The sequence below is a fragment of the Streptomyces sp. SudanB52_2052 genome, assembly GCF_964272415.1.
Classification (GTDB): Bacteria; Actinomycetota; Actinomycetes; order Streptomycetales; family Streptomycetaceae; genus Streptomyces; species Streptomyces olindensis.
The window spans coordinates 3290902-3405274 of record NZ_OZ186796.1; the positions used below are offsets into that span (position 1 = coordinate 3290902).

At 71.1% G+C, this 114373-nt stretch carries 101 protein-coding genes and 2 pseudogenes (2 of these 103 running past the window's edge); 33 read left to right on the forward strand and 70 right to left on the reverse strand.

Annotation, left to right across the window (positions count from 1 at the left end):
• The 6 genes from ACSUPV_RS14345 to ychF form a co-directional block, all read right to left on the reverse strand.
• Nucleotides 1–858: the 5' portion of an FAD-binding oxidoreductase gene (locus ACSUPV_RS14345; RefSeq protein WP_078650604.1), read on the reverse strand. 753 nt of this gene lie to the left of the window's left edge; the window shows 858 of its 1611 coding nt (coding positions 1–858); its start codon is at nt 856–858; its stop codon lies off the left edge, out of view.
• Between the two features lie 182 nt (nt 859–1040).
• On the reverse strand, nt 1041–1490 hold the full coding sequence (locus ACSUPV_RS14350) for a nitroreductase family deazaflavin-dependent oxidoreductase (RefSeq protein WP_031119665.1): 450 nt from the start codon (nt 1488–1490) through the stop codon (nt 1041–1043).
• A 275-nt stretch (nt 1491–1765) separates the two neighbouring features.
• Nucleotides 1766–2938, reverse strand: coding sequence for an ROK family transcriptional regulator (locus tag ACSUPV_RS14355; RefSeq protein WP_037757685.1), 1173 nt, complete (start codon nt 2936–2938; stop codon nt 1766–1768).
• Between the two features lie 84 nt (nt 2939–3022).
• The gene (locus ACSUPV_RS14360) at nt 3023–4102 is read right to left on the reverse strand and encodes a phosphotransferase (RefSeq protein WP_436947609.1); all 1080 of its coding nucleotides are present in this window, start codon (nt 4100–4102) and stop codon (nt 3023–3025) included.
• 27 nt (nt 4103–4129) lie between these two features.
• Nucleotides 4130–5479, reverse strand: a complete 1350-nt coding sequence (locus tag ACSUPV_RS14365; RefSeq protein WP_436947610.1) for an aspartate aminotransferase family protein — start codon at nt 5477–5479, stop codon at nt 4130–4132.
• A 218-nt stretch (nt 5480–5697) separates the two neighbouring features.
• A complete protein-coding gene (ychF, locus tag ACSUPV_RS14370; RefSeq protein WP_031119669.1) occupies nt 5698–6786 on the reverse strand; it encodes a redox-regulated ATPase YchF in 1089 nt (362 codons plus the stop codon).
• A gap of 171 nt (nt 6787–6957) precedes the next feature.
• On the opposite strand from ychF, the gene ACSUPV_RS14375 reads away from it, so the two are divergent.
• A complete protein-coding gene (locus ACSUPV_RS14375; RefSeq protein ID WP_382612648.1) occupies nt 6958–7542 on the forward strand; it encodes a DUF6542 domain-containing protein in 585 nt (194 codons plus the stop codon).
• A 20-nt stretch (nt 7543–7562) separates the two neighbouring features.
• Here the strand turns inward: ACSUPV_RS14375 and ppgK are convergent, their stop codons facing one another.
• Entirely contained in the window at nt 7563–8309 is a 747-nt protein-coding gene (ppgK, locus tag ACSUPV_RS14380) for a polyphosphate--glucose phosphotransferase (protein ID WP_037757678.1), read from the reverse strand.
• Between the two features lie 68 nt (nt 8310–8377).
• On the reverse strand, nt 8378–9403 hold the full coding sequence (locus ACSUPV_RS14385) for a 4-hydroxy-3-methylbut-2-enyl diphosphate reductase (protein ID WP_078650603.1): 1026 nt from the start codon (nt 9401–9403) through the stop codon (nt 8378–8380).
• Nucleotides 9404–9558: 155 nt separating this feature from the next.
• On the opposite strand from ACSUPV_RS14385, the gene xseA reads away from it, so the two are divergent.
• The 3 genes from xseA (at nt 9559) to ACSUPV_RS14400 (ending at nt 11767) form a co-directional block, all read left to right on the forward strand.
• Nucleotides 9559–10767, forward strand: a complete 1209-nt coding sequence (gene xseA, locus ACSUPV_RS14390; RefSeq protein WP_037757677.1) for an exodeoxyribonuclease VII large subunit — start codon at nt 9559–9561, stop codon at nt 10765–10767.
• A 9-nt stretch (nt 10768–10776) separates the two neighbouring features.
• On the forward strand, nt 10777–11022 hold the full coding sequence (locus ACSUPV_RS14395) for an exodeoxyribonuclease VII small subunit (protein ID WP_031119674.1): 246 nt from the start codon (nt 10777–10779) through the stop codon (nt 11020–11022).
• Nucleotides 11023–11176: 154 nt separating this feature from the next.
• Nucleotides 11177–11767 carry a malonic semialdehyde reductase gene (locus ACSUPV_RS14400; protein ID WP_031119675.1) on the forward strand — a complete coding sequence of 197 codons (591 nt, stop codon included), beginning with the start codon at nt 11177–11179 and terminating at the stop codon, nt 11765–11767.
• 75 nt (nt 11768–11842) lie between these two features.
• Here the strand turns inward: ACSUPV_RS14400 and ACSUPV_RS14405 are convergent, their stop codons facing one another.
• Complete coding sequence (locus ACSUPV_RS14405; protein ID WP_436947612.1) at nt 11843–12367, reverse strand: DUF4245 domain-containing protein; 525 nt, start codon at nt 12365–12367, stop codon at nt 11843–11845.
• Nucleotides 12368–12494: 127 nt separating this feature from the next.
• On the opposite strand from ACSUPV_RS14405, the gene glpX reads away from it, so the two are divergent.
• The gene (gene glpX, locus ACSUPV_RS14410; RefSeq protein ID WP_031119677.1) at nt 12495–13529 is read left to right on the forward strand and encodes a class II fructose-bisphosphatase; all 1035 of its coding nucleotides are present in this window, start codon (nt 12495–12497) and stop codon (nt 13527–13529) included.
• Between the two features lie 85 nt (nt 13530–13614).
• Here glpX and ACSUPV_RS14415 read toward each other — a convergent pair whose 3' ends face one another.
• Nucleotides 13615–13992 (reverse strand): WhiB family transcriptional regulator, encoded by a 378-nt coding sequence (locus ACSUPV_RS14415; protein ID WP_031119678.1) that lies wholly within the window; start codon nt 13990–13992, stop codon nt 13615–13617.
• 114 nt (nt 13993–14106) lie between these two features.
• The gene (locus ACSUPV_RS14420) at nt 14107–14826 is read right to left on the reverse strand and encodes a DUF1707 and DUF2154 domain-containing protein (RefSeq protein WP_031119679.1); all 720 of its coding nucleotides are present in this window, start codon (nt 14824–14826) and stop codon (nt 14107–14109) included.
• A gap of 178 nt (nt 14827–15004) precedes the next feature.
• Between ACSUPV_RS14420 and ACSUPV_RS14425 the strand changes: the two genes are divergently transcribed.
• The 4 genes from ACSUPV_RS14425 to ACSUPV_RS14440 all read left to right on the forward strand — a co-directional run bounded on the left by ACSUPV_RS14425 (nt 15005) and on the right by ACSUPV_RS14440 (nt 21378).
• Nucleotides 15005–16675, forward strand: a complete 1671-nt coding sequence (locus ACSUPV_RS14425) for a fumarate hydratase (protein ID WP_037757854.1) — start codon at nt 15005–15007, stop codon at nt 16673–16675.
• A gap of 77 nt (nt 16676–16752) precedes the next feature.
• The gene (locus ACSUPV_RS14430) at nt 16753–18156 is read left to right on the forward strand and encodes a class II fumarate hydratase (RefSeq protein ID WP_436947613.1); all 1404 of its coding nucleotides are present in this window, start codon (nt 16753–16755) and stop codon (nt 18154–18156) included.
• 83 nt (nt 18157–18239) lie between these two features.
• Nucleotides 18240–18932, forward strand: coding sequence for a cytidylyl-2-hydroxypropylphosphonate hydrolase (gene fomD, locus ACSUPV_RS14435; RefSeq protein WP_031119682.1), 693 nt, complete (start codon nt 18240–18242; stop codon nt 18930–18932).
• A 301-nt stretch (nt 18933–19233) separates the two neighbouring features.
• Complete coding sequence (locus ACSUPV_RS14440; RefSeq protein ID WP_037757668.1) at nt 19234–21378, forward strand: SpoIIE family protein phosphatase; 2145 nt, start codon at nt 19234–19236, stop codon at nt 21376–21378.
• A 96-nt stretch (nt 21379–21474) separates the two neighbouring features.
• Here the strand turns inward: ACSUPV_RS14440 and ACSUPV_RS14445 are convergent, their stop codons facing one another.
• Entirely contained in the window at nt 21475–23760 is a 2286-nt protein-coding gene (locus ACSUPV_RS14445) for a transglycosylase domain-containing protein (RefSeq protein ID WP_359787530.1), read from the reverse strand.
• A 261-nt stretch (nt 23761–24021) separates the two neighbouring features.
• Here ACSUPV_RS14445 and ACSUPV_RS14450 point away from each other — a divergent pair, with 261 nt between their 5' ends.
• The 5 genes from ACSUPV_RS14450 to ACSUPV_RS14470 all read left to right on the forward strand — a co-directional run bounded on the left by ACSUPV_RS14450 (nt 24022) and on the right by ACSUPV_RS14470 (nt 28858).
• Complete coding sequence (locus tag ACSUPV_RS14450) at nt 24022–24957, forward strand: SPFH domain-containing protein (RefSeq protein WP_436947614.1); 936 nt, start codon at nt 24022–24024, stop codon at nt 24955–24957.
• Nucleotides 24954–25199, forward strand: coding sequence for a hypothetical protein (locus ACSUPV_RS14455; RefSeq protein ID WP_031119686.1), 246 nt, complete (start codon nt 24954–24956; stop codon nt 25197–25199). The genes ACSUPV_RS14450 and ACSUPV_RS14455 overlap by 4 nt, the downstream gene beginning before the upstream one ends.
• 112 nt (nt 25200–25311) lie before the next feature.
• Nucleotides 25312–25836, forward strand: a complete 525-nt coding sequence (locus tag ACSUPV_RS14460; RefSeq protein ID WP_031119687.1) for a PadR family transcriptional regulator — start codon at nt 25312–25314, stop codon at nt 25834–25836.
• A complete protein-coding gene (locus ACSUPV_RS14465; protein ID WP_031119688.1) occupies nt 25833–26522 on the forward strand; it encodes an ABC transporter ATP-binding protein in 690 nt (229 codons plus the stop codon). Before ACSUPV_RS14460 ends, ACSUPV_RS14465 begins: the two co-directional genes overlap by 4 nt.
• On the forward strand, nt 26519–28858 hold the full coding sequence (locus ACSUPV_RS14470; RefSeq protein ID WP_031119689.1) for an ABC transporter permease: 2340 nt from the start codon (nt 26519–26521) through the stop codon (nt 28856–28858). Before ACSUPV_RS14465 ends, ACSUPV_RS14470 begins: the two co-directional genes overlap by 4 nt.
• Nucleotides 28859–28874: 16 nt before the next feature.
• Here the strand turns inward: ACSUPV_RS14470 and ACSUPV_RS14475 are convergent, their stop codons facing one another.
• Entirely contained in the window at nt 28875–29825 is a 951-nt protein-coding gene (locus ACSUPV_RS14475) for a LysR substrate-binding domain-containing protein (protein ID WP_359787536.1), read from the reverse strand.
• Between the two features lie 133 nt (nt 29826–29958).
• Here ACSUPV_RS14475 and ACSUPV_RS14480 point away from each other — a divergent pair, with 133 nt between their 5' ends.
• A complete protein-coding gene (locus ACSUPV_RS14480) occupies nt 29959–30513 on the forward strand; it encodes a peroxiredoxin (protein WP_031119691.1) in 555 nt (184 codons plus the stop codon).
• A gap of 3 nt (nt 30514–30516) precedes the next feature.
• Nucleotides 30517–31050, forward strand: a complete 534-nt coding sequence (locus ACSUPV_RS14485) for an alkyl hydroperoxide reductase (RefSeq protein WP_031119692.1) — start codon at nt 30517–30519, stop codon at nt 31048–31050.
• Between the two features lie 75 nt (nt 31051–31125).
• Here the strand turns inward: ACSUPV_RS14485 and ACSUPV_RS14490 are convergent, their stop codons facing one another.
• The 4 genes from ACSUPV_RS14490 to ACSUPV_RS14505 form a co-directional block, all read right to left on the reverse strand.
• Nucleotides 31126–32436, reverse strand: a complete 1311-nt coding sequence (locus tag ACSUPV_RS14490; protein ID WP_051648277.1) for an AI-2E family transporter — start codon at nt 32434–32436, stop codon at nt 31126–31128.
• A 138-nt stretch (nt 32437–32574) separates the two neighbouring features.
• Nucleotides 32575–33273 (reverse strand): transglycosylase SLT domain-containing protein, encoded by a 699-nt coding sequence (locus ACSUPV_RS14495; protein WP_037757660.1) that lies wholly within the window; start codon nt 33271–33273, stop codon nt 32575–32577.
• A 418-nt stretch (nt 33274–33691) separates the two neighbouring features.
• Nucleotides 33692–35017 (reverse strand): PhoH family protein, encoded by a 1326-nt coding sequence (locus tag ACSUPV_RS14500; RefSeq protein WP_031119695.1) that lies wholly within the window; start codon nt 35015–35017, stop codon nt 33692–33694.
• A 355-nt stretch (nt 35018–35372) separates the two neighbouring features.
• Nucleotides 35373–36146 (reverse strand): isoprenyl transferase, encoded by a 774-nt coding sequence (locus tag ACSUPV_RS14505; protein WP_031119696.1) that lies wholly within the window; start codon nt 36144–36146, stop codon nt 35373–35375.
• 701 nt (nt 36147–36847) lie between these two features.
• Here ACSUPV_RS14505 and ACSUPV_RS14510 point away from each other — a divergent pair.
• A pseudogene (locus tag ACSUPV_RS14510) lies at nt 36848–37081 on the forward strand (DNA glycosylase AlkZ-like family protein); the annotation flags it as partial.
• Nucleotides 37082–37119: 38 nt separating this feature from the next.
• Here ACSUPV_RS14510 and ACSUPV_RS14515 read toward each other — a convergent pair.
• The 6 genes and pseudogenes from ACSUPV_RS14515 to ACSUPV_RS14540 form a co-directional block, all read right to left on the reverse strand.
• Entirely contained in the window at nt 37120–37932 is an 813-nt protein-coding gene (locus ACSUPV_RS14515) for a class I SAM-dependent methyltransferase (protein WP_436947615.1), read from the reverse strand.
• A gap of 61 nt (nt 37933–37993) precedes the next feature.
• Nucleotides 37994–38578 carry a nucleoside deaminase gene (locus ACSUPV_RS14520; protein ID WP_051648276.1) on the reverse strand — a complete coding sequence of 195 codons (585 nt, stop codon included), beginning with the start codon at nt 38576–38578 and terminating at the stop codon, nt 37994–37996.
• Between the two features lie 33 nt (nt 38579–38611).
• Entirely contained in the window at nt 38612–39073 is a 462-nt protein-coding gene (locus ACSUPV_RS14525) for a GNAT family N-acetyltransferase (RefSeq protein WP_382612676.1), read from the reverse strand.
• Between the two features lie 48 nt (nt 39074–39121).
• Nucleotides 39122–40000 (reverse strand): LLM class flavin-dependent oxidoreductase, encoded by an 879-nt coding sequence (locus tag ACSUPV_RS14530; RefSeq protein ID WP_436947616.1) that lies wholly within the window; start codon nt 39998–40000, stop codon nt 39122–39124.
• Between the two features lie 72 nt (nt 40001–40072).
• A pseudogene (locus ACSUPV_RS14535) lies at nt 40073–40773 on the reverse strand (hypothetical protein).
• A complete protein-coding gene (locus tag ACSUPV_RS14540; protein WP_359787544.1) occupies nt 40662–40913 on the reverse strand; it encodes a hypothetical protein in 252 nt (83 codons plus the stop codon). Before ACSUPV_RS14540 ends, ACSUPV_RS14535 begins: the two are co-directional and overlap by 112 nt.
• Nucleotides 40914–41321: 408 nt before the next feature.
• Between ACSUPV_RS14540 and ACSUPV_RS14545 the strand changes: the two genes are divergently transcribed.
• The gene (locus tag ACSUPV_RS14545; RefSeq protein WP_031119701.1) at nt 41322–41690 is read left to right on the forward strand and encodes a DUF192 domain-containing protein; all 369 of its coding nucleotides are present in this window, start codon (nt 41322–41324) and stop codon (nt 41688–41690) included.
• A 663-nt stretch (nt 41691–42353) separates the two neighbouring features.
• On the opposite strand, the gene ACSUPV_RS14550 is transcribed toward ACSUPV_RS14545, so the two are convergent.
• From ACSUPV_RS14550 to ACSUPV_RS14630, 17 genes are all read right to left on the reverse strand, one after another.
• Nucleotides 42354–42719 carry a hypothetical protein gene (locus ACSUPV_RS14550; RefSeq protein WP_436947617.1) on the reverse strand — a complete coding sequence of 122 codons (366 nt, stop codon included), beginning with the start codon at nt 42717–42719 and terminating at the stop codon, nt 42354–42356.
• Nucleotides 42720–42804: 85 nt separating this feature from the next.
• Nucleotides 42805–43389 (reverse strand): hypothetical protein, encoded by a 585-nt coding sequence (locus ACSUPV_RS14555; RefSeq protein WP_359787548.1) that lies wholly within the window; start codon nt 43387–43389, stop codon nt 42805–42807.
• A gap of 199 nt (nt 43390–43588) precedes the next feature.
• On the reverse strand, nt 43589–46126 hold the full coding sequence (locus ACSUPV_RS14560) for a hypothetical protein (RefSeq protein WP_436947618.1): 2538 nt from the start codon (nt 46124–46126) through the stop codon (nt 43589–43591).
• 241 nt (nt 46127–46367) lie between these two features.
• Nucleotides 46368–46949: an OmpA family protein gene (locus ACSUPV_RS14565; RefSeq protein ID WP_436947620.1), complete on the reverse strand. Its 582-nt coding sequence runs from the start codon at nt 46947–46949 to the stop codon at nt 46368–46370.
• Between the two features lie 73 nt (nt 46950–47022).
• On the reverse strand, nt 47023–47595 hold the full coding sequence (locus ACSUPV_RS14570; protein WP_031119707.1) for a hypothetical protein: 573 nt from the start codon (nt 47593–47595) through the stop codon (nt 47023–47025).
• 31 nt (nt 47596–47626) lie between these two features.
• Entirely contained in the window at nt 47627–48229 is a 603-nt protein-coding gene (locus tag ACSUPV_RS14575) for a pilus assembly protein TadG-related protein (protein WP_359787720.1), read from the reverse strand.
• Nucleotides 48229–48462 (reverse strand): hypothetical protein, encoded by a 234-nt coding sequence (locus ACSUPV_RS14580; RefSeq protein WP_031119709.1) that lies wholly within the window; start codon nt 48460–48462, stop codon nt 48229–48231. Before ACSUPV_RS14580 ends, ACSUPV_RS14575 begins: the two co-directional genes overlap by 1 nt.
• 145 nt (nt 48463–48607) lie before the next feature.
• Nucleotides 48608–49567: a response regulator gene (locus tag ACSUPV_RS14585; protein ID WP_436947621.1), complete on the reverse strand. Its 960-nt coding sequence runs from the start codon at nt 49565–49567 to the stop codon at nt 48608–48610.
• Between the two features lie 24 nt (nt 49568–49591).
• Nucleotides 49592–51316 carry a sensor histidine kinase gene (locus ACSUPV_RS14590; protein WP_436947622.1) on the reverse strand — a complete coding sequence of 575 codons (1725 nt, stop codon included), beginning with the start codon at nt 51314–51316 and terminating at the stop codon, nt 49592–49594.
• Nucleotides 51317–51329: 13 nt separating this feature from the next.
• A complete protein-coding gene (locus tag ACSUPV_RS14595) occupies nt 51330–52217 on the reverse strand; it encodes a DUF5936 domain-containing protein (protein ID WP_031119712.1) in 888 nt (295 codons plus the stop codon).
• 31 nt (nt 52218–52248) lie between these two features.
• Nucleotides 52249–53193 carry a type II secretion system F family protein gene (locus ACSUPV_RS14600; protein WP_031119713.1) on the reverse strand — a complete coding sequence of 315 codons (945 nt, stop codon included), beginning with the start codon at nt 53191–53193 and terminating at the stop codon, nt 52249–52251.
• Nucleotides 53194–53202: 9 nt separating this feature from the next.
• A complete protein-coding gene (locus ACSUPV_RS14605; RefSeq protein WP_037757629.1) occupies nt 53203–54540 on the reverse strand; it encodes a CpaF family protein in 1338 nt (445 codons plus the stop codon).
• A 15-nt stretch (nt 54541–54555) separates the two neighbouring features.
• A complete protein-coding gene (locus tag ACSUPV_RS14610; protein ID WP_037757627.1) occupies nt 54556–54912 on the reverse strand; it encodes a TadE/TadG family type IV pilus assembly protein in 357 nt (118 codons plus the stop codon).
• A 1-nt stretch (nt 54913) separates the two neighbouring features.
• Nucleotides 54914–55300, reverse strand: coding sequence for a pilus assembly protein (locus ACSUPV_RS14615; protein ID WP_436947624.1), 387 nt, complete (start codon nt 55298–55300; stop codon nt 54914–54916).
• Nucleotides 55297–56547, reverse strand: a complete 1251-nt coding sequence (locus tag ACSUPV_RS14620) for an AAA family ATPase (protein ID WP_031119717.1) — start codon at nt 56545–56547, stop codon at nt 55297–55299. The genes ACSUPV_RS14615 and ACSUPV_RS14620 overlap by 4 nt, the downstream gene beginning before the upstream one ends.
• Nucleotides 56548–56556: 9 nt before the next feature.
• Nucleotides 56557–57264, reverse strand: a complete 708-nt coding sequence (gene cpaB, locus ACSUPV_RS14625) for a Flp pilus assembly protein CpaB (RefSeq protein WP_031119718.1) — start codon at nt 57262–57264, stop codon at nt 56557–56559.
• Between the two features lie 70 nt (nt 57265–57334).
• The gene (locus ACSUPV_RS14630; RefSeq protein ID WP_078650611.1) at nt 57335–58168 is read right to left on the reverse strand and encodes a hypothetical protein; all 834 of its coding nucleotides are present in this window, start codon (nt 58166–58168) and stop codon (nt 57335–57337) included.
• A gap of 357 nt (nt 58169–58525) precedes the next feature.
• On the opposite strand from ACSUPV_RS14630, the gene ACSUPV_RS14635 reads away from it, so the two are divergent.
• The gene (locus tag ACSUPV_RS14635; RefSeq protein ID WP_436947625.1) at nt 58526–60214 is read left to right on the forward strand and encodes a chitinase; all 1689 of its coding nucleotides are present in this window, start codon (nt 58526–58528) and stop codon (nt 60212–60214) included.
• 37 nt (nt 60215–60251) lie between these two features.
• Here the strand turns inward: ACSUPV_RS14635 and ACSUPV_RS14640 are convergent, their stop codons facing one another.
• From ACSUPV_RS14640 to ACSUPV_RS14655, 4 genes are all read right to left on the reverse strand, one after another.
• Nucleotides 60252–61565 carry an Nramp family divalent metal transporter gene (locus ACSUPV_RS14640; protein WP_031119721.1) on the reverse strand — a complete coding sequence of 438 codons (1314 nt, stop codon included), beginning with the start codon at nt 61563–61565 and terminating at the stop codon, nt 60252–60254.
• A 183-nt stretch (nt 61566–61748) separates the two neighbouring features.
• The gene (locus tag ACSUPV_RS14645) at nt 61749–62231 is read right to left on the reverse strand and encodes an ATP-binding protein (protein ID WP_031119722.1); all 483 of its coding nucleotides are present in this window, start codon (nt 62229–62231) and stop codon (nt 61749–61751) included.
• Between the two features lie 80 nt (nt 62232–62311).
• On the reverse strand, nt 62312–63202 hold the full coding sequence (locus tag ACSUPV_RS14650; protein WP_436947626.1) for an anti-sigma factor RsbA family regulatory protein: 891 nt from the start codon (nt 63200–63202) through the stop codon (nt 62312–62314).
• 34 nt (nt 63203–63236) lie between these two features.
• Nucleotides 63237–66437 carry an ATP-binding protein gene (locus tag ACSUPV_RS14655; protein ID WP_436947627.1) on the reverse strand — a complete coding sequence of 1067 codons (3201 nt, stop codon included), beginning with the start codon at nt 66435–66437 and terminating at the stop codon, nt 63237–63239.
• 274 nt (nt 66438–66711) lie between these two features.
• On the opposite strand from ACSUPV_RS14655, the gene ACSUPV_RS14660 reads away from it, so the two are divergent.
• Nucleotides 66712–68064 (forward strand): M14 family metallopeptidase, encoded by a 1353-nt coding sequence (locus ACSUPV_RS14660; RefSeq protein WP_031119726.1) that lies wholly within the window; start codon nt 66712–66714, stop codon nt 68062–68064.
• 22 nt (nt 68065–68086) lie between these two features.
• On the opposite strand, the gene ACSUPV_RS14665 is transcribed toward ACSUPV_RS14660, so the two are convergent.
• The 5 genes from ACSUPV_RS14665 to ACSUPV_RS14685 form a co-directional block, all read right to left on the reverse strand.
• Complete coding sequence (locus ACSUPV_RS14665) at nt 68087–68590, reverse strand: hypothetical protein (RefSeq protein ID WP_031119727.1); 504 nt, start codon at nt 68588–68590, stop codon at nt 68087–68089.
• A gap of 102 nt (nt 68591–68692) precedes the next feature.
• Entirely contained in the window at nt 68693–70171 is a 1479-nt protein-coding gene (locus tag ACSUPV_RS14670; RefSeq protein ID WP_031119728.1) for a GntP family permease, read from the reverse strand.
• Nucleotides 70172–70276: 105 nt separating this feature from the next.
• Nucleotides 70277–70687, reverse strand: a complete 411-nt coding sequence (locus ACSUPV_RS14675) for a RidA family protein (protein ID WP_031119729.1) — start codon at nt 70685–70687, stop codon at nt 70277–70279.
• Nucleotides 70684–71445 (reverse strand): IclR family transcriptional regulator, encoded by a 762-nt coding sequence (locus tag ACSUPV_RS14680; protein WP_031119730.1) that lies wholly within the window; start codon nt 71443–71445, stop codon nt 70684–70686. The genes ACSUPV_RS14675 and ACSUPV_RS14680 overlap by 4 nt, the downstream gene beginning before the upstream one ends.
• Nucleotides 71442–72476 carry a sugar kinase gene (locus tag ACSUPV_RS14685; protein WP_031119731.1) on the reverse strand — a complete coding sequence of 345 codons (1035 nt, stop codon included), beginning with the start codon at nt 72474–72476 and terminating at the stop codon, nt 71442–71444. Before ACSUPV_RS14685 ends, ACSUPV_RS14680 begins: the two co-directional genes overlap by 4 nt.
• A gap of 134 nt (nt 72477–72610) precedes the next feature.
• On the opposite strand from ACSUPV_RS14685, the gene ACSUPV_RS14690 reads away from it, so the two are divergent.
• Both ACSUPV_RS14690 and ACSUPV_RS14695 read left to right on the forward strand, forming a co-directional pair.
• A complete protein-coding gene (locus ACSUPV_RS14690) occupies nt 72611–73888 on the forward strand; it encodes an amino acid deaminase (RefSeq protein ID WP_436947628.1) in 1278 nt (425 codons plus the stop codon).
• A 13-nt stretch (nt 73889–73901) separates the two neighbouring features.
• On the forward strand, nt 73902–75515 hold the full coding sequence (locus ACSUPV_RS14695) for an N-acyl-D-amino-acid deacylase family protein (RefSeq protein ID WP_382612731.1): 1614 nt from the start codon (nt 73902–73904) through the stop codon (nt 75513–75515).
• A gap of 43 nt (nt 75516–75558) precedes the next feature.
• Here ACSUPV_RS14695 and ACSUPV_RS14700 read toward each other — a convergent pair whose 3' ends face one another.
• The gene (locus ACSUPV_RS14700; protein WP_031119734.1) at nt 75559–76482 is read right to left on the reverse strand and encodes a S1 family peptidase; all 924 of its coding nucleotides are present in this window, start codon (nt 76480–76482) and stop codon (nt 75559–75561) included.
• A gap of 162 nt (nt 76483–76644) precedes the next feature.
• A complete protein-coding gene (locus ACSUPV_RS14705) occupies nt 76645–77730 on the reverse strand; it encodes a hypothetical protein (protein ID WP_436947629.1) in 1086 nt (361 codons plus the stop codon).
• Nucleotides 77731–77856: 126 nt separating this feature from the next.
• Here ACSUPV_RS14705 and ACSUPV_RS14710 point away from each other — a divergent pair, with 126 nt between their 5' ends.
• The 6 genes from ACSUPV_RS14710 to ACSUPV_RS14735 all read left to right on the forward strand — a co-directional run bounded on the left by ACSUPV_RS14710 (nt 77857) and on the right by ACSUPV_RS14735 (nt 84224).
• Nucleotides 77857–79068 carry a pyridoxal phosphate-dependent aminotransferase gene (locus tag ACSUPV_RS14710; RefSeq protein WP_436947630.1) on the forward strand — a complete coding sequence of 404 codons (1212 nt, stop codon included), beginning with the start codon at nt 77857–77859 and terminating at the stop codon, nt 79066–79068.
• 113 nt (nt 79069–79181) lie between these two features.
• Nucleotides 79182–79598: a hypothetical protein gene (locus ACSUPV_RS14715; RefSeq protein ID WP_031119737.1), complete on the forward strand. Its 417-nt coding sequence runs from the start codon at nt 79182–79184 to the stop codon at nt 79596–79598.
• A 203-nt stretch (nt 79599–79801) separates the two neighbouring features.
• On the forward strand, nt 79802–80866 hold the full coding sequence (locus ACSUPV_RS14720; protein WP_436947631.1) for a substrate-binding domain-containing protein: 1065 nt from the start codon (nt 79802–79804) through the stop codon (nt 80864–80866).
• 16 nt (nt 80867–80882) lie between these two features.
• On the forward strand, nt 80883–82058 hold the full coding sequence (locus ACSUPV_RS14725; RefSeq protein WP_037757613.1) for a toxic anion resistance protein: 1176 nt from the start codon (nt 80883–80885) through the stop codon (nt 82056–82058).
• On the forward strand, nt 82055–83611 hold the full coding sequence (locus tag ACSUPV_RS14730) for a substrate-binding and vWA domain-containing protein (RefSeq protein WP_436947632.1): 1557 nt from the start codon (nt 82055–82057) through the stop codon (nt 83609–83611). The genes ACSUPV_RS14725 and ACSUPV_RS14730 overlap by 4 nt, the downstream gene beginning before the upstream one ends.
• Entirely contained in the window at nt 83598–84224 is a 627-nt protein-coding gene (locus tag ACSUPV_RS14735) for a hypothetical protein (RefSeq protein WP_037757611.1), read from the forward strand. The genes ACSUPV_RS14730 and ACSUPV_RS14735 overlap by 14 nt, the downstream gene beginning before the upstream one ends.
• On the opposite strand, the gene ACSUPV_RS14740 is transcribed toward ACSUPV_RS14735, so the two are convergent.
• Both ACSUPV_RS14740 and ACSUPV_RS14745 read right to left on the reverse strand, forming a co-directional pair.
• Complete coding sequence (locus ACSUPV_RS14740) at nt 84214–85947, reverse strand: Ig-like domain repeat protein (protein ID WP_359787601.1); 1734 nt, start codon at nt 85945–85947, stop codon at nt 84214–84216. The two genes, ACSUPV_RS14735 and ACSUPV_RS14740, sit on opposite strands and share 11 nt — an antisense overlap.
• A gap of 241 nt (nt 85948–86188) precedes the next feature.
• Complete coding sequence (locus tag ACSUPV_RS14745; protein ID WP_436947633.1) at nt 86189–88018, reverse strand: phosphoenolpyruvate carboxykinase (GTP); 1830 nt, start codon at nt 88016–88018, stop codon at nt 86189–86191.
• A gap of 325 nt (nt 88019–88343) precedes the next feature.
• On the opposite strand from ACSUPV_RS14745, the gene trhA reads away from it, so the two are divergent.
• The 3 genes from trhA (at nt 88344) to ACSUPV_RS14760 (ending at nt 90634) form a co-directional block, all read left to right on the forward strand.
• Entirely contained in the window at nt 88344–89057 is a 714-nt protein-coding gene (trhA, locus tag ACSUPV_RS14750; protein WP_031119744.1) for a PAQR family membrane homeostasis protein TrhA, read from the forward strand.
• 185 nt (nt 89058–89242) lie between these two features.
• Nucleotides 89243–89869, forward strand: coding sequence for a TetR/AcrR family transcriptional regulator (locus tag ACSUPV_RS14755; protein ID WP_063773812.1), 627 nt, complete (start codon nt 89243–89245; stop codon nt 89867–89869).
• Between the two features lie 33 nt (nt 89870–89902).
• Complete coding sequence (locus tag ACSUPV_RS14760; protein ID WP_436947634.1) at nt 89903–90634, forward strand: Mut7-C RNAse domain-containing protein; 732 nt, start codon at nt 89903–89905, stop codon at nt 90632–90634.
• Here the strand turns inward: ACSUPV_RS14760 and ACSUPV_RS14765 are convergent.
• The 5 genes from ACSUPV_RS14765 to ACSUPV_RS14785 form a co-directional block, all read right to left on the reverse strand.
• Entirely contained in the window at nt 90625–93036 is a 2412-nt protein-coding gene (locus ACSUPV_RS14765; protein ID WP_359787616.1) for a galactose oxidase-like domain-containing protein, read from the reverse strand. The genes ACSUPV_RS14760 and ACSUPV_RS14765 overlap by 10 nt on opposite strands.
• Nucleotides 93033–94226, reverse strand: coding sequence for a glycosyltransferase (locus ACSUPV_RS14770; protein ID WP_436947636.1), 1194 nt, complete (start codon nt 94224–94226; stop codon nt 93033–93035). The genes ACSUPV_RS14765 and ACSUPV_RS14770 overlap by 4 nt, the downstream gene beginning before the upstream one ends.
• The gene (locus ACSUPV_RS14775; RefSeq protein WP_436947637.1) at nt 94223–95872 is read right to left on the reverse strand and encodes an ArnT family glycosyltransferase; all 1650 of its coding nucleotides are present in this window, start codon (nt 95870–95872) and stop codon (nt 94223–94225) included. Before ACSUPV_RS14775 ends, ACSUPV_RS14770 begins: the two co-directional genes overlap by 4 nt.
• Nucleotides 95869–97146: a glycosyltransferase gene (locus ACSUPV_RS14780; RefSeq protein WP_037757603.1), complete on the reverse strand. Its 1278-nt coding sequence runs from the start codon at nt 97144–97146 to the stop codon at nt 95869–95871. Before ACSUPV_RS14780 ends, ACSUPV_RS14775 begins: the two co-directional genes overlap by 4 nt.
• A gap of 133 nt (nt 97147–97279) precedes the next feature.
• The gene (locus ACSUPV_RS14785; protein ID WP_436947638.1) at nt 97280–99313 is read right to left on the reverse strand and encodes a thioredoxin domain-containing protein; all 2034 of its coding nucleotides are present in this window, start codon (nt 99311–99313) and stop codon (nt 97280–97282) included.
• 230 nt (nt 99314–99543) lie between these two features.
• On the opposite strand from ACSUPV_RS14785, the gene ACSUPV_RS14790 reads away from it, so the two are divergent.
• Nucleotides 99544–100770: an MAB_1171c family putative transporter gene (locus ACSUPV_RS14790; protein WP_382612768.1), complete on the forward strand. Its 1227-nt coding sequence runs from the start codon at nt 99544–99546 to the stop codon at nt 100768–100770.
• Here the strand turns inward: ACSUPV_RS14790 and ACSUPV_RS14795 are convergent.
• From ACSUPV_RS14795 to ACSUPV_RS14850, 12 genes are all read right to left on the reverse strand, one after another.
• The gene (locus tag ACSUPV_RS14795) at nt 100685–101899 is read right to left on the reverse strand and encodes an acyltransferase family protein (RefSeq protein ID WP_063740740.1); all 1215 of its coding nucleotides are present in this window, start codon (nt 101897–101899) and stop codon (nt 100685–100687) included. The genes ACSUPV_RS14790 and ACSUPV_RS14795 overlap by 86 nt on opposite strands.
• Before the next feature lie 6 nt (nt 101900–101905).
• On the reverse strand, nt 101906–103102 hold the full coding sequence (locus ACSUPV_RS14800) for an MFS transporter (protein WP_436947640.1): 1197 nt from the start codon (nt 103100–103102) through the stop codon (nt 101906–101908).
• Between the two features lie 90 nt (nt 103103–103192).
• On the reverse strand, nt 103193–104470 hold the full coding sequence (locus tag ACSUPV_RS14805; RefSeq protein ID WP_359787630.1) for an acyltransferase family protein: 1278 nt from the start codon (nt 104468–104470) through the stop codon (nt 103193–103195).
• Nucleotides 104471–104952: 482 nt separating this feature from the next.
• Nucleotides 104953–105729, reverse strand: a complete 777-nt coding sequence (locus ACSUPV_RS14810; RefSeq protein ID WP_037757597.1) for an alpha/beta fold hydrolase — start codon at nt 105727–105729, stop codon at nt 104953–104955.
• Between the two features lie 125 nt (nt 105730–105854).
• A complete protein-coding gene (locus ACSUPV_RS14815; RefSeq protein WP_359787632.1) occupies nt 105855–107120 on the reverse strand; it encodes an MFS transporter in 1266 nt (421 codons plus the stop codon).
• The gene (locus tag ACSUPV_RS14820; RefSeq protein WP_382612781.1) at nt 107117–108154 is read right to left on the reverse strand and encodes a zinc-dependent alcohol dehydrogenase; all 1038 of its coding nucleotides are present in this window, start codon (nt 108152–108154) and stop codon (nt 107117–107119) included. The genes ACSUPV_RS14815 and ACSUPV_RS14820 overlap by 4 nt, the downstream gene beginning before the upstream one ends.
• Nucleotides 108151–108981, reverse strand: a complete 831-nt coding sequence (locus ACSUPV_RS14825; RefSeq protein WP_382612784.1) for a sugar phosphate isomerase/epimerase family protein — start codon at nt 108979–108981, stop codon at nt 108151–108153. The genes ACSUPV_RS14820 and ACSUPV_RS14825 overlap by 4 nt, the downstream gene beginning before the upstream one ends.
• On the reverse strand, nt 108978–110066 hold the full coding sequence (locus tag ACSUPV_RS14830) for an alcohol dehydrogenase catalytic domain-containing protein (protein ID WP_037757591.1): 1089 nt from the start codon (nt 110064–110066) through the stop codon (nt 108978–108980). The genes ACSUPV_RS14825 and ACSUPV_RS14830 overlap by 4 nt, the downstream gene beginning before the upstream one ends.
• On the reverse strand, nt 110063–111103 hold the full coding sequence (locus ACSUPV_RS14835; protein WP_382612788.1) for an ROK family protein: 1041 nt from the start codon (nt 111101–111103) through the stop codon (nt 110063–110065). The genes ACSUPV_RS14830 and ACSUPV_RS14835 overlap by 4 nt, the downstream gene beginning before the upstream one ends.
• Complete coding sequence (locus ACSUPV_RS14840; RefSeq protein WP_436947641.1) at nt 111100–111783, reverse strand: HAD-IA family hydrolase; 684 nt, start codon at nt 111781–111783, stop codon at nt 111100–111102. Before ACSUPV_RS14840 ends, ACSUPV_RS14835 begins: the two co-directional genes overlap by 4 nt.
• A 126-nt stretch (nt 111784–111909) precedes the next feature.
• Nucleotides 111910–112680 carry an SDR family NAD(P)-dependent oxidoreductase gene (locus ACSUPV_RS14845; RefSeq protein WP_359787641.1) on the reverse strand — a complete coding sequence of 257 codons (771 nt, stop codon included), beginning with the start codon at nt 112678–112680 and terminating at the stop codon, nt 111910–111912.
• On the reverse strand, nt 112677–113912 hold the full coding sequence (locus ACSUPV_RS14850; protein ID WP_436947642.1) for a sedoheptulose 7-phosphate cyclase: 1236 nt from the start codon (nt 113910–113912) through the stop codon (nt 112677–112679). The genes ACSUPV_RS14845 and ACSUPV_RS14850 overlap by 4 nt, the downstream gene beginning before the upstream one ends.
• 235 nt (nt 113913–114147) lie before the next feature.
• Here ACSUPV_RS14850 and ACSUPV_RS14855 point away from each other — a divergent pair, with 235 nt between their 5' ends.
• Nucleotides 114148–114373, forward strand: the 5' end (the start) of a protein-coding gene (locus ACSUPV_RS14855) for a hypothetical protein (protein WP_051648270.1). It continues 254 nt past the right edge of the window; only the first 226 of its 480 coding nucleotides appear in the window; it begins with the start codon at nt 114148–114150; its stop codon lies beyond the right edge, outside the window.

Genomic DNA, 114373 nt, shown 5'->3' on the forward strand with positions numbered 1-114373 from the left:
GGTGACGAGCCGGGTGAACCGGGCCAGGTCCAGGTCGGCCCACGACCAGGTCACGAAGGTGGAGCGGAGCCGGGTGGGCGGCTTGGGCAGCAGCGCCGAGGGGTTGGCGCCCGTGGCTCCGGGCGTACGGAACAGATAGCGCGTGACGATGCCGAAGTTGCCGCCGCCGCCCCCGGTGTGTGCCCACCAGAGGTCGTGGTTGGGGTCGTTCGGCTCCCGGGTGGCGGTGACGGTGCGGGCCTTGCCCGCGGCGTCCACGACCACGACCTCGACGCCGTGGAGATGGTCGACGACGGTTCCGTCACGCCGCGTCAGCGGCCCGTAGCCGCCGCCGGCGACGTGCCCGCCGGCACCGACCTGGGGGCAGACTCCGGCGGGCAGGGTCACGCCCCAGTCGTAGAACAGCGTGCGGTAGACCTCGCCGAGCGTGGCGGCGGGCTGCACCGCGATCGCCCGGTGCTCCTTGTCGAAGTAGACCGCGCGCATGGGCGAGGTGTCGATCAGCACGCGGACGTCGCGGTGGTCGGCGAAGTTCTCGAAGCAGTGCCCGCCGCTGCGGACCGCGATCTGCTTGCCGGCCGCGACGGCGTCCGTGACGGCCTGCTCGATCTGCCGGGGCGTGTGGACCACGTGCACGAGGTCCGGCGTCCCGACGAAGCGGCTGTTGAATCCCCTGCTGACCAGTTCCGCGTACCGGGGATCGGCGGTGCCGACCGTGGCGGCGGGCGCCTCCGGCACGCAGACGGCGGCCTTGGTCCGCGCGGCCTCGGCCGGTGCCGCCGCGGCCCCCGCCGTGGCGACCGCGGCGGCCCCGGCCCCCGTCGTTCTCAGAAATCCGCGACGACTGAATCCGCCCATGACACATCCCCAACCCTTCGATGAGAAACGAATGGGTGGAACGGCGCTATGACGCGTCCCCCCTCACGGCACGGCCCCCTGCCGTCCGCGCGCGGGGCCCGGCGGAACCAGGCCCCCGACCGACGCGCACTCCCCCCGAGCATCGCCGTCGCCGCCCCCTCACCGAGGGCGTGGGACACCCGTCACCCCTGTGCGGGCCCCTGAGGCTCCAGCACGACGACGGGGATCTTCCGGTCGGTCTTCTTCTGGTAGCTCTTGTACTGCGGAAAGATCACGGTCATCGCCTCCCACAGGCGCGCCCGTTCCTCGTCCTCCGCCTCCCTGGCGACCGCCTCGAACGTCTCGGCGGCCACCTGCACACGCACCCGCGGCTCCGCCAGCAGGTTCAGGTACCAGTGGGGATGGTGGTCGGATCCGCCGTTGGACCCGACGATGACGTAGTTCCCCCCGTCCTCCCCGTAGATCAGCCCGGTCCGCCGCAGCGCCCCGGACGTGCGCCCCCGCGTGGTCAGCAGCAGCGTCGGCTTGCCGTACCAGATGTGCCCGCTCGCGCCCTCGCTGGCCACGTACCGACGCACATGCGTAGCCACCCAGCCGGTCGGGCTGTCGAGCACCTCGTCCTGTTCGTCCATGCACTCACTCCGTCCGTCGGAAGCCACACCGTACCACCGGGCACTTAAATTTGAGTACCTCCCACGGATGTCCCCAACGGGCGTGTTTTGAGGGGGAGTTGAGCGGAGGAGCAGCTTCCGGCGGCGCTGACGGACGCGTTTAGAGCATGCGCGACAAACCCGCCCGCCGCAACGAGTTCCGGACACCGGGCGCCGGGACTCGATCGCTTCTCGAGCACAGCTCCGACCGGCCCCCTGCCACACGGCACGTCCACCGGGCCGGACGTGGGTCCGGATCAGAATGCCGGCGCGGCTTGCCCCTGCCTCGGTCCCTGACTGCGTGCCTTGAGCAGCGTGTCCCGTAGGCGGTTGTGGGTCATGGCCAGGCAGGCGTGTACCGCGCCGCGTGCCACCGACAGCCCCAGGACCTGGGAGACGGTCGTGACCCGGGGGCCGGTCGGCAGGGTCTGTTCGAGCCGCCTGCGTACCTCGGGGAGCACCTCGTCCACCAAGGGGCGCAACCGGCCCACGAAGTAGACGGACTCGGGGTCGAGTGTCACGGCGACGATGCTCACGGCCGTCGTGACCGCCGTCGTGAACGCCTTGACTGTCTCCGCACGGGCTCGATGGTCCTGAGGTGCCAGCCACAGGTCCTCGACGCGTTCGATGTCCAGCCCGTGTTCACGAGCGAACTTCACAAGCCCTGCGGTGCTCAGCAGTCCGTTGAGGGGGCGGTCGTCGAAGCCGGAGGCGAGGGAACCGATGTCGCCGAACGCGGGAGTACGTCCCCGAGCCAGTTCCTGGTCCCTGCAGGTGGCGAAGTTCAGGGTGCTGCTGACACTGAACAGGGCGGCGTCATGGACACTCGCGTCGTCCATGAGTACCTGGAGCAAGGACGCGTTCGCGTCACTGTCGAAGGTCACCGGAGCACCGACGAGTTCTTCGACGGTTCGGTGGAGGTCTCTGCCGGAGAAGATCCTCATCGGCTCGGCAGGCCGAAAGACCTCGGCGCCATCGCGGACATGGGCGGGCAGTGCCGCGACGACCTGGCGCAGTGGCCCTCGTGCGGATGCGCTGGTCTGTGCGATCAGGTCGACCAGCCACCGGCCGGCAGCGGGGACGTCGTGGTGCTCGACCGTCGGAACGACCACGTGTCCGACCTCACGGCCGCGCAGGTCGGTCACCAGCACGCCGGTGGTCACGGCACCGAAGCCGACGCCCACGACGTGTCCGGCGGTCCCGGGCACATCGAGGTACGTCGACGGACGGCCGCGCCCGACGACGGCGTCGACTCCCCCGTCCACGACGAACCCGTCCGAGCGCAGTTCCTCGACGGCCCGCGACACCGTCGCCTTGCTCAACCCTGTGAGCTCGACAAGCCTGTTCCGGGTCAACGGCGCGTGGGAGAGAACCACGTCAAGGACACGTGCCTTGTTGTAGTCGCGTGGTGTGGGGTTGATGCTGCTCACCTCATGACCTTAGCGAGACCGTACGCAGCCCGAGCCGACGGTCGCTGCCGGACGTGCCGAGTTGTCCGTGGGCGTAGGCACCGCTCAAGGCGTGTCATGGCGCGTGCTCAGCAGGCGGGCCACAACCTCCTCCATGGCGACGGCCATGGCCCGCTCCACGTTGACCCAGTCGTCTCTGGCGTGCTCGAGCAGGTAGTCGCGACGCTCCGGCACTCGTTCCGCGCGCCAGTGGGTGACCAGCGCGCGCAGTGTGAGGCGGGCCAACGCGGCGACAGGGAGGAGCGGGAGTTCGGTGTCCTTGATCGGCCGGGCCCGCTCGTATCCCGCGACGAAACTGCATGCCTCACGCCAGGGATCCCCCGGTGTCCGGCCGAGAAGGTTCGCGAGAGACACAGCGGGATCGAAGATCAAGGCACTGCGCATGCTGTCCCCGAAGTCGATCACTCCCGTGACGAAGCCGTCTGTCCGCGGATCCACCAGGACGTTGTAGGGGCTGTAGTCACCATGGATCACTTGGGTCTCGAGATCACCCAGTCTCGGCACGATGGTCTCGTGGAAAAGGCGGAACACCTCTTGGGCCAGCCGACGGTGCGCGGCGCCGGGCGTGTACTCGATGAGTTCCCTCAGCTGGTCGAAGTGCCGAAGGTCCCACACAAGGCGCCGCTCGTCCGCTGGATGCCTGAAGGACCGCAGAGCCAGATCCACTCGCCCGAGCATCTGTCCGGCCTGGGCGAGCTGGTGGGGATCGGGGTTCGTCCGCGCGAGGACGGCGCCTTCGACGAAGTCGAAGACGCGCAGGACTCGGACCCGGCCGTCCTTCGTCTCGATCGGTACGCTGTCGCCGCCTTCGGTCGTCTCCTCGACCCGCTGGACGGGGAGATGAGGAGCCTCGGCTTCGAGATGACGCATCACAGCCGTTTGCAGCGCTACGACGGCCACCGCCTCATCGGGCGGGGAAACCTTGACGAGATGGTCGGCCGTGCCGGTCCGCAGCCGGAACGTGTCGTCCTTCTCGGTTGCCAGCCGCTCCAGATGTCCGCTCAGCCGATAGTGCCGGGCGAGGAGGTCGCCCACCACGTTGGTCTCGATGGGCTCGTGGGACGATGCCAGGCCGCTCTCCTGGAACAACTGCTGGACGACACGTGCGGGGGGCGAGGTGTTCACCGTTCGGTCCCTTCGGCTTTCGGCCTGCTACAGGCGCGTCTCGGCGATCTCCGCGAAGGTCTCCAGGAATCGCGTCACGTCGGCCGAGTCGAAGGCCAGCGGCGGTCGGATCTTGAGCACATTGACTGCTTCCCCGGTGCCACTGATGAGGACGCGACGCTCGCGCATGTCGTTGATGACGTGGTCGGCGCGGACACGGTCGGGCTCCAGCGACTCCCGGTCCTTCACGAGTTCGACGCCCACGTACAGACCACTGCCGCGGACCTCCGCCACGTGGGGAGACTCGCGAGTGATCTCCTCGAGACCGGCTCGAAGCGCCCGGCCGTTGTCGAGCACTCGCTGCCGCACGTTCTCCGCCTCGAAGACGTCCAGTACCGCGGCACCGGCGGCAACCGCGATCGAACTGCCGGCAAAGGTGTTGAAGTAACGGACATTCTGCCCGAACTCGTCGCACACCTCGGGCCTGAACACCACGCCGGAGATCGGCATGCCGTTGCCCATGGGCTTGCCCATCGTGACGATGTCCGGAAGCACTCCATGGCGGCTGAACCCCCACATCGACTCTCCGAGCCGGGCGAATCCCGACTGGACCTCGTCGGCGATGTACACGCCGCCCGCGGCGTGCACCTCCTCGACCATGTCACGCAGGTAACCGACAGGATCGGTGTAGATGCCGTCGCTCGAGTGCGCGCAGTCGGTGATCAGCGCCGCAAGCCGGTAGCCGTGACGCTCGAGATCGTTGATCGCGCCGCGCACCTGGCTGCGCATGTAGTCGGGAAGCGATGAACCAGGCGGGACGAGCCGTGGATCAGGAGCTTCGATGAGCCGCACATTCGGCCCGAGCGGTGACCCCGCGCCGAGCGTCGGCGAGAAGCTCGCGACCTCGCGAGTGAGACCGTGGTACGCCCAGCGAGTCACCACGATTCCCTCGCCGCCCGTGTGGAAGCGAGCCACGCGCATGGCCAGGTCGTTCGCCTCCGACCCGCTGCACGCGAAGCTGACCTTCGAGAGCCCTTCGGGCATGGTCGCCACGAGGCGCTCGGCGTAGTCGACGAGTGATTCCTGCACATAGCGGGTGTTGGTGTTGACCGCCGCCATCTGGCGGGACACAGCCTCGACAACGTGCGGGTGTGCGTGACCGACGCACGGCACGTTGTTGTAGGCGTCAAGGTAGTCGTTGCCCTCCCGGTCGAACAGGTGAGCCCCTCGACCGGAGACGAACTCGACCGGCTCCCGGTAGTTCAGCGCGTACCCAGGCCCCAGCACCTTGTTTCGCCGCCTGACGGTGGACCGCAACCGCTCAGGCAGTTCACCGAGCGCTGCGGGGTCGAACCTGTTGGGGTAGTTGGCCAGCGCTCGACTCGGCGTCGACATCATCAGCAGGTCCCCTCCTTCGTGGCTTGCATTTCATTCGGGCCGCTTCAGCGCAGCGCCCTTTTGTTTCAGTTCCAGCCTGAAACTTATCATCGACAGCACGGTTTCGACACCCCCGAGCAGTGCTCAGCACGAGATCGACGAAGGGGCCGGGCTCCACGAGCCCGGCCCCTCCTGATTGAACGTTCGCCGCGTCAGCGACCTGATGTCACTTCATACGCTCACACGTTGAAGCGGAACTCCACCACGTCCCCGTCCTGCATCACGTACTCCTTGCCCTCCATCCGGGCCTTCCCCTTCGCGCGGGCCTCCGCCACCGACCCCGCCTCGACCAGGTCCTCGAAGGAGATGACCTCCGCCTTGATGAAGCCCTTCTGGAAGTCCGTGTGGATGACGCCGGCGGCCTCGGGGGCGGTGGCGCCCTTCTTGATGGTCCAGGCGCGGGATTCCTTGGGGCCGGCCGTCAGGTAGGTCTGCAGGCCGAGGGTGCGGAAGCCGACGTGGGCAAGGGTGGCGAGGCCGGGCTCGTCCTGGCCGACGGACTGGAGGAGTTCCAGGGCCTCGTCCTCGTCGAGCTCGGCGAGGTCCGCCTCCAGCTTGGCGTTGAGGAAGATCGCCTCGGCGGGGGCGACCAGGGCGCGCTGCTCGTTCTTGAAGTCCTCGTCGACCAGCTCGTCCTCGTCGACGTTGAAGACGTAGAGGAACGGCTTGGTGGTCAGCAGGTGCAGGTCGTGCAGGAGCTCGTTGCGCTCGGTGCCCTGAACGATGCCGTGCGCGAAGAGGGTGTCGCCCTTCTCCAGGATCTCCTTGGCCTCCTCGACGGCCTTCACCTTCGGCGCGATGTCCTTCTTGATCCGCGACTCCTTCTGGAGGCGCGGCAGGACCTTCTCGATCGTCTGGAGGTCGGCGAGGATCAGCTCGGTGTTGATCGTCTCGATGTCGTCCTTGGGCGAGACCTTGCCGTCGACGTGCACGACGTTCTCGTCCTTGAAGGCGCGGATGACCTGGCAGATCGCGTCGGACTCGCGGATGTTGGCGAGGAACTTGTTGCCCAGGCCCTCACCCTCGGACGCGCCGCGCACGATGCCGGCGATGTCGACGAAGTCGACGGTGGCCGGAAGGACCCGCTGCGAGGAGAAGATCTCCGCCAGCTTGGTCAGCCGGGGGTCGGGCACGCCGACGACGCCGACGTTGGGCTCGATCGTGGCGAACGGGTAGTTGGCCGCCAGCACGTCGTTCTTGGTCAGGGCGTTGAACAGGGTCGACTTGCCGACATTCGGCAGACCGACGATTCCGATCGTGAGCGACACGTTGCGACTTCCCGTGAGTGGAGAGGGCCAGGGGGCCAGGGGACCGGCCGATCCACCAGTCTACGGCGTACCCGGAACCGCCCCGGGAGGCGTATCGAACGCTTGGCCAAGCCTCGGCCCACGGCGTGTCTGACGGGCCATTCGGCATATTGAACGACCTAAGTTGGTGCGGTGGAGCAATACAGGACGCGACCTGCCCAGTACGGACCGCGACGTGACCGGCCGAGGCCGCCCCTGCCGCCGCAGGCGAAACGGGGGGCGGGCGGCGGACCCGTGCGCACGGCCCGGCCGCCGGGCCCGCAGCGCCGTCCGGCGCCGGTACGGCGGCCCGCGCCCGCGCCGGCGCCCGCCGCCGGGCGGATGCCGAACCCGCGGCTGACCGGGCTGGGCAGCGGTCTGTTCTGCGGGATGGTGATGTTCCTGCTCGGCGCGCTGTGCGCGGTGTTGTTCGGGGCGTCGCTGACGGCGTACGGCGTGCTGTTCCTGCCGGTGTGCGTGCTGACCGCCCTCTGGGTGCGCCGGGGGGACCTGATGACCGCGCCCGTGGTCGTGCCGATCGCGTTCGCCGTGGGGCTGCTGCCGGTGGCCGAGGGCGACGGAGGGACCGGCGGCAGGCTGATGGGGCTGCTGACGGCGCTCGCCACGCAGGCCGGGTGGCTGTACGGCGGGACCCTGATCGCCGGGCTGATCGTGATCGTCCGGCGGATCAGGCTGGTGCACCGGCGGCGGACGGCCGGGGCCCGCCCGCCGATGTGACGGCGCGGGGCCCCGCCCGGCTAGTGTCCGGCCGCCCGCATCGCCGCCCCCACGATGCCCGCGTTGTTCTGCAGCTGCGCCGGGACGATCTCCGCCTTGATGCCCTCGATGTAGGGCAGGAACTTGTGGGACTTGCGGCTGACGCCGCCGCCGATGATGAACAGCTCCGGCGAGAACAGCATCTCGACATGGGCGAGGTACCTGCGCACGCGGTGCGCCGCCCAGTGCTCCCACGTCATGTCGTGGTCCTCGCGGGCCTTGCTGGAGGCGCGCTTCTCCGCGTCGTGCCCCTCCAGCTCCAGGTGGCCCAGCTCGGTGTTGGGGACCAGGACGCCGTCGACGAAGACCGCGCTGCCGATGCCCGTGCCGAACGTCAGCAGGATCACTGTGCCCCGGCGGTCGCGGCCGGCGCCGAAGTGCATCTCGGCGACGCCCGCCGCGTCCGCGTCGTTCACCACCGTCACCGGCAGGCCGCCCAGCCGCTCGCCGAGCAGTGCCCGCGCGTCGGTGTCGATCCAGCTGTCGTCGACGTTCGCCGCCGTACGGATCATGGCTCCGTCGGTGACCACGCCCGGGAACGTGACCCCGACGGGTCCGGTCCAGCCGAAGTGGTCGACGACCTGCCTGACGCCGTCGGCCACCCCGTCGGGCGTGGCCGGGTGCGGGGTGAGGACCTTGTGGCGCTCCCGCGCCAGGTCGCCCTTGTCCAGGTCCACCGGGGCACCCTTGATCCCGGAACCGCCGATGTCCACACCGAAGATCTGCATGGCCCTACGTTACGACGAACGACTGACAGTCACGGCCGGACAGCGGTGGCTGCCCGGCCCGTCCGCGATCACTCCCCGGAATTTTCACCGGCCCCGGCCCCGCCGCGCTCGGCGACCAGCGCCGCCGCCTCCTCGCGCAGGTCGCGGCGGAGCTCCTTGGGCAGGGAGAACGTGATGGACTCCTCGGCGGCCTTGACGATCTCGACGTCCTCGAAGCCACGCTGCGAGAGCCATTCCAGGACCTGCTCGACCAGGACCTCCGGCACGGAGGCGCCCGAGGTGACGCCGACCGTGGTCACGCCCTCCAGCCAGGCCTCGTCGATCTCGTCGGCGAAGTCCACGAGGTAGGCGGCGCGGGCGCCCGCGATCTTGGCGACCTCCACGAGCCGCTTGGAGTTGGAGGAGTTGCGGGAGCCGACCACGATCACCAGGTCGGACTCGGCGCCCATCTGCTTCACGGCCAGCTGGCGGTTCTGCGTGGCGTAGCAGATGTCGTCGCTGGGCGGGGAGATGAGCTGCGGGAACTTCTCCTTCAGGGCGTCGACGGTCTCCATGGTCTCGTCGACGGACAGCGTGGTCTGGGAGAGCCAGACGACCTTGGACGGGTCGCGGACCTCGACCTTGTCGACGTCGCCGGGGCCGTCGACGAGCTGGATGTGGTCGGGGGCCTCGCCGGAGGTGCCGATGACCTCCTCGTGGCCCTCGTGGCCGATCAGGAGGATGTCGTAGTCGTCGTTGGCGAAGCGGACGGCTTCCTTGTGGACCTTGGTGACCAGCGGGCAGGTGGCGTCGATGGTGGCGAGGCGGCCGCGCTCGGCCTCCTCGTGGACGACGGGGGCCACGCCGTGCGCCGAGAACATGACGATGTTGCCCGGCGGGACCTCTTCCGTCTGCTCGACGAAGATCGCGCCCTTCTTCTCCAGGGTCTGCACGACGTACTTGTTGTGGACGATCTCGTGGCGGACGTAGACCGGAGCGCCGTACTGCTCCAGGGCTTTCTCGACGGCGATCACGGCGCGGTCCACACCCGCGCAGTAGCCACGGGGGGCGGCGAGCAGGACACGGCGGCCAGGCGAAGCAGACATGGGTCCCATCGTAAGGCCGCGTCCGGCGGGTCGAAGATCGCGCCGCTGTGGAGTCCCTGAGAAGACTGACAGGGCGTGACGTGACTGACGGGGACACCGGAGGGTGTCGGGCGGGACGCGGCGGCTGATCGGCATTGTCGGTGGTGGCCACTACGCTCGCGGGCATGGCTGTGAACACGACTCCGGAATCCCCGCTGCCCGTCGGCGAGGTGTCACGGCTCATCGGGGGGTGGATCGACCGGCTCGGGGCGGTGTGGGTCGAGGGACAGATCACGCAGTTGTCGCGGCGGCCGGGCGCGGGCGTGGTGTTCCTGACGCTGCGGGACCCCTCGTACGACATCTCCGTCAGCGTGACCTGCTACCGGCAGGTGTTCGACGCCGTCGCGGACGTGGTCAGCGAGGGCGCCCGGGTCGTCGTCCTCGCGAAGCCCGAGTGGTACGCCCCGCGAGGGCAGTTGTCGCTGCGGGCCGCCGAGATAAGGCCCGTCGGGGTCGGGGAGCTGCTCGCGCGGCTGGAGCAGCTGAAGAAGGCCCTCGCGCGGGAGGGCCTGTTCGCGCCGGAGCGCAAGAAGCCACTGCCGTTCCTGCCACAGCTGATCGGGCTGGTCTGCGGGCGGGCCTCGGCCGCGGAGCGGGACGTGCTGGAGAACGCCCGGCACCGCTGGCCCGCCGTCCGCTTCGAGGTGCGCAACGTCGCCGTTCAGGGCGTGCACGCCGTGCCGCAGGTCGTGCAGGCCGTGAAGGAGCTGGACGCGATCGACGACGTCGACGTGATCATCGTCGCCCGGGGCGGCGGCAGCGTGGAGGACCTGCTGCCGTTCTCCGACGAGCAGCTGATCCGGACCGTCGCCCAGTGTCGTACGCCCGTGGTGTCCGCGATCGGGCACGAGCCCGACAATCCGCTCCTCGATCACGTCGCCGACCTGCGCGCCTCCACGCCGACCGACGCCGCCAAGAAGGTCGTACCGGACGTCGGCGAGGAGTACGAGCGGGTGCGGCTGCTGCGGGACCGGGCGCGGCGGTGCGTGGCTGCCCTGGTGGAGCGCGAGGAGCGGGGGCTGGCCCACGCGCTCGCGCGGCCGTCGATAGAGGATCCGCACCGGATGATCGACGAACGCGCCGACCACGTGGCGGAGCTGCTCGACCGGGGCCGGCGCTGCCTGCGGCACCAGTTGGACCGGGCCGACTCCGAGCTGACGCACACGCACGCGCGCGTGGTGGCCCTCTCCCCCGCCGCGACCCTGAAGCGCGGGTACGCCGTGCTGCAGAAGGCCGACGGGCACGCCGTCCGCGACCCGGGCGAGGTCGAGGCCGGTGAGGCCCTGCGCGCGCGGGTCTCCGAGGGTGAGTTCTCCGTACGAGTGGACACATAGGGTGGGTGGATGACCAGCGAGGTTGATGAGACGCCGGGCACGGCCGAGGCGCTCGGGTACGAGCAGGCGCGGGATGAGCTGATCGAGGTCGTCCGCCGTCTGGAGGCGGGCGGTACGACGCTGGAGGAGTCCCTCGCGCTCTGGGAGCGGGGCGAGGAGCTGGCCAAGGTGTGCCGGCGCTGGCTGGACGGGGCCCGGGCGCGGCTGGACGCGGCGCTGGCGGAGGAGGCCGCGGACGACGAGGACGCCGAGTAGCTCCGCCGGAATTACGGGATCACAGGTGACTCACTGTGAGGTGGATCACCACACCCTGGATATGGTTGAACGTTGAACTTCATTGACGTACGGTCGAGGACGTCAGCCGGTCCGGTTCCCCGGATCCGACGTACGTCCCCAGAAGGTTCCGCTCATGTCTCTCGTTCTTGACCCCGCCGCCCAGGACCTGCTCTTCCGCGAGGCCCGCACCGCCAACACCTTCACCGACGAGCCGGTGACCGACGAGCAGGTGCAGGCGATCTACGACCTGGTCAAGTACGGCCCGACCGCCTTCAACCAGACCCCCCTGCGCATCACCCTGGTCCGCTCCCCCGAGGCCCGTGAGCGCCTGGTGCAGCACATGGCCGAGGGCAACCAGCCCAAGACGGCCGCCGCCCCGCTGGTCGCCATCCTCTCCGCGGACAACGAGTTCCACGAGGAGCTGCCGCACCTGTTCCCGGCCTTCCCGCAGGCCAAGGACGCCTTCTTCGCCGAGCGCCCGGCCCGCGAGAGCGCCGCCGCGCTGAACGCCGCGCTGCAGGCCGCCTACTTCATCATCGGTGTCCGCGCCGCCGGTCTGGCCGCCGGTCCCATGACGGGCGCCGACCTGGAGGGCATCCGCAAGGAGTTCCTGGACGACGACCACACCCCGCTGATGGTCGTCAACATCGGCCGGCCGGGCCCGGACGCCTGGTTCCCGCGCTCCCCGCGCCTGGAGTTCGAGCAGGTCGTCACGACCGTCTGAGCCACGGACACCGTCCGAGCCACGGACACGAGGAAGGCCCCCGGCACATACGCCGGGGGCCTTCCTCGTGCGCGGTCACTTCGTCTCCAGCGCCTCCGCCATCCTCGTCAGCTGCGCGAACGACGCCGTGCCCGTGACGACCGTGGTCGAGCCCTTGGTGCCCTCCAGGACCAGCGCGTCGTACCGGCCGCCCTCCCAGCGGGTCCACGTCCGGCCGTCGATCTTCTCCGTCTTCCCGGTCTCCCGGGCACCCTGCGTGGCCTCGTCGAGGAAGACGGGCCGCCGCTGAGTGGACTGCTCGACCGCCACGTACTCCCCTTCGGGGTCGTGGAAGCCGAGGTGCCAGGTGTCGAACTCGTCGGCCTGGTAGCGGACGGAGGTGGCCTTCCAGGTGTCGGGCAGCCCCTGGGGTGCGGCGACGGGGTACGGGGCGGCGCGGCGTGCCGTGAGCAGCTCGACCCGGTAGTCGACGCGCTTGAGGTCGGGCGGGCTGTCGTCGTGGGGGATGAAGAGGTATATGACGCCCGCCACGAGGACGATGACCCCCATCGAGAGGATCATGTCCCGCGCCGTCTTCTGCTTGCCGTTCGTGCCTGCCACGCCCCCTATCGTCGCAGGTCTCCGCCGCGCTCATCCGTGGGGGCCCCTGCTCATTTTGCGGGCTCGGCGATAGAGTCGGGCGACAAAGCCCTCATCCGGCCGTCGTCGTACAGAAAGGTGCGCTCCGATGACCGAGCATCATCACTTGCCGTCCGAACTCGATGTGCCCTCCGAGGCCCCCGACCGCAACCTCGCCCTGGAGCTGGTCCGGGTGACCGAGGCGGCGGCGATGGCCGCGGGCCGCTGGGTCGGACGCGGTGACAAGAACGGCGCCGACGGCGCCGCGGTCCGTGCCATGCGGACCCTCGTCTCCACCGTCTCGATGAACGGCGTGGTCGTCATCGGCGAGGGCGAGAAGGACGAGGCCCCGATGTTGTTCAACGGGGAGCGCGTGGGCGACGGGACCGGGCCCGAGTGCGACATCGCCGTGGACCCGATCGACGGCACGACGCTGACCGCCAAGGGCATGACGAACGCGATCGCGGTGCTGGCCGCCGCCGAGCGCGGGTCGATGTTCGACCCCTCCGCCGTCTTCTACATGGACAAGCTGGTCACCGGGCCCGAGGCGGCCGACTTCGTCGACATCAACGCGCCGGTGTCGGTGAACATCCGCCGGGTCGCCAAGGCCAAGCGGTCCGCGCCGGAGGACGTCACCGTGGTGATCCTGGACCGGCCGCGGCACGAGGGCATCATCAAGGAGATCCGGGACACCGGCGCGCGCATCAAGCTGATCTCCGACGGTGACGTGGCCGGCTCGATCCTGGCGCTGCGGGAGGGCACCGGGGTCGATCTGCTGCTCGGCATCGGCGGTACGCCCGAGGGCATCATCTCGGCCTGTGCGGTGAAGTGCCTGGGCGGCACGATCCAGGGCAAGCTGTGGCCGAAGGACGACGAGGAGCGGCAGCGGGCGATCGACGCGGGGCACGACCTCGACCGGGTGCTGACCACGGAGGACCTGGTGACCGGGGAGAACGTGTTCTTCGTGGCGACGGGGATCACGGACGGGGAGCTGCTGCGAGGGGTTCGGTACCGGGCGGAGACCGCCACGACCGACTCGATCGTGATGCGGTCCCGGTCGGGCACGGTGCGCAGGATCGATTCGGAGCACCGGCTGTCCAAGCTCCGGGCGTACAGCGCGATCGACTTCGACAAGGGGAAGTGAAGTAGCGCGCGACCCAGCTCCGCGCCCCCTGCAAGAAAGGGCGTCCCCGGTGCGGTGGGGACGCCCTTTCGCGCATCTCGTCCTGTCAGCCGGCCGCCGCTATGCGGTTCGCCGAGCGGGCCGTCTTCTTCAGCTCCAGGTCGCGGCGGCGGCGCCGGGCCAGGACCACGCGGCGCTCGGCGGCGGTGAGGCCGCCCCAGACGCCGTAGGGTTCCGGCTGGAGCAGGGCGTGCTCGCGGCATTCGACCATGACCGGACAGCGGGCGCAGACCCGTTTCGCCGCCTCTTCCCGGGAGAGCCGGGCGGCCGTGGGCTCCTTGGAGGGGGCGAAGAACAGGCCGGCCTCGTCACGCCGGCACACCGCCTCGGTGTGCCACGGGGCGTCCTGGTCCCTGTCTCGTGCTGGCACCCGCGGGGCCGGAACGGCAGCTACCTGCAGGGACGAATGCGGCGGTTGCAGCACGGTCTACTCCTGACGACGGCTTCGCGAGCGAGAGACGATGCAGCAAGGCCTACCCGCTGTGCGCGCGCCTATGCACTGAGTTCCGATCCGTCGCTTTCGAGGGATTCGCGACTGTCAATGCCCCAGGTGTTTGCGCAAACTCTTGTCGACCTTGCGCTGCACCCGGTCCAGGATGTCGGCGACGACCTTGCCGCGCCGGGGTCGGGCCTCGACGCTGCCCAGGACGGCCCAGCCGTCGACGTAGACGACCGGGGCCTCCGGTTCGCCCGAGTCGAGGGTGTCGACCTCGAAGCTGCCGAGCACGCCGCCGCCCATGCCGCGCAGCGACACGTTCTCCGGGACGCGGATGTCGACGCTGCCGAAGATCGCGAAGGACTTGATCACGACCTGCTGGTGGTCGAAGAGGGCCTCGCTGAGGTCGATCTCGACGCTGCCGAAGATCGCGTAGGCGTGGATCCGGCGGCCCGCGCGCCAGCGGCCCTTGCGGACGGCGCCGCTGAAGACCGCGACGACGGTGTCGTCCGGTTCGATGGGGATGGCGCCGGCCGTGGGGCGGTGCGGGGCCGGGCTGGGGGCCTGGCCGGGGCCCCGGTGGTGGGCCGCTGGCAGGTCCCGTATGAAGACCTCCAGCTCACCGACCGTCTTGGCGCGCAGCACCCCCTCGACGCGCTCGGCGTGCTCGTCCGCGGTGAGACGGCCCTCGGCGAGGGCGTCGTGCAGGATGTCGGCGATCCGGTCGCGCTCGGCGTCGGAGGCACGGAACTCGGAGGCGGTGGGTGCGCCCTGCTGCTTCTGAAGATCCTGCTTCTGAAGGTCCTGCTTCTGAAGGTCCACGACAGCAGCGTACCGAAACACGATAGATCGCGACACCCCCAGCGCCACCCCCGCATCGCGGCCGACTGTGACGAACTGAGCCTTACCTCACAAGCTCACGGCCACCGCCGGGGTTCTAATCTGGTGGGCGCTCGCCGATGGAGGCGGGCCGCCGTCTGTCGAGTGAGGAATGGGCGAGATGCCTGAGTTCGCGTACACCGATCTGCTCCCCCAGGGAGAGGACACCACGCCGTACCGCCTGGTGACCTCCGAGGGTGTCTCCACGGTCGAGGGGCCGGACGGACGGACCTTCCTCCAGGTGGAGCCGGAGGCGCTGCGCAAGCTCGCCGAGGAGGCCATCCACGACATCCAGCACTACCTGCGCCCGGCCCACCTCGCGCAGCTGCGCCGCATCATCGACGACCCCGAGGCGTCGAGCAACGACAAGTTCGTGGCGCTGGACCTGCTGAAGAACGCGAACATCGCGGCGGCGGGCGTGCTCCCCATGTGCCAGGACACGGGCACGGCGATCGTGATGGGCAAGCGCGGGCAGAACGTGCTGACGCGGGGCCGCGACGAGGAGGCCCTGAGCCGCGGCATCTACGACGCGTACAAGAACCTGAACCTGCGCTACTCGCAGATGGCCCCGCTCACCATGTGGGAGGAGAAGAACACCGGCTCCAACCTCCCCGCGCAGATCGAGCTGTACGCGACCGACGGCGGCGCCTACAAGTTCCTGTTCATGGCGAAGGGCGGCGGCTCGGCCAACAAGTCGTTCCTGTACCAGGAGACGAAGGCCGTCCTGAACGAGGCCTCCATGATGAAGTTCCTGGAGGAGAAGATCCGTTCGCTGGGCACGGCCGCCTGCCCGCCCTACCACCTGGCGATCGTGGTCGGCGGTACGAGCGCCGAGTACGCGCTGAAGACGGCGAAGTACGCCTCCGCGCACTACCTGGACGAGATCCCGGCCGAGGGCTCCGAGCTGGGGCACGGCTTCCGGGACAAGGAGCTGGAGCAGAAGGTCTTCGAGCTGACGCAGAAGATCGGCATCGGCGCGCAGTTCGGCGGCAAGTACTTCTGCCACGACGTGCGCGTGGTGCGCCTGCCCCGGCACGGCGCCTCCTGCCCCGTCGCCATCGCCGTCTCCTGCTCCGCCGACCGCCAGGCCGTCGCGAAGATCACCGCCGAGGGCGTCTTCCTGGAGCAGCTGGAGACGGACCCGGCGCGGTTCCTGCCGGAGACGACGGACGAGCACCTCGACGAGTCCTCGGACGTCGTCAAGATCGACCTCAACCAGCCGATGGAGACGATCCTCGCGGAGCTCACCAAGTACCCGGTGAAGACCCGGCTGTCGCTGACCGGCCCGCTGGTCGTGGCGCGCGACATCGCGCACGCCAAGATCAAGGAGCGGCTGGACGCGGGCGAGGAGATGCCGCAGTACCTGAAGGACCACCCGGTGTACTACGCGGGCCCGGCCAAGACGCCGGAGGGCTACGCGTCGGGCTCTTTCGGCCCGACCACGGCCGGCCGGATGGACTCCTACGTGGAGCAGTTCCAGGCGGCGGGCGGCTCCAAGGTGATGCTGGCCAAGGGCAACCGCAGCAAGCAGGTCACCGACGCGTGCGCTTCCCACGGCGGCTTCTACCTGGGCTCCATCGGCGGCCCGGCCGCGCGCCTCGCCCAGGACTGCATCAAGAAGGTCGAGGTCGTCGAGTACGAGGAACTCGGCATGGAGGCGGTCTGGAAGATCGAGGTCGAGGACTTCCCGGCGTTCATCGTCGTGGACGACAAGGGCAACGACTTCTTCCAGGACCCGGCGCCGGCGCCGACGTTCACGTCCATTCCGGTACGCGGTCCCGGACTCGCCTGAGAAGGGCGGTGACGATTCGCCTCCACGGGGAACAGTGGTCGCGGCGCTGACGCTGTGACACGTGGAGGTGATCGTCGATGACCGACGAGCAGGACAGGACCGAGTACCGCACCGAGCACGACTCCATGGGCGAGGTGCGGGTGCCCGCCCACGCCAAGTGGCGTGCGCAGACCCAGCGGGCGGTGGAGAACTTCCCCGTCTCCGGGCAGCGCATCGAGCGCGCCCACATCGAGGCCCTCGCCCGCATCAAGGGCGCGGCGGCCAAGGTCAACGCCGAGCTGGGGGTCCTGGACAAGGACGTCGCCCAGGCGATCCAGGAGGCGGCCGGGGAGGTCGCCGAGGGCTCGTGGGACGAGCACTTCCCCGTCGACGTGTTCCAGACCGGGTCCGGGACCTCGTCCAACATGAACACCAACGAGGTCATCGCCACTCTGGCCACCGAGCGGCTCGGGCGCCCCGTGCACCCGAACGACCACGTCAACGCCTCCCAGTCGTCCAACGACGTGTTTCCCTCGTCGATCCACATCGCCGCCACCGCGGCCGTGACCCGCGATCTGATCCCCGCCCTGGACCATCTCGCCGCCTCCCTGGAGCGCAAGGCGGAGGAGTTCTCCGACGTCGTGAAGTCGGGGCGGACCCACCTGATGGACGCCACGCCCGTGACGCTGGGGCAGGAGTTCGGCGGGTACGCCGCCCAGGTGCGGTACGGGATCGAGCGGCTGGAGGCCTCCCTCCCCCGGCTCGCCGAACTCCCCCTCGGCGGTACGGCCGTCGGCACCGGCATCAACACCCCGCCCGGCTTCTCCGCCGCCGTCATCGAGGAGGTCGCCCGCGCCACCGGGCTGCCCCTCACCGAGGCGCGGGACCACTTCGAGGCGCAGGGCGCCAGGGACGGCATCGTCGAGACCAGCGGGCAGCTGCGGACCATCGCCGTCGGCCTGACGAAGATCGCCAACGACCTGCGATGGATGTCCTCCGGGCCGCGCACCGGCCTCGCCGAGATCGCCCTGCCTGACCTCCAGCCCGGCTCCTCGATCATGCCGGGCAAGGTGAACCCGGTCATCCCGGAGGCCGTGCTCATGGTCGCCGCCCAGGTCGTCGGCAACGACGCCACCGTCGCCACCGCGGGCGCCGCCGGGAACTTCGAGCTCAACGTGATGCTGCCGGTCATCGCGAAGAACGTGCTGGAGTCGGTCCGGCTGCTGGCCAACGTGACGCGGCTGCTCGCCGACCGCACCGTCGACGGCATCACCGCGAACCGCGAGCGCGCGCGGGAGTACGCCGAGTCCTCCCCCTCCGTCGTGACGCCGCTCAACAAGTACATCGGGTACGAGGAGGCCGCGAAGATCGCCAAGAAGGCGCTCGCCGAGCGGAAGACGATCCGTCAGGTCGTCCTGGACAGCGGGTACGTGGAGCGCGGGGACCTGACCCGGGAGCAGCTCGACGAGGCGCTGGATGTCCTGCGGATGACGCATCCGTGACGTCTCGTGGCGCACGTACGCCCGGCGCGTGAACCGTGACACGCGCCGCAGCGTCGTATGCCTACGGCACCTAATATCTGTGCATGGCAGACGGTGGAGCGGTGAGACGCGTGGAAACGGGTGGTGCGGCGGGCTTCTGGGCACCCGGGAGCCGGATCCTGTGGCGGTACCGGGAGAACGGCGGCACACACATCCACATCGCGCGCCCCGTCACCGTCGTACGGGACGACGCGGATCTGCTCGCCGTGTGGCTGGCGCCCGGCACCGAGTGTGTGAAGCCCGTGCTCGCCGACGGCACCCCCGTGCACCAGGAGCCGCTTCGGACGCGCTACACCAAGCCGCGGGCCGTGCAGCGCGACCGGTGGTTCGGCACGGGCGTGCTGAAGCTGGCCCGCCCCGGCGAGCCCTGGTCGGTCTGGCTGTTCTGGGAACCGGGCTGGCTGTTCAAGAACTGGTACGTGAACCTGGAGGAGCCGCTGACCCGTTGGGCGGGCGGCGTCGACTCGGAGGACCATTTCCTGGACATCTCGGTGCATCCCGACCGCAGTTGGCACTGGCGCGACGAGGACGAGTTCGCCCAGGCCCGGAGGGACGGGCTGATGGACGACCAACAGGTCGAAAAGGTGCGGACGGCCGGGCGGGCCGCGGTGGAGGTGATCCGCGCCTGGGGGCCGCCGTTCTCGGATGGCTGGCAGGACTGGCGCCCGGATCCGTCCTGGGGGGTACCGTCACTGCCGGAGGACTGGGATCGTACGCCCGCGCATCTGTCCTCATGAGACCCTTGATGCGCCCCCGGGCAAGAAACGTAGGATCGTCCTCCGCAAGGGCGCGCGGCGGCAACTACCGGAGCACGCGCTGAGCTTGACCGATCGTCACCGAGGGGCGGCAGGACGTGAGCGAGGGGTACGAGGGCAACACCGGCAGGGCCTGCGCCACAGGCCCCGCGGGCCGCAGACGGTCCGCCGGTGGCACAGGAACAACCTCTGACCACGCGGGAATTCCGTTCCTGGGGCACGTATTCCGGGTATCGGAGTTTCGGCGGGACCAACTGCGCGCGCGGCGCGCAGCCCCGGACGGATGGATTCGACACGCGTGACGGAGCAGCCGACCTCCTTCGAGCGCCCCCAGCCGGGCGTCGACCCCGCGGACCCCCGCGGGGCGCTCGTGCATACCTCGACACCGGCGCGTGCGCCCGGCGCGGGCGCCTTACCGGCACAGAGCCGCTCCTGCGGCGAAGTCACCGCCCCGGTCACGACGGCGCACCTCTCGCCGGGCACGTCGGAGCCGGGCACCTCCACGCCGTTCGGCAAGGGCAAGGACACCGTGAGCGACCCCGCCTCCGAGCACTCCCAGCCGGGTGCCGAGCAGACCGCCGAGCGCGACACCCCTCGGCCGCGCCCCGCCCCCGAGCACATTCCGCTGCAGCCGGCCGACGAACAGGACCGGCAGGCGCCGAGCGCCGACGGGCAGGAGCGCCGCTCCGGCCAGAGCCTCCCGCCGGGCCGGCCCACGCCCATGCGGCGGGACGGCGACCGGCTCAGGTTCGTCGGTGCCGCCACCCGGCGGATCGCCCGCGGCATCGACCTCGACGAGATCGTGATGGGGCTGTGCCGGGCCACCGTGCCCACCTTCTCCGACGCGATCCTGGTCTATCTGCGCGACCCGCTGCCGGTCGGCGACGAGCGGCCCACCGGCCCGCTCGTGCTGCGGCTGCGCCGCACCGATCGGATACCGGCGGAGCGCGACACCGAGAACGGCTTCCTGCCGGCCGCGCAACCCGAGCCGAACGAGCTGGACACGGTCGGCGCCGAGCTGTGCGAGGTGCGGCCGGGCAGCGCGCTCGCCGAGGTCCTGCGGGGCGTGCGCCCGGTTTTCACCGACGCGCCCGCGGCCCGCGCGGCGCTGCCCGAGCTGCTCGGCGAAGGCGGCGAGTTCGGCGTACCGGACGGACAGCGCGCGATCCTCGCGCCGCTGCGCGGCCGGCGCCGGGTCATCGGCGCCGCCCTTTTCCTGCGCCGTCCCGAGCGCATCGCCTTCGAGCCGGACGACCTGCTGGTGGCCGCGCAGCTCGCCACGCACAGCGCGCTCGGCATCGACAAGGCCGTGCTCTACGGCCGCGAGGCCTACATCGCGGACGAGCTGCAGCGCACCATGCTGCCCGAGACGCTGCCCCGCCCGACGGGCGTGCGGCTCGCCTCCCGCTACCTGCCGGCCGCGGAGACGGCCCGGGTCGGCGGCGACTGGTACGACGCGATCCCGCTGCCGGGCAGCCGGGTCGCCCTGGTCGTCGGTGACGTGATGGGCCACTCCATGACGTCGGCCGCCATCATGGGCCAGCTGCGCACGACGGCCCAGACGCTCGCGGGCCTCGACCTGCCGCCGCAGGAGGTCCTGCACCACCTCGACGAACAGGCCCAGCGCCTCGGCGTGGACCGCATGGCGACCTGCCTCTACGCCGTCTACGACCCGGTATCGCACCGCATCACGATCGCCAACGCCGGTCACCCGCCGCCCGTCCTGCTCCACCTGGGCGGCCGCGCCGAGGTGCTGCGCGTGCCGGCCGGTGCCCCCATCGGGGTCGGCGGCGTCGACTTCGAGGCGGTGGAGCTGGACGCGCCCGCCGGGGCGACCCTGCTGCTGTACACCGACGGCCTGGTCGAGTCGCGCCTTCGGGACGTGTGGACCGGCATCGAGCAGCTGCGGGAGAAGCTCGCCGCGACCGCGCAGCTCACCGGGCCCGACCATCCGCCGCCCCTGGAGGCGCTGTGCGACGAGGTGCTCGACATGCTCGGCCCGGGCGACCGGGACGACGACATCGCGCTGCTCGCCGCCCGCTTCGACGGGATCGCGCCCAGTGACGTGGCGTACTGGTTCCTGGAGCCGGAGGACGCCGCCCCCGGCCGGGCCCGCCGGCTGGCCCGGCGCGCGTTGCAGCGCTGGGGCCTGGAGGAGCTCAGCGACTCCGTGGAGCTGCTGGTCAGCGAGGTCGTGACGAACGCCGTGCGGTACGCGTCCCGGCCGGTCACCCTGCGGCTGCTGCGCACGGACGTGCTGCGCTGCGAGGTGGGCGACGACGTCCCGCAGCTGCCGCGGCTGCGCCAGGCCCGCGCGACCGACGAGGGCGGACGCGGGCTGTACCTGGTGAACCGGCTGGCCCGGCGCTGGGGCGCGACCCGGCTCAGCACGGGCAAGGTCGTGTGGTTCGAGCTCAACCGCGGCTGACCGTCCCCGGCGTGTGACGGCGGACAGCACAGGACCGCCCCCCGGAGTTTCGTCGGGGGGGCGGTCCTTTTCCGTCGCCGGCGGGCTGCACCGCCGCTACTCGTCGTCGCCGAATCCCGGCGGCTCCAGGCTGCCGCCGTCCGTCGGCCCGGCCGTCGGTGGTATCGAGGGCCGGCCGGTCGTCGGCGTCGGGGACGGCGCCTGCGTGGTCGGCGTCGGCGACGGGCTCTGCGTGGTCGGCGTCGGCGACGGGGTCCGTGTCGTCGGCGTCGGGGACGGCGCCCGCGTGGTCGGCTCCCGCGTCGGAGTCGGGGTCCAGGTCGGCTGGACGGCCGCTCCCTGGTCCGTCTCCAGATCGAACTCGGTGTCCGGGGCCGTCACGCCGAACATGTACGCCGCCCAGATCCGCGCCGGGAAACCACCACCGTTGACCCGGGGCTCACCGCCCGCCTTGTACATCGGGACCTGCGCGTGCGGCGGCTTGTCGTCCTCGCCGAACAGGCCGACCGACGTGACCAGGTCGGGCGTGTAGCCGGTGAACCAGGCCGACTTGTTGTCGTCGGAGGTACCCGTCTTGCCCGCGACCTGCTGTCCGTCCCGCGCGGCGTTGCCCTGCACGGAGCTCTTGGCCGTACCGTCGTCGACCACGCCGGTCAGCACCGAGGTGACCGTGTCGGCGGCCTCGCGGCTGATGACCTGCTCGCCGACCGGGTCGGGGAAGGTGACCGTCCGGGTGTTGTGCTCGACCGACTTCACGAGCGCCGGGGTGACCTTCCGGCCGTGGTTGTCGAGGGTCGCGTAGACGCCGGCCATCTGCAGCGGGCTCGCGCCCATGGTGCCGAGCGTCTGCGCGGGCACGGCCTCCATGTTCTCGGTGTCCATGCCGAGCCTGCCGGCGACCTTCACGACCTCGGGCATGCCGACGTCGACGCCCATCTGCGCGAAGACGGAGTTGATGGAATCGTTCATCGCCCGCTGGACGGTGACCTTCCCGTAGCTCCGGTCGTCCTCGTTCTCCGGGGCGAACCCGACCTTGGTGCCGTTGTCGACGACCGGCCGCTTGCTCGTGCCGTCGTAGACCGTGCTCGCCCTGATCGGCCTGCCGTCCTGGGTCTCGGCGTTCTCCTCCAGGGCGGCGGCCAGGATGACCGGCTTGAAGGTGGAGGCGGGCTGGTAGTCCGTGCGGGTCGCGTTGTTGACGTAGTGCCGCAGGTAGTCCTTGCCGCCGTACATCGCGACGACCGCGCCCGTCTTCGGGTTCACGGAGGCGGCGCCGGCCTGGACGTCCGCGTCCACCGACCGCTTCTTCGGGTCCAGCTTGCTGTCCAGCTGCCTCTTGACGGCCTTCTCCAGGGCCGCCTGCTTCTTCTTGTCGATGTTCAGGGTGACGGTCCAGCCCCCCTGGTCGACCATCGCTTGCGCCGTCTTCAGGTCATCGGCGGTGCCCTGGGCGACCAGCTGCTTCTCCAGCGCGGCGTCGGCCGCCTTCACCAGGTAGCCGGTCTGGCCCTCCAGGCTGGGGTCGTTCTTGGGCTCCTTCGGCACCGGGAACGTCATGGCGTCGCGCTTGCCCTTGCTCAGCCAGCCCTCCTCGACCATGTTGTCGAGGACGTAGTTCCAGCGGGCCCGCACCAGCCTCTTGCCCTCGTCGCTGGCGATCGCCCAGTCGTACTGGTTCGGCGCCTGGAGCAGCGCGGCGAGGTAGGCGCCCTGCTCGACGGAGAGGTCCTGCGCGTCGACCTGGTAGTAGGCCTGGGCGGCGGCCTGGATGCCGTAGGCGCCGCGGCCGTAGTAGCTGGTGTTGATGTAGCCGGCCAGGATGTAGTCCTTGGACTTCTCCCGGTCCAGCTTCAGCGAGATGACCAGTTCCTTCAGCTTGCGCGAGACGGTCTGTTCCTGCGTCAGGTAGTAGTTCTTGACGTACTGCTGGGTGATGGTGGAACCACCCTGGGCGCCCTTGCCGGCGACCGTGTTCAACAGGCCGCGGGCGGTGCCCTTCAGGTCGACACCGGCGTCCTTGTAGAAGGTCTTGTTCTCGGCGGCGACGAAGGTCTTCTGGACGGGCTTGGGGATCTTGCCCAGGTCCACGATCTCGCGGTTGCGGTCACCTGTGCGGGCCAGGAGCGTGCCGTCGCTGTACTTGTAGACGTTGCTCTGCCACTTGGCGTCGGCGTTCCCCTCGGGGATGTCGATCACCATGTACAGCACGATGAAGGCGCCCATGCCCAGCAGGCACAGGCCGAAGAACGTGCCGAGGATCTTCTTCCAGGTGAAGAGCCTGCGTATGCCGCCCTTCCCGGCAGCGCCCGACGAACGGCGGCGCCTGGGTGCCGCCCGGCGCCCACCGCGCTGTCGGGCGCGTCTCTCTTCCGCTCGTCCCATCGGTCCGATCCGCTCCGCTTCGTTCGTGTGTGCTCATGTGTCACACAGGTTCGCCGCTCAGGTCAGCTCAGAAAGCTAACACCGGGCGATAAGAGAAAGGGCTGCCGATCCGGCCCTTTCCGGACGTGACAATCAGCACCCATCCCAACGGAACCGACGTACGAGGCACCCGCAGGGTTGCCAGGACGGGGAAAAGTGATATCACTTAGATAGATGGAAGCTATGCACGAGTGGCTTCCCGCGAGGAACGGGGGATCACCCATGTCCGCACACCAACCGCAGGTCACCGCCGACGTGCCCGAGATGCCGGCGCCCCGGGTACGGGAGTTCGCCGCGCACAGCATCGGCGGCGGGCTCGCCCTGCTGCTCGGCCTGGTCGGACTGCTGGCCGGCGCCGGACTGATCGCCGCCGCCACGGCGGTGGACGCGACCGGCGCCAAGGCGGGCCTGATCATCGGCGGCATCCTGGTCGCGCTCGCGGCGTTCCTGGCCATGTGCGGGCTGAACATGGTGGCGCCCGGCGAGGCCCGGGTCGTCCAGCTCTTCGGCCGGTACCGGGGCACGATCCGCCAGGACGGCCTGCGCTGGGTGAACCCGCTCACCTCGCGCACGAAGATCTCGACGCGCGTCCGCAACCACGAGACGGCCGTCCTGAAGGTCAACGACGCCTACGGCAACCCGATCGAGCTGGCCGCGGTCGTGGTGTGGCGCGTCGAGGACACCGCCCAGGCGACCTTCGAGGTGGACGACTACATCGAGTTCGTCTCCACGCAGACCGAGGCGGCCGTGCGGCACATCGCCATCGAGTACCCCTACGACGCCCACGAGGAGGACGGCCTCTCGCTGCGCGGCAACGCCGAGGAGATCACCGAGAAGCTCGCCGTCGAACTGCACGCGCGCGTGGAGGCGGCCGGCGTGCAGATCATCGAGTCGCGGTTCACGCACCTCGCCTACGCCCCCGAGATCGCCTCGGCGATGCTCCAGCGGCAGCAGGCCGGCGCGGTGGTCGCGGCCCGGCGGCAGATCGTGGACGGGGCGGTGGGCATGGTCGAGGCCGCGATCGCCCGGATCACCGAGCGGGACATCGCGGAGCTGGACTCTGAGCGGAAGGCGACGATGGTCTCCAACCTGATGGTGGTGCTGTGCGGCGACCGCGCCGCGCAGCCGGTCCTCAACACCGGGTCCCTGTACCAGTGACGGTGCCGCCCGAGGGCCCGGGTTCACAGCGCCGGCCGCAGCAGCAGCGCAAGCAGGTGCTGCTGCGGCTGGACCCGGCGGTGTACGAGGCGCTGGCGCGGTGGGCCGGGGACGAACTGCGCTCGGCCAACGCGCAGATCGAGTTCCTGCTGCGGAAGGCACTGGCCGAGGCCGGGCGGCTGCCGCGGGAGACGGGGCCGCTGCCCCGGCGCGGACGCCCACCCCGCGACCCGGAGCCCTAGCCTGTTGCGGAACCGTGACAACAGCCCCCGACCTGCACCCCTGCACGGCCCGCCATGAACTGCACACTCGGCGTATACATGCCGCGTATACACCCCGTGTACAGTCCTGCTCATGTCCATCGGTCACACTCTCCTGGGGCTCCTGGAGTCCGGCCCGCGGCACGGTTACGACCTGAAGCGGGCCTTCGACGAGAAGTTCGGTCATGACCGGCCGCTGCACTACGGCCAGGTCTACTCGACGATGTCGCGGCTGCTGAAGAACGGGCTCGTCGAAGTCGACGGCATCGAGGCGGGCGGCGGGCCCGAGCGCAAGCGGTACGCGATCACCGAGGCCGGCATCACCGACGTCGAGCGCTGGCTCGCCACGCCCGAGAAGCCGGAGCCGTACCTCCAGTCGACCCTCTACACCAAGGTCGTCCTCGCACTCCTCACCCACCGGGACGCCGCCGACATCCTCGACGGCCAGCGCTCGGAGCACCTGCGCAGCATGCGGATCCTCACCGACCGCAAGCGCAAGGGCGACCTCGCCGACCAGCTCATCTGCGACCACGCCCTGTTCCACCTGGAGGCGGACCTGCGCTGGCTGGAGCTGACCGCGGCCCGACTGGACAAGCTCCGTGAGGCGGTGGCCCGATGACCGCTCCCGCCGGTTCGCTCCTCGTCGCCCGGGACCTGCGCAAGGCGTACGGGCCGACCACCGCGCTCGACGGTGCCGAGTTCTCCATCCACCCGGGCGAGGTCGTCGCCGTGATGGGCCCCTCCGGGTCGGGCAAGTCGACCCTGCTGCACTGCCTCGCCGGGATCGTCACGCCCGACTCGGGCTCGATCACGTACGACGGGCGGGAGGTGACCGCGATGAGCGACGCCGAGCGCAGCGCGCTGCGGCGCTCCGCGTTCGGGTTCGTCTTCCAGTTCGGGCAGCTCGTGCCGGAACTCACCTGCGTGGAGAACGTCGCGCTCCCGCTCCGCCTGAGCGGATCCTCCCGCAAGGAGGCCGAGCGGACCGCGCTGGCGTGGATGGAGCGGCTGGAGGTCGACGACCTGCGCAAGAAGCGGCCCGGGGAGGTGTCCGGCGGCCAGGGGCAGCGGGTCGCCGTCGCCCGTTCGCTGGTGACGAACCCGCGCGTGGTGTTCGCCGACGAGCCGACCGGCGCGCTCGACTCGTTCAACGGCGAGCGCGTGATGGAACTCCTCACGGACGCCGCCCGGTCCGCCAACACGGCCGTGGTGCTCGTCACGCACGAGGCCCGCGTGGCCGCCTACTCCGACCGCGAGATCGTCGTACGGGACGGCAGGTCCCGGGACATGGAGCGCGTCGTATGAGTGCGAGGCAGTGGGGCCGGGATCTGGCCATGGGGGCCCGGTTCGCCTTCGCGGGCGGGCGCGAGGGGTGGACCCGGGCGCTGCTCACGGCCGTCGGCGTCGGACTCGGCGTGGCGCTGCTGCTGCTCACCACCGCCATCCCGAACGCGCTGGCGGAACGGGACCGGCGGGAGGAGGCGCGCAGCGACCACACCTTCGGCCAGCAGGAGCTGCCCAGGGCCGACAACACCCTGGTCGTCGTGGACGCGGACACCACGTACCGGGACCGCGACGTCCGCGGGCGCCTGCTGGAGCCGGAGGGCGCCAAGGCTCCGCGTCCGCCGGGAGTCGCGGCGTTCCCGGCGGACGGCGAGATGGTCGTCTCCCCCGCGCTCAAGGAACTCCTCGCCTCCGACGACGGGAAGCTGCTGCGAGAGCGGCTGCCCTACCGGATCTCGGGCACCATCGGCGAACAGGGCCTCGTCGGCTCGCAGGAACTCGCGTACTACGCGGGCGGCAAGGGGCTCATGGAGCGATTGGCGGGCCCCGCCGGCGGGGCCCGTATCGACAGCTTCGGCAACCCGGACCTGACGTCGTCGGACCCGTGGGATCCGGTGCTGATCCTGCTGGTCCTCGTCGTCTTCGTCGTGCTGCTGATGCCGGTCGCCGTGTTCATCGCCGCGGCCGTGCGGTTCGGCGGCGAGCAGCGCGACCGCAGGCTGGCGGCGCTGCGGCTGGTCGGCTCCGACAGCCGGATGACCCGGCGCATCGCCGCCGGCGAGGCCCTCGCCGGGTCCGTGCTGGGGCTCGTCCTCGGCACCGGGTTCTTCCTGCTCGGACGGCAACTGGCGGCGTCCGCCGAGGTGTTCCGGATCAGCGTGTTCCCGAGCTATCTGAACCCCTCTCCCCTGCTGGCCGTACTGGTCGCGCTGGCGGTGCCGACGGCCGCGGTCCTCGTGACGATCCTCGCCCTGCGGGGGGTGGTCATCGAGCCCCTCGGCGTGGTGCGCACGGCCAGGCCCGCGCGGCGCCGGCTGTGGTGGCGGCTGCTGCTGCCGCTGGGCGGGCTGGCGCTGCTCTACCCGATGGTCGGGCAGGGCGACGACGGCGGGAACTTCAACCAGTACCTGGTCGTCGGCGGCGTGATGCTGCTCCTGATCGGCGTCACGGCGCTGCTTCCCTGGGTCGTGGAGACGGTCGTCGCCCGGCTCGGCTCGGGCGGGGTTGCCTGGCAACTGGCCGTGCGCAGGCTCCAGTTGAGCAGCGGCGTGGCGGCTCGCATGGTCAACGGCATCGCGGTGGCGGTGGCCGGGGCGATCGCGCTGCAGATGCTGTTCGCCGGGGTCGAGGGCACCTACACCAGGGCGTCGGAGTACGACGTCTCCCGGGCCCAGATGAGCGTGGACGTGGAGGACCGCACCGATACCGCGGCCACCATCGCGAAGTACCGCGACACCGAGGGCATGCGCAAGGTCACCGCCCTGTCCGACATCCATCTCGGCGACCGGCGCGGCGAGGCGGAGACCCTCATCCAGGTCACCGTGGCCGACTGCGCCTCGCTGCGCGAAGTGGCGACGCTCCGCGACTGCCGCGACGGTGACGTCTTCGCGGTCAAGGGCTCGGAGTACGAAGGCGACAGCGAGCGCCTGGCGAAGCCCGGCACGACCCTGTGGGCCGAATCGGACGACTCCGGCCGCCCCGGCGACCGCGCGGTCTCCTGGACCGTGCCGCACGACATCCGACGGGCCGAGTCCCGCGAGGACCCCACGGGATACGAGCGCGGCGGCATCCTGATCACCCCCGGCGCACTGCCCGAGAAGCTCGGAGCGTTCGTTTCCACGCGGCTCTTCCTGAGCGTGGACCCCTCGGTGCCGGACGCCTACGACCACGTGCGCAACACCGCCGCGCGGATCGACCCGACGGTCCAGCCGATGACCTGGCGCAGCATCGAGAGCAACGACCGCTACGCCGCCATCCGCACGGGCCTGTCCGTCGGAGCGGCGTGTGTCCTGGCGCTGATCGGGGCGAGCATGCTGGTCTCGCAGCTGGAGCAGTTGCGCGAGCGCCGCAAGCTGCTGTCGTCGCTGGTCGCCTTCGGCACCCGGCGCCGCACCCTGAGCCTGTCGGTGCTGTGGCAGACGGCGATCCCGATCGGCCTGGGTCTGCTGCTCGCCGCGACGGTGGGCATCGCCCTGGGCGCGGTCCTGCTGCGGATGACCAACACGTCGGTCCGGGTGGACTGGCCGAGTGTGCTGTCGATGACCGGCATCGGCGCGGGCGTCGTCCTCGTGGTGACGCTGCTGAGTCTGCCGCCGCTGCTGAAGCTGATGCGGCCGGACGGGCTGCGGACGGAATAGGTCTCCGTACGGACCGTCAGGCGTCCTGGTCGACGACCCGCACCGGCAGCGGCCGCAGCGCCTGCCGCAGGGCGGCCGCCAGCTCCTCGTACTCCGCGCCGCGCGCGGCCCCCGCCCGCATCGCCAGCGCGATCCGGCGGGTGGGGGCCGGGTCGGCGAAGTACCCGGTGAGGAGCTGGTTGCTGCGGGACGTCTCGACCTTGACGGCGGTGCGCGGCAGCAGCGTGACACCGAGGCCGCCCGCGACCAGCTGCACCAGCGTGGACAGCCCGGCGGCGGTCGTGGTGACGGGCACGTCGTCGCGGCCGGCCTCCCGGCAGATGTCGAGGGCCTGGTCGCGCAGGCAGTGCCCCTCGTCCAGCAGCAGCAGGTTCAGCTCGCGCAGCGCCTCACGCGGAATGCCCTCGCGTCCGCCGAGCCAGTGGTCGAGCGGGGTGACGAGCACGAAGTCCTCGTCGAAGAGCGGCAGTTCGGCCACGCCCGGCACGCCCAGGGGCACGGCGAGCAGCAGCAGGTCGAGCCGCCCGCCGGCCAGGCCGTCGAGCAGGTTGGCGGTCTGCTCCTCGTGCACCTGGAGGTCGAGGTGCGGATACCGGTCGTGGACGAGCCGCAGGACGGTGGGCAGCAGGTAGGGCGCCACGGTCGGGATGACCCCCAGCCGCAGCACTCCCGTGAACGGCGCGCGCACCGCCTCGGCCTCCTCCATCAGGGCGCCCACCTCCCCCAGCACCGCCTTGGCCCGTACGGCGATCCGCTCGCCCTCGGGTGAGAGCAGTACCTTGCGCGTCGTACGCTCCAGGAGCGTCACTCCGAGTGTCTCCTCCAGTGCCGAGACGGCGCCCGAGAGGGCGGGCTGGCTCATGCCGATCGCCCCGGCGGCGTCCCGGAAGTGCAGGTGCTCGGCGACGGCGGCGAAGGCACGCAGCTGGGCGAGACTCGGCTGCCTGCGCTTATTACCCACAGTCACTGATAACTACCTCCGATCAACTCGACCGAGTGTAGCTATTTCCGTAATCAATCGAGCCTGTGCCAACATCAACACCGTCCAACCCATGGGAAACACCCGCAATCCGGGTGTTTCTTCGCTGCAAGGAGAGCGTGTGCTCACTGTCGGTGACAAGTTCCCCGAGTTCGAACTGACCGCCTGCGTCTCGCTGGAGAAGGGCAAGGAGTTCGAGAAGATCAACCACAAGACCTACGAGGGTAAGTGGAAGGTGATCTTCGCCTGGCCCAAGGACTTCACCTTCGTGTGCCCGACCGAGATCGCCGCCTTCGGCAAGCTGAACGACGAGTTCGCCGACCGCGACGCCCAGGTCCTCGGCTTCTCCGGCGACTCCGAGTTCGTCCACCACGCCTGGCGCAAGGACCACGACGACCTGCGCGACCTGCCGTTCCCGATGATGGCCGACTCCAAGCACGAGCTGATGCGCGACCTCGGCATCGAGGACGAGGACGGCTTCGCCAAGCGCGCGGTGTTCATCGTGGACCAGAACAACGAGATCCAGTTCTCGATGGTGACCGCGGGTTCGGTCGGCCGTAACCCGAAGGAGGTCCTGCGGGTCCTGGACGCGCTCCAGACGGACGAGCTGTGCCCCTGCAACTGGTCCAAGGGCGACGAGACCCTGGACCCGGTCAAGCTGCTGGCTGGTGAGTGAGGCATGTCCCTCGACTCCCTGAAGTCCCGCATACCGGACTACGCCAAGGACCTGAAGCTCAACCTGGGCTCGGTCATCGGCAACTCGGACCTGCCCGCCCAGCAGCTGTGGGGCACCGTGCTGGCGACCGCCATCGCCTCGCGCTCCCCGATCGTGCTGCGCGAGCTGGAGCCCGAGGCCAAGGCGAACCTGTCGCCGGAGGCGTACACCGCCGCCAAGTCCGCGGCCGCGGTGATGGCGATGAACAACGTCTTCTACCGCACGCGCCACCTGCTGTCGGACCACGAGTACGGCAACCTGCGCGCGGGTCTGCGGATGAACGTCATCGGCAACCCGGGCGTCGACAAGGTCGACTTCGAGCTGTGGTCCTTCGCGGTCTCCGCGATCAACGGCTGCGGCATGTGCCTCGACTCCCACGAGCAGGTGCTGCGCAAGGCCGGCATCGACCGTGAGGTCATCCAGGAGGCGTTCAAGATCGCGTCCGTGATCCAGGCGGTCGGCGTGACGCTGGACGCCGAGGCGGTCCTGTCCGAGTAACCCTCGGCCACAGGCCTGTCATGGCAGGGCCCTGTCCACCCACCGGTGGACGGGGCCCTGTTCGTGTTTCCCGCCCTACTCCGGCGGTGTCTGGGGCGGCGCGGGCTCCGCGCTCACGGCCGTGGCCCCCCGCGGCCGCACGGCGTGCCTGAACGCCGACTCCCGCGAATACGCTCGCAGATACCCGGCGACGGTGTTCGTCACGGCCACCAACGGCACGGCGACCACCGCGCCCCCGATCCCGGCCACCATCCCGCCGCAGGCCACCGCCAGCACCACCGCCAGCGGATGCACCCGCACCGCCCGCCCGAGGATGAACGGCTGCAGGATGTGTCCCTCGATCTGCTGCACCGCCAGCACGACCACCAGCGTCATGACCGCCGTGAACACCCCCTGGGTGACGAGCGCGACGACCACCGCCAGCGCTCCGGACACCACCGCGCCCACCAGCGGGATGAACGCGAACAGGAAGATGAACACGGCCAGCGGCACGGCCATCGGCACATCGAGGAAGTAGATGCCGAGGCCGATGAAGATCGCGTCGATCAGCGCGACGATCACCGTGCCCCGCACGTACGCGGTCAGCGTCCGCCACGCCGCCGGCCCGGCCCCGGCCACCCCCGGCCGCGCCGCCGCCGGCACCAGCTTCAGGGTCCACTGCCAGATCCGCTTGCCGTCGTAGAGCAGGAACAGCGTGCAGAAGACCGCCAGCAGGATCCCGGTCAGGGCCTCCACGACGACCGTCACGCCCTCCAGCCCCGCCGAGGTGATCTGGTCGGTGTTGGCGCCGACCGCCTCGCGCAGATTCTTGGCGATCTCGTTGATCTGCTTGTCGGTGACGTGGAACGGGCTGTTCAGCAGCCAGTTCCGCAACTCGTCGATGCCGTCCTGGATCTGGCCCGAGAGGTCGTCGATGTTCTCCATGACCTGCCAGGTCACGAACCAGCCGATGAGGCCCATGATGACGAACCCGAGGATCGCCGTCAGGGCCGTGGCCGGCCCGCGCGGTACCCCGTGCCGCCGCAGCCGCGCCACCGTCGGCTGCAGCAGCGCCGTGATGAGCAGGGCGATGACGAAGGAGAGCACCACGAGCTGGACGGCGCTGATGACCCGCATCAGCACCCACAGCGTGCCCGCGAGGACGAGCAGCCGCCAGCCGGCCTCGGCCGCGACGCGCACCCCCCACGGCACGGCGAGCGCGGGATCGGGGCGGGCCGGGACGTCGGGCGCGTAGTCCGGGGGCGGCGGCACGTGCTCGTCGGACGGGGACCGGGACTCGGGGTCGTCCCTCTCCCGTTCGGCCGCGGCACGACGTTCGTTGTACCGCTCGCTCATCTCGGTGAGCCCGGCACCGAGCCGGCCGAGCCACCCTGGCACTCGCGACATGATCCGTCCTTTTCCCCCGTCTCCGCGCACCACTGCGCCCGAAGTCGTCCGCGTCCGACCGTACATGGCGCGAGCCCCGCACCGTACGAGGGTGCGGGGCTCACGGAAAGGAGAGGATCGGCCCGGGGGCCGGTCGGCTCAGTACCAGTTGTTGGCCTGCCAGAACGACCAGGCGTCACACGGACTGCCGTAGCGCTCGTTCATGTAGTTCAGGCCCCACTTGATCTGGGTGGCCGGGTTGGTCCGCCAGTCGGCGCCGACGGACGACATCTTGGAACCGGGCAGCGCCTGGAACATGCCGTAGGCCCCGGAGGAGGGGTTGACCGCCTTGTAGTTCCAGTCGGACTCGTGGTCCACGATGTTGCTGAAGCACTGGAACTGACCCGCCGGCACCATCTGCCGCGCCATCGCCTGGATCTGGGCGATGGTGTAGGAGGTCGCGACGGGGAAGTCGGAGATGTCCTTGGAACGGCTGGCCGCTTCCTTGGCCTCCGCGCGCTCCTGGGCTTCCTTGGCGGCCTTGGCCGCCTTCTCGGCGGCCTCCTTCTTGGCGATGGCCGTCTCGGCGGCAGCCTTGCGGGCGGCCTCCTCGGCGTCCTTCTTCGCGCTCGCGTCCGCTGCGATGGCCTGCGCGTCGGCCTGCTGCGTCAGGGACGCGGTCTGCACCTGGGCCTGCTGGCCCGCGGGGATGTCCGCGAGCAGCGTGGCGCCGCTTGCCGTCGCTTCGGCGTCGTTGTTCTGCGCGGTGCTGCCCGAGGCAACGCCGACGACGCTTCCGACAGCGGTGACCGCCGTGGCCGAGGCCACTGCGAATCCCCGGACCGAGATCCGGCTCACACGGTTTCCTTCCAGCATCGCCCGCTTCGGTGACCCTCGCGGACGCAATCGTGCCCCTGGCACTGGCCTCCCCAACTGCGGGGTCACGGGAGGCGCGGGCCCGGTGGGCAACTCCCCGGGGGGAGTGCCGCGTGGTGCTCGGGCGGCATACGACGACGCTATGCAGTTGACGCTGTTGCTTCTGTGGTGCCGTACCGCTGGGGGTACAGGTGTGTCGTATGCGGGGCCTGACAGGAGTGAGACTCTGCCGTAACCCGACGGGGCAAGGCAATTCCGAGTTGCGTGTGAAAGCTCACATCCCGTTTGGCGCTGGAGATTCACAGAAAAGCCCACACGCGAAGACGCCGCCCGGCTAGGCTCTTCGCCTTTCCGGACGGCGCCAACTAGCGCGTAACCACCCCTCCTTGGGGCAGGTCGGTCAGATCTGCCCGTCTTCGAGCATTTCGGTCACAAGGGCAGCGATCTGGGACCTCTCGGACCGGGTCAGGGTCACATGCGCGAAGAGCGGATGCCCCTTCAGTTTCTCCACGACGGCGACGACACCGTCGTAGCGGCCGACCCTGAGGTTGTCCCGCTGGGCCACGTCGTGGGTGAGAACCACCCGCGAATTGGCCCCGATCCGGGACAGAACGGTGAGAAGTACGTTCCGTTCCAGCGACTGCGCCTCGTCGACGATCACGAACGCGTCGTGCAGCGAGCGGCCTCGGATGTGCGTGAGCGGCAGCACCTCCAGCATCCCGCGCGCGGTGACCTCCTCGATGACCTCCCGGCTGGTGACCGCCGACAGCGTGTCGAACACCGCCTGCGCCCAGGGGCTCATCTTCTCCGCCTCGGTACCGGGCAGATAGCCGAGCTCCTGCCCGCCCACCGCGTACAGCGGACGGAAGACCATCACCTTCTGGTGCTGACGGCGCTCCAGCACCGCCTCCAGGCCGGCGCACAGCGCCAGCGCCGACTTGCCGGTGCCGGCGCGGCCACCCATCGACACGATCCCGACGTCCGGGTCGAGCAGCAGGTCGAGCGCGATCCGCTGCTCGGCGCTGCGCCCCTTGATGCCGAACGCCTCGCGATCCCCGCGCACCACCCGGACGTTGCCCTCGGGCGTGACCCTCCCGAGCGCCTTGCCGCGCTCCGACTGGATCATCAGACCCGTGTGCACCGGCAGCTCGGCGGCCTCGGGGACGTAGACCTGTCCCTCCTCGAAGAGGATGTCCACCTGCTCGCCGGGCAGGGTCAGTTCGGACATTCCGGTCCAGCCGGAGGAGTCCGTGATGGCGAGCTCCGCGCGGTACTCCTCGGCGAGGAGTCCGACGGAGGACGCCTTGATCCTGAGCGGGAGGTCCTTCGACACGACGGTGACGTCGAACCCCTCGGCCTGCAGGTTGCGGGCGACCGCGAGGATGCGGGAGTCGTTGTCCCCCAGGCGGTAGCCGCTGGGCAGCACACTGGGGTCCGAGTGGTTGAGCTCGACACGGACGGTTCCGCCGAGGTCCCCGGTCGGGATGGGGGCATCGAGGCGGCCGTACCGCACCCGGTAGTCGTCGAGCAGGCGCAGGGCCTGCCGGGCGAAATAGCCGAGTTCGGGATGGTTCCGCTTGGCCTCCAGTTCCGTCACCACGACGATGGGGAGCACGACCTCGTGCTCGTCGAAGCGGTTCAGGGCGTTCGGGTCGGCCAGCAGGACGCTGGTGTCGAGAACATAGGTGCGCCGGTCGGGCTTGTGGCGCTTTGTGCTGGTCACCACGGAAGGACGTACCCCCTCGGATGAGGTCGGGGAGCGACGGAGTGGAGCTGGACCGGTCGTCGGCCGCCCTGCGCGGGCCGAGAACCGGCCCTCCGCCTCTTCGTCCGTGCTGTGACCGCACGATCGGGCTGGTGCAAAGGGCCTCCCGGGCGGACGGCCCCGTGCCGTCCGCTGAGATCCGACACCCGTGGTTCGGGCGTCGACCTGACTGGCTTATGCCCTCGAACGAGCGTCGCCATGCCACGGCATATGACGGCGGGTCGGTGAACTCCGTGTTACACGCGTCTCCGAAGGGGTACCGGAAGGGGTTGCGACCTGCGACGTCGTACGTCCGTGAGGCCCCGCGACGGGTACGTCAGCCGCCGTAGCGCCGGTGTCGGGCCGCGTAGTCGCGCATGGCGCGCAGGAAGTCCACCTTGCGGAAGGCCGGCCAAAACACGTCACAGAAGTAGTACTCGGAGTGCGCGGTCTGCCAGAGCATGAATCCGGACAGCCGCTGCTCGCCGCTGGTGCGGATCACCAGGTCGGGGTCGGGCTGGTCGCTCGTGTAGAGGTGACGCCCGATCATGTCGATGTCGACGGCCTCGGCGAGCTCCTCCATCGAGGTGCCCTTGTCCTGTGCGTCGAGCAGCATGGACCGTACGGCGTCGGCGATCTCCTGGCGGCCGCCGTAGCCGATGGCGACGTTGACCAGTATCCCGTCGACGTGCGCGGTGGCCTCCTCGGCCTCCTTGAGGACCGTCTGCATCCCGGACGGCAGCAGGTCGGGCGTGCCCACGTGGTGCACGCGCCAGCGGCCGTCGGCGGCCAGCGTGCGCACGACGTCCTCGATGATGCCGAGCAGTGGGACGAGCTCCTCCTGCGGCCGGTCGAAGTTGTCCGTGGACAGCAGCCAGAGGGTGACGACCTCGACGTCGGTCTCGGTGCACCAGCCGAGGAACTCCTCGATCTTCCCGGCCCCGGCCCGGTGGCCGTCGACGGTGCTGGATCCGGCGGCCTTCGCCCAGCGCCGGTTGCCGTCCATGATGACGCCGATGTGCTTGGGCACCTGAGCGTGGTCCAGGTGGCCTTCCACCCGGCGTGCGTACAGCCTGACCAGCAGGCCGCGCAGCTTGTCGCGCAGGTTCACGAGATCGTCAGCCCCTCCGTACGGATCGGACAGGCCGCGACATGCGGCCCGGTCGTGGCCGCGGGCGGTCCCTGCCCGTTGGAAGTCCCCGGGGGCGAAGCCTACCCCCGCTGCCGCCGTGGGCCGTTCACGGGTGCGGAACGAAGGGTTCCGGCCGTGGTGCGGTGCGCCCCCGGCGCACAAAAGAAACGGGCCGGTCCGTGGGGGGGAGACGGACCGGCCCGAGGGGGGGTTTCCACCATAACCCTTCGTAAGTGATGCTGCGTGCATCGGCGTGCCACAACTACTCTCCGGAGCCGTCCGGCGACGCCGCGGTGCCCGCGGAAGCCCTCGTTCCCGGCTCGGCCCTGGCCGAAAAGAGGCCGCTACGCAGGGGAATCGTGGGCCCTGGGGCAGGATCCTGAGGATTTGCCGCATCTTGGGGCTCGCTCGGCGACTTGTCCGGGTGTCCCTCCGATGGGTGACCTCGGGCGCGAACGCCCGCTTGACCCCGGCGGCCGCTCGACACCGGCCCCGCACCGGCCCGAGGCGGAGGCCCTGGCACCGCGCAGCCCCCTCCACTGCGCGGTACCGCCCGCGCAGCTTTGCTGACGCGAATTACCTTGGTCTGAACTTACGTGAGCGGCGTCGCGGAGGCGAGCCGCCGGCGATAACGATGTGAAAAACCTCGTCGGAAGATGCGCAAGGTGAACGGGTGAAACGTCGGGGGCGGCCAGGCGGGCAACCATCCCGCGCTGCTGGTGGACGGGGTGGTGGCCGGGGTGTGGCACCAGCGGCGCCGGGGCCGTCGTACGACCGTCACGGTCGAACCGCTCGACCGGCTGACGGCACGGCAGGAACGGGAGCTGGGCGAGCAGGTGGAACGGGTGGGCGAGGTGCTGGAGGCGACGGCGGAGTTGGTGGTGGGAGAGGTGACGGTGGGGCCGCACGCGTGATGCGCGGGCCGCCCGGTGTCTACGGCTTGTGTGCGTGTCTACGGCTTGCGTGCCTCGAAGAGGTGGCGGGTGCTGTGGGCGACGAAGGGCCCCTCTGCCCGGATCCGCTCGTGCAGCGCGCGAAGTTGCGGTTCGTACTCCTCGACGGTGAAGCCGGGGACCATCCACACCACCTTGCGCAGGAAGTGCACGACCGCCCCGATGTCGTGGAACTCCATGCGCAGCCGCTCCGCCCGCAGATCGACGACGTCCAGTCCGGCGGCCTCGGCGTCGGCGCGCTCTCGGTCGGGACGGCGGGCGCCGCGCACCTCGTCCGGCTGGGGTCCCAGGAAGTGCTCGACGAGTTCGAAGACGCTGCCCGGGCCGACGTGCTGGGCGAAGTACGTCCCGCCGGTCCGCAGGACGCGGGCGATCTCGGGCCAGTGCGGGCGGACGGGATGCCGACTGACGACCAGGTCGAAGGCTCCGTCGGCGAAGGGCAGCGGATCGTCCTCGGGGGCGGCGACGACGGCGATCCCGCGCGGACGGAGCAGCGCGGTCGCCTTGGCGACGTTCGGCGGCCAGCCCTCGGTGGCGACGGTCAGCGGGGGCCGCCGCGAGGCTCTGGCGAGGGCGAAGTCCAGCACTTCGCCGCCGCCGGTCTGGACGTCGAGTACGGCGTCCGCCCGGCCCAGGCGCTCGGCCATCGACACGGCGTACCCCCAGGAGGGCCTGGCTTCCGTCGCCCGCCCTTCGAACCAGGAGAAGTCCCAGCCTTCCGTGGGCACGGAGGCCCCTTCGGCGACGAGGTCTTCGAAGGTGCGGCGCGGGAGGTGCGGGTCCTGTTGCTCCGGCATCTGGTGCTCCGGCATGGGAACGGCACTTCTCCTCGTCGGAGGACGGACGGCATCTTGTCGGTCGTCGGGGCGTCGGTCAGAGGTGCGGCAGGAGTGCCGCGTACGCCGCGTGGACGGTGGGGGCGTCGAGGAGGCCGGGGCCCGGAGCGGCGGGGACGGCGGCGGCACGTGCCATCGTCCAGCTGTCCATCAGGAGCCGGCTGAAGGCGGCGAGCGGTCCGCCGACGGGCCCCTCCCGGTGGGCCCACCGCTCGGCGATGAGCCCGCCCACCCCCGGCACGTTCTCGACGCCGCGCCACATCGGGTCCGCCGCGGCGTAGACCACGTGCCGGACGTGGCTGTGGATGAGCGCGCCGCTGCACAGCAGGCAGGGTTCGAGAGTGGTGTACAGCCGGAGGCCGTCGTCGGCGCGGGCTCCGGTCGGCACCTGGGCGAGCGCGTTGACCTCGGCGTGTGCGATGGCCGTACCGGCGAGCTGCCCCGGCGGGGCCGTGGTCTCCTCGCTCCGGTTGCGACCGGCGGCGACGACGCGCCCGCCGGCGTCGACCAGGACGGCGCCGACCGGCCGGCTGCCGGCCCGCAGGGCCTCCCAGGCGAGCTCGAACGGCAGGTGCCAGGGCTGGGGCAGGGCGCTGGGATGTCCGCTGGGATGTCCGGTCACAGCGCCCTGCTCTCCGGCGGCCGGCTCCGGCGGTCAGTCGAGGACGAGCAGGACATGGTCGTCCTCGCCGTGCCGGACGGTGCCGGAGCGGCGGAAGCCGTGCTTCTCGACGAGACGGATGGAGCCGGTGTTCCCGCTGAACGGGTCGGCGTACAGCGGCCGGTTCTCCTCCCGCGCCAGGAAGAGGCCCAGGGCCCTGCTCCCGATGCCGCGTCCCCAGTACGGGCGTCCCAGCCAGTAGCCGATGAAGCGGCGGTGCCCGTGCCACCAGGCGACGATGCTGCCCGCGACGGCGCCGTCGACGGTGACGGTCTGCACGAAGCAGGTCTCGTCGCCGAGGACGTTGGCCTTCCAGTGCCGCAGGAACTCCTCGCGCGGCCGAGGGGTGAACCTCGACCGGCGGACGGCTTCCGGTTCGTGCTCGTACGCCAGGAAGAACTCCAGGTCGGCTTCCACCACGTCTCGCAGACGGACGTCCAGATCGTCATCGCTCATGCCCGGAGGGTGGCAGGAGCCACTGACAACGGGTCCTCGCGGAGCTCCTCAGGGAACAAGCGGACGCACTTCCTCCGCCACGAACCGCACGAACCCCTCCGGGTCGGGCTCGTCCCCGGTCGGCTGTAGCACGACGGTGTCGGCCCCGGCTTCGGCCAGCCGCTCCACGGCCTTGGCGACGGCACCCGCGTCCCCGGCGACACCCAGGTCCGGAACGGATTCCAGCCCCTCCGCGACCAGCTCGGCACGCAGCCGGGCGTCGGCGTCGGCCCCGGTGGCCGCGAGGAGGTAGACGACGAGCTGGTGCGGCCCTTCCCCCCGCCCGGCGGCCTCCCGCCCCTCCTGGACGAGCCGGAGCGCCTCCCGCACGCCCTCCGCATTGGTCGCGGCGGTGAGGATGGTCCCGTCGGCGGCCTCTCCGGTGAGCCGCAGCGAACGCGGCCCGGTGGCCCCGGCCAGCACGCCGCTGCCGCGGTCCGCCGGAGGCCAGTCCAGACCGACGTCGTCGAGCCTGACGTACCGCCCGTCGGTGGTCACCCGCTCCCCGCCCAGCAGGGCGCGCAGCGCGACGAGGTGCTCCCGCAACAAGGTCACCGGCGACTCGACACGGGCACCCACCTGCCCCATCCAGTCCTGCACCCCGTGCCCCACGCCGACGATCGCCCGCCCCGGGAACATCCGGTGCAGCGAGGCGATCTCCATGGCGGTGATGGCGACGTTCCGCAACGGCACGGGCAACAGCCCGACCCCCACCCGCACCCGCTCCGTCCACGCGAGCGCCGCGGCGGCGGTGGAGATACCGCCCTCTCTGAAACAGTCTTCCCAGAGCCAGAGCTCTTCGAGACCGGTCCCGTCGGCGATACGGGCGACGGATCGCAGCCGTTCGGGGGCGAGTTGGGGGCGGAATACAGCGCCTAGTGCGGTCATGGGAGGTTCCTACCCGGGTCTCGGGGCGCCGGACAACCCGTTTTGCATCGCGCGGCACCCCTCGGCACGCTGTCAGCGGTTGACGGCTTGGATCTCCTGCACGACGACATCCTGTGTGGCGCCGAACTCACCGTCGGGAAGTTCGCCTCCCGTGCCGCCGGTGCCGGTCCACTCGATCTTCCAGGTGACCGTCGCCTGGAGCGGGTACGTGCCGTCGCCCGAGGAGCGCAGGTACCGCACTCCGCAGGGCGGGGTCCGGTTCGCCTTGCCCTTGGCGTAGGGCTCGCCGATGCGGCCGTCGTTGGTTTCGCAGACGCCGGACGCGGGGTAGGTCACGGCGTCCTCGAAGATCTCCGGTGTGACGGCGTTCTCGACGTTGGCGGGCGGGGGGGCGCCGAGATCCACCCAGAAGGGGGGTCGTCACAGGAGTCCCAGCCCGGGGGGAAGTCCTCGTTGACGAACGAGTCCCAGAAGTAGCCCTTGCCGGTCTTGTCCTTGTTGAATTTCTTGTACGGATGCCCGTTGACGTAGCGGTCGCGCTGCTTGGCATCCCACTCGTAACCCGTCGAACCGGCTTCCCAGGTCGGCTCCAGCGATTTCTGGAGTTCAGCGGAGTTGCCGCTGCCGTTCTCGGAACGATCGAAGACGACGACGCCCATGGTCACGGAAACAGTGTCGTCTTCGCCGGAGTTGGCCTCCTGCGTTTCACCGTCCGCGCCGCCGAACCCCTTGTTCGCGTGTGCGGGGCCGACAGCGGCCAGGACGACGGCCAGGAGTCCCGAAGTGAAGAGCAGGCGTCTTCTGGCACGGATAACGGCTGGCAGGTGCCGGCGTAGACGACGTAGCTGTCCTTGGTCACCGGCGTGACATCGGTCTTACCGGTCTTCAGGAACTTGTTGAACTTGTAGGTCACGTCCGACGGCAGGTCGGGCTCCCGCGATCTTGTCGTTGTCGTTGTCCTTGGAGCTGTCATCGCTCCCGCACGCGGACAGCGTCAGGCCGCAGCGGCGGTCAGCGTGAGCGCTGCGAGGAGGGTGATGCGGCGGTTCACGGTCGGCTCCCGGTCAGAGGCGAGGCTTCTCTTGAGCGAACCCAAGCTATCCAGCGGGGTGGCACTCACTTCGAGCCGCAACGGTTGCACAACGCGTCAATCGATCCGTCAGGGGCCGCTGTCGGTGCCGGGCGTTTCAATCATGAACCGGCGAAGGAGGCATGGAGGGCATGGGCCCGTGGGCCCATGTGGGGCCTACGCCTCTGCGGCTAGGTTCGGTGTTCGGACAGCCGGTGGTCAGGTGGCACGCACGGTCGGAGGTGGGCGGGTATGGGGCGGCGCTGGCGGGACGGACGCGGAGAGCTGGTCGTGCACGGGGGTGGTGAAGGGCCGTCTGCCACCGTTCCTTTGGAGATCGCCACCTCCTATCGCGCCCGGACGAAAGGGCTGTTGGGGCGGGACTCCGTCGACGGGGCAATCCTGCTCTCCCCCGCCAACAGCGTGCACACCTTCCGGATGCGGATGCCGATCGATGTCGCCTATCTCGATCGTGGCCTTCGCGTCATCGGCGTGCGAACCATGCGGCCGGGGCGGTTGGGGATGCCCCGACTGCGTGCCCGGCATGTGGTGGAGGCGGAAGCAGGAGTCATGGCGGGGTGGGGGGTACGGGAGGGTGCGCTGGTCGAGGTCATCACGTAGCACAGGGCCGGTCGATGCGGATCTGAGGCCATGACGAGGAGCGACGGCGCAACGCTCAGCAGGAAGTGAGGCGTACCGTTCCCGTCTCTGACGCCTTTCGCGCTCAGCGGTCAGGGGTTTTCACCCCTGGTCAGGACCACCCGCACGTCCTTGCCGTCGGTGTCCGAGACGGTGCGAGTGTGTGTCTCCTCGCCGTCCCACCAGGTGATCGTGGCTTGCCAGTGGGTGTCGTAGCGCTGGGTGCGGCCGATCAGGACCGACAGGCGCTCCAGTGCCGCCCTGACCTCTGGGCAGCCCGGTCAGCGTGCCGTCCGGGTGGCCGAAGGCTCCTTCACGCCAGGCCATCTCGGGGGACTCACCCAGCTTGTGACACGGCCGCCCACGGCCGGCTGGAGACGGGAGCTCAGAGGAAGCCCCAGTGGCTCGCCAGAGTTCTCAGGGCCACATAGGACATCCCGCCCAGCGGCAGGCCGATCAGGAATATGCTCGTAGCCGAAGGCGCCCGGCCCGTCCCTGAATTCGAAGACCTCGCCGTCCGGGGTCCGGAAGGCGAAGGTGAACTGGGGGTGGTGGCTGTCGTGGGTGTTGACCGCGAACATCTGGCGTTCGGCGCACCAGCCCCGTGATCAGGAAGACGCCTTCCATGACCGTCACGCCGAACCCCTACTTCTTCGTGTCCCTCAGCGCGACGCTGTCGATGATGTCCATGACATCCCGGCTGGACAGAGTGCCCTCCTTGGAGTTCACCGTGATCAGGTACGGACGTGACTCGTCGTCCACACCTGCCAACATCACACCCGCCAGCTTCGTACCCTTGGGCGGCCACTTGGGCGGCTCGCCTTCCCTGCCCTTCGACGAGAACGTGTACGTGTCATCGCGGTCGTCGTAGAAGTCGCGTAGCTCCTCGTCCCAGTCGTGACACTCCGGCCCCAGAACGAATCTGCCTATCACCGTCCCGGGCCGCCCTGCGATCAGTGCGCGTGCACCGCTCCATTTCGAAAACCCACGGTCTTCGCCGGTCTCGGGCAAATCCCGCGGACACCGGAAGCCGGAGCCCCGCGTGCAGGGAAGCTCTTGTGCAGGTGAGAGCAGGAGAGGCTACTCGCCCTTTCCTTCAGCTTCCGCGCCTACCACCGCTCTGCCTCTCCGTCCCCAGATCGAAGAGCCTCCCTTGTGCCGCCTCCGCGTTGTCCCAACTCGCCGGACCGTCCGGCTTGACCGACAGGCGGTCCAGAGCCGCCCTGGCCTCAGGACTCCCGATCACGCCCAGCATCTCGATGGCAGAGTCCGCGCCGATGTCCTCGATCACGCAGCGCTCGGCCATATCCACCGCCCAGTCGGCGAAACGGCCGGGGGCGGAGTCCAGGGCCAGCCAGCGGAACACCGAGTCGGCGATGTCGTCCCGCAGCCGCGGGATCATGGCGAGCATCGCCGCTTCGACGTGATCAACTACATGCCGCTGGAGCGGGTACAACCTCTCCCGTCCCCGCCACTCGCGCACCAGCTCGTCCACACCGGCCCACGTCACCTGGCTCGTGCGGGGCATTCTCTCCCCCACCGCGCGGTGGAACTCCTCCCACACGTGCCACAACAGGCCCGGAGACGGCGGCTGAGGCACATCCGGCGCCAACTCCGGGTCCTCCAGCAGCTCGGTCACCACCTGCCGAGCCTCCGCCACGCGCTCATCGGTGCGCGGCACGTCCCCGATCCGATCCCAGTCACCCTCGTCCCAAGGCTCTGGCAAGGACCGAAGGGCGCGGGGCAGAACGTAGTCACCCTCCGGATCGCGCCATCGCGCGACCTGCGGATCCCACATCTCCTCGGCACTCAGCTCCGCGTCCGACTCGCTCATCTCCGCCGTCCTGCCACGTCTCGTGGCTGTCGTCCACTCGTTCGTCTCATTCGATGCCCAGGTACGCCTTTGCGCTGTCCGGGTCCTTCATCTTCGACCAGTCCATCGTGCCGTTCGTCGTCCGCTCGTCGATGGCACGCTGCATCCTGCCGAGCTGGTCGGCGGACAGCCCCTGGCCCGCCACCTTCACGTCCACACCATTCCTGGCCATCTCACCGGCCGCCGTTCTGGTGTCCTTCGCCGGCTTGCCGTTCCGGGCAGGCTTGAACTCGCTGAAAACCGACGTCCAGCGGTCCGCCGTCTCGATCTCCACGGTGGCCTTGCGGCCCGGCTCCTTGCTCGCCCACTTCTTGAGCCTCTCGACCTGATGGGCGAAGTCCGCCTTGCGTGTGGCCGAGCCGGCGTTCTTGACCTCCTTGACGTGCACGGTGCCGTTCTTGTCCTTGTAGACCACGTCGGCGTCCGGGATCTCGTCGAGATTCACCTTCTCCCCGTTGCCCAAGTCAGCCTCCATGCGGTTCATCTTGCCGCCGACTCCGGCGTCCACGTGGGTTCCGGGGGCCGCGTCGTCGGCAGCGCGGCGTACGGCGTTCACCTCCGCGCGCGCCTCGGCGAGCTTGTTGGCGTCGGAGGCATTGGCGACCTTGCCTTCCAGCGCCGCGGCGGCATCGCCGTTGACGTTTCCGCGGCGTGCGAGGTCGGTGATCTCGTCGAGCGAGTCGGCCGCGTCCTTGGTGCTGATCTCACCGGGTCCCGGGGCGTCCTTGGCGCGGTTGACGAGCCCGTCGATCTGGTCGTCAGGCACCGAAGAGCCCCGCTCCCGCAGCGCGGCCTTGGCTGCTTCGGCCCTGGCGTCGAGCGTCTGCTGCTGGGCCTGGCGTGCGTCGTCGGCGTCGTCGCCCGTGCACTCCTTGCCACCGCCCGCGGCGACGAGGATCCGGCCGCCCTGCGGGGCCGCCAGAACGCCCGTGCCGGTGCCCGGGACTCCGCGCAGGCCGCCACCGCCGTACGGGACGCGCCCGATCGCGATGGTGCAGCTGCCGTTCTTCTCGGCCTTCTTCTTGGCCTCGTCGGCGTGCTTCTGGGCCTCGTCCGCGGCCTTCTTCGCCCCGTCGAAGTCGCCCGCCTTGGCCGCCTTGCGCGCCTTCTCGGCGGCGGCAGCCGCCTTGTCGAGGGCTTCACCGACCTCGGCCAGCTCCTTGAACTTGGTGAACTTCGTGATCGTCTTCGGGCTGAAGATGCCGACGACGTTGACAACGGTGTTGCCGATGGACGCGCCGTAGTTGCCCTTCTCCCAGTTCTCCTCGTCCACCAGCGTGTCGACCGCCAAGTCGGACACGAAGTCCTCGGGCGAGTTGACCCAGCCCCATACGGAGGACAGGTAGTTCCCCTTGTCCCACTTCTTGCCCAGCTCGTCGGCCTTGTCGCCCCACCAGTTCGTGGTGTAGCCCTTCAGGCCGTTCCAGCTGTCCTTGATCGAGCCGACCGGGTCGCTGACGAGGTCCATCGTGCTGGCCAGGAAGCTCTTGGTCGGCGCCACGAAGAAGCCCCGGACATGGTCCATGAACGTCCTGTCGTGACGCTCCTGGTCATGAACGTCGTCCCAGAGGGACTTCTCCTCGAACGGACCCGGAGCGAGCGGGATCGTGTCGTTCGGGCCCGCGCCCTCGTAGGTGATGATCTGGGCCACCGCGGGGCTGCCGCTGCCGCCCGTGTCACCGTCGGCTGTGCCTGGGACTGGGCCAGTGCCTGTGCCGTCGCCGGATTCCGTGCCGCCCTCGGTTTCCGCACCGCCCTGGGTGCCCGACCCGCCTTGAGTTCCCGAGTCGCCCTGGGTACCGGCATCTCCGTTCGTGCCCGTGCCGCCGTCCGGGGCCGCGCCGTTGCCGCCGTCGGTGTCGGCGTCCGCATCGCCCTGCTGTGCGGCGTCGTTGTCGACGTCCCCGGCCGCGCCCGTCTCCGTACCGTCGCCTTGCTGAGCGGGGCAAGCCGTGCCCGTCACCGAGCAGATGGCCGACTGGATGCCGTCGGCGATGCGCCCGCCGAGGCCGCCCACCGACAGCGCGACGATGATGGCGGCGACCACCGCGATGAGCCCCGCGTACTCCACCGCGGTCTGGCCCTCGTCCCGCCGCAAGCGGATCATCCTCGACAGGCTGAACGCCCGCCGCTCCTCCCTGTCCTGCGGAGCGCTCTCGAACCACTCACGTGACCGGGCCCGGCGCAACAGCACGATGACCGCCACCGGCATCGCCGCCTGCGTGATGCCCCGCGGATCACCGTGCATCAGCGTGCCGAACGACAGCCACACGATCCACGCCTGTACGGCGATCAGTGCGCGGCTCGTCCACACCCCGCCCCGCCAAAGGCGCCGGGCCAGGTAGACCCCGGCCACGCTGGGGAGCGAGTCGTACACCAGGATCCCGAAGATCTCCCCGGAGTAGTACGACACCACCGACAGCACGGTGATCACATACAGCGCCGTCAGCGCGAACTGCACCCACAGCAGCACCTGCGCCCAGCCCAGTTTCCGTGGCAACGGCGAACGCCGGTCCCAGGACGGGATGTCCTGTGCACCCCACATCCCACTCGGGGGTATCGGGTTACCGGCACCGGACATGTGTGACCTCGACTCGTTCAGCTCGTTGAGCGGCGATTCAGAACGAACGCCTGGGCGAGACTAAGGAACATCGGTCACTCGCACATGGGCCCCTGGCCCCAACTCCGGGCCCACTCGCACCACGGCGGAGCGCTGTCGTGGGAACGAGCGGGGCCCGTTCTCGCCGGCGGCGAGGACGGGCCCCGGGTGGTGGGTCGGTGGTGGCTCAACTCTCCGTGCGCGGAAAGGAGACCTCGACACGGCGGTTCTTCTTGCGGCCCGACTCCGTGGAGTTGTCGGCGATCGGATACTGCTCGCCGTAGCCGCGGACCTCGTAGGTGACGTTGGAGTCGTTCAGTTCCTGGTCCAGGATGTTCTGGACGGCGTCGGCGCGTTGCTTGGACAGGACGTCGCCGTGGGCGGAGGAACCGAGGTTGTCCGTGAAGCCGAAGACGCGGATCTTCGTCGCGTTCTGCGTCTTGATCTCCTCGGCGATCGCGGAGATACGGGCTTTCGACTCGGCGCTGAGTTTCGCGCTGTCCTTGCCGAAGAGGACCTCGGCCTGGAGGGCGAACTTGACGTCGGCGTTGGTGTCTTCGCGGCGTTCGTCACCGCTTTGGTCTTCGACGACCTGTTTGATGTCGAGGACTTTGGGGGTGGCGAGGGTGGCGCCTTCGGGGAGTTTGAGGTCGGGGTCGTTGGCGTCGACGTTGACCGGGGCGGCGGCGGAGGGCTCGGTGCCGGGCGGGACGCTGGGGCCTTCATCGGCATGGGCCGTTGCCGAGCCGAGAATGCTTGCCGCAACCATGATCGATACGACCGTGACAGGCAGGGAACAGCGCGGCGGCGCCTTTCGAGGTCGGGCGTGGGTCACGGGGGCCTCACCCGGAAATCTGAAGGGTCGCGCTGGAGAACAGCGGGAGCTGGAAACTGACTTCGGACGTATCCGACGGTGGTGCCGGGAACTGTAGGAACACATCGATCGTTTCGCCCGGCTTGATCGACGAGAAGCCTGTGGTCGTCAGCGGGCGCCCATCCGTGTCACGCAATACGTAGTACCGCTTCTTTCCCTTCGAGTCGACGAGCGTGGCACCACCGAGTGATCTGCCGTTGTTGATGATCTCGGTCTCGTTGCCGCTCAGTGCCGCTGGAATGACAACGACCTCGGAGCTGTCATTCTTCAGGTCACCGCCCACAGTGACGAATCCCCCTGAGTCGCGGGCAGCAGAGGTGATCTGGAGAAGCAGGCCATTCGGCCCCTTCACCTCGGCCAAGGGCTCACTGGCCTGCCCCTCCTGAGCACTCGGCTTGGATCCACTCTCCTTGGAGGCGGATGCCGAAGGCTTCGGCTTCTCGTCGTCGCCACCGCAGCCGGCCACACCGAGGGCCAATCCGGCCGCAACGGTCAACGCGACCACCCCCCTGCGGGCCTTCGTAGTGAACCGAATGCTCATCACTCTGCTTCCTTCAACTCGTCGTTCGTTGTCAGTCGGCCAGATGGACGTCGAAGAGGTCCTCGGGCTTGGGGAGAATCGTGGGAGGGTCGCCCGGCTTCAGGTCCCAGTTCTTGTCGTCCTTGCAGGAAAGGCGCGGAAGCACGTTCTTATCCGCGTCCGCTGCAGGCAGCTTGAACGTACAGCGGGGCTCGATCACTGCGGTGGCGGACGCATTCGACTTGCGGTTCTCCGTGCCGGGAACGACCGAGTCACCGACGGGCTTGTCGGTCTCGACCTCGACCGTGAAACCCAGGAGGCCCTCCGGAGCGCAGCTGAGCACTCGGGCCTCGTTCTGCGCGGCGAGCTGCTCTGCACGCCAGCACGATGGGCCGAGCCCTTCTGCGTTCCCGTCGAAGATGTCCTGCCACTTGGTCGGATCGAGAACGTCGTTCACCCACGCGCCTGCGAGGAGGTCACGCCTGTCCTGGGCCGCCGCGAGAGCTGCCGCATCCGCAGCCGTCTGGGCCCCGTTCCGATTCGCCGCGGCCTGGCCGACCGCAAAGTAGGCGAACGCGAGAAAGAGCAGGCCTCCCACCACCGTGATGTAGATGGGAAAAGCCTGCCCTGCGTCGCCATGCCGACGAAGTCGGATCAAGGGGCGACCTTGGCGATCTGCGCGGTCAGCTTGTCGACGATCGTCTGACCGATGTTCGTCGAAGCGATCAGCACCACGATCGCGACAACCACCGCGATGATGCCGAGGTACTCGACCGCGGTCTGGCCCTTGTCGCCGGCGCGGCGCTGCATCGCCTGGACCGTGGTGTCCATCCAGCCGTTGACACGGACCTTGGTCGCGGCGGCGGTCTTCAGCATCAGGTCGCTCATGGCGTTCCCCTCCGGTTGCGGCTGTGGCGCTTTCGACACGAGGAACGTACGGCGGAACGTGCTGTCCGCCAGAGGGCCCCAGGGCCCAATTCCGGGCCCAATCGCACGGGCCCATCCGGCTGTCCCCCCAACCCGTCACCGAAAGTCACCCCAGCCCTCGGTGTGAGTCCGGTGCCGTGCCGATCCATTTCGCGGCGGCCTCGGAGCGGCTGGTGCTGTGGAGCTTGGCGAAGATGCGGTTGATGTGGTTCTTGACCGTCTTCTCGCTGATGAAGCACGTGGCGGCGATCTGCTGGTTGTTCATGCCGGACGCGATGAGGTCCATGATCTCCGCCTCCCTCGTGCTCAGTTGGAACCGCGACCTGTCGGGAGCGGCCGGGAGGCCACTCGTCCATCCAGACGAAGACTGTCCCACATCCGGTTGCACTTGCGAAAGGTTTTCTGAAGAAGCGAATGGCGGCAACTTGTGCGGCAACGGAAAGTCGGCTGGTGAAACCGGACTTTGGGCGTACGTATGCGAGTTTGCGGAGTCAGAAATTCCATATGCAGTTGCATTCATCGACTGCCCCAGCCCTTCTGGCAGAGACGCCTCCGCCGGGGCCTGACTCTGCCGGAGCTGGGCCAGGAGGGCGCTCGCCGCCGTGGACGTGAAGTGCGCCCGGCCCTCTTTGATGTCCCGTACCGCCTCGACCAGTTGGTCGGCGGTGAACTCGCCGTGGACCAGGTAGCCGCCCGCTCCTCGGCGCAGGGCCTCCTGGACGATCTCCGACTCCCTGCTGTACGTCAGCATCACGACCGAGGCGATCTGCACCAGGTACGGGAGGGCCGAGATGCCGTCCACGCCGGGCATGCGGACATCGAGGAGGACGACGTCCGGACGGTGTTGTCGCGCTGCCTCGCAGGCCTGGCGGCCGTCCGCCGCCTCCGCCACGACCTCGATGTCCGCGCGGCCGGAGAGCAGGGCGGTGAGGCCGGCCCGGACCACGGGGTTGTCGTCCGCCACGACGACCCGGAGGCGGTGTGCCGGCGGTGCGGCGAACGGGTTCTGGGGTGGTGGCGGCTGCTGACGGCGTGCGCCGGGGTGGTGTGCGGTGGGGTCCGGCATCACGGCCTCCTCTCGGGTCGGGGGTCATGCGGTGGGTGCGGTGGGTGCGGTCAGGGCCGCCAGGGGGAGTTCCAGGCGGACCTCCGTGCCCGTGGCGTGGCCGCCGCGGCCTATGCGGATCCGGGCGCCCACCGAGGCGGCGCGTTCGACCATGCCGACGAGCCCGAAGTGGCCCGTACGGCGGAGTTGTTCGAGGGTGGTGCCAGGAGGGAGGCCGCGGCCGTCGTCGTAGACGCTGATGCGGAGCAAGTCGCCGTGGACGCCTGCCTGGACGTCCACGCGGGTCGGTCCCGCGTGGCGGTGGGCGTTCTCCATGGCTTCCGAGGCGATCGTGAGCAGTTGACGGGCTACGGCGGGAGGGACGGGAGGAACGGTGTGCTCGCCCGTCGGACGGTAGACGGCTCGGAGTCCTGTGCGGGCGCTGAAGTCGCGGGTGCGGGCCGCGAGTTCCACCAGTACGTCCGTGCCGTGGTCCGGGTCTGATTCGCGGCGCAGGTCTGCCAGGAGTTCACGGGACTCCGCCGCAGCCCTGCGGGCTGACCGAGCGACCAGTTCGGCCTGTTGCCTGATGAGGGTGGCATCCATACGGGCAGCGTCCGTGGAACCGGCCAGGCCGTCCGCGGCCAACGCCACGCCGTGCAGGGTCTTGGCGACCGAGTCGTGCATCTCGCGGGCCAGGCGGGCGCGTTCTGCGCTGACCGCTTCGGTCACGGCGAGGCGGGCCTGAACGGTGGTGAGGGCCTGGGTGGCGGCGCCGAAGCGGAGCATGAGGTTGCGCAGGCTGGAGCCGACGGCTCCGGCGATGACGCAGAGTCCGGGGAGGAGGGACGACTCGGCGATGCCGGCGTGCACGCGCGTCGACGTGGCGTAGACCAGCAGGAGGATGAGTGACTGAAGCGACGCGAAGGCGGCTGCGCCGCGCCAGCCGTAGACGAGCCCGGCGAGCAGGGGCGTGCAGACGCTGACGTAGGCAAGGGTGGTGTCCGGGCCCGCGGAGATCAGGAGCAAGGAGCCGAAGAGGGTGTCCAGCGCCAAGAGGGAGGGATGGCGCAGCAGCAGCGGCCCGAAGCGTTCCCAGTCCCTGAAGAGGACGTACGAGGCCATGAAGGTGACGACCACGGCGATGCCGACCAGGCGGGTGCCCAGGCCTGGATTGGCGTTGACGAGAGCCGCGGGGGCGGCGAGGGCGATCATCGCCAGGCGGAAGCCGAAGACCTGGCGGCACATTGCCTGGAGGGCGTTGATCTGGATGGGGATGGTGGCGGTTTCAGGCGTTGTCGTCGGCACTGAGGGCGCTTGTACGGGTGGAGCACCGGCGACCGGTGAGCCGCCGCACGCGTTCTCCGTCGCCGTCCCGTTCCCGCGTACCACCGTCGGTATCCGGTCCGCCGGCGCCGGGCCAGGGGCCGGCGCGGCTGCCGCCGTCTGGTTCGGCTGCCCGGCATTCGGCGCCGCGTTCCGGCGATGCCCGTTTCTGCGCTCTTCGCTTTTGGTAGGGACCGTCCCCTCGTTCCCGGCCACTTCCACTTCCTGCGGCCGTGTGGAGGCCGGTCCAACGGGCCCTGTCGCGACCGGTGTGTCTGCACGGACCCAGCCCGGGGGGAGGGCGGGCGTCGCATACGTCACCGGGATGTCCGGCGCGCCCGTCCTCACGTGAACCGGCAGGACCGTGCCCGCCGGTGGAGTGGTGATCTCCGGCATCTTCGGGCGGCGGCGCAGGAGCCCGGTACGGTCCTTCGTCGTCGACATGCCGTCGCCCGTCCTACTCGCCCGTGATGGAACTGAAGTCCGTACCGGAGCCGAGCAGCATCCCCGCTCCGAGCAGGATCATCGTGGCCGGAACCATGAAGGTCGTGATCATGAGGGTGGCCTTCGGTACCGCGCGGGCGGCCTTGCGACGGGCGTTCTGCGCGTCCGTGCGCCGCATGTCCTTGGCGAGCGCGACCAGCGTGTCCACGATCGGTGCGCCCAGTTCCTCACCCTGTTGCAGCGCCGTCACGAACATGGCGACCTGCTCCGAGTCGTTGCGTCGGCGCAGTTCACCGAAGGCCTGGCGGCGGCTCATACCGAGGTCCATCTGACGCAGGGTGATGCGGAGTTCGTCGGCCCAAGGGCCCTCGTACTTGGACGAGACCCGGTCGAGCGCCTGCCGGAAGCCCAGGCCCGCGCTGACGACGACCGCGAGCACATCCAGGAAGTCCGGCAGTGTCCGCTCGATCGCGTCCTTACGGATGCGGATCGCGGACCAGATCCCGACGTCGGCCCAGAAAACCGCGAAGGCGAACATCAGGAGTGCGACGAAGACACTGCCCTTGGTCAGCGCGATCAGACCGCCCAGGCCACCGATCGCACCGTACACCGCGCGCCTGGCCGCGTAACGGTCGATGGTGAGGCCGCCGGGGTTGCCCGCGAGGTCGATCCTGCGGCGGTACTTCGCGACCCGTCCGGGACCCAGCAACCGCAGTACGGCAGGCGCGTACCGCATGCCGAGCCGGTCGACGAGCGATCCTACGGCGCCGGTGCGGGACGCACCGATCTCCAGAGCCACCGCCAGGTCGCCGGGGAGCCTGGCCTCGGCTCGGTACATGCGGATGCCGGCGAAGGCGCCCCACACGCTCAGGCCCATGACGAGTGCCAGCAGAAGTCCCATCGCGGCTCTCCTCCTCCTATGGCTCGGTGGCTCAGACGTCGATGCGGGACAGACGGCGGATGAGGAAGAATCCCACGGCGTAGAGGCCGAAGGCGATGATGACGGCGGCCTGGCCGATCGGCGAGGCGGTCATGCGGTCCAGCGAACCGTCGTTGATGGCGTTCAGCATGAACAAGGCGCCGACACCCAGCACCGGCACCGCGTACGACGTCATGTTCACCTGCGACAACTGAGTCCGGACCTCCCGCCGCGTCTCCTTGCGCTCCTCCAACGTCTCCGTCAGGTTCCGCAGAGCGCTCACCACCTGCCCGCCCGCCCGGTTCGACAGGACCAGCGTGGTGACCAGGACGACCAGTTCGCGGGACGGGAGACGGTCCGCCAGTTCCCCGAGTGCGTCGTCCAGAGACACGCCCACCGCCAACTGGGCGGACACCTTGGCGAGCTCCTCGCCCGCGGGAGCCTCCAGTTCCTCCGCCGCCATCCCGATCGCCGTACGCAACGCCAGCCCCGCCTGCGTCGCGTTCGCCAGGATGCGGGCCATCTCGGGGAGCTGGTTGATGAACTTCTCGATGCGTTTCTGCCGCTGCCAGTTCAGGAACTGGATCGCGACCCCGACGCCCAGCAGGCCCGCCAGCGGTCCGAAGAACGGCGCCAGTGCCGCCTGGCCGATCAGCCACAGTCCCGCGACCGTCGCCAGCATGTAGACGAAGAACTCACCCGGCGTGATGTCCAGGCCGGTCGCCGCCAGGCGGAGTTCCAGTTTCCTGCCGAGCTTGGTGCGGCGCAGGCGGCGGTCGATGCCCCGGAAGTGGCGGCGGCGGCCGGCGGCCGGGATCTGGCCGGTGGCGGACAGGCGGTCGACGAGCGCCTGCCGCTGTGCCTTGCCCGTGGCGTAGGAGTGCAGGCCGACGACCGCGAGGACGCACGTCAGCAGGGTGATGCCGGTGGTGAGCGTGATGAGCGATTGCAGATCCATCGGTCGGTCCTACCTGGCTTCTCGGGTGGCTAGCTGGTCCGCGGACCCGGCGATGCCGAAGGCCTGCGGGATGGGCTGGCTCGCCATGTACAGGCGGTCGGCGGTGCGGCGTGGGAGGGGGTAGTACTCGAAGCCGCCGTAGATGCGGCCGTCGGCCGCCATGGGCTGCGCGTGGAAGCGGGCGACCGTGACCAGGCGGTAGGGGTCGCTGCCGTGGCTGTCCATCAGGGCGATCTCGGTGATGCGGCGGGCGCCGTCCGCGAACCTCGTCAGCTGGACGATGACGTCGACCGCGCTGTTGATCTGGTCGTGCAGGGCGACGAAGGGGATCTCCACGTCCGACATGGAGGCGAGGGTCTGCAGGCGCATCAGCGCGTCCTCGGCGCTGTTTGCGTGGACGGTGGCCAGGGAGCCGTCGTGGCCCGTGGACATGGCCTGGAGCATGTCGAGGGACTCGCCGCCGCGGACCTCACCGACGACGATCCGGTCGGGGCGCATGCGGAGCGAGTTGCGGACCAGGTCGCGGATCGTGACCTGTCCCTTGCCCTCGACGTTCGGGGGGCGTGACTCCAGGCGGATCACGTGGGGCTGCTGGAGCTGGAGTTCGGCGGAGTCCTCGATGGTGATGATGCGTTCGCCCTCGGGGATGAGGCCGGAGAGGGCGTTGAGCAGGGTCGTCTTGCCGGTGCCGGTCGCGCCGGAGACGATGATGTTGAACTTCGCCTGCACCAGGCCCGCCAGCAGGTACAGCATCGATTCGTCCAGTGAACCCAGGCCGATCAGTTCCTGGAGGGTGAAGGAGCGCGGGAAGCGGCGGATGGTGAGGGTCGCGCCCGTCAGGGACAGGGGCGGGATGATGACGTTGACGCGCTCGCCGGAAGGGAGGCGGGCGTCGACCATGGGGTTCGACTCGTCGACGCGGCGGTTGACCGTGGAGACGATCCGCTCGATCGTCTGCATGAGCTGGTCGTTGGAGGCGAAGCGCAGGGGCAGTTGCTCGACCCGGCCGCCGCGCTCCACGAAGATCGCGTCCGGGCCGTTCACCATGATCTCGGTGATGGAGGCGTCCTCCAGGAGCGGCTCCAGGATGCCCAGGCCGAGGGCCTCGTCGACCACCCTGCGGATCAGCTGCGAGCGCTCGACCGTCGACAGGACGGGGCCTTCGCGGCTGATGATGTGCCCGAGCACCCGCTCCAGCCGCGCCCGGCGCTCGGCGGCGGCCAGGGAACTCATCTCCGCGAGGTCGATCTCCTCCAGGAGCTTGGCCCGGTAGGAGGCGACCATGTGGCCGTCCTCGCCCCGGTTGCCGTGCTCCTCGGGGGTGTTGATGCGTGCTCGCAGGCTCATGAGTCCGTGCTCCGTTCAGTGGTCGCGCGGCATCGTCGCGGTCTTGACGGCCGGGTCGAACTCCCAGCCCGGCACCAGGGACGGGATCTGCACGGTGGCCGTGACCGTGACCTCGTCGCCGCCGATCGACGCCGGGCAACTGGTGCCGTCGGCCAGCCAGCTGCTGACCGCCGCCCGGCAGTCCGCCTCGTACGGGCCGTCCAGCGACGCGCTGCGCGCGCCCGTGCGGGCGGCCGTGCCCGCCTGCTGGGCCGTGTAGGCGATCAGGCCGAGCTGCACCGCGGCGAGCGCGACGATCAGCAGGATCGGCAGGAAGCCGATGTACTCGATGGCGACCTGGCCGCGGTCGCGGCCCTTGCGGGGACGCGTCATCTCAGTCCGCCTCCTCGACCGCGCCGGCGTGGCCCTTGACGGCGTACGGGAAGGACAGCGTGCCCGGGAAGAGGATCGGGACCTCCAGGCGCACGTCGGCCGTCACGTAGCCGGAGCCGCCGCAGGTGACCGTGGCGCCGGATCGCCACGCCTCCGACAGGTGCTTGAGCCCGGCCTCCTGGCAGGCGGCCTGCCGCCCGCCAGGTTCGGCCGCCGTTCCCGCCCGCACCGCCTCGTCCGCCGCGTTGCCCGCGAGGATGAACGTGTAGCCGACGAGGACGACCTGCCACAGCGCGATCAGCGTCACGATGATCGTCGGTGTCATGCCGAGGAACTCGATGGTGACCTGGCCCCGGTCCCGCTCCCGCCCTCCTGAGGGCATGTTCATCCCTCCCTCCTCCGCCGAAAGCTCACCGACCCCCGGTCGCCACCCCGGAACCTGCCCGCCTTCTGGGCGGCGTCGGAGACCTTGACCAGGCCCAGTTCGGCCGCGAGGCCCCACAGGGCCTGCTTCACCGCGCTCTTGTTCTCCAGTTCGTGGATGCGGCCCGCGTCCACGACGCTCTGCAGTTCCTTGAAGTTGGCGGGGATCGCGGTGGCGGCGACCGCCGTGCCGGTGATCCGCTGGATCAGGGGCGGCTGGATCTCCGTACCGCGGGAGTGCCGGTTGACGACGACGGTCGTCTCCTCGGCCTTGCGGATCTGGAGCCGGTCCCACATCCGCACGGCCCGCTTGGCGCCGCGCACGGCGACCACGTCCGGGGTGGTGACCAGCAGGGCCCGGTCCGCCATCTCCACGGCCGCCGCCCCCGCCCCGCTCAGCTGGGCGCCGCAGTCGATGACGACGACCTCGTAGCGGGAGCGCAGGGCGCTGACGATCTGCCGGGCGGCGCGGTCGGTGACGTCCTCGCCGCGCTCCCCTTCGGCCGGGGCGAGCAGCAGGGCGAGGCCGGTGTCGTGGCGGAAGACCGCGTCGGCCAGGACGCGCGGGGAGATGTCGGTGATGGCGGCCAGGTCGACGACGGAGCGGCGGAACTGGACGTCCAGGTAGGAGGCGACGTCGCCGGTCTGGAGGTCCATGTCGACCAGGGCCGTGCTGCGGCCGGAGGCCTGGGCGGCCAGGGCCAGCTGGATGGCGGTCAGGGTGGCCCCGGCGCCGCCCTTGGCGCCGCTGACCGTGACGACCGAGCCTCCGACACCGGTGAACACGTCGCCGCCGGCGCCGAGGTGCCGTCGTACGCCCACCGACCACTGGGCGACGGCCTGGACGCGGCTGGCGAGTTCCTCGTAGCTGAGGGGCAGGGCGACCAGGCCGCGGGCGCCGTAGTCCATGGCGGCCTGGAAGAGGCCGGGACTCGCGTCGGAGGTGACGAGGATGACGCCGACGGCCGGGAAGCGCAGGGCGACCTCGCGGATCAGTTCCAGCGCGGGGACGGGGCCGATCCGTTCGTGCACGACCACGACCTCGGGCAGTTCGTCGACGGACTCGGCGGCCAGGCGCGCGAGGGTGTCGATGAGCTGCGTGGAGTCGACCACCGGGGCGACCGGCTCGGCGTCCGGGAGCTGGCTGAGGAGGGTCGTGACGGACCGGACCGCGTCCGCGTCACCGACCGCCGGGAGGATCCTCGTGGGCATGCGAGCCTCTCACTTGTCCTTCGCGAGTTCGTACGTCCGGTCCTGCTCCGGGACGGTGGTGTCGCCGCCGGGCGCGACGAGGGCGAGCCGGACGCGCTTGGCGAACGACTCGGCGTAGGTGATGCGCTGGGCGTCCCGGGCGGACAGCGCGAAGGTGATCGGGACGGCGTCGGTGGGCTGCTGGGTGCGGTTGCTCTCGTCGGGCTTCAGCGCGGTCAGTTTGCCGACGTCGAGGACCTTGGCGTTCGTCACGATGATCTTCGACTGGTCGGGGTCGCCCTCGCGCTCGCCCTCGAAGGTGGCGTAGACGTTGACCGAGGCGCCCGGGGTGATCTTGCCGGCCACGCCGGTCGCCGAGTCGATCATGATGGCGACCTCCTGCTGGCCGGGCTGGAGGGCCGGCCGGCGGACGATCATGTCGGACTGGAGGAGGGAGCCCGCCTTCAGGGTCGTGACGGCGATCTTGCCCTGGATCTCGCGCAGGTCGGTGACGGCGTTGTCCGAGAGCCACCGCTCGGGCATCTTGATCTTCTCGAACTGGCCCGTGCCGAGGGCGGTGTACGGCGGCACGTCGGACTTGAGCCGGTAGGCGGTGACCTCGGGGCCGACCTTGGACTCCACGTCACTGATGACGGACAGCACACCGGTGAAGGCACCCAGGGCGCAGACGACCGACAGGAGCAGGAGAATCACGCCGCGGCGCTGACGGGAATTCATGAACCGTACAACCTCGTTGGGGATATCGGTCGAGCGGGACGGGAGCAGTGCTGACGAGCGGTGGGCGGGCTCACCCGGCGGCCGTCCGGTTCTCCAGCTGCTTGAGGGGTGGGCCGTCGTGGACGGGTGGTGTGGCCGAGCAGAAGACGCAGCGGTCGCCGATGACGTCGATGCCGCACCAGTGGCAGCGGCTGCGCCGTACGGAGGTGACCAGCTGGTAGAGGACCGACAGGTCGGGCAGGTAGCTGCAGAACTCGATCAGTTTGCCGGTGCCCCACCAGCCGGGTGACTCGGCCGGGAGCGGGGTCTCGCGCAGCCCCTGCACCTTCCAGGAGGGGGCGAGGGTGCCGGTGACCCAGTCGGACTGGAGCTGCCCCTTGGCGACCAGCAGCCACGTGCCGAACTCGGGGCCGGGCAGCTGGGCCTCGGGGGTGATGCGGACCAGCTGCGGCTCGGGGTGGGCGAGCACGCCGAACTGGCTGCCGGGGACCCAGGACTTGGCGTGGGACTTCAGGCCGACCGGGACGCGGTCGAGGCGGGCGACGGAGTTGAGGAGCGCGCCGGCGTGGATGTAGTGGACGAGGAGGCGGCCGGCGGAGGCGAGGACGCCGGGGCTGATGTCGCAGGAGGCGAGCTGCCGTAACTGGCGGGTCAGGACGGCCAGTCCGAGGGGCGGCAGATCCGGCCGGAAGAGGGCGATCCGGTCGCTCTCCATGAGGGAGCGCAGGGTGTGCAGCCGTCGCTGGACGGCGGTGGGCGCGGCCGGTGAGCAGACCACGATCACATGTCCGTGGTGCTCGACCAGGGCCTGCAGGTCGGCGAGCACCTGTTCCAGGGGGCGCTGCGCGACGTCCCGGAGCACCACGGCGGGCAGGGTGCGTTCGTCCTGTGGCGGCAGCGCCATGTCGGCGCTGGTCACGGCAATGGCAGTTGGCACGCGCAGCTCCCCGTTTCCCCATGCCCGTCGGCGCGCCGGAGTTACTCCGACCCACCTCGTCGACTTCACTGCGTGACTACCTCAGCACTGTATCCACGGCTCTGTGACCGGAGAACAGCGTTTGTGTAGCTGGGGAGGAACTGCCGTTGCACAAGATGCGTCAAATCGGGGCAGGTTGAGCATCTTGCCGGTCGCCGGGGAGGCGCCGGCCGGTCCCGGACGGTGGGCCGGGAGGGCCCGGTGTTGACGGTGGACCCCCGTCGGGGGCGCGCGTGTTGGTCTGGACCTCTTGACAGTCGCTTTGGTCTGGACCATTTTCTTGTCATGTCCAGACACAGACGATCCCTGCGGCTCTGGTCGGGTGCCGTCACGGCTGCCCTGGCCCTCACTGTCACGACCGTCGGCCAGGCCTCCGCCGCCGACGTCAACAACGCCAGGAACGCCGGTTTCGAGGCGGGCCTGACCAACTGGACCTGCTCGGCGGGCAGCGGTACGACGGTCTCCTCCCCCGTGCACACCGGGACGGCCGCGCTGCGGGCGACCCCGTCGGGGCAGGACAACGCGCGGTGCACCCAGACGGTGGCGGTGAAGCCGAACTCCACCTATTCCCTGGGCGCCTGGGTCCGGGGCGGCTACGCGTACCTCGGCGTCTCGGGCACGGGCACCACGGACGTGTCCACGTGGACGCCGGACTCCTCCTCCTGGAAGCAGCTGTCGACGACGTTCACGACGGGCGCGTCGACGACATCGGTGACGGTGTACACGCACGGCTGGTACGGGCAGGCGGCGTACTACGCGGACGACGTGTCGGTGTTCGGCCCCGACGGGGGCGGTGGCACCGACCCGGGCCCGACGATTCCTGCGGCGCCGGCCGGCCTGAGCGTCTCCGGTACGACGTCCTCCTCGGTGTCGCTCGCCTGGAACGCCGTCTCGGGCGCCACGGGCTACACCGTCTACCGCGACGGCACGAAGGTCACGGCGGTCTCCGGCACCTCGGCGACGGTGACCGGTCTCGCGGCCTCGACGTCGTACTCCTTCCAGGTCACGGCGACGAACGCGGCCGGTGAGTCGCCGAAGTCGGCCGCGGTGACGGGGACCACGAGCAAGCCGAACGGCCCGGGCACCTCCCTTCCGAAGCACGCGGTGACCGGCTACTGGCAGAATTTCGACAATGGCGCGACGGTCCAGCGGATCTCGGACGTACCCGCCCACTACGACATCGTCGCGGTGGCCTTCGCGGACGCCACGGGCACGCCGGGCGCGGTGTCGTTCACCCTCGACTCGGCCGGTCTGAACGGCTACACCGTCGAGCAGTTCAAGGCCGACGTGAAGGCCAAGCAGGCGGCCGGCAAGAAGGTCATCATCTCGGTCGGCGGCGAGCGCGGCACGGTGACCGTGAACGACGCGGCCTCCGCGACGAACTTCGCGAACAGCGTCTGGTCCGTGATGCAGGAGTACGGCTTCGACGGCGTCGACATCGACCTGGAGAACGGCCTCAACGCGACCTACATGACGCAGGCCCTGCGCGCCCTGTCCGCGAAGGCGGGCCCGTCGCTGATCATCACGATGGCGCCGCAGACCATCGACATGCAGTCGACGTCGAACTCCTACTTCCAGACGGCGCTGAACATCAAGGACATCCTCACGGTCGTCAACATGCAGTACTACAACAGCGGCTCCATGCTCGGCTGCGACGGCAAGGTCTACAGCCAGGGCACGGTCGACTTCCTGACGGCCCTGGCCTGCATCCAGCTGGAGAACGGCCTCGCCCCGTCCCAGGTCGGCCTCGGCCTGCCCGCCTCCACCCGCGCGGCCGGGGGCGGCTATGTGTCGCCGACCGTGGTCAACAACGCCCTGGACTGCCTGACCAGGGCCACCAACTGCGGTGGCTTCAAGCCGCCGCGGACGTACCCGGCGCTGCGGGGCGCGATGACCTGGTCGACCAACTGGGACGCCGCGACCGGCAACGCGTGGTCCGACGTCGTCGGACCACACGTGGACGCGCTGCCGTGACCGGCGTCCCCGTCCGCCTGCTCGAAGAGTCGGTCTCCTAGAAGAACTCCCCCCACGGCTGGTCCCAGATCTGCTTCACGCACAGGATCAGGAACAGCAGCCCCGCGAGGGCGAGCATCACGTTGCTCACCGGGCCGTTGCGCCACTCGCGGGGCGTGCGGGAGGAGTTCAGCAGCCAGATCAGGGTGCCGGCGAGGAAGGGCAGGAAGGCCGCGCCGAGCACGCCGTAGATGATGATCAGGCGGAAGGGCTGGCCCTCGAAGAGCAGGATCATGGGCGGGAAGGTCAGCCACAGCAGATACGCCCGGAACGGCCAGGAGCGTTCGCGCTCGCCGGAGGCGACCTCCTCGCCCTTGGCCTGGCCCCGGCCCGACAGGCGGGCCACGAAGTCGGCGAACATCAGGCTCACGCCGTGCCACACCCCGATCAGCGAGGTGAAGGACGTGGCGAAGAAGCCGACCAGGAAGAACTTCGCCGTCGCCGCGCCGTACTCCTCCTCCAGGATGTCACCCAGCTGGATCAGGCCCTTGTCGCCGCTGGCGATGGCGATGTTCGCGGAGTGCAGCAGCTCGGCGCCGACGAACAGCATGGCGATCACGAAGATGCCGGTGGTGGCGTAGGCGACGCGGTTGTCCAGGCGCATGACCTTCATCCAGCCGGTGTCGGTCCAGCCCTTGGCGTTGACCCAGTAGCCGTACGCTGCGAGCGTGATCGTGCCGCCCACGCCGCCGATCAGGCCGAGCGTGTTGAGGATCGAGTCCTTCTCGTCCGGCAGCACCGGCAGGAGTCCGGCGAAGGCGTCGGGGATGTTCGGCGTGACCCGGATCGCCAGGTACACCGTCACCAGGAACATGACGCCCACCAGGACCGTCATGACCTTCTCGAACACCGCGTACTTGTTGAACCAGACGAAGACCAGCCCGACCAGACCGCAGGCGATGCCCCACCACTTGAGGTCCATCACGTCCGGGAAGAGCGCCTGCAGCGGCAGCGCGCTCGACGACATCGCCGCCGCGCCGTAGACGAAGCCCCAGACGACGACGTAGACCGCGAAGAACCACGTCGTCCAGCGGCCGAGACTGGCCCAGCCGTCGAACAGGGTGCGTCCCGTGGACAGATGCCAGCGCCCCGCCGCCTCGGCCAGGGAGATCTTCACCAGACAGCCGATGATCGCGGCCCACAGCAGGGTGTAGCCGAAGTTGCTGCCCGCGATGAGCGTGGCGACCAGGTCACCGGCCCCCACCCCGGTCGCCGCGACGACGATCCCCGGCCCGATGTACTTCCAACTCGCCTTGCGCATCGAGGGTTGCCGGGGCGCCTGGTCCGTGGTGTTTCCCGTGGTGTCCGCCATGCAGATCAAGAAACCGCAAAGGACCTCAGCCGACAAGAGGGCGGGAGCGGTCCGGCCCGAGGGGCGCGGGGCTGTATCGATGTGCGGCTCCGCCGCGTGGGCGCGAACACCACACTCAACCCGCACACGGGGTCCGGACCAAGGCGGCAGGGCATGCCGCCAAGGCCCGACCCAGCGGTAGCGTCACGGCTGTCGCCGACCACAGCCGTCCGCCCCGCACGTGCCGAGCTCGAACCACACGATCTTGCCCGGCCCGTCCCGGTGGCAGCCCCAGCGCTGGGCGAGGGCGTCCACCAGGAACATCCCGCGGCCGCTCTCCCCGGTGCCCGCCTCCAGCACCAGGGGAACGCGCCGTTCCGCGTCGGCGACCTCACAGCGCAGCACGCCGTGCGCGGCGGAGAGCGTGAGCCGGAAGCGGCTCTCGGCGTGCACCAGTGCGTTGGTGGCGAGCTCGCCCACGAGCAGCTCGGCCACGTCCGCCACCTCACCGCGCTCCGCGATCCCCCAGCCCTCCAACTGCCTGCGCACTTCCGCGCGTGCCTCGCGGACGGCGGAGGGCCGGGGTGCGTACTCGACACTCAGGTGGCCCGCTCCCAGGGGTGGTTGCGGGAACGGGCCGTACTGGGCGTCGGGGTCCGGGAGGTGGCGCCCGGAGAGTTGCAGCATGGGTCCAGGGTGGTCCCGGGGGGCGGTCCGGCGCAGGGGGAGGACTACCCGATCCCCTACCTGCTTGTGCAGGTGGGGGGCTATGCGTACTGGAGGCGGACGGTGGCGCCCGCCGTGTCGTCACGGACGTCGACGTAGGCGCAGACCTGGCGCGCGTACCAGAGCCCCGGGCTGTCGACGGGAGGCGGGACGAAGCCGGCCAGGGGGTCGTCGAGGCGGTGGGCGGAGCGCAGTTCGCAGACGCAGGCGGGTGCCTCGCCCCACAGCAGGGTGTCGCCGTCGAGCGGGGCCAGGGCCGCCGCCGTCTCCGCGACGGCCGTGGCGAACAGCTCGGCGTCGGCGGCGGGCAGCCCCCGCGCCTCGGCCCAGGCCCGTACGGCGGCGGCGTGCGGCTCGGCCATCGGGTGGGCGCCGTCGGGGGGCAGCGGCAGCGGTACGACGTCGAGTTCGGCCGTGAGCCGCACCGGGTCCTGGTACACGTCCGTGTCGGGGTGGGCGCGGCGGGCCGCGGCGACGACGGCGGGCCCGGCGGTGCGGGTGTCGTAGGCGCACAGGGCGGTCGTGGCCATGGGGGCGAAGAGGAGGTTGGCGAGGGCCTCGTAGCGGATCCACTCGGTGGTCTCGCGGGCCGAGCGGCCGGCCCGGCCGCTCCAGACGGGCTCCATGAGGAGGTGGATCCGGCCGCCGGGGCCGGCGTGCGCGGTGAGGTAGGAGGCGGCCTGGGCGACGGCGTTGGCGGCGGAGCCGGTGTACCAGTCGGTGTGCGCGATACAGGTGACGTCCTTGGCGTCGGCGCCGAGGGCGTCCCGCAGGAGGTCGAGGTTGCGGGGATCGGCGATGGCCACGGGCGGTGGTTCGCCGGGGGCGGCGAGGCCTTCGCCGAGGAAGGGCAGGGCGGCGGCGAGGAAGCCGTCGTCGGTGCCGAAGACGGCCATGCGGTGGTCGAAGGCGGTGCGTTGTCCGGTGGTCACGGGGTCCCCTCGGGTGGGTGTGGGTGCGGTCGGGTCAGCGCTGTGCCGTCACCCAGGCGGCGATCTGGCTGCGGTTGCTGAAGCCGAGCTTGCTGAGGATGCGTTCCACATGGCCTTCGGCGGTACGGCGGGCGATCACCAGGCGGTCCGCGATCTGCTGGTTGGCGAGCCCTTCGGCGACGAGCTGGGCGACTTCCGTCTCGCGGCGGGTCAGGCGGACCGCGGTGTCCTCCTGCGGCGCCCGGCCTCCTCCGGGGGACTCACCGGGGTGCGGGCGGGCCGGCTCCCGGAGCGCGTGGCCGACGAGTTCGGTGAGTCCGAGACCGCCGCCCCGCCGGTGCGCCCGTTCGAACGCCTCGCGTCCCAGGGCCCGGCAGGTCCTCTCCTCGCTGTCGCGGCGGGCGGAGTTGAGGGTGTGCGCGCCCCAGCGGCCGGTGTCGATGTCGGCCCAGACGCGGTCGGCGCCGCCCAGCAGCACGGCCGCGTGCTCGTGGGCGCCGCGTGCGGTCGCGATCGACGCGAGCAGGTCGAGGGTGAGGGCCATGCCGATGACGTCGTGGACGGCGAGTTTCAGGCGCAGGGCCTCGCGGGCGTGCCGTTCGGCCCGGGGCCAGTCGCGGCGCACGGTGTGCGCGAGGGCGAGCATGCGCAGCACGTACGACCGCACCCACTGCTCGCCGTGCCGCTCGCACAGCCGCAGGGCCCGTTCGCAGACCTCGACGGCCCGGTCGGCCTCGCCCAGGTAGCCCAGCGCGCAGGCGAGTTCGACCTGGTCGAGGCCGACGAGGCTCAGGTGCTGGCCGGGCACGGGGCCGCGGGCGACGGTGGACTCGAAGTGCCTCAGCGCGCCGGGCAGGTCGTCACCGAACAGCCGGATGACGCCGATGACGTACTCGGCGTGGGCGGCTTCGGCGGTGTCGCCCAGGGCGCGGGCGAGGGCGAGGCCGTCGGCGGCGTGGCGGCGGCCCCGGGGGAAGTCCTGGGTGGCGGCGGCGAGCAGCCCGGCGACCCACAGGCCGCGGGCCCGTTCCCGGGTCGGCTCGGGGTTGGCGGCCAGGGCCCGGTCGAGCCAGTAGAGGCCCTCGCGGGGGGCGCCGCAGGCGTGCCAGTAGAACCAGAGGGCACCGGCGAGGCGGAGCCCGGCGCGTGCCTCGCCGGGGGTGGAGAGGCTGAAGTCGAGGGCGGCGCGCAGATTGTCCTGGTCGGCGCGCAGTCGCGCGACGGCCTCCGGCTGCCCGGGCCCGAACCAGGCGCGCTCGCAGTCCTCGGCCCGCCGCAGGATCCAGTCCCGCTGCCGTCGCCGGGCGGCGCCCTCCTCCCCGGGCGTCCGCCGCAGCTGCTCCAGCCCGTACTGCCGCAGGGTGTCGAGCAGCCGGTACCGCGCACCGCCCGGCCCCGGCTCCCGGCAGAGCACGGACTTGTCCACGAGCCCGGCGAGTGCTTCCAGGACGTCGTCGGTACGCAGGGCCGGGTCCGCGCCGGGGGCGTGGGCGGGGCACAGGTTCGGGTCCGCGCCGGGGGCGTAGGTGGTATGCAGGGCCGGGTCCGCGCCGGGGGCGTGGGCGGGGCACAGGTTCGGGTCCGTGCCGGGGGTGCCGACGGGGAGAGGCAGGGCCACGGCTCCCGTGGGCGCCTGGGCGGGCCGGGCAGCCGGTACCGCGGAACCGGCCGGGAGCGGATGCACGGGCCGGGGCCCTGGGCCGGGGACGGCCGGGAGCGCCTGCGCGGGCCAGGGGCCTTGATGGGTGCCGGCCGTGAACGCGGGGGTGGAACCGGCCGTGAACGCGGGCGCCGAACCGGCCGTGAACGCCGGCGCGGAACCGGTCCCTTCGTCGAGGCCGCCCGTCGACGCCGGTCCGAGCCGGACCCATTCACCGAGGCCCCCCGCCGACGCCGACCCGGGCCGGACCCGTTCCCCGGGGTCACCCGCCGACGCCGGTCCGAGCCGGACCTGTTCGCCGAGGCCCTCCGCCGACGCCGACCCGGGCCGGACCCCTTCGCCGAGGCCCCCCGCCGACGCCGACCCAGGCCGGACCCGTTCCCCGGACCCGTCCGCCGACGCCGACCCAGGCCGGACCCGTTCCCCGGACCCGTCCGCCGACGCCGACCCGGGCCGGACCCATTCACCGAGGCCCCCCGTCGACGCCGACCCAGGCCGGACCCGTTCCCCGGACCCGTCCGTTTCACCGGACCCGTCCGTTTCACCAGGGCCGTCCGCTTCACCGGGCCCGTCCGCTTCACCTGGGCCGTCCGTGGACGCCTGCGTGTGTGGGAACGCTCGGTCGGTGCACGGTCGCTGGGTCTCGGCGTGCCCGGGGGCTCCTTCCGGGCCGTCGTCCGCGCACACCGCCTCCGCCGTCTCCAGGTCGAAGCCGCCCGCCAGGACCGACAGGCGGGCCCACACCAGTTGCTCGGGGCCGGTGCACAGGTCGTGGCTCCAGGCGACCGCGGCGCGCAGGGTCTGGTGGCGGGGCAGGGCCGCGGGGCTGCCGGTGGTGAGGAAGCGGTAGCGGTCGTCGAGGCGGTCCAGGAGCTGGTCGACGTCGAGGACGCGCATGCGCACGGCGGCGAGTTCGATGGCGAGGGGGAGGCCGTCCAAGCGGTGGCAGAGGCGGGCCACCGAGGCACGGTTGGCCGGGGTGAGGCGGAAGCCGGGGACGACGGCCGCGGCCCGGTCGGCGAAGAGCGTGAGGGCCGGATACCCCTCGGCGGCGGAGAGGTCGCTGTCCGGGTCGGGCACCGGCAGGGGCCGTACCTCCAGCAGGTGCTCCTCGGTGAGGCCGAGCCGGTGCCGGCTGGTGGCGAGGATCCGGACCCCCTCGGTGCCGCGCAGCAGCGCCGCGGCGAGCTGGGCACAGGCGCCCGCGAGGTGCTCGCAGTTGTCGACGACGAGGAGCAGCCGCCGCTCCCGTACCTGTTCGACGAGGGCGGCCAGCGGCGGCTGGGGTGAGTGGTCGTGCAGCCCCAGCGCGTCGGCGGCGGCGAGCGGGACGAGGGCCGGGTCGTGGAGTCCGGAGAGGTGCACGAAGCGCACTCCGTCCGGGAAGGCGCGCTGCACCCGGGCCGCGATGCGTGCGGCGAGCCGGGTCTTGCCGACGCCGCCCGGCCCGGTCAGCGTCACCAGTCGTGCGCGGGCCAGCAGTTCGCGGCCCTCGGTCAGTTCGCCACGCCGGTCGACGAAACTGGTCGTCTCGGCCGGTAGGTGCTGGTCCCGTCGTGGCGCTGATCCGCCCATGATCAGCCAGTCCTCTGGGGGTGTGGTCCGGGGATCCGGACACTCCGGCTCCCCTTGCGCGGACCCACACTCTCTCCCGGTTGCGTACATATATGCACGCTCGGGTCACACCCGTGGGTGCACTTCGGCCGCTCCCTCTCGACCGCCGCGCCGTACGCGTACACTGCACGGCCACTTTCGGTCTTGACCTGCTCATGCCATTGCCTGAACGATGTGCGCCACCCGCACCACGTACGTCGCACGGAACCAACCCCACCTCCCACAAGGAGATTTCATGCGACTTCGGATACGAGGCTCCGGCGCCCGCAGCGGCAGACGCACCGCCGCCATCGCCGCCCTCCTCGCCCTCGCCCTCGCGGCGCCCCTCTCCGCGACGGCACCGGACGCCACCGCCGACAGCGCGCCCAAGGCCGCTCCGGCGGCGGACGACGTCCGGCAGTACGAGATCCACCTGCACTCGACGGCCAAGGACCGCACGGCGCTTCAGCGCGCGGGCGTGACCGTCGACGAGGCACACGGTCACGGGGTCGTCGTCTCCGGCCGCGCGGACCAGATCAGGAAGCTGCGCGCCCAGGGCTACGAGGTCACCCCGCTCGGCGCGGTGCCCGACCGGTCCGCCGGCGAGGACGACGTCCGGGTCTTCGACTTCCCGTCGGCCGACTCGAAATACCACAACTACGCGGAGATGACGAACGAGATCAACTCGATCGTCTCGGCCAACCCGTCGATCGCGAGCCAGCGCGTGATCGGCAAGTCGTACCAGGGCCGGAACATCGTCGCCATCAAGATCAGCGACAACGTCGGCAGCGACGAGTCCGAGCCCGAGGTGCTGTTCACGCACCACCAGCATGCCCGCGAGCACCTCACCGTCGAGATGGCGCTCTACCTGCTGCGCGAGCTGACCTCCGACTACGGTTCCGACTCCCGCGTCACCAGCATGGTGAACAACCGTGAGATCTGGATCGTGCCGGACATCAACCCGGACGGCGGCGAGTACGACATCGCCACCGGGTCCTACCGCTCGTGGCGCAAGAACCGGCAGCCCAACTCCGGTTCCTCGTACGTCGGCACGGACCTGAACCGCAACTGGAACTACCGCTGGGGCTGCTGCGGCGGCTCCTCGGGGTCGACGTCCTCGGACACCTACCGGGGGACCGCGGCGGAGTCCGCGCCGGAGGTGAAGGTCGTCGCCGACTTCGTGCGCAGCCGGGTCGTCGGCGGCAAGCAGCAGATCAGGGCCGGGGTCGACTTCCACACGTACAGCGAGCTGGTGCTGTGGCCGTTCGGCTACACGTACTCCGACACGACGACCGGGATGACGGCCGACGACAACGCGGCGTTCAAGGCGGTCGGGCAGAAGATGGCCGCGAGCAACGGGTACACGGCGGAGCAGTCCAGTGACCTGTACATCACGGACGGGTCGATCGACGACTACCTCTGGGGCGTGCACAAGATCTTCGGCTACACGTTCGAGATGTACCCGAGGTCGGGTGGTGGTGGGTTCTACCCGCCCGACGAGGTGATCGAGCGGGAGACCTCCCGTAACCGGGACGCGGTGCTGCAACTGCTGGAGAACGCGGACTGCATGTACAGGTCGATCGGGAAGGAAGCCCAGTACTGCAGCTGAGGTGCGCGGTTCCCCGCGCCCCTTACTCGGCGTTCTCGTCGAAGTAGGCGTCCAGTACCGCGTCCAACTGCTCGTCCCACTCGGCGAACCGGCTCCTGGCCGGTGCCTCGATCTCGATCGGGTACCAGCGCCGGTCAGGGGTGTGGACGGTGACGGTGTAGCGCTTGCCGAAGCGTGCCGTCTCCGTCTCCACCGCGCCGATCTCGTCCCAGCGGAACTCGCACTCCTGGTCGTCCAGGCAGAGCCGTACGCCTCTGTGGTCGGCGACGATCCGCGCCCGGCGGTCGGACGCCTCGAAGACGGGACCGTCGACCGCGGCGTCCTCCTCCGGCTCGGGGGAGGACGCCGTGTCCTTCTCCTCCGCCTCGGGTGCGGCCTCCTCGGCCTCCTCGGCGACCTCAGGCTCCTTCTCCGGCCCGTCCTCCTCCGTCCGGGCGGACGCGGGTGAGGTGAGCCCGGGGATGAAGGCCGGGTCGAATCCGGCGCCCTCCAGGGGCTGGCTGCTCGAACCTATGCGCTGCTCCACAGCGGAGCAGTATGGTCGAGAAACCTGTGCCGCACACAGTCGGCCCCGACTTCGTTATCAGACGCCTACAAGAACCGGCCGCCCCACGGCGGTTGCGGGCCCCTACAGGAACAGGCTGAGCACGGCGGCCACCACGAACCCGGCCACCGACAGCACGCTCTCCAGCACCGTCCACGTCTTGAGCGTGTCCCGTTCGCTGATGCCGAAGTACTTGGCGACCATCCAGAAGCCGCCGTCGTTGACGTGCGAGGCGAAGATGGAGCCGGCGGAGATGGCCATGATGACCAGGGCGACGAAGGCCTGCGAGTGGTCGCCCTCCGCGAGCAGCGGCGCCACGATGCCGGCCGTCGTGACGATCGCGACCGTCGCCGAGCCCTGGGCCACCCGCAGGACCACGGAGATCAGGTAGGACAGCACGATCACCGGCAGGCCCACGTCGTTGAACGTGTCCGAGAGGGCCTGGGCGACGCCGCTGGCCTTGAGGACGGCGCCGAAGACGCCGCCCGCGCCGACCACCAGCAGGATGTTGCCGACCGGCTTGAGGGACGCGGTCGACACCGTCTCCAGGGACTTGCGGGACCAGCCGCGGCGGATGCCCAGCAGGTAGTACGCGAGGAACAGCGCGATCGTGAGCGCCACGAACGGGTTGCCGAAGAACTCGATGACCGAGCGCGGCGTGGACGGGTCCAGGGCGATCGACGAGAAGGTCGCGGCGAGGATGAGGACCAGCGGTGTGCCGATGATGCCGAGGACCGTGCCGAGGGAGACCGGCTGCTCGCTGGGCGCCACGCCCGCGGCCCGCTGCTCGTCGACGACGGCCTGCTTGGCCTCCTCGGCCGCCTCGACCATGTCCTGCGGCACGGGCACGAAGATGCGGCGGCCGATCCACGCCGAGTACGCCCACGCGGCCACCACGGCGGGCAGACCGCAGACGACGCCCATGAGGATGACCCAGCCGAGGTCGACGTGGAGGAGAGCGGCGGCGGCCACCGGGCCGGGGTGCGGCGGCAGGAACGCGTGGGTGACCGACAGGCCCGCGAGCAGCGGCAGGCAGTACAGCAGGATCGACTTGCCGGACCGCTTGGCGGCGGCGTAGACGATCGGTGCCAGGACGAAGATACCGACGTCGAAGAAGACGGGGATGCCGAAGATCAGGCCGGTCAGGCCCATGGCGAGGGGTGCGCGCTTCTCGCCGAACAGGCCGAGCAGCCGGCCCGCCAGGACCTCCGCGCCGCCGCTGACTTCGAGGATCGCGCCGAGCATGGTGCCCAGGCCGATGATGATCGCGACATGGCCGAGGATGCCGCCCATGCCCGACTCGATGGTGGAGACGGCGTCCGACTTCTGGACCGTGCCGAAGAGTTCGGTGACCGACAGTCCGGCCGCGAGGCCGACGGCTATGGAGACCGCCAGCAGGGCGACGAACGGCTGGAGTCTGACCCTGATGATGAGGAAGAGCAGCAGCGCGATGCCGAGCGCGGCGGTGAGCAGGAGTCCGGCGGTGCCGTCGACGAGGAGGAGCAGTCCTCCCGTGTGGGGCGGTGTCTCGGCGGGGGCGGACGCGGCGAGCGGATGGGACATGCGGGGGTCCTCTGCGTAAGTGCATGCAGCTTCTGGGTAGGGGGGAGCGCGACGCGGCGCATCGGGGCGCCGCGCCTCACGGGCGTGCGGGAATCGGGGGGTGGGTCAGCCGAGGACGGCGAGCGCGTCGATCTCGATGAGGAGGCCCGCGGGGAGACCGACGTAGACGGTCGTGCGCGCGGCGGGCGGCTGGGTCAGGCCCTGCTCCTCGAAGTACGCGTTGTAGATCTCGTTCATCTCGGCGAAGTGGGCCACGTCCGTCAGGTAGACGCGGATCATCATCACGTCGTCCCAGGAGGCGCCGCCCTCTTCGAGGATGGCCTTGACGTTGGCCAGGGTCTGGAGGGTCTGCTCGCGCAGGGTCGGCCCGGCGGGCGTGGGCGGCTTGCCCTCCTCGGCGGGCAGGAAGCCGACCTGGCCGGCGACCTGGAGGATGTTGCCCTTCCGCACCCCGTGCGAGAACTTCGCCGGCGGGGTGGTGTGGGTCTTCGGGGTGAGTGCGATCTTGTCCGTCATACGGTGCCCTTCACTGGTGTTCTGCCGGAGTACTCCCCGCTGATGGCGTCCGCCGTGCGGCGCACCAGCGGCAGGAGGGTGAGGAGTTCGTCGGCGGTGACGACGACGTTCGGCGCGGAGACCGACATCGCGGCGACGACCCGGCCGTCGGCGCCGCGGATGGGCGCCGCGACGCAGTTGATGGACTCCTCGTGGCCGCCGAGGTCGGTGGCCCAGCCCTGTTCGCGCACCTTCTCCAGCTCGCGCAGGAACGCGCTCGCGTTGGGGGTCGAACGGGCCGTGTACAGGGGGTAGTCGAGCTTCTCCGCGACGGCTCGCCGCTCGTGCTCGGGCAGGTCGGCCAGGAGCAGCTTCGCGACCGCGGCGACGGTGATGGCGACGGGCTTGCCGATGCGGGAGTACATCCGCACCGGGTAGCGGCTCTCCACCTTGTCGATGTAGAGGACCTCGTTCTCCTCGTACACGGCGAGGTGCACGGTGTGCCCGCAGCTCTCGTTGAGGCGGACCAGGTGGGGATGGGCGATCTCGCGGACGTCGAGGTTCTCCATGGCCTCCTGGGCGAGCGCGAAGAGGCGGGCGCCGAGGCGGTAGCGCTGGTCGGACTGGCGGTAGACCAGGCCGTGCTCGTGCAGGGTGCGCAGCAGGCGCAGGGCCGTGGACTTGTGGACGCCGAGGCGGTCGGCGACCTGCCCCAGGTCGGCGGGGCCCTCGGCGAGCAGCGGCAGGATGCTGAGCGCGCGGTCGACGGTCTGGCTCATGGCGTACGTACCTCCTCGTCGGCCCGCCGGACGTCCTCGGTCCAGCCGGGGCCGAGTCGCAGTCTCCCCCATGCCGCGTCGTCCAGGGCGGCGAGCCGGTCGGCGTGCTCCCGGGCGGGCGGCGCGGCGAGGTCACCGGGTGCGGTGAGGGCGGCGGCGGCCATGAGGTGCCCGTGCCGCAGCCGGTCCCGGGCGGGCAGTCCGCGCAGGGTGGCGGAGAGGAACCCGGCGGCGAAGGCGTCGCCCGCGCCGACGGCGGCGACGACCTCGACCCGCGGTGCGGGGACGAAGGTGACGTCCTGCTTGTCGAAGACGGTGGCTCCGGCGGCGCCCTGCTTGACGACCAGCACCTCGGGTTCGGGCAGGGCGGCGCGGACGGCCTCGGCGCTGTGCAGCCCCCAGGCCTCGTCCTGACCCACGAACACGAGGTCCGCGCCACGGGCGAGGTCGCGCAGGACCCCGGGTGCGTCCAGGTCGCGCCACAGGCCGGGCCGGTGGTTGACGTCGAAGGAGACCAGGGGGCGGCCGGGACGGCGTGCGGTCAGCGCGCGCATCAGGTCCAGGCAGCTGCCGGACAGCGCGGCCGTGATCCCGGACAGGTGCAGCACGCGTCCGGCGCCCACCGCCGTCGGGTCGGGGTCCGTCGGGCTCATCGCGGACGCGGCGGAGCCGGCCCGGTAGTACGCCACCTCGTGCGCGTCGGTGGCCCGGTCCCCGGCGGTGCGGAAGTAGATGCCCGTCGGGCGGTCGGGGTCGCGGCGCACGTGCGCCACGTCGACCCCGTAGCCACCGATCGCCTCCACCAGATGATCGCCGAAGGGGTCGTCCCCGACCCGGCTGACCCACCGCGCGGAGTGCCCCGCCGCCGCCAGCACGCACGCCACGTTGGACTCCGCCCCGCCGATCCCCCGCTCGAAGGAGGGAACGTCGGCGAGGCGGCCCGGCCGGGTGGGCAGGAACGTGACCATGGACTCGCCGAGCGCGACGACGTCCACGACGTCGGGGGTGTCGCAGGGTCCGGTGGGGGTCACGATGCTCGTAGCTCCTCGGCGGCTTCGGTAGGTGGCGGATTCATTGACCGGCGGTGGCCGAGATGTTAGACAGCGTTCAGCGACATACGCAATGAAGGTTGCATAGAGTGCAACAGCGCAGATCAGGAGGCTCCATGCCAGCCGACACCGCCGCCGAGTCCCTCGCCCGGCTCGCCGCAGAGCGCGTCGACCACCGCTTCAAGGGCCTCCCGCCGGACGCCGACGGGCTGACGGTCGGCGAGCTGGCCGCCCAGCGCCGCAACCTCTTCACCGGCGGCTTCGCCACGCCCGTGCTCGCGCTGTCCGCCGAGCGCCTGGAGCACAACCTGAAGCTCATGGAGACGTACGCGGCCCGACACGGCCTGGCCTTCGCGCCGCACGGCAAGACCTCCATGGCCCCGCAGCTGTTCCAGCGCCAGATCGAGCACGGGGCGTGGGGCATCACGCTCGCGGTGCCGCACCAGGTGCGGGTGGCGCGCGCCTTCGGCACCCGGCGCGTGTTCCTCGCGAACGAACTGGTCGACGCGGCGGCCCTGCGCTGGATCGCGGCCGAGCTGGACGCCGACCCCGATTTCGCGTTGGTCTGTTACGTCGACTCCGTGCGCGGGGTCGAGCTGATGGACGCGGCCCTGCGAGGTGCCACCCGCCCCGTCGACGTCGTGGTCGAGCTCGCCGCCGGTGAGGGCGCCCGGACCGGTGTCCGCACGGAGGCCGAGTGCGCGGCGGTCGCGGACGCCGTGGCCGCGACGCGGACGCTGCGGCTGGTCGGCGTCGCGGGCTACGAGGGCGAGGTGCCGAAGGCCGACCCGGAGCGGGTGACGGCGTGGCTGCGGCGGCTGGTCGCGCTCGCCGCCGACTTCGACAAGGCGGGGCGCTTCACCGGCCTGGACGAGATCGTCGTCAGCGCGGGCGGCAGCGCCTGGTTCGACGCGGTCGCCGAGGTCTTCGCGGAGATCCCCGAACTGTCCCGGCCCGTGCTGAAGTTGCTGCGCTCGGGCGCCTACGTCTCGCACGACGACGGCCACTACCGCAAGCTGACCCCGTTCAACCGGGTGCCCGAGGAGGGCGCCCTGGAGCCCGCGTTCCGGCTGTGGACCCAGGTGGTGTCACGGCCCTCCGCCGAGCAGGCCTTCGTCAACGCGGGCAAGCGGGACGCGGCCTACGACCTCGACCTGCCGTTCGCGCAGGTGATCCGCCGGGACGGCACCGAGCGCCCGGCCACCGGCGTGTCGGTGACGGCCCTGTCCGACCAGCACGCCTGGCTGAGCACCACACCAAAGGCGGACCTCCGGGTCGGCGACTGGGTCGGGCTCGGGCTGTCCCACCCGTGCACCTCGTTCGACAAGTGGCAGCTGATCCCGGTCGCCGAGGCGGACGGCACGGTCGTCGACTACGTCCGCACGTTCTTCTAGGAGGCGCGAAGCGATGGAAGAGCTCGTCATCCGGGACGCCGAGGTCGTCGACGGCTCCGGCGCCGACTCCTACCGGGCCGACGTCGTCGTCGACGGCGGCCGGATCACCTCGATCGTCAAGGAGGCCGCGGCGGCCGGCTGCCAGCGGCCGAAGGCCCGCCGGGAGCTGGACGCCGAAGGGCTGGTCCTCTCCCCCGGCTTCGTCGACATGCACGCCCACAGCGACCTGGCACTGCTGCGCGACCCCGACCACAGCGCCAAGGCCGCGCAGGGCGTGACGCTGGAGGTGATCGGCCAGGACGGGCTGTCGTACGCGCCGGTCGACGACCGCACGCTCGACGAGGTGCGCCGGGCGATCGCCGGGTGGAACGGGCCCGGGGACGACATCGACTTCGACTGGCGCACGGTCGGCGAGTACCTGGACCGGCTCGACCGGGGCATCGCCGTCAACGCGGCCTACCTCGTCCCGCAGGGCACGGTCCGGGCTCTCGCCGTCGGCTGGGAGGACCGGGACGCCACCCCGGACGAGCTGGACCGGATGCGGCAGTTGGTCGCCGAGGGCATGGAGCAGGGCGCCGTCGGCATGTCGTCGGGGCTGACGTACACGCCCGGCATGTACGCGCGGAACGCCGAACTGACCGAGCTGTGCAAGGTGGTGGCGTCCTACGACGGCTACTACTGCCCGCACCACCGCTCCTACGGCGCCGGCGCGCTGGCGGCGTACCGGGAGATGATCGCGCTGACGAGGAAGGCGGGCTGCTCCCTCCATCTCGCCCACGCCACGATGAACTTCGGCGTGAACAAGGGCCGGGCGCCGGAGCTGCTGGCCCTGCTGGACGAGGCCCTGGCGGCCGGGGCGGACATCAGTCTCGACACGTACCCCTACACCCCGGGCTGCACCACGCTCGCGGCCGTGCTGCCGAGCTGGGCGAGCGAGGGCGGCCCGGAGGAGACCCTCAGGCGGCTGGCGGACCCCGGTACGGCGGAACGCATCCGCCACGACCTGGAGGTCACCGGCTCCGACGGCTGCCACGGCGTGCCCGTCGAGTGGGACACCATCGAGATCTCGGGCGTGAACGATCCGGCCCTCGCCGACTACGTGGGCCGGACGATCGAGGAGTCGGCGGCCGTCCGGCGGGAGGACCCCTGGGTGACCGCGCGCGCCCTGCTGCTGGCCGACCGGCTGGCCCCGACGATCCTCCAGCACGTGGGCCACGAGGAGAACGTCCGGGAGATCATGCGGCACCCGGTGCACACGGGCGGCTCGGACGGCATCCTCCAGGGCGCCAAGCCGCACCCGCGGGCGTACGGCACGTTCCCCCACTATCTCGGGCACTATGTACGGGAGTTGGGGGTGCTGTCGCTGGAGGAGTGCGTCGCGCACCTCACCTCGCGTCCGGCCGCGCGGCTGCGACTGCCGGACCGGGGCCTGGTCCGCGAGGGGTACGTGGCCGACCTGGTGCTCTTCGACCCGGCGACGGTCGCGGCGGGCTCCACCTTCGCGGAGCCGCGCCGCCTCCCGACGGGCATCCCGTACGTCCTGGTCGACGGCCGGTTCGTGATCGAGGACGGCCGGCGCACGGACGTGCTGGCGGGCCGGGCGGTCCGCAGGACTCCTCCCGCGTGACCGCCCGGCCGGCACCCTGCCCCACGACTCGGGACAAGCCGCCTTACGGCTTGGGCAGGGTGCAGCCGCTCGCGCTCAGGTCGAGCTTGTTGTCGATGCCGAAGCAGGCCGGGATCCCGTAGGTCTGCTGGGCGTAGTTGATGCCCTTGCGGACGGTCACGGTGCCGTTCGCGTCGACCTCACAGGGGTTGTTCACCGTGCAGCGCTCGCCGTCCTCGTTACCGGTGTTGTTGACGGCGACGACCTTGCCGGTGGCCTCGTCGACGACCGGCGAGCCGGACGTGCCGCCGATGGTGTTGCAGGCCGAGGTGTAGCGGACCGAGTCCTTCCAGGTCCAGTCGCCCTCCTTCAGGGTGGGCACGAAGCCGTCGACGGAGCAGCTGTAGATCCGCTTCCAGTAGCCCGAGGGGATGCTGATGGCGGTGCCGGCGACCGGGTGACTGTCGTTCAGCGTCAGCGCGTTGATGTTGTACGAGCTCTTGATCTGCGCGTACGTGGTGGTGAGCTGGTACAGCGCGACGTCCGTGTCGGTCATCGTGCCGTAGGCGAGCTTGGCGGCGCGCAGGGTCGCGACGCGCGAGCCGGAGGCGTTGAGCAGGCTGAAGGTGCGGCTGGACGCCTTGTCGACGAGGACCTCGCCGGGCCCGGGGAAGCCGGACTCCAGACAGTGGCCGTTGGTCATCACGAGCGCCGGGTCGTTGCTCTCGGAGTCCGGCATGCGGACGACGGAGCCGGAGCAGTTGCTGAGCGCGACCGTGCCGGCGAAGTTGACCGCCTTGGCCGACGGGTTGAGCCCGGCCAGCGTCTGCTCCACGGACGAGACCACGCCCGAGACGGCGGACGTGGCCGAGCCCGTGTCCGCGGCCTTGCCGACGCCCGTGGGGGCGGCCTCGGCAGCGGTCGCGGGGGCCGCGCCGGCCCCGGCTATCGCCAGGGCGCAGAACGCGGCGGCGAGAGGTTTTCTCATGGGGGGTCCCCTCTTGCGACGGAGGCGGCCGGAAATCCTCCGGCCGCCCGCAGTGTTGTCATGCACATTGTGATCGTCGCAAGGCGGGCGGGGCAAGGAGTCGTTCCACAAGCGGAACCAGCGCGTCCTGCCCGACCCTACTCAACCGCCCTCACCGGTCGGCTACTTGGGGCCCTTCGTACCACCGGGGCCGTGGCCCGGTTTTCCCTCGGCTCTGCCCGGGGGTGTCGCGGTGGTGTCGGGGGCGGACGTCGTCGGGGTGGCGGCCGGAGGGTTGACGGCCGGGGGCGGCGCGTTGTCTGTCACATCGTCGGACGGGGTGGGGCTCGCGGTGACCGACGGGCTCGCGGACGCGGTCGCGGACGGCTCGCCGCGATCCGCCGGCCGGCCGGCGAGCGGCGCGGCGGGAGTCGAGGCCGGGTCGGTGCCGGTGGGCATGACCGGCGACTCCCCCACCGTCGGCCCGCTCCGGCCGCCCTCGCCGCCCCGCGTCCCGGACGGCGACCCCGAGAAGGAGAACCCGGCGATCAGAGCCGCCGCCGACACGGCACCCACGGCACCGGCGGCGACCGCCACCCGGCGCGATCGCCAGGGACTCGTCCGCCGCCGGGCGCGATGCCCCGCCCCGGACCGACGCCCCGCCGGCACCACCGGCAGCTCGCGCGTGTCGCCCACGGCGCCGGCGGCTCCCACGGTGCCGACGGCGCCCGTGACGTTCCTGGCGTGCGTGGCTCCCACGGCACCGGTGGCGCCGCCTCCTGCGCCTCCCGCGACGCCGCCGCCCGCGCCACCCGCGGCGTCCACACCCATGCCGCCCGTGTCGCCCGAGCCGGTGAGCCCCGCGCCGCCGGTGGCGCCCGTGACTCCGGCGGTTCCCGTGACTCCGGCGGTTCCCGTGACTCCGGGGGCTCCCGCGACTCCGGTGACTCCCATGACCCCCGCGCCCGCCGCGCCGTGCATGGCCTCCGTGAGCCCGGCGGCCCCGAGTGCCTCTGTGGCCCCTGTGGCCCCTGCGACCCCTGTGGCGCCGACAGCCTCTCCGGTAGCCGTAGCCCCCGCCGCCCCCACGGCCCCCGCGGTGCCCGCCGGGGCCGTGTCGCCGTACACGTCCTGCCATCCGTGCGCCGCCGCCGGATCGGCGTACCCGTCGTATGCCGGGGGCGGGGCGGCCTGCGGCAGGTACACGTTCGGCGGCCCTTGGGGCTCGCCGCCGGTCGCTCCGTCGGCGTATTCGAATGACTTGGACATGGCGGCGCATTCTAGGGACAGGAGGTGCTGGTGGGACAGCGTGCGGCGATATCCACCCAAATCGCCGCGTCTCACGTGGCGGAAAACACGACCCGAGAGGCGTTACCGGGCCGTAAGCTCCCAGACATGCAGGTGATCCAGTCGACCAAGCTCGCCAACGTCTGTTACGAGATCCGGGGCCCGGTGCTCGAGGAGGCGATGCGGCTGGAAGCGGCCGGTCACCGGATCCTCAAGCTGAACACGGGCAACCCGGCGGCGTTCGGCTTCGAGTGCCCGCCCGAGATCCTGGAGGACATCCTCCGCAACGTCTCCTCGGCCCACGGCTACGGGGACGCGAAGGGCCTGCTGGCCGCCCGACGCGCGGTCGTGATGCACAACCAGACCCTCGGCATCGAGACGGACGTCGAGCACGTCTTCATCGGCAACGGCGTCTCCGAGCTGATCGTGATGGCGATGCAGGGCCTGCTGGACGACGGCGACGAGGTCCTCGTGCCCGCGCCCGACTACCCGCTGTGGACCGCCGCCGTCTCCCTGTCCGGCGGCACTGCGGTGCACTACCGCTGCGACGAGCAGGCCGACTGGATGCCCGACCTCGCCGACGTCGAGCGCAGGGTCACCGACCGCACCAAGGCGATCGTGATCATCAACCCGAACAACCCGACGGGCGCGGTCTACGACGAGGCGATGATCAAGGGCCTGACCGACATCGCCCGCCGCCACAACCTGCTGGTCTGCTCGGACGAGATCTACGACAAGATCCTGTACGACGGCGCCACGCACACGCCGACCGCCGCCGTCGCGCCCGACCTGCTCACCCTCACCTTCAACGGCATGTCGAAGGCGTACCGGGTGGCCGGCTACCGGGTGGGCTGGATGTCGATCTCCGGGCCGCGGGCGCACGCCGACTCCTACATCGAGGGCCTGACGATCCTGGCGAACATGCGCCTGTGCGCGAACATGCCGGGACAGCACGGCGTGGTCGCCGCGCTCAGCGGACGGCAGACGATCAACGACCTGGTGCTGCCGGGCGGGCGGCTGCGCGAGCAGCGGGACGTGGCCTACGAGCTGCTCACCCAGATCCCGGGCGTGACGTGCGTGAAGCCCAAGGGGGCGCTGTACCTCTTCCCGCGCCTCGACCCCAAGGTCTTCAAGATCAAGGACGACCGCCGCATGGTCCTGGACCTGCTCCGGCGCGAGAAGATCATGGTCGTGCAGGGCACGGGCTTCAACTGGCCGGAGCCGGACCACTTCCGGGTGGTGACACTGCCGACGGTCGGGGACCTGCGCGACGCGGTGGGGCGGATCGGGCACTTCCTGGACGGCTACAGCCAGCCCTGACCCCGGCACTCCGTTCACGGTATGTATGCGGTCAGTCCGGTTTTGTGAGCAACTCAACTTTAGACGAAATCTAAGCTAGGATGGTTTCCTGCAAGCATTCAGGAGGCCCTCCCATGTACGAACCGATCCGCACCAAGTCGGTCCACAGCACGGTGGACGGCCCCCACCCGGACTTCCCCCACCGTTCCCGTGAGGAAGAGCTGGACATCCAGCTCGCGGGCCATCTCGCCGCCCTGCTCGCCGTCACGGACGAGCTGCGCGCGCTGGAGGGCTCGTCCGACCTGGACACGGCGGCGGAGCGGCTCGCGGAGCAGGTGGGCCGACTGAGGGGTGGCACCGCCCCGGCCCGGGTGACCGGCACGCGGCGCGAGCGGAACGCCGCCGCCCTGCACCGGCGGGCGCACGCCCTGGCCGGCCGGGCCCTGGTCGTCGCCGCCTCCCGCGCCGACACGGCGGCCGCGATCCTGGCCGCCGAGCGGATGGACGCCCACGCGGCGGCGCTGGAGCCGCGCGCACTCGCGTCCCGCTGAGCCCTGCGGGGCTCCCCCTGACGGCCCCGGTCCGCGCGCACCCGCAGCGACGCGCGGACCGGGCGCCACAATCCCCTTCGTGAGGGCTTTCGGGTACCCGGGTGCGGAGCCCGTCATTCCTGTTGCATACCGGGATCGCCCGGTCATCCCCCGTTCACCCGGACCGTCCTGGAACGTTGGATTCCAGGAGCACGCTCCCCGGCGTGAGACGTATCGCAGGAATCGTCCTCGCGGTCGTGCTGATCGGCGGCGTGGTGGCAGCCGTCGTGGCCGGCCGGCAAGGAGAGGACACCGGCACGGCAACGAAGACCGTGCGCGCGGTGATCGGATCGGAGAAGGCGGAGTTCTTCGCCGATCCCGACGTGGTGAAGGCCCTCGCCTCCAAGGGCTACACCGTCGAGGCGGAGACCTCCGGGTCCTGGGCCATGGAGGGCCTGGACCTCAAGAGGTACGACCTCGCCTTCCCGTCCAGCCAGGCGCCCGCCGTCGAACTCGCCGAACGGTACGAGGTGCGCGGGGCGCTGCCCCGGCCCTTCTACTCGCCCCTCGTGGTCGTGGCCCATCGCGCCGCCGCCGAGGTGCTCGCCGGGAACGGACTCGCGTCGCTCGACGCGGAGCACCGCGGCACCCTCAGGATGGGCGCCTACCTCGACGCCGCCCGGGACGACCGCACCTGGCAGCAGCTCAAGGGCGCGGACCGGCACGGGGAGTTGAGCGGCACGCTCTTCATCTCCAGCACCGATCCGAAGACCTCCAACTCCGGGGCGCTGTACCTCGCCGCCGCCTCCTACGTCGCCAACGGCGGCCGGGTCGTCGCGAGCGAGGCCGACCTCGACCGCACGGCGCCGCTGCTGAGGAAGCTCGTCACCGTCCAGGGCGCCCAGCAGACCGGCTCGGACGCGGTCTTCCGGGACTTCGTCAGCGGCGCGGGCAACCCGCTGGTGCTGGTCTACGAGTCCCAGGTCGCCTCGCTGCTCGCCGGCGGGCAGCAGCCCGGTGACCTCGTCGTGCTGTACCCCGACACCACCGTCAACAGCGACCACACGGTCGTGGCACTCACCGGGAACGGCAAGGCGCTCGCCGAACTCCTGGGCAGCGACCCGGCGTTGCGGCAGCTCGCCGTCCGGCACGGGTTCCGGCCACAGGGCGCCGCCGTCGGGTTCGCCTCGGCCACCACCTACCTCAAGCAGGAACTGACCGGTGTCCGGCAGGCGCCCGTGCCCACCTCCGAGGTGCTGCACGAGATGGCGCGCCGGGCACGCGGATGACAGGGGGAAACCGCACGTGACCAGCACCGACTCCGACTTCACGCTCACCCCGCCCGAGCCCGTCGCGCCCGTGCCGCGGGAGAAGGCCGGCGGGCTCGTCCCCGTCGACGAGACCGTCCGCACCGACATGGCCCGCAAGGCCGCCGCCTACGTCGAGGGGCTCGCCGCGCTCGACGCCCGCTCGCCCGAGTTCGCCGGCAAGGTCGGGGAGATCACGGCCCTCGGCGCGGGCGAGATGCGCTCCGCCGCCGCCCAGTCCAACCGCATGCTGGAACGCACCGTGCGCAGCCTGCCGGACAAGGGCGGCGACGCCCAGTCGCAGGTCGCGGGCTCGCTCGTGGAACTGCGGCGGGTGGTCGAGGACCTGGACCCGCGCGACCTGCCGGCGGGCAAGGGCCGCAAGTTCCTCTCCCGGCTGCCCGGCGGCAACAAGCTGCGCGACCACGTCGCCAAGTACGCCTCCGCCCAGGGCACCCTCAACAGAATCGTCGGTTCGCTCCGCGGCGGCCAGGACGAACTGCGCCGCGACAACGCCGCGTTGCAGACCGAGCGGGTCCGGCTGTGGGAGACCATGGGCAAGCTCCAGGAGTACGTGGTCCTCACCCAGGCCCTGGACACGGCCGTCGAGGAGCACATCGCCGGCGTCGAGGCGGCCGACCCGGCACAGGCCGACACCCTCCGCGCCGACGTGCTCTTCCCGGTCCGGCAGAAGCACCAGGACCTGCTGACGCAGCTCGCGGTGTGCGCGCAGGGGTACCTCGCCATGGACGTCGTACGCCGCAACAATGACGAGCTGATCAAGGGCGTCGACCGGGCGGCCACCACGACCGTGTCGGCCCTGCGCATCTCGGTGATGCTGGCGTCCGCGCTGGAGAACCAGAAGAAGGTCGTCGACCAGGTCAACGCGTTGCGCGGCACCACCGAGGACCTGATCCGGGGCAACGCGGAGATGCTCGCCACGCAGAGCGGGGAGATCCAGCGCATCGCCGCCGACCCGGCGGTCGGGGCGGAGACCCTGCGGTCGGCGTTCCAGCAGATCTACCGCACGCTCGACGCGATCGACACCTACAAGGTCCAGGCGACCGAGGCGATGGCGGCGACCGTCGAGTCCCTCACCTCCGAACTGCAGCAGGCGAGCACGTATCTGGAGCGGAGCCGGGCGCAGGGCGCGCTGGAAGGGGGCCGGGCATGAGACGACGCGGCCTCGCCGTCGCCCTCGCCGCGGTGACGGTGCTGACGGCGGCCTGCACCGCCCGGGAGGAGCCGGCGGCGTCCCGCACCCCCGGCGTCCCCTGGCCGGCCGAACCGGGCACCCTGCGCGTCCTCGCCTCCAGCGAGCTGAGCGACATGACCCCGGTCCTGGAACGGATCGGGAAGGACACCGGCATCACGGTGCGGCCCGTCTACATGGGCACCCTCGACGCCGTCGACCTCCTGGCGAAGGGCAGGGCGGACGGGGCCTACGACGCCGTGTGGCTGTCGTCCAACGACTATCTGCGGCTGCGTCCGGACGCGGCGCGGAAGGTCGTGTCGGAGACGCCCGTGATGACGAGCCCGGTCGCCGTCGGCGTGCGGACGGCCACCGTGCGGGCGCTGGGCTGGAAGCCTGCGGACGTCACCTGGTCCCAGGTCGAGAAGGCGGTCCGGGACGGCAGGCTGACGTACGGCATGACCGACCCGGCCCGCTCGAACTCCGGTTTCGCCGCGCTGGTCTCGGTCGCCTCCGCCCTCTCCGGCGCCCAGTCCGCCCTGAGCGACGACGACGTCACGAAGGCCACGCCCCGGCTGGAGGAGTTCTTCCGGGGGCAGAAGCTGACCTCGGGCTCGTCGGGCTGGCTCGCGTCGGCCTACCGGCGGCGCGGGAACGTCGACGCGCTGCTGAACTACGAGTCCGTGCTCAAGGGCATCCCCGGGCTCACCGTGATCCGCCCCCGCGACGGCGTCGTCACCGCCGACTACCCGCTCTCCACCCTCGCCTCCTCCTCGGCGGCGACCCGCGAGGACGTCCGCCGGCTCACCGAGGCGCTGCGCTCGCCGGAGGCGCAGCGGGACATCACCCGCCGCACCCACCGCCGTCCCGTCGTCGCGTCCGTGCCGCCCGCACCCGGCCTCGACACCGGGCGTCGGCGCGAACTTCCCTTCCCGGGCAGCCGTTCCGTCGCCGACGGGCTGCTCGACGCGTACGAGAACAAGCTGCGCCGCCCGTCCCGCACGGTGTACGTCCTCGACACCTCCGGCTCGATGGAGGGGGACCGGCTGGAAGGGCTGAAGTCCGCGCTCACCGGGCTCACCGGGGACTTCCGCGACCGGGAGGAGGTGACGCTGATGCCGTTCGGCTCGCGGGTGAAGAGCGTACGGACGCACGTCGTCGACCCGGCCCGGCCGCGGCAGGGCCTCGACGCGATCCGCGCCGACACCGCCCGGCTCACCGCCGAGGGCGAGACCGCGATCTACACCTCCCTGGAGAAGGCCTACGACCATCTCGGCACCGACCGGGACACGTTCACCTCGATCGTGCTGATGACGGACGGCGAGAACACCACCGGCGCCGAGGCCGGGCAGTTCGAGGACTTCTACGAGCGGCTGCCGCGCGAGCGGGCCGAGATCCCCGTGTTCCCCATCCTGTTCGGCGACTCCGACCGGGCCGAGCTGGAGCACATCGCCGAGCTGACCGGCGGCCGTCTCTTCGACGCCCGGCAGGGTTCGCTCGACGGCGCCTTCGAGGAGATCCGTGGCTACCAGTAGGTTCGTCCGCTACCTGGAGTCCCGCAAGAACATCACGGGCAGCGCCTGCGGGGTCGTGGGCCTCGCCCTGACGTTCGCGGGCGTGGCGGGGCCGTACTGGCCCGTCGTGGTGGCCGGTCTGTACGGGGCGGGCGCGCTGATCGCCCCGCCGGAGCGGCCGGACCCGCCGGCCTTCCCGGATCCGTCGGCCCAGCTCGACGAGGTGCGCGCGGACCTCGGCACGCTCCGCGCCTACCTGGCCGGCGTCGACCTGCCGCCCGCCGTCGCGGCCCGGCTGGGCGAACTCACCGACCTGCTCACGGCGTTGCTCGACCCGGGGTGGACCACGGAGCTGCTGGCGCACGACCCGGAGGGCGTGCACACCCTGTCCCGGACCGTGCGCCGGGATCTGCCGGAGGCCGTCGACGCCTTCGTGCGGACCCGGTGGTGGGCGCGGCTGTCGCCCGGGGCGGAGGCGCCCGAGCGGCATCTGGAGCGGCAGCTCGGCCTGCTGCGGGAGGAGGCCGAGCGGCTGGCGGCGGGTCTGCGGGAGACCGAGGCCCGCCGCCAGGAGTCCGTCACCCGCTACCTGGAGGACAGGGGCGGGCCGGCGGGCGGCGGGCTCAGCGCCTGACGTACACCTCGGCCGACGCCGTCGCCCCGGCGTGCAGGTCGTCACCCGGCCAGCTGACCGTGTAGGTCACCTCGCGGCGGGTGCGCGGCACGTCGTTGATGGTGAACGTGCCGTCGGCGGCGACGGTCACCGACGACAGGGTGCCGGTGCCGAGCCGGTCCTCGCGCACGACCTTGAGCACGGGCCGTTCCGCGAGCGCCTTGCCCTGCGCGGTGAAGGTGCCGGTGATCTCGATGCCGCCGGACATGCTCGCCTCCTCGGGGGCGGTGAGCGCGATCGAGGTGGGCGCCTTGGCCACCGTCACGGTGTGCGTGACGTCCGTGGCCGGGCGGTGGGTGAGGTCGCCGAGGTAGGACACCGTGTAGGTGGCCTCGCCGGTCCGGTCGGGTTCGTCGAGGACGGTGAAGGTGCCGTCCTCCTTCACGGTGGCGGTGCCCAGCTGGTGGGTGCCGCTCGCGTCGGTGCGGGTCGCGGTGACCTTGACGGGCTCGGCGGGCGCGGGGCCGTCCAGCTCCAGCTTGCCGCGCACGGCCAGCGGCTCCCCGGCGACGGCCGTGCCGGGGCTGTGGGTCAGGCCGCCGGTGAAGCGGGTGTCGTACTGGACGGCCGGCGGCTGGATGATGTGCAGCCAGTACTGGCTGCCGGCGGCGTTGGTGGTGACCGCGAACAGCCGGGAGCCGTCCGCGGACCACTCCATGCCGCGCGGGACGACCCGGTCGCCGTCGAGGCTGCCCTCGAAGACGAACTCCAGCGGGGCGGAGGAGTCGGCCGGGTCGGCGGGCTGGAGCAGCAGGTCCGGTGTGGAGCCGGTGGCGGACGCGCCGCGTGCCAGGTACCTGCCGTCGCCGCTGAACGCCACGGCGGAGGCGGTGGCGCCCTGCGGGAGCGCCGGGTAGCCGGTCGCCGCGTCCGACAGGTCGCTGGTGTTGAGCAGCCGCGTGCCGTGGGCGGCGTCCGCGAGGGCGACCTTGCTGCCGTCCGCGGAGAACGCCATGTCCTTCAGGTTCAGCGCGCCCTTGCCGTCGGCGTCGGCGAACCGGCGGGCGGCGTTGCGCACCGGGGTGTCGCCGCTGGTGTCGAACACCGTGACGAAGGGGTTGGCCGCCTGCGGGGCGGCCGGCTGGCCCATCAGCATCCGGTCGCCGGGGCCGGCCTCCAGCTGGAGCCGGCCGTAGTCGTTCCAGCCGGTCCGGGTGTGGGCGCCGCCCACGAGGGCGTCCAGATTCGTGTGCGCGGTCGTGGCGCACTGGGAGGAGTAGGACGCGTAGGGCGTGGTGAAGTACACCTCGCCACCGGAGAAGGCGAGTTCGCGTCCGCACTGGTCGAGGTTGGCGCTGACGGCGCTGGTCTGCGTGAGCGTGGTGGTGTCGTAGCCCACGATCCGGCTGCGCTCGCCGGCGTACAGGGTGGAGCCGTCGGCGCTGAGCGCCAGGCCGGAGATGTGGCTCGGGGTGGTGATCGTGGAGATGCGCTCGCCGCCGAAGGTGTAGACGGCGATGGTGCCCTTGTAGTACGAGTCGCCCGTCATGGCGTCCGCGACGAAGACCCGCTCGTGGACCGAGTCGACCGCGAGCGCCGAGTACGTCGTCATGGGCAGCTTCACCACGGCGTCGGAGGCCGCCGCGTGCGCCGCGGGCGCGGCGGCGACGGTCAGTCCGGTTCCCGCCAGCAGCGCGGCGGACAGCGTGGCCGCGAGACGTCTGGAACGGTGTGCAGTATGCAACTGTGCCCCCCACAGGCTGTCTTGAGGGCCTCACCGGGACCGGTGAGACGCCTGTAGGCAGCATGAAACAGGCGTGAAGATCCTGTGAGCAAGGGGGCGCGCGGGAACGACGGAGGCAGGGGCCCGCACGCCGTTGTGCGGGCCCCTGCCTGCGGTGGTGCGTCCACCGCGGCCGGCCGTGACGATGTTGCTGGTCAGGGCACTGTCGGTTCCGGCCGGCCGCGGAGTTCGGGGGTGGGGCTCAGCCCAGGCGCTCCACCAGGGCGCGGTACTGGTCCCACAGCTCCTTCGGCGTGTGGTCGCCGAAGGTGTTGAGGTGCTCGGGGACCAGGGCGGCCTCCTCGCGCCAGACCTCCTTGTCGACCGTGAGGAGGAACTCCAGGTCGGAGTCGGCCAGTTCCAGGCCGTTCGTGTCGAGGGCGTCCTTCGTCGGCAGGATGCCGATCGGGGTCTCGACGCCCTCCGCCTTGCCCTCCAGGCGCTCCACGATCCACTTCAGGACGCGGGAGTTCTCACCGAAGCCGGGCCAGACGAACTTGCCGTCGTCGTCCTTGCGGAACCAGTTGACGTAGTAGATCTTCGGCAGCTTGGACTGGTCCTTGTCCTTGGCCACGTCGATCCAGTGGGCCATGTAGTCGCCCATGTTGTAGCCGCAGAACGGCAGCATCGCGAAGGGGTCGCGGCGCAGTTCGCCGACCTTGCCCTCGGCGGCGGCGGTCTTCTCGGAGGCCACGTTGGCGCCGAGGAAGACGCCGTGGTTCCAGTCGAAGGACTCCGTGACCAGGGGGACGGCGGTGGCGCGGCGGCCGCCGAAGAGGATCGCGGAGATCGGCACGCCCTTGGGGTCCTCCCACTCCGGCGCGATGATCGGGCACTGCGAGGCCGGGACGGTGAAACGGGCGTTGGGGTGCGCGGCGGGCGTTTCGGACTCGGGCGTCCAGGAGTTGCCCTTCCAGTCCGTGAGGTGGGCCGGAGGCTCCTCGGTCATGCCCTCCCACCACACGTCGTTGTCGTCGGTGAGGGCGACGTTGGTGAAGACGGAGTTGCCCCAGAGCGTCTTCATGGCGTTGGCGTTGGTGTGCTCGCCGGTGCCGGGCGCGACGCCGAAGAAGCCGGCCTCGGGGTTGATGGCGTACAGGCGGCCGTCCTCACCGAAGCGCATCCAGGCGATGTCGTCGCCGATGGTCTCGACCGTCCAGCCGGGGATGGTCGGCTCCAGCATGGCGAGGTTGGTCTTGCCGCAGGCGCTCGGGAAGGCCGCGGCGACGTACTTGGCCTCGCCGCGCGGCGGGGTCAGCTTGAGGACGAGCATGTGCTCGGCCAGCCAGCCCTCGTCTCGGGCCATGACGGAGGCGATGCGCAGGGCGTAGCACTTCTTGCCGAGCAGGGCGTTGCCGCCGTAGCCGGAGCCGTAGGACCAGATCTCGCGGTCCTCGGGGAAGTGCGAGATGTACTTGGTCTGGTTGCAGGGCCAGGGGACGTCCTCCTGGCCGGGCTCCAGCGGGGCGCCCAGGGTGTGCACGGCCTTGACGAAGAAGCCGTCGGAGCCGAGCTCGTCGAGGACGGCCTGACCCATGCGGGTCATGGTGCGCATGGAGACGGCGACGTAGGCCGAGTCGGTGATCTCCACGCCGAGCGCGGACAGCGGCGAGCCGAGCGGGCCCATGCAGAAGGGCACGACGTACATGGTCCGGCCGCGCATCGAGCCGCGGAACAGACCGCCCTGACCGCCGGAGCCCTGGAAGATCTCCCGCATCTCGGCGGGGGCCTTCCAGTGGTTCGTCGGGCCCGCGTCCTCCTCCTTCTCGGAGCAGATGAACGTCCGGTCCTCCACGCGGGCGACGTCGGTGGGGTCGGAGGCCGCGTAGTAGGAGTGGGGGCGCTTGATCGGGTCGAGTTTCCGGAAGGTGCCCTTCTGGACGAGCTCCCCGCACAGTCGCTCGTACTCGGCCTCGGATCCGTCACACCAGACCACGTTGTCCGGCTGCGTCAGTTCTGCGATCTCGTTGACCCACGAGATCAGCCCCTGATGAGTGGTGGGGACGGTGGGAGCCGCGATGTCGCGCGCCACGATTGCTCCTAAATGAGGGTTTTTTTGATGTGGAGGCCCCGTGGGGGCTGCGACCCGGATGCTTCAGGGTGGAACTTGGCGCTCATCCGGTGCCGACCGCACTCATTTGATCATCCGACGTGAGCGCCCATCTGTCCAGAGGAGCGCACAGGTGAGCAACGTGAGGATCGCCACGGTTTCTCGCGCCGCTTTACGTGCACGTTGCGTTCACCAGACCGCCCGTTTGCGTAACCATCGTTGGGTCACGGTGAGAGGATGGCCACTCTTCGTCGGCCAATCCGGCGGACTGATACGTCACTTACGGTTCCGTAGCTACCATTCGGCCATGACTGCGTTCGCCCCCGACGCGCCAACGGACACGCCGGCCGACGGCCGCGGTCCGCAGGCGCTCTCCTTGCCGCACCCGGTGAAGCCCAAGCTGCGCGGCTGGCTGCACCTCGGCATGTTTCCGGCCGTCCTCGTCGCGGGTCTGGTGCTCACCGCCCTCGCCGACTCGACCAGAGGGCGCATCGCCTGCGGCATCTTCGCCCTGACCGCCTGTCTGCTGTTCGGCGTGAGCGCGCTCTACCACCGGGGCAACTGGAGCCCCCGTATGGACGGCATCCTGCGCCGACTGGACCACTCCAACATCTTCCTGATCATCGCCGGCACGTACACGCCGCTGACGATGCTGCTCCTGCCCGGCGCCAAGGGCCGGTGGCTGCTGTGGGGCATCTGGGCGGCGGCCGCCGCCGGGATCGTCTTCCGCGTCTTCTGGGTCGGCGCCCCGCGCTGGCTCTACACGCCGTGCTACATCGCGATGGGCTGGGCGGCCGTCTTCTACCTGCCGGACTTCATGCGGACCGGCGGGATCGCGGTCCTCGTCCTGGTCATCGTCGGCGGCGTGCTCTACAGCGCGGGCGGCGTCGTCTACGGCATCAAGCGGCCCAACCCGTCACCGCGCTGGTTCGGCTTCCACGAGGTCTTCCACTCCTTCACACTGGCGGCCTTCATCGCGCACTACGTCGGGATCTCACTGGTGGCGTACCAGCACGCCTGATCTCCCCCGCTCCGGCCTTCAGGGCCACGGCCTCGAGCCGTGGCCCTTTTCGCCGTCCCGAAAGGCACTGCCTATTGACAGAGTCAAGCTTATGAGAGTTACCGCCACTTCGCGGTTACCGTGAGGAGCGAGGCCGGCACCCCGGCCATGGCCGAGGCCGAGGCCGATGCCCGACAATGACCTTCATGACGGCCGCACGCACCACCCCCGCCGACCCACCCCAGCTGGGACTCCGGGAGCGGAAGAAGATCAAGACCCGCCAGGCGATCCGCGCCGCGACCTACGCGCTGATCGAGGAGCAGGGCTACGACGCCACGACGATCGAGCAGATCGCCGACCGCGCCGAGGTGTCGCCGTCGACCGTCTTCCGGTACTTCCCGACCAAGGAGGACATCGTCATCACCGACGAGTGGGACCCGGTGATGACGGAGGAGCTGCGGACCCGGCCGCTGGACGAGTCGTGGGCCGCCACCCTGCGGCACGTGATGCGCACGGCCCTCGACCGGAGCCTCGCCGAGGAACCCGAGGTGACCCGGCTGCGGACGCGGCTCGGCGTCGAGGTGCCCGCGGTCCGCGCCCGCATGATCGAGAGCACCGCGGCCACCGGCCGGCTGCTCCGCGACGCCCTCGCCGAGCGCTCCGGGCTCGACCCCGACAGCCTGGAGCTGCGGGTCTTCGCCATGTCGGTGATGGGCGGGCTGATGGAGGTCTCCCACTACTGGGCCGAGACCGGCCACCGCGACGACATCCGGGACCTCGTCGACCGCGCCCTGGACGTCCTGGAGCACGGCCTGCCCACCGGAAAAGCCTGAGGCCGGCGCCCCTCCCCGTGGCATCCTGACCGGGTGAACGGTCCCGAGATCCACGTCGACTTCGCGCCCGAGCTGCACGTCTTCGTCCCCCAGGCCCGCCGGAACGGCACCGTGCGGGCCACCACCGACGGCGTCTCCAGCCTCGGCCACGTCGTCGAGTCCCTCGGCGTGCCGCTGACCGAGGTGGGCGCGCTGTTCGTGGACGGCCGCGAGGTGCCCGCCTCGCACGTCCCGGCGGCCGGGGAGGCCGTGACCGTACGGACCGTCGCGCGCCCCCAGCAGGTCCCGGGCGCTCCCCTGCGGTTCCTCCTCGACGTCCACCTCGGCACGCTGGCCCGACGGCTGCGGCTGCTGGGCGTCGACACGGCGTACGAGTCGACCGACATCGGCGACCCGGCCCTCGCGGCGCGTTCGGCGGCCGAGCAGCGGGTCATGCTGAGCCGTGACCGGGGCCTGCTGCGGCGCCGGGAGCTGTGGGCGGGGGCGTTCGTCTACAGCACGCGTCCCGAGGAGCAGCTGCGCGACGTCCTGGACCGGTTCCGGCCCGAGCTGCTGCCGTGGACGCGGTGCACGGCCTGCAACGGGGTGCTGCGCACAGCGACCAAGGACGAGGTCGCCGACCAGCTCAAACACGGCACGCACGCCACGTACGACGTGTTCGCGCAGTGCACGGCGTGCGGGCGGGCGTACTGGAAGGGCGCGCACCACGAGCAGCTGGAAGCGATCGTGGAGCGCGCCCTGGCGGAGTCACGCGGTCAGCGCTGACTCCGCCTCACGTCACCCTTTCCGCAGGCGGTCCCGTCCCGGTTGCGGTCCAGGCCCAGCGGGTCGTCCTTGCCGTTGACCTTCAGGCGGCCGTAGTCGTTCGCCCTGAGCCACTCGCAGCGGGCGGCCGTCGTCTTCTTCACCTCCGCCGGGAAGTCCGTCGGCACGCAGACGTTGATCGAGCCGTAGTGCCGGTCGCAGCCGGAGATCGTCGGGCTGACCTTCTGCGACGTGCGCTTCTTGCCGGGCCCCGCGACCTTGCCCTCGGGCGCGTCCGCGAAGTCGTGGACGTGGGCCGAGGCGTCCGTCGCCTTCAGGGCCTGCGGGCCCTGGAGGTGTACCCACTTCGCCACCGACGGCACGCCGTTGGCATCGACCGCGAAGAGCATGTACCAGCCGGGCGGCGCCAGGTTGGGGTTGCTCGTCACGTTCAGGTCGATGTTGTTGCCGTCGACCGACAGCGGCAGGTCCACGAACCGCTGGTTCGGGTCGGAGGAGTGCGTGACGGCGGCCGGGCGGATCAGCTCGGCCTTGGCGATCGGCCGGTCGACGGTGATGCGCTGGGTGTCGCCGTAGGTCCACTCGGTGTCGATGACCGACGTGATCGTCGGGCGGGGGCCCTTGAACAGGTAGGGCGGGCTGTAGACCGACACGTCGTGGTTCCAGGAGCCGTTGCCCGGGTTGTCGCCGGTGGTCATCACGCGGCCGTCGGGCAGCAGGAACGCCGAGGAGTGGTAGCCGCGCGCCTCGGGGTCGACGGCCACCGGGTCGAACGTCTCCGACGCGGGGTCGAAGATGGACGTCTCGTAGACCGGGTTGGCGCGGTTGTGCAGGGCGCCGCCCGTCTCCAGCACCTTGCCGTCGGGCAGGAGCACCGCGGAGACGTACATCTTGCCCTGGTCGCCGGTCTGCGGGACGGGCCCGTTGCCCAGGTCGACCGTGCCCTGCGGGATCGGCGGCCCGGCCACGTACGACGGGTTCGGCTGCTTGAGGTCGATGATGTCGGTCAGGCGGTTGGCCTCGGGGTTGGAGTCGATGTTGCCGCCGCCGAGGGTGAGGACCTTCTGGTCCTGCGCCGGGGGCAGCAGCACGCTGGCCGACTGGTCGCGCTCGTCCTTGTTCCGCAGGCCCGGCACCTGCGTGATGGTGTTGGCGCCGTAGTCGTAGATCGCCGAGCCCGTGCCGGGGATGTTGTTGCCGAAGACGTGACTGCCCGAGTAGAAGAGGCGGCCGTCCTGCATCAGGATCATCGACGGGTACAGGCCCCAGTACGACCAGGTCTGGTTGACCTTCCACAGCGGCTGCCACTGCTGCTCGGCCTCGGAGAACAGCTCGGCGGCGACCGAGCCGGTGGAGTCCTCGCGCAGCCCGCCGAAGGAGATGACGTCGCCGTTGCCGAGGATCGTGGCCGACGGGTACCAGTGGCCGTCGTTCATGTCGTTGGTCCTGGTGTAGGTCTCGGTCTCCGGGTCGAAGATGTACGAGTCCTTGTAGCCCTGGTAGCCGACCCGGCCGTCCGCCGACGGGTAGCCCTTGTTGCCGGACATCACCAGCACCCGGCCGTCCTGGAGCTGGACGTGCCCGGCGCAGAACATGTCCTTCGGCGTGGGGATGATCTTGTACGAGCCGTTCGCCGGGTCGTAGACCGCCGAGGTGAAGGTGCCCGCCTCGAACATCGACTCGTCGTTGCCGGAGCCCGCGATCAGCAGCACCTTGCCGTTGTGCAGGACGACCGAGTGCATGGAGCGGACCGGGTTCTGCGTGGGCAGCACGTCCCACTTGCCGTTCGCGCACTGCTCCGCCGTGCCCGTGCACTCCGGCGGCAGGACCGGGTCGGGCACCTGGTCCATCGTGTAGTCGTCGGTGGTGGCCGAGCCGGTGCCGTAGACCGAGACGCCCCAGGAGATGCGGTCGGTGCCGGCCGGGACCTCGGGCGTGCGGACCGTCGCCTCGGTCCAGGTGCCCGCCAGGTCCAGCGTCTTCAGGTCGGTCCAGTACTGCCAGCCGGCCGTGGTGTCGTGCCGGAACAGCGTGATCGCCGCGTCGGGCGTGGTCGTCTTGTACCAGAGGCCGAGGTCGTACTGCTTTCCCGGCGTCACCACCGGCGCGCAGTCGGCGGACTCGGTGATCAGCGCCTTGCGGTCGCCGTCGACCCGGCGGGTCAGCTCGACCTTCATGGCCTTGGCGCCGGAGTGCGCGTCGGCGGTGGTGGTGAAGGTGAAGTCGTTGTCGCCCCAGCCGGACTTCTCCCAGCAGTAGGGCATGTCACCGGTGCCGGCGGTCTCGAAGCCGGGGTTCTTGATGAGGTTGGCGGCGGAGGCGGGCTGGGGTGCGGTCAGCAGCAGGCCCGAGGTGAGGCCCGCCACGGACAGCAGTGCGGTCGTTCTGCGACGAAGGTTCACACGGCTCTCCTTGCGGTGCGGCCACCGCGCGCGGACTCCTCACGGGCCCGGCGCGGCAGGTAGACCAGCGCTTCGGTCGCCACGAAGCGCAGGACGAAGGTCGTCACCAGCGCGAGCGCGGTGGCGGACAGCACGCCCAGGTGCAACTGGTGCACGAACAGGGCGATCAGCGGGATGCGCAGCACCAGATCCGCGTTGGCGAGCAGCGCGAACCGCCCGACCCGGTCCCACCAGCGCCGGTGCCGGCGCCGCTCGCGGAACAGCAGGTGCTCGATGAGCACGAAGTTCCAGGCGACGCCGAGCTGGTTGGCGAGGATCTCCGCCGGTACGTAGTGCATGCCGAGCGCGGTCAGCGCCCACAGGCCGAGCAGGTTCGGCACGAAACCGGTCAGCCCGATCAGGCCGAAGCCGACCATCCGTGCGACCGGCGAGGCGGCCCGCAGCCCGGCCAGGTGGCGCAGGAAGCGCAGGCCCTCCTGCGCGGTGGACTTGGACTCCCCGGCGAACCGGTCCTGGAAGACGAACGGCACCTCGGTGACCGTGCGCGGGCGGCTGCGGACGGCGAGTTCGAGGAGGATCTTGTAGCCGAGTGGCTGGAGCACCTCGGCGGTGACCGCGCTGCGGCGGATCGCGAAGAAGCCGCTCATCGGGTCGCTGATGCCGCGCAGCCGCCGCGGGAACAGCGCCTTGGTCAGCCAGGTCGCGCCGCGCGAGACGGCCACCCGGTAGCTGCCCGCGAGCCCGGCCCGGCTGCCGCCCTTGATGTAGCGGGAGGCCACGACCAGCCCGGCGTTCGCCCGCTCGCCGGTCGCGACCAGGTCGGGCACCAGGGACGGCGGGTGCTGGCAGTCGCCGTCCATGACGACGATCCAGTCGGAGGTGGCCGCCTTCAGCCCCACGACCACCGCGCCGCCGAGCCCGCCCACCGGCTCCTCGCGGTGCAGCACGGTCACCGGGAACGGGCAGTCCTGCGCCGCCTTCTCGATCACCTCGGGCGTGTCATCGGTGGAGTCGTCCACGAAGACGACCTCACAGGGCACCCGGGCCGGCACGGCCTCGGTGATCTGGCGCAGCAACTGCCGCACGTTCGCCGACTCGTTGAACGTCGGAACGACGATGGTGACGGCGCCCGGTTCGGGGATCTCGGCGGTCTCGACGACCTCGCCGGGGACGGTGGACTCCTGGCTCATCGCGCGCCTCCGGCGGACGTCTGTATCTGGCGGATCTCGATGCGGTCCTCGCCGGTGCCGAAGGTGGCGACCGGGGTCGAATGCTCCATGGCGGCCTTGACGTTGGGCAGGTCGGCCGCGTCCCGGCGCACGGTCGGCGAGGCGACGACGTAGTCCAGGTCCTTCCAGCCGCGCGGCATCGTCTTCGTCACCGCCGGGTCCAGGTCGGCCTTGTAGAACCAGATGACGCCGAGGCCGGGCTCGTAGCCCTGGTGCACCAGGTCCAGCCAGAGCGCGTCGTCGACCAGCACGCGGGTGCGCTCCGGTTCCTCGACCTCGGTGGCGAGCCACTTCGAGGCGGCCTTGTAGGGGGCGTTGGCGTCGGTGGTGACGGCGATGCGGGCACCGTCGTACCAGTGCGGGACCACGTAGGCGCCGGCGGCCAGGGCGAGGACCGTGGCGAGCGCGTACCGGCCCACGCCGACGTAGCGTTTCTCCGCCTCGGAGCGCCAGCGGCTCAGCACCGCGTGGGCGACGGAGGCGGTTCCTCCGGCGAGGACCAGCGCGAGGAACGGCAGGGCCTGGATGACGTACATCGCGGGCAGGTAGCCGTTCGGGCGGAGCGCCAGCGCGGCGAGGATCGCGACGGCCAGGGCCGGTCCGGCCAGGGCGCGGGCGGTGACGGACCAGCGCCAGGTGACGAGCAGCAGCAGGGCGCCCGCGAGGCCGCCGAGGGGCAGGATCTTGTCGTAGTACAGCCACGACTGGAGCACGCCCCAGGAGCCGGAGCCCTGGTCCAGGATGAAGCCCGAACCGGGCCTGGTCATCTGGTACTTGACGCCGTCCCAGAGGGAGACATGCCCTGCGCCCGGCAGCAACTCGCCCTTGAGCAGGGCGAACAGGGGGTACGAGAAGCCGATCAGGGCGCAGGCCGTGACGGCGCCGGTGAGGGCGAACTTGCGGGTGTCGCGGTGGCTGTGCCGCCACATGGTGAGGAACAGGGCGGGCAGGACGACGAGCATCGTCTCCTTGGTGAGGACGGCCGTGGCGGCCGCTATCCCCGCGCCGAAGTGGTGCCACAGGTGGCGGCTCGGGGAGGCGGCCAGCGTGAAGGCCAGCAGGCTCCACATCACCGCGAGGTTGTCGAGGAAGATCTCCCGCTGGAGGACGACCGACAGCGGCGACAGGCCGAAGAAGACCATGCCGAGCGCGGCGGCCCAGCGGGGCAGGGCGAGGCGCCGGCCCAGCACGTAGACCAGGACCGCGCTGATGCCGCTGATCACCAGCATCGCGGCGCGCATGGTGCCCACCGTCATCGACTCGGGGCTGATCAGCGCCGGGATCCAGGTCAGTACGGCGATCTGGATCCAGCCGAGCGGCGGGTGGTCGTACCAGTAGGTGTAGTGGGCCAGGCCGTTGCCCTGCTGTACCGACCAGGCCTGGGCGAGATAGGTGCCCTCGTCGTCGCTGAGGGCCGGGTAGTCGGCGATGTTCCAGCCCTGCACGACGAGGATCGCCAGGAGCAGGACACCGCACAGCAGCAGGTCGGGGCGCGAGGAGCGCAGCCGGCTCGGCGGCTCGGCACGCCGGTGCGTACCGGTGCCGGACACGGGTCTGCGCTGCGCGGGGACCTTCGGGGTGGTCGCCGCGGGAAGGGTGGAGGTCACGCGGGGACGTCCTCTCGGGTCTCTCGGCTCGCTTCGACCTGCGCGAGGTGCGCGCCGACGTGGGTCGTCAGCTCCCAGTCGTTGCGGCCGCGCTGCTCACGCCAGACGGCACGCACGGCCGCCCCGGCCAGCAGCACCTGGTAGAAGGGGCCGCCCACGATCAGCTTCAGGTAGTGCGCGAACCGCACGCGCAGCCCGTACTGCTTGCCGAAGTCGTGCAGTCCGACGATCTCGAAGACGAAGGTGACCAGGGCGGTGACGGCCGGCAGGAAGGTGATGAAGGCGATGCCGACGGGCACGTCCAGGAAGAGCGCGATCGCCACGTTGAGCGGGATGATCAGGCCGGTGAAGGCCTGCATGAACGGCGTCATCAGGGTGTAGCGGGCGAGCAGCCGCTGCCCGAGGGTGGGCAGTTGCTTCCAGTCCTTCTTCCGGTACACCTGGAGGAACCCCTGGTTCCAGCGGGTGCGCTGCTTCAGCAGGGACATCAGCGAGCCCGGGGTCTCCTCCCGGGTCACCATGTCGGAGTCGTAGGCGACGACGACCTTCTTGCCGACGCTGGACAGACGCACGCCCAGGTCGCAGTCCTCGGCGAGGCAGTTCGGGTCCCAGCCGCCGGCTTCCCTGAGGACGCCGGTGCGGACGAAGACCGTGTTGCCGCCGAGCGGAATGAAACCTTTCTGCGCGTGCAGGTGGAGCCGCGAGCGGAACCAGAAGAAGTACTCCAGGCAGTTGCGCAGGCTGTACCAGCTGGAGTGGAAGTTGATCAGCTGCACCCCGCCCTGGACGACGTCGGCGCCGGTGGTGCGGAAGGCGTGGTCGACGTGCGCGAGGAGCTCGGGGTGGACCTGGTCCTCCGCGTCGAACACGCCGACGACGTCGCCGCGGCAGTGCGGCAGGGCCGTGTTCATGGCCTTCGGCTTGTTCTTCTTCTCGTGGGTGTCGACGACGACGCGGACCCGGGGGTCACGCGCGGCGGCCTGCTCGGCCACGGCGGTGGTCTCCGGGTCGTCGTGCCCGACGATCACGATGATCTCGAAGTCGGTGTGGCTCGACTCCAGCAGCCGCTGGATCGTGTGGTCCAGCACCGCCTGTTCGTGCCGGGCGGGCAGCAGCAGCGAGAAGGAGACGTGCTCGTCCCCGTCCGGACTGCTGAACCGGGTGGAGGCGAGCACTTCGGGCGTGCGCCAGGCGTGCATCTGCCACCACAGGGTGAACGCCGCCATCCAGAACAGGGCCAGTGAAACGGCAGCGATGAAGACAGACGTCAGCAAACAGATCCCCCCAGATCCAAGAACCCCCTGTCGCGACCGTCCCATCCGTCGCGGCACTGTGCAGAGATTAAGGGGGAACTGTGAAGTCTGGGGGCTGTTCCGATAAAGAGCGTGTTTCCGTTGATTCGCGACTTCAGTTACTCAAGACCGCACGCAACCGGTCGGCTTCGGTCGTCGGGGCGTCGCAAGTGAAATTACGGCAGACGTACGCCGCCGGTTCACCGCCGACCAGCGGACGGTCCGCGAGCAGCGGGAACTCCTCGCTCTCCGGGGCGCCGACGGCAACGACCGTGCCCGGCGCGGTGCCCAGGAGCGCGGTGCGGTGCAGGGCCCTGGTGCCCTCGTCGTCGAGCGACGGCCCCACGATCGCCACCTCGCGCGGCCCGTCCAGCACGGCCTCGGCGACGGCGAGCCCCCAGCCGATGAAGCGGGGCACGCGCGGCCCGAGCGCCTTGACGACGCCGAGCGCCCTCTCGGCGGCCGTGCGGTGGGGCTCGGACCCGGTGTGCGCGGCGTAGCTCAGCAGGGCACCGGCCGCCGCGGTCCAGCCCGAGGGGGCGGCGTTGTCGGTCGGGTCCTGCGGGCGGCGGATCAGCCGCTCGGCGTCGGCCGCGGTGTCGAACATCGCGCCCGACTCGGGGTCGGTGAACCGGGCCAGGACGTGGTCGAGCAGGAACCCGGCGAACTCCAGCCAGACCCCCTCCCCGGTGACGGACCCGAGCGCGAGGAAACCCTCCGCCACATCCGCGTAGTCCTCCAGGACACCCGCGTTGGCGCCCGCGTGCCCGTCCTTGCTGGTGCGGGTGAGGCGGGCCTGCTCGTCCAGGTGCAGCCGGACCAGGAGGTCGGCGGCGGCCACGGCGGCCTCCACGAGGTCGGGCCGGTCGAAGTAGGCGCCGGTCTCGGCGAGCGCGGCGATCGCCAGGCCGTTCCAGGCGGCGACGATCTTGTCGTCCCGGCCCGGCGCGGGCCGCTCGGCCCGCTTCGCGAGCAGGCGCTCCCGGACGGAGGCGACCTTGTCGGCGTCGAACAGTTCCTCCTGCTGCGGCAGTTGGAGAACGGACTGCCCGTGCTCGAACGTGCCCTCCTCGGTCACCCCGAAGTACCGGGCGGCGAGTTCGCCGTCCTGCTCGCCGAGCGCCTCGCGCAGCTGCTCCGGCGTCCACACGTAGTAGGCACCCTCGACGTGCCGGCCCGTGCCGTCGTCGCTGTCGGCGTCCAGCGCGGAGGCGAACCCGCCCTCCTCCGTGCGCAGTTCGCGCACCATGAAGTCGGCGGTCTCCAGGGCCACCCGGCGGGCCGGCTCCGAACCGGTGGCCCGCCAGAGGTGGGCGTAGACCCGGCACAGCAGGGCGTTGTCGTACAGCATCTTCTCGAAGTGCGGCACGACCCAGTCGCGGTCCACGGAGTAGCGGGCGAAGCCGCCGCCGAGCTGGTCGTAGATCCCGCCCCGGGCCATGCGCTCGCAGGTGTCGCTCGCCATCTGGAGCGCGCCCTCGGCGCCGGTCCGCGCATGGTGCCTCAGCAGGAACTCCAGCACCATGGACGGCGGGAACTTCGGTGCCCCGCCGAAGCCGCCGCGTTGCGGGTCGTACTCGCGGGTGAGCGCGAGGAGCGCCTGCGCGAGTTCCTGCTCGCCGGGGGTCTGTGCGTCGCCGTAGGAGATCTCCCGGCCCGCCAGGTCGCGCACGATCTTCCCGGCGACCTCGGTGACCTCCTCCCGCCGGTCCTCCCACGCCTGGTGCACGCCCTGGAGCACCTGCCGGAAGGACGGCATGCCCTGGCGAGGGGCCGGCGGGAAGTACGTGCCGAAGTAGAAGGGCTCGGCGTCCGGGGTGAGGAACACGGTCATGGGCCAGCCACCGTGCCCGGTCGCCGCCTGCACGGCCTCCATGTAGACGGCGTCGACGTCGGGGCGCTCCTCGCGGTCGACCTTCACACTCACGTAGTGCGCGTTGAGGTAGTCGGCGGTCTCCTGGTCCTCGAAGGACTCGTGCGCCATGACGTGACACCAGTGGCAGGCGCTGTAGCCCACGCTCAGGAGCACGGGGACATCGCGTCGGCGGGCTTCTTCGAACGCGTCCGCCTCCCACGGCCACCAGTCGACGGGGTTGTCCGCGTGCTGGAGGAGGTACGGGGACGTGGCTCGGGCGAGTCGATTGGGCATGCCTCCATCCTTGCGCACCCGCCCGCGTCCCGCCCACGCGCCACGGGACGGCCCACGGGCTGGTTTGCCGTCCGCCGTGGGGCCGCCGTAGGTTGCTCGGTGGTCGGCATGGGCTCGAAGACGCGTCGTGATGTGGCCTCGTAATAGGTTCTGCAAACAGGGGGACGCGTGTTCGGATCAGTGAGGCGCTTCGACGTCGTCACCCACCGTGATGTTCCGGTCGCCGTACCGTGACCGTGCGTTGGTGGCTGGCTGATGTGAAGTTCGTGAACGTGCTGGCGGTCGTCACGCTGCTCGGGGGCACGGCGTGGACGCTTCCGCCGCTGATCCGGCAGCGCTTCCGGGCCCCCCTGCGGCTGCACCTGTGCCTGTCGCTCCTCCTGCTGGGCACCGGGAACGTGCTGAGCCAGCTGTGGGACACGGCACTCCTGGACGGCCTGCTCTTCACCGGGGCCACGAAGCTCGCGTACAACCTGGCGTTCTTCGCCGGGCTGTGCCTCATGGTCGGCTTCCTGCGCGAGCGTCCGCTGCAGCGCCGGACGCTGTGGACGAGGCCGGAGGTGGTGATGTGCCTGTCCTGCTTCACGGCGATGGTCGTCGTGACCGCGCTGATGCCGCCGCGCCTGCGCGACCACACCTTCACGCTGCCGTATCTGGACGACTGGCGGGTGCGCGCCTTCTACGACATCGGCGGTGTCTATCTGGTCCTCGGGTACGCCGCGTGCGGGGTGCTCGCCGCGTGGCACGCCCGGCGCGGCCGGCTGATGCGGCAGGTGTCCCTGAGCATCGTCTCCGTCGGCCTGCTCGCGCTCTCCCTCAGCTGCATCCTGCGGATCCTGTGGGTCAACTGCCGTCCCTGCCGCGGGTACGGGCACCACTTCACCTATACCAACGTCTTCCTCCTCGGCCAGGTGGCCACCATCGCGGTGTGCGCCGGGCTGAGCATCCCGTGCTTCGCGAGCGCCGCCCAGTTCCTGCGGGAGCGCGCCGTCCACCGGAGCCGGTTCCGCGAGCTGGCCGAGCTGTGGCAGCGGCTCGTCGCCTTCTATCCCGAGCTGGTCCTGGACCAGCCCCGGGGCCGCCGGTGGCTACCGCCGCTGGACTACACCTCGGCCGTGTACCGCAGATACGTGGAGTGCCGGGACGGACTCACCCGGCTCAGCCCCTATCTGCACCTCGCCTCCGAGGAGGAGGCGGAGTCGCACGGGGCGGCCGGGGAGAACGCCGGGCCGGAACTCGTGCGGCTGGTGGACCGGGCCCTGCGACTGCGCGGTGAGGCGGACCGGGCCGGTACCGCGGCGCCGGCGACACCGGCCTTCGTGGCGCCGGGGGCCGGCCACGACGCCGACTACGAGAGCGACCTGGCCGGCCTCATGTCGCTCTCCCGGGGTCTGCGGGAACTGCGTTCGGCTCCAGGGGCCGGCGCCTGCCGCGGGGCCGGGCCCAGCGGCGCATGACGGGACGTTCGACGCACACCATCAGCAGCCAGCCCAGCGCCAGCGTGACGAGCAGCAGGACGAGCAGTTCGAGCACGCCGCCGACCAGCCCGTAGGTCCGGTCGTGCAGCACGTAGGTGCGGCCGTAGTAGAGGACGACGTACTGGGCGAGGTAGAAGCCGAAGGACACCTCCCCCAGCCACCGCATCACGCGGCCGCTCAGCAGGGTGCGCTCGCCGCGCATGTCGGCCGTGGCCACCGCGCACACCAGCACACCGACCGGGACGATGGTGGCCACGGTGAACCCGTACAGGAACGGCACGTTCAGCGCCAGCGCGTAGCCGCCCACGGTCAGCGCGAGCGCGCCGGCGAGGGGAACGCGCGGGAACCGGCCCGCCAGCACCAGCCGGGCCAGCAGCATGCCGAGGACGAACTCGAAGAGGCGGCCCGGGGGGAAGTTGTAGCCGAGCCAGAACTGGAGCGAGGAGATGGGGAATCCCTCGGGGGTGCGCGGCTGGGCCGGCACCAGCAGGTCGACGGCGAACTCCAGGGCGACCATGCCGGCCACCATGGCACCGGCCCACCCCCACAGCCGCTCCGTCCGGATGCGCCGCACCGGCCCGATGAGGAAGGGGAAGAGCAGGTAGAACAGCAGCTCGCTGCAGAGCGACCAGCTCGGTGCGTTGACGCTGATGTAGATGTCGTGCTGCGGGAACCAGGAGTGGACCAGGAACAGGTTCGGCAGCCACGCGGTGAGCGGGGTCGCCGCCCCGGCGAAGAGCAGCATCGCCAGGGCCCACATGGCGATGTGGTTGGGGAAGATCTTGAGGAGCCGGCGGCGCCAGAACCCGGTGACCGTGTCGTCCCGTCGGCTCGACCAGGTCAGGACGAAGCCGCTCAGCACGAAGAAGAAGGAGACCCCCATCCAGCCCGCCTTGCTGAACAGCCACTGGAATCCCTCGGCCAGGCCGCGGTCCGCGAAGGGGTTCGTCAGCGGCTCGAAGAAGGAGGAGTGGAAGAAGAAGACCAGGGCGGCCGCGATGAAGCGCAGGCCCGTCAGCGACGGCAGGGGTGCCGGGCGTCTGACCGGGTCCTCAAGGGGGGCACGGCCGGGACGGGGGCCGGGCGGGACATGGAGTGGTGCGGTCACGGCAACTCATTTCTCGGCGGTGCGGACGGCGAGCGGGCGGTCGTTCGCGGGAAGGACGGCCGGGGCACGGTGGGCCGCGCGGCGCAGGGCGAGCACGAGCAGCGCGCCCGAGGCGGTGAGCGCGGCGGCCCCGAGGGGCACGGCACGGGTGCCGAGGCCGGAGTCGGTGAGGAGACCACCAATCCACGATCCGAGTGCGGCACCCAGCCCGAAGGCGGACATGTTGGCGGTCAGCGACAGCGTCGGCGCGTCGGCCGCCTCGGCGAGCACCTTGGTCTGGAGGCCGGGGATCAGGGCGAAGGTGGCGAGCGAGAACAGCACGAGGGCGAGGGCACCGCCCGCCGCGTGGGGCGCGAGGAGCCAGCAGAGCAGGCAGGCGGCCACCAGGATCCAGGAGATCCGCCCCACCGCTCGGTCGACTCCGCGGTCCGCGTACCGCCCGCCGAGCAGATTGCCCACGATGGAGCCCACCCCGTAGGCAAGGAGCACGGCCGGGACCCAGTGCCGCGACAGGTGGCCGACGCCGGTCAGCAGCGGCACCATGTAGGTGATCAGGGTGAACATGCCGCCGGAGCACAGGACCGTGGCGCCCACGGTGCCCCAGACGGCCGGGCGGCGGAACACCCGCGCCTCATGGGCCGCCGTGACCGTCGGGGCGGGAGTGCCGGGGACCCAGGCGAGGATCAGGACGATGGCCACCGCGGCCAGCGCCGCGACGAGGGCGAACGGGGCCCGCCAGTCGTAGTGCTGGGCGAGGAAGGAGCCCATGGGGACACCGAGCACGGTGGCGAGGTTGATCCCGAGCTGAGTGGCCGCGACGGCGGCGCCTCCCTTGCCCTCGCCGGCCATGTCGCCGGCGGTCACGACGCACACCGCCATGAAGGTGCCGTGCACGACCGCGGTCAGCACCCGGCCCGCCATCAGCATGCCGAAACCCGACGCCAGGGCGCAGACGACGTTGCCCAGGACGAAGGCGGTCAGCAGGCCCACCAGCAACAGCTTGCGGGGGACGCGGGTGGTGAGCGCGGTGACCAGCGGGCCACCGACCACCATCGTCAACGCGTACGCGGTCACCAGCAGGCCGGCCGAGGCCAGGCTCACGCTGAGGTCGGTGGAGAGGTCGTCCAGCATCCCGCTGGGCGAGAGCTCCGCGGTGCCGACGCAGAAGATCGCGAGGATCAGCGCGGCGAGTCGGAACGGCATGGGGGCACCTTCGAATCGTGCTGGGTGTCGGTCACCGCGCCCGGGCGGCGGGCGCGGGGGGCGGGGTCACGGCATCGGGTGGTCGCCGGGTCAGGCGGCCACGGCGGCGGGGGCCTTGGCCCGCGAGCGGGACCAGCGGCGGACCAGCGGCTTCTCCACCCAGGCGTACATCGCCCAGGACAGCAGGACCGAGACGGCGCATTCGGCGACGACGAACGCGGCCACGGCCCAGCCGGACTCCAGCCGGGCGCCGAGCAGTTCCCGCGCCTCGGAGAGCACGATGAAGTGCAGCAGGTAGAAGGCGAAGGAGACTTCGCCGAGCCAGGTCATCGCACGGTTCGCGAACGGGGTCGGCCGGCCCGACGCGTCGGCCAGCGCTCCGGCCGCGATCAGCAGCACGCACGGCACGAGGCAGACCGCGCGCTGGGCGAGGAGGTAGGGCACGCCGGGGAGTTCGGCGACCACGTAGCCGGCCACCGTCAGCAGGCCGGACCAGACGAGGCCGATGTTGCGCCAGCGGCCCAGCATGACGGCCCGGGCGACCAGAATGCCGAGCAGGAAGTCGAGCAGCCGGGACGGCGGGAAGACGTAGGCGAACCAGAGGTGCAGTCCGGAGACGCCGGGCTCGTTCGACATGTAGACGTCGCCCGCCGGAATGAAGGTGGTGGCCAGCCAGGGGGTGGCGAACACCCCGGCGATGACGCCCGCGATCCAGAACTTCAGCCGCCGCGGGGCGATCCGCCGGACCCCGGCGTGCAGCAGCGGGAAGCACAGGTAGAAGAAGACCTCGGTGGACAGCGACCAGCCCGGGGAGTTCACGGCGAAGTTGGTCGTGTAGTCCGGGACCCAGGACTGGAGCATGAAGAAGGTGGCCGCCGACCGCCACCAGGCGGTGCCGGACGCGATCAGCAGCATCGCGAGCGCCCAGGCGACGACGTAGTTGGGCACGATCTTGACGTACCGGCGGCGCCAGAACGACGTCCGCGGGTCGCCCTCGCGGGCGGACCAGGCGAGGACGAAGCCGCTGAGGACGAAGAAGAAGGTGACGCCGACGCCACCGGCCTGCTCGGTGAGGCGGGCGAAGAGGGTGGTGTTGGCGTCGCCGGCCATGAGCCAGTGGGCCGGCAGGGAGACGTGGAACAGGAAGACGAGCAGCGCCGCCGGGAACCGCATACCCGTCAGAGAGGGCAGCCGGACGGCCGGACCGCCGACCCTCGGAGTGTCGGCGCTCGGTGCGTCGGTGCCGGTGGGGACGCCGGTGCTCGGCGCGTCGGCGCCGGCCGGGAGCGTGTCGGCGGGTGTTGCGGCGCCGGGGGCCGTGTCCGCCGGCGGTGTGAGTTCGGGCGGGGTGATCTGGGGCGTGGCCATGGGCGGGCGTTGTTCCTTCAGCTCGGATGGACGCGGCGGGCGGAGCACGGTGGCGCGGCCCGGGCCGTACCGGGGTGGTTGCGGCCCGGGTGGGTTCGCCGCGGTGGGGTGCGGGCGGGCGCCGGGGTGGTCGCGGCCCGGGTGGGTCCGCCGCGGTCGGATGCGGGCGAGGGCCGGGGCGGTCACGGCCTAAGGGGGTCCGCCGCAGCGGTGCGCGGGCGGGCCGGGGTGGTCGCGGCCCGGGTGCGGGCGAGGGCCGGGGTGGTTGCGGCCCGAGTGGGTCCGCCGCAGCGGGATGCGGACGGGCCGGGGAGGTCGCGGCCCGGGTGAGTCCGCCGCAGCAGGACGCGGGCGGGCCGGGGAGGTCGCGGCCCGGGTGGGTTCGCCGCAGTGGGACGCGGGCGGGCCGGTGGGGCTTTCGGGGGTGGCGGGCCGTGGGTGCCGCTGCCGGGCCACCCGCCCCGGGGTCCGCGCCGCCGGTGTCAGGCGAGGAAGTTCCGGATGGCGTCGACGAGTTCGTCCGGGGCCTCGGCCGGCACCAGGTGGCCGCTCTCGATCTCCAGGTAGGTGCTGCGGGGGATCGCCTCGTGCAGTTCCCGGGAATGGTCGACGGGGACGAGCTGGTCGTGGCGGCAGCCGACGACCAGGGTGGGGACGCCGATCGCGGGCAGCAGTTCCCGGATGTCGGCGTCCAGGCCGAGCTCGATCTGCCGCAGCGTGCCCTCGTTGACCTCGGCACCGCCCACGGCCGCGTCGAACGTCTCCGCGTCGAGGTCCGCCAGGAAGCCCGGGGTGAACAGCAGCAGACTGATGTAGTGCGAGTACAGCTCCGGGTCGAGGTCGGCCAGCCGGCGCCAGAGCGTGAACCCGAGACGCTTGCGCAGGTCGTCGTTGCGGGCCCAGCCGGCCACCAGCACGAGCCGGCGGACCCGCTCGGGGCGCCGGGCCGCGGCCATGACGGCGACGAGCGCGCCGAGCGAGAAGCCCACGACGTCGACGGGCTCGTCGGTCGCCTCGTCGGCGGCCCCGAGGACCTGGTCGGCGAGCTGCTCGAGCGTCAGCGGGCTGCCGTCGTCGACGGTGTCACCGCTGCCCGCGTAGTCGGGAAGGATCACGGTGTGCCGGTCGGCGAACTCCTTGACCAGGTGACCGTAGTTGGTCTCGCCGGTGGCGCCGGTGCCGTGCACCAGGAGCAGACCGGGGCCCTGCCCCTCGGTGCGGTAGTGGACGGTCGTGCTGTCGACGGTGGTGCGGGGCATCTCATTGCCTTTCTCGGGTGGAGTGGCGGGGCCAGGGGCGCCGTCGGGCCGCCTCGGTCGCGCCAGCATGCGTTCTATAAAAGCATGGCTGCCACTATATTAGCAACGCGCCTTCCTGAGGCGCTTCAGCGCTCCTGTAAGCACAGTTCCGGGTGCCGATCCCAGGGTTCCTGCGCCGCGGGCACGGGCCGTCGTACCAGGACCACCGCCAGCACCAGCGCCACGAGCGCGGTGGAGGTGACCGGCAGCCACAACGACGAGTGGGCCAGCAAGGCGGCGCCCAGGGCCGAACCGCCGGCGATCCCGATCTGGAAGCCGGTGACGTAGACCGAGGAGGCCCGGTCGGCGTCCTCGCCGGCCAGGCGCATCACGCCCGTCTGGAAGACGGGCCCGGCCGCGGCGAACGCGCCGCCCCACAGGGCGACGGCGACCGCGGCCGCCGCGCCGCGCGTCGTGGTGCCGCCCAGGGCCGAGGCGAGCGCCAGCAGTCCGATGCCCACCGCGAACACCGCGATGGTCACGGCCGCCGTCCGCTGCGGGGCCGTGTCGTTGTGCCGGCCCACCAGGAAGGTGCCCACCGCCCCCGCGGCCCCGAAGACCGCGAGCAGTACGACCACCGCGGCGGAGGTGCCGGTGAGGTCGGCGACGAGGACGGCGAAGTAGGTGTAGCTCAGGAAGTGCGCGGTGATGAGCACGACCGCGACGGCGCACAGGGTCAGCACGCGCGGCCAGGGCACCGCCGGCCGGCCGGGCTCCGGGACGGCCGGCCCCTGCGGTTCCCCGGCCACCGGCGGCCGGGGGTCGCTTCGCAGCCCGAGAGCCCAGACCAGCCCGAGCGTCACGGCGACGGTGGCCGCCGCGAGGACCAGGGCCGTGGCGCGCCAGCCGATCAGCTCGCCGATGAACGTGGTCCCCGGGCTGCCGAGGATCGCGGCGAGCGTGGAGCCGCCGAACACCGCCGCGGTGGCGGTGCCCACCCGCTCGCGCGGCACCAGCGTGGCCGCGGCCGGGGCGATCAGCGACCACAGCACGCCGTGCGTCAGGGCCGCGGCGACCCGGCTGACCACCATCATCGAGAAGCTGGTCGCGGCCGCCGCGAGCAGTTCGGCGACGACGAGGACGAGGAGGGAGACCACCAGGGCGGTGCCCCGGGAGACGCGGGAGGCCAGCGCGACCGTCGGCACCGTGACGACGGCGGCGACCACGGCGTAGCCGCTGATCAGCAGGCCCACCCGGCCGGCCGAGACATCGAGGTCGCGGGCGATGTCCTGGATGAGCCCGACCGGGAAGACCTCGAAGGTGACGTAGACGAAGGTGGCGCTCGCCAGGACGGCCAGCCGCGCGGCGGTCGGCGCGTCGATCCGTTCCCGGGCCACTGCGGTGCCGCTCATGCCGGGCCGGGTTCCGCGAGCGCCGGGTCGATCCGGACGAGGACCTTGGGACGGTTCCGGCTGCCGTCGGCGAGGCGGGCGAAGGCGGCGTCCAGTTCGTCCAGCGGAAAGACCCGGTCGACGAGGGCGTCCAGGTTCACCGCGCCCGACTCGACGAGTCCGACGAGCCGGTCCCAGTAGCCGATCCCGGACAGCACGCCGTGCAGCGTCACGTCCCGGATCACCAGACCGGCCGCGTCGAAGCCGTCCACGGCGTGGTGCGGGGTGCCCAGTTGGGCGATGCGCCCGCCCGCGGCGACCAGGCGGACGGCGGAGCGGACCGCCGCCTCGCTGCCCGACGCCTCGATCACGGCGTCGTAGGCCTCCTCGTCCGCCGCGGCCGGGCCTGCCACGGCGCGCAGGCCCAGCTCGGCGGCCAGCGCGCGGGCGGCCGGGTTCGGATCGAGGACGACCGTGTCCGCGCCGATCGCCCGGGCCGTCTGGGCCGCCGCGACACCGAGCGTCCCCGCGCCGAGCACCGCGACGCGGTCCGACGCCGTCACGCCGAGCCGGTCCACGGCGTGCACCGCGGCGGCGGTCGGCTCCAGCAGGGCACCGGCCGCGTCGGACAGGGCGTCGGGGATCCGGGTGAGGGTGTCCTGCGGCGCGGTGATCAGCTGCGCGCCGGCGCCCGGGCGGGGCCCGAGCACGCCGATCTCGCTGCGGTCCGGGCAGGAGCGGATGCGCCCGGCGTGGCAGTGCGCGCACCGGCCGCAGACGCGGAAGTTGTGGCCCGACACGCGCCGGCCCAGCAGGTCCGGGTCGGTGCCGGGACCGGTCCCGACGACGGTGCCGATCCACTCGTGGCCCGGGACGAAGGGGTAGCTCTTCAGGCCGTCGCGCAGGTAGTTGCTGCTGCCGTCGAAGAAGCCGAGGTCGGTGCCGCACAGGCCGAGCAGGCTCACCCGGACGAGGACCTCGCCGGGGCCGGGTTCGGGCGGTGCGGTCTCGGTGACGGTCAGCGTGCGGGGGGCGGTGAGCTGGATGGTTCTCATGGTGCGTCCTCGGGGTGGCGGGGGTCTTCGGCCGCGCGGCGGCAGAGCGCGATGTCCTCGCGCAGGCGGCCCGGGGTCTTCCGGTAGTCGTTCTCCACGAGCACCGAGCGGGCGCGGGAGCGCCGGAGCAGGGCCGGGAGGTCGTCGGCGGAGGGGGCCGTCGTACGGGAGCCGTCCTTGACGTGCAGGTCCGGCAGCAGGAGCCCGGTGGCCCCGACCTGTTCGGCGAAGGCGAGCGGCCGCAGTCCCGCGTCGGCCAGGTTGCCGGTGTCCAGGACCAGCCGCAGGGCCGGGTGGTCCACCGCCCGGGCCAGTGCGAGGGAGTCGTGCGGGCCGAGCGGCGACTCGTAGGCGACCAGCAGGTGCGTCCCGGCGAGCCGCGCGCACAGGCCGCGCAGCGCCTCGGCCGTTCCGGCACGCAGTCCGTCGGTGTTCGGCAGGCTTCGCCGGAACCCGGGCACGTGGAGCACGGCGGCGCCCAGGTGCAGGGCGCAGTCCAGGGCCCGCAGCAGCAGTTCCACGGCCGCCGGGTCGGCGGTGCCCTGCTCGTGCGCCAGGCCGATGTCGTTGAGGTGGTTGACGGCGAGCACGGGTACCGGGAGCTCCCCGGTGACCGCCTCGGCCGCTCGCAGGGCGTCGGAGTCGCTCAGCGGCGGGCCGCGGTGGGCACCGCCGTAGTCGAGGTGCAGCTGATCGGCCCCTGCCGCGAGGGCGGCGCGGGCGGCCGCCCGGCGGTCGGTGTCGATCCGCCACTGCGGCGCGGCGACGGCGAGCGCGGCCGGAGCCGGGCGGGCCGGGGGCAGGGCTGTGGTGGCCGGTGCGGTCATGGCCGGCTCCCGACACGGATCGCGGTCTTGAGCACGCGGCGGCCGTCGGCGCGGCGCCTGGACGTGGTCAGCACGGTGTTGACGAGGTCGGCGGCCTCCTCCAGTCCGACCTCGTGGGTGAGCACCTGCTCCCCGAGCCGCGGGGTGGTCCGCAGCAGCTCGACGGCGTCCCGCAGTTGGTCGCCGGAGACGCCGCGGTGGCCGCAGAGCAGGAGCCTGCCGTGCGGACGGGCGAACTCCTCGACCCGCGGGGGCCAGGGGGTTCCGCCGCAGTTCGCCGTACGGAGCGCGGCGACGTCGATGTCGCCCGCGGTCAGCGGGACCGGGCCCGAGGGCAGCCCGGCGTGCACGTCGACCAGGAGCGTGCCCGGCACGTACCGGTCCAGGGTGGTCAGCGCCTCGCGTGTTCCGGTGCGGGGTGTGCAGATGACGGCGGCGACCGGTGAGGGCAGACCGGCCAGCAGCCGGGGGAGGTCGGCGTCGTGCGGGTCGACGGCGTCGTCGCCGTGCCCCACGAGAAGGGTGCGCGGCCCGGGCTCCTCCGTGCGCCACAACTCGCGCGCGAGGCGCCCCACGATGCCGTCGCCCCACACGACCAGCGCCGCCGGGCGCAGCGTGTGGCACACGATCCGCGCGCCGTACCGGGCGGCGGCGAGCGGTTCCGCGAGCGCGGCCACCCCTGGCTGGGCGGCGTCGGCGGGCACCGGGACGACCAGTCCGGCGCGTACGGCCGCGGCGGGGATGCGGGTGCGCTCCGCCCAGAGCCCGGGAAGGTTGTGGCCGAGCAGGAAGGACGGGTCCTCCGGATGCGTGGGGTTCACGGTGACCGGCGTGCCCGCCGGCAGCCCGGAGTCCCCGGGTTCGACCACGTGGGCGACGCCTTCGTGGCCGAGGACGGGGCTGGGGTCGTCGCGCAGGCCGCGCAGGATCTGCCAGTCGGTGCCGCAGACGCCCACGACCGCCGGCGCGAGCAGGACGTCGCCGGGGTCGAGCCGCGGGGTGGGCACCTCGGCCACCTCGACCAGAGTACGGCCGGAGCTGTCGGCGGGCCGGCGGACCAGGGCCCGGTGGGTCGCGGCGCTCACGGGGTGACCCCCGGGAGCCAGTCGCCGATGCGCAGGACCCCGCTCAGCGGGTCCACCTGCCCCGGGCCGCAGAACACGAGCCGGTCGCCGAGCCAGGCGTCGTCGCGCCCCCGGTCGGCGTAGGAGGTGGCGGTGGCGAGGCGGCGGCGGATCTCGGCCGCGTAGTGGCCGGCCAGCCCTTCGGCCACGCCCCCGCCGATCCCGATCAGGTCGAGGTGCGGGTCGAGGCACCACAGGGTGCGCAGCAGGTGGGCGACCGGGGCGGCGCACAGCTCCAGCAGCCGCCTCGCGCCGGGGTCGTTGGCGTCGAGAGCGCCCGGGAGCCAGTCGGCGACCTGCGGGGCCCGGGGTATCCCGAGCCGCCGGGCCGCGCGGACGAGGCCCGGCCCGGAGGCGAGCGAGGCCAGGTGGTCCGTCGCGCCGCACTCACAGGGCAGTCCCGCCAGCACCTCCGCGCCGGGGTCGGTGAGCGGGACCGGCAGGTGGCCGACCTCGCCCTGCAGTCCCCAGGTGTCGACCGGGATCCTGGTCCGCTCCAGATCCGCGATCCGCAGGGCGATGCCGCTGCTGACGGTCAGATAGGCGACCCGGCGGGTGCCGGGCCGGGCGTGCACGGCGGCGAAGTCCAGCAGTGCCGCGGTGACGTCGTTGACGAGGTGCCAGGTGACGTCGGGCCGGCTCCGCCGCAGGTCGGCGGCGAGGTCGTACGGGGTGTCCGCGGCTCCCCACAGCGGAGCCGATCCGTAGACGGTGCCGGTGAGATGGTCGATCGCCGCGCCGAAGGAGAGGGCGGCGCGGGCGCCCGTGGGGACCCGGTCGCTGAGCAGCTCGACCATGTCGGCCCGCAGCCGGGCGGTGGAGCGGTCCGGGTGGCGCAGGCGGCTGGGTGAGGGCACCCGTTCCACCGGCGCGCCCGGTCCGCCGGTGCTCATCCGCACCCAGGTGCCGCCGATGTCCGCCGCGAAGGTCGTCGCCGGCGCCCCGGCGGCGGTCCGATGGTCCTCGATCGGGTCCTGGGAGGCGGCGACGGTGCTCATCGCCGGACCACCGGTCCCGCGGCGACCGGCTCGGGCACGTCGAGGGTCACCCCGGCCCGGCCCGGCTGCCGGTCGGCGACCCGGAACCCGCGGAAGTCGGCCCAGCGCGGGGCCACGTCGTCGTAGGCGTCGAGGCTGCCGATGACCACGGTGCGTCCGCAGCCGGCCAGTCCGGCCCGCACTCCGGCGCTGGAGTCCTCGACGACGACGGCGTCCTCCGGCGGGCAGCCGAGCGCGGCGGCGGCCCGCAGATAGCCCTCGGGTTCCGGCTTGCCGCGCGTCACGTCGTCCGCGCTCACCAGGATCGCGGGCAGCGGGAGTCCCGCCGCCGCCATTCGCACCTCCGCCAGCCGGCGGCCCGCGGAGGTGACCACGGCCCAGGCGTCCGGCGGCAGGTCGGCCAGCAGCGCCCGGGCGCCGGGGACCTCCGTGATGCCGGTGGTCTCCGACTCCTCGTGCGCGACGAGGCGCCGGGTCTCCGCCGCCGCCTGGTCGGAGTCGGGGAGGAAACGGCACACGGTCTCCCGGGTGGGGCGCCCGTGGGCGAAGGTCAGCACCTCCGCGAGGTCGAGCTGGTGCCGCTCGCAGAAGCCGGCCCAGGTGGACTCGACCAGCGCGGTGGAGTCCACGAGGGTGCCGTCCATGTCGAACAGCAGTGCAGCCGCGTGCAGTTGAGGCAAGGAATGCTCCTGGGAATGGGTCCGCGGACGGACCGGTGACGTACGGATGACCGGCCACGGCCGGGTGATCGGCCACGGCTGGGTGATCGGCCACGGCTGGGTGATCGGCCACGGCTGGGTGATCGGCTACGGCCGGGCGCCGGCGAGCGGACGCGACTGGGACACGGGGAGGTCGTCCGCGACGGACGTCCAGGTGGTGTCCTCGTGCACGACGAGCGCTTCCCCGGCGTGCGGCACCCCGCGGGTGCGGGCGAGTTCGACGGCCAGCGGTGCGAAGGCGGCCGGGGACATGTAGCCGCTGTAGTCGAAGTCCGCGGACCGGCGGGCCCGGATGCCGGGGCTGTCGACCATGCCGGCGGGCAGGGCCTGCACGAACGTCGTCTCGGCCGGGTCGGTCTCCTGCGACACCGAGCGGATCAGGGAGTCGGCGGCGGCCTTGGTGGCGGCGTAGCCCGAGCGGTTCGGCCCGGCGTTGTAGACGACCTCGGACGAGATGTGCAGGAACATCCCGGGGGCGGCCGCGCGCAGCTTGGGCAGCGCCGCACGCAGCGTCCACGCCAGACCGTGCACGTTGACCGCGAACTGGTCCAGCCAGTCGGCCTCGCTCACCTGCGTGAACGGCTCACGCCGGGAGGTGAAGTAGACGGCGGAGTAGCAGGCCAGGTCCGTCCGCTCCGGGATGCCGGCCCGCAGCGCCTCCTTGGCCTGCTCCGGATCGCGGAAGTCGAGCCGGTGCCAGACCAGCCGGTCACTGCCCTGGCCGGCGGGCCGGCTGCGGCTGAAGACGTGGGTCTCGATGCCGGCGGCGGCCCAGGCGTCGGCGACGCCCCGCCCGATCCCGGTCGAGCCACCGATCACCACCGCACGCTCGGGCATGCGCTCCGGGGCGGCACTCATGCGCTCACCAGGGCCTCGGCCGGAGCGTCCTGCGCCATGTCCTCGGCACGGCGGCGCAGCAGCTGTGCCGCCGCGCGCAGCTCGGCGGGTTCGACGTCGTTGACGAAGCGGTGGCGCCCGATGCCGACCGGCAACGGCAGCCGCTGCCGGCCGTCGCGGTGGCGCACGGTGTCGCGCAGCGCCGCCTCCAGCAGGCTCGGGTCGTCCAGCACGTCGTTCCACAGCGGCAGTCCGAGCGCGCGGATGACGGAGAAGATCCGGTCGGCCTGTTCCTGGCCGACGTCGCCGCGCAGGAGACCCAGCGCCGTGGTGAGCGCCATGTCGATCACGACGGCCTCGCCGTGCAGCAGCTCCGGGAGGGCGTGCATCTCGATGGTGGGGCTGAAGGTGTGCCCGTAGTCCACGCAGCGCTCCAGCGCGGACTCCCACAGGTTGGGCTGCAGCTCTTCGAGCATGAGGTGGATGGACTCGGCGACGATCGCGTCGGCGGCCCGGGCGAGTTCGCCGGTGGAGCCCTGGAAGCGGTCCGCGCGCACCTCGGGGCCGGACCTCTCCAGCAGTTCGAACAGTTCCTCGGAGCGGATCAGCGCCATCTTCAGGATCTCGGCCAGGCCGTTGCTGATGTGCCGCAGGTCCAGGCTGCGCAGGAACGACCGGTCGAGGAAGGTGGCCGTAGCGGCCGCGTAGGTACCCAGCCGGTTCTTCCCGGTGTCGTAGTTGACGCCGGTCTTGACGCCGACTCCCGCGTCGACGAGGCCGATCAGCGTCGTGGGGATGCGGATGTACGGGGTTCCGCGCCGGTAGAGGCTCGCCGCGAATCCGACGATGTCGGTGAGCACCCCGCCACCGATGGCGATGACCGGCTCGCGGCGGCGGTCGATCCCGAAGTCGTTCATGGCGTCGACGACCCGGGAGACGGCGTCGAACTGCTTCACGGTCTCGTCGGCGCGCAGGGCGAGCACCGTGACCGCGATGTCGTGGTGGTCGAAGAACGCGCGGATCCGCGCGCCGTAGAGCGCGTCCACGTTCTCGTCGATGACGACGAGCCGCCGCTCTCCGGCCCGCAGCGGGGCGTCCGGGCAGCCCGTCAGCAGCGTGGTGTTGTCCGGCGAGAAGAGGTGGTCGGAGCTGACGACGTGGTACCGCACCTGGCGTACGGCCTCGACCGTCCAGGCCGGGCCGTTGTCCATGGCCAGGCGGAGCCCCTGGGTGAACTGAGTGCCGCTATGCATGTCCCCTCCAAAATCGATGCCACGTCACTGCACGAGTGACCTCTTGAGCAGCGCTGTGTCGAATATAGTAGCAGCAGAACCGCCGCATGTAACATTCGTGCTAAGCTGATGGGCACGGAGACGACGCTGTCGACGCACGGGGGGACAAACGCAGCGCGCATCCGCCGGGCTGAGCCGCACCGCGCCTCACCGCCGCCACCCTGAGTCGCCGGAACCCCCCTGGAAGGTCGACCGCATGGCCACGCTGGCAGAACGCCTGAATGCCTGGTTCGCGGATGCCGCCACGGCTGATGCCGTGGGCCGGCTGCGTGAACCGACAACCTCCGAAGTCGCCCAGGCGATCTCGCAGGACCCGAGCCACGACGTCACGATCTCCCGGAGCTATCTGACGGCGTTGCGCAACGGCTCGCAGACCAACCCGACGGTCAGCGTGCTCTCGGCGATCGTGCGGTATTTCCAGT

Coding starts and splice junctions, on each gene's coding strand:
- ACSUPV_RS14730 (WP_436947632.1), top strand. CDS start 82,055: ATGAGACGACGCGGCCTCGCCGTCGCCCTCGCCGCGGTGACGGTGCTG.
- ACSUPV_RS14565 (WP_436947620.1), bottom strand. CDS start 46,949: ATGGTTGCGGCAAGCATTCTCGGCTCGGCAACGGCCCATGCCGATGAA.
- ACSUPV_RS14580 (WP_031119709.1), bottom strand. CDS start 48,462: ATGAGCGACCTGATGCTGAAGACCGCCGCCGCGACCAAGGTCCGTGTC.
- ACSUPV_RS14450 (WP_436947614.1), top strand. CDS start 24,022: ATGTCCGCACACCAACCGCAGGTCACCGCCGACGTGCCCGAGATGCCG.
- ACSUPV_RS14630 (WP_078650611.1), bottom strand. CDS start 58,168: ATGGCGCTGCCGCCACAGGACGAACGCACCCTGCCCGCCGTGGTGCTC.
- cpaB (WP_031119718.1), bottom strand. CDS start 57,264: ATGAATTCCCGTCAGCGCCGCGGCGTGATTCTCCTGCTCCTGTCGGTC.
- ACSUPV_RS14705 (WP_436947629.1), bottom strand. CDS start 77,730: ATGTCCAAGTCATTCGAATACGCCGACGGAGCGACCGGCGGCGAGCCC.
- ACSUPV_RS14425 (WP_037757854.1), top strand. CDS start 15,005: ATGCCTGAGTTCGCGTACACCGATCTGCTCCCCCAGGGAGAGGACACC.
- ACSUPV_RS14465 (WP_031119688.1), top strand. CDS start 25,833: ATGACCGCTCCCGCCGGTTCGCTCCTCGTCGCCCGGGACCTGCGCAAG.
- ACSUPV_RS14515 (WP_436947615.1), bottom strand. CDS start 37,932: ATGCCGGAGCACCAGATGCCGGAGCAACAGGACCCGCACCTCCCGCGC.
- ACSUPV_RS14430 (WP_436947613.1), top strand. CDS start 16,753: ATGACCGACGAGCAGGACAGGACCGAGTACCGCACCGAGCACGACTCC.
- ACSUPV_RS14675 (WP_031119729.1), bottom strand. CDS start 70,687: ATGACGGACAAGATCGCACTCACCCCGAAGACCCACACCACCCCGCCG.
- glpX (WP_031119677.1), top strand. CDS start 12,495: ATGACCGAGCATCATCACTTGCCGTCCGAACTCGATGTGCCCTCCGAG.
- ACSUPV_RS14785 (WP_436947638.1), bottom strand. CDS start 99,313: ATGCCCAATCGACTCGCCCGAGCCACGTCCCCGTACCTCCTCCAGCAC.
- ACSUPV_RS14640 (WP_031119721.1), bottom strand. CDS start 61,565: ATGGCGGACACCACGGGAAACACCACGGACCAGGCGCCCCGGCAACCC.
- ACSUPV_RS14670 (WP_031119728.1), bottom strand. CDS start 70,171: ATGTCCCATCCGCTCGCCGCGTCCGCCCCCGCCGAGACACCGCCCCAC.
- ACSUPV_RS14470 (WP_031119689.1), top strand. CDS start 26,519: ATGAGTGCGAGGCAGTGGGGCCGGGATCTGGCCATGGGGGCCCGGTTC.
- ACSUPV_RS14545 (WP_031119701.1), top strand. CDS start 41,322: ATGGGGCGGCGCTGGCGGGACGGACGCGGAGAGCTGGTCGTGCACGGG.
- ACSUPV_RS14810 (WP_037757597.1), bottom strand. CDS start 105,729: ATGCCCCGCACCACCGTCGACAGCACGACCGTCCACTACCGCACCGAG.
- ACSUPV_RS14820 (WP_382612781.1), bottom strand. CDS start 108,154: ATGAGAACCATCCAGCTCACCGCCCCCCGCACGCTGACCGTCACCGAG.
- ACSUPV_RS14805 (WP_359787630.1), bottom strand. CDS start 104,470: ATGGCCACGCCCCAGATCACCCCGCCCGAACTCACACCGCCGGCGGAC.
- ACSUPV_RS14610 (WP_037757627.1), bottom strand. CDS start 54,912: ATGACGCGTCCCCGCAAGGGCCGCGACCGCGGCCAGGTCGCCATCGAG.
- ACSUPV_RS14490 (WP_051648277.1), bottom strand. CDS start 32,436: ATGTCGCGAGTGCCAGGGTGGCTCGGCCGGCTCGGTGCCGGGCTCACC.
- ACSUPV_RS14590 (WP_436947622.1), bottom strand. CDS start 51,316: ATGTCGACGACGAAGGACCGTACCGGGCTCCTGCGCCGCCGCCCGAAG.
- ACSUPV_RS14700 (WP_031119734.1), bottom strand. CDS start 76,482: ATGAGAAAACCTCTCGCCGCCGCGTTCTGCGCCCTGGCGATAGCCGGG.
- ACSUPV_RS14385 (WP_078650603.1), bottom strand. CDS start 9,403: ATGGGACCCATGTCTGCTTCGCCTGGCCGCCGTGTCCTGCTCGCCGCC.
- ACSUPV_RS14800 (WP_436947640.1), bottom strand. CDS start 103,102: ATGCCGTTCCGACTCGCCGCGCTGATCCTCGCGATCTTCTGCGTCGGC.
- ACSUPV_RS14660 (WP_031119726.1), top strand. CDS start 66,712: ATGCGACTTCGGATACGAGGCTCCGGCGCCCGCAGCGGCAGACGCACC.
- ACSUPV_RS14755 (WP_063773812.1), top strand. CDS start 89,243: ATGACGGCCGCACGCACCACCCCCGCCGACCCACCCCAGCTGGGACTC.
- ACSUPV_RS14365 (WP_436947610.1), bottom strand. CDS start 5,479: ATGATGTCGACGCCGAGTCGAGCGCTGGCCAACTACCCCAACAGGTTC.
- ACSUPV_RS14400 (WP_031119675.1), top strand. CDS start 11,177: ATGTCTCTCGTTCTTGACCCCGCCGCCCAGGACCTGCTCTTCCGCGAG.
- ACSUPV_RS14440 (WP_037757668.1), top strand. CDS start 19,234: ATGGATTCGACACGCGTGACGGAGCAGCCGACCTCCTTCGAGCGCCCC.
- ACSUPV_RS14710 (WP_436947630.1), top strand. CDS start 77,857: ATGCAGGTGATCCAGTCGACCAAGCTCGCCAACGTCTGTTACGAGATC.
- ACSUPV_RS14350 (WP_031119665.1), bottom strand. CDS start 1,490: ATGGACGAACAGGACGAGGTGCTCGACAGCCCGACCGGCTGGGTGGCT.
- ACSUPV_RS14655 (WP_436947627.1), bottom strand. CDS start 66,437: ATGGGCGGATCAGCGCCACGACGGGACCAGCACCTACCGGCCGAGACG.
- trhA (WP_031119744.1), top strand. CDS start 88,344: ATGACTGCGTTCGCCCCCGACGCGCCAACGGACACGCCGGCCGACGGC.
- ACSUPV_RS14570 (WP_031119707.1), bottom strand. CDS start 47,595: ATGAGCATTCGGTTCACTACGAAGGCCCGCAGGGGGGTGGTCGCGTTG.
- ACSUPV_RS14770 (WP_436947636.1), bottom strand. CDS start 94,226: ATGAGCCAGGAGTCCACCGTCCCCGGCGAGGTCGTCGAGACCGCCGAG.
- ACSUPV_RS14615 (WP_436947624.1), bottom strand. CDS start 55,300: ATGAACATGCCCTCAGGAGGGCGGGAGCGGGACCGGGGCCAGGTCACC.
- ACSUPV_RS14585 (WP_436947621.1), bottom strand. CDS start 49,567: ATGCCGGACCCCACCGCACACCACCCCGGCGCACGCCGTCAGCAGCCG.
- ACSUPV_RS14645 (WP_031119722.1), bottom strand. CDS start 62,231: ATGCTGCAACTCTCCGGGCGCCACCTCCCGGACCCCGACGCCCAGTAC.
- ACSUPV_RS14460 (WP_031119687.1), top strand. CDS start 25,312: ATGTCCATCGGTCACACTCTCCTGGGGCTCCTGGAGTCCGGCCCGCGG.
- ACSUPV_RS14690 (WP_436947628.1), top strand. CDS start 72,611: ATGCCAGCCGACACCGCCGCCGAGTCCCTCGCCCGGCTCGCCGCAGAG.
- ACSUPV_RS14485 (WP_031119692.1), top strand. CDS start 30,517: ATGTCCCTCGACTCCCTGAAGTCCCGCATACCGGACTACGCCAAGGAC.
- ACSUPV_RS14525 (WP_382612676.1), bottom strand. CDS start 39,073: ATGAGCGATGACGATCTGGACGTCCGTCTGCGAGACGTGGTGGAAGCC.
- ACSUPV_RS14620 (WP_031119717.1), bottom strand. CDS start 56,547: ATGCCCACGAGGATCCTCCCGGCGGTCGGTGACGCGGACGCGGTCCGG.
- xseA (WP_037757677.1), top strand. CDS start 9,559: ATGGCTGTGAACACGACTCCGGAATCCCCGCTGCCCGTCGGCGAGGTG.
- ACSUPV_RS14680 (WP_031119730.1), bottom strand. CDS start 71,445: ATGAGCCAGACCGTCGACCGCGCGCTCAGCATCCTGCCGCTGCTCGCC.
- ACSUPV_RS14395 (WP_031119674.1), top strand. CDS start 10,777: ATGACCAGCGAGGTTGATGAGACGCCGGGCACGGCCGAGGCGCTCGGG.
- ACSUPV_RS14695 (WP_382612731.1), top strand. CDS start 73,902: ATGGAAGAGCTCGTCATCCGGGACGCCGAGGTCGTCGACGGCTCCGGC.
- ACSUPV_RS14605 (WP_037757629.1), bottom strand. CDS start 54,540: ATGAGCCTGCGAGCACGCATCAACACCCCCGAGGAGCACGGCAACCGG.
- ACSUPV_RS14845 (WP_359787641.1), bottom strand. CDS start 112,680: ATGAGTGCCGCCCCGGAGCGCATGCCCGAGCGTGCGGTGGTGATCGGT.
- ACSUPV_RS14635 (WP_436947625.1), top strand. CDS start 58,526: ATGTCCAGACACAGACGATCCCTGCGGCTCTGGTCGGGTGCCGTCACG.
- ACSUPV_RS14715 (WP_031119737.1), top strand. CDS start 79,182: ATGTACGAACCGATCCGCACCAAGTCGGTCCACAGCACGGTGGACGGC.
- ACSUPV_RS14445 (WP_359787530.1), bottom strand. CDS start 23,760: ATGGGACGAGCGGAAGAGAGACGCGCCCGACAGCGCGGTGGGCGCCGG.
- ppgK (WP_037757678.1), bottom strand. CDS start 8,309: ATGCAGATCTTCGGTGTGGACATCGGCGGTTCCGGGATCAAGGGTGCC.
- ACSUPV_RS14835 (WP_382612788.1), bottom strand. CDS start 111,103: ATGAGCACCGTCGCCGCCTCCCAGGACCCGATCGAGGACCATCGGACC.
- ACSUPV_RS14595 (WP_031119712.1), bottom strand. CDS start 52,217: ATGGGACTTCTGCTGGCACTCGTCATGGGCCTGAGCGTGTGGGGCGCC.
- ACSUPV_RS14560 (WP_436947618.1), bottom strand. CDS start 46,126: ATGTGGGGTGCACAGGACATCCCGTCCTGGGACCGGCGTTCGCCGTTG.
- fomD (WP_031119682.1), top strand. CDS start 18,240: ATGGCAGACGGTGGAGCGGTGAGACGCGTGGAAACGGGTGGTGCGGCG.
- ACSUPV_RS14600 (WP_031119713.1), bottom strand. CDS start 53,193: ATGGATCTGCAATCGCTCATCACGCTCACCACCGGCATCACCCTGCTG.
- ACSUPV_RS14530 (WP_436947616.1), bottom strand. CDS start 40,000: ATGACCGCACTAGGCGCTGTATTCCGCCCCCAACTCGCCCCCGAACGG.
- ACSUPV_RS14850 (WP_436947642.1), bottom strand. CDS start 113,912: ATGCATAGCGGCACTCAGTTCACCCAGGGGCTCCGCCTGGCCATGGAC.
- ACSUPV_RS14815 (WP_359787632.1), bottom strand. CDS start 107,120: ATGAGCGGCACCGCAGTGGCCCGGGAACGGATCGACGCGCCGACCGCC.
- ACSUPV_RS14825 (WP_382612784.1), bottom strand. CDS start 108,981: ATGACCGCACCGGCCACCACAGCCCTGCCCCCGGCCCGCCCGGCTCCG.